Below are 107,605 nucleotides of genomic sequence, written 5' to 3' on the forward strand. Positions count from 1 at the left end.
GAGCAGGGCGGTCGCCTCCGGGGTGCGGGCGGCCTGCCGCTCGAACAGTTCGGCCAGGGTGCCGCCGGGGGCGGAGGCCGGGGCGCCGGTGCTCCACTCGGTGAGGATGCGGCGGCGCTCGGCGGCGTCCAGCAGCTCGACCTCGCCGATCCGCCGCGCGGGCTCGGCGGCGACGGCGGCCAGCAGCCGCAGCCAGCGCTCGGCCAGCCGCTCGACGGTCTCCCGGTCGAAGAGGTCGGCGGCGAACTCCAGCGCGCCCTCCAGGCCCTGGCCGCCGGGCAGTTCGGCGAGCCGCAGGGACAGGTCGAACTTGCTGTCCGGCGCGGGCATCGGCTCCACCGTGCCCCGCACGCCCGGCAGTTCCAGCACCGCCTCGGCGTTGTTCTGCAGGGTCAGCATGATCTGGAACAGCGGGTGGCGGGCCAGCGAGCGGGTCGGGTTGAGGGCGTCGACCAGCTGCTCGAAGGGCAGGTCCTGGTGGGCGAAGGCCGCGAGGTTGTTCTCCCGGACGCGGCCGAGGAGTTCGGTGAAGCTCGGGTCGCCGCCGGTGTCGGTGCGCAGCACGAGGGTGTTGACGAAGAAGCCGACCAGCTCGTCCAGCGCCTGGTCCGTGCGCCCGGCGACGGGCGTGCCGACGGGGATGTCCTCGCCCGCGCCGTGGCGGGTGAGCAGTGCGGCCAGCGCGGCCTGCAGGGTCATGAACAGGGTGACACCGTGGCTCCGGGACAACTCGGCCAGGGTGCGGTGCAGTTCGGCGGGCACGGTGAGCCGGACGGCGCCGCCGCGGTGGCTCGCCGCCGCCGGGCGCGGCCGGTCGGTGGGCAGGGCCAGCTCCTCCGGCAGGCCGGCCAGGGCCTGCCGCCAGTGGTCCAGCTGCCGTTCGGCGGTGCCGCCGTCCAGCAGGGCGCGCTGCCACAGCGCGTAGTCGGCGTACTGGGCGGGGAGTTGCATCCACGCCGGGGCCGCGCCGTCGAGCCGGGCCGCGTACGCGGTGGAGACGTCCCGGGCCAGCGGGGCCATCGACCAGCCGTCGGCGGCGATGTGGTGCACGGTCAGCAGCAGTACGTGCTCCTCCGTGCCGACGGTGAACAGAGCGGCCCGCAGCGGGAGTTCGGCGGCCAGGTCGAAGGGGTGGGCGGCCTCCGCGGCGAGCGCGGCGGGCAGCTCCTCCTCCGTCGCCGGGTGGACGGTCAGTGGGACGGCGGCCTCGGTGAGGACGCGCTGCAGCGGCTCCCCGTCCGGGCCCTCGGCGAAGACGGTGCGCAGCGCCTCGTGCCGGGCCACCACGTCGCCCAGCGCGGCCTCCAGGGCCCGTGCGTCCAGGCGACCGCGCAGCCGGACGGCCAGCGGCAGGTGGTAGGCCGTCCCGGCGGTGTCCAGCCGGTCGAGGAACCAGAGCCGGCGCTGGGCGTAGGAGACGGGGAGGTCGGCCGGGCGCTCGCCCGCGAGGAGGGCGGGGCGGGCGGTGCCGGCGTGGTCGAGGCGGGTGGCGAGGGCGGCGACGGTGGGTGCCTCGAAGAGGTCGCGGATGGCGAGTTCGGCGCCCAGGACGGCGCGGACCCGGCTGACCAGGCGGGTGGCCAGCAGGGAGTGCCCGCCGAGCTCGAAGAAGCCGTCGTCGATGCCGACCGAGGCCAGCCCGAGCACCTCGGCGAAGACCGCGCAGAGCAGCTCCTCGCGTTCGTTCCGGGGTGCCCGGCCGGTGGCGGCGGCGGTGGCGTCCGGGGCGGGCAGCGCCTTGCGGTCCAGCTTGCCGTTGGGCGTCAGCGGCATCGCGTCGACGGTCATCAGGACGCTCGGGACGAGGTGGGCGGGCAGCTGCCCGGCGAGGTGGTCGCGCAGCTCGCGGACCAGCGCCGCGAGGTCACGGGCGCCCGCCGGGACGTTGGTGAAGACGGCGGCGGCGGGGGCGGCCGCCCAGGCCGCGGCGGCCTCGGGGGCCGCGGAGGTTGCGGGAGCCTCGGGGGCCGCCCAGGCCTCGGGGGCCTCCGGGGTGACGCCCGGGGCGGAGAACACGACCTCCACGGCGCCCGGGTCCCCGGGCGCCCAGGTGACGGCGGTCCGGTAGCCGAGCCGCTCGCCGAGCGCGTGGAACTCCTCCGGATCCGGCGCGGACCCGGTGGCGGCCGCGGCCTTCGCGGCGGCGACGGATCCGCCGCCGTCCAGGACGCGCAGCGCCGCCAGCTCCGCCGCGATCCGCCCGTTGGGGACGCCGGTCACCCGCAGCCGCTCGGGCCGCTGCCCGTCCAACAGCGCGGCGATCCCGTCGAGTTCGCCCGCCCAGCGGTGGCGCAGGGTCGGGGCGGGGGATCCGCCCCCGGCCGGCCGTCGGCGCAGCACCGCGTCGTAGCGGTAGCGGCTCAGCTCGTTGTGGTGGCGTCCGCGCCGCAGCAGCACCTCGACGCCGGCCAGCTCGCGCAGCCGGCCGGCCAGGGCGGCGAACAGCGCCGGGTCGACCAGCAGTTCCTCCTCGCCGGCCACCGCCTGCTCCACCTCCCGGCGCAGCTGCGCCGGGTCGGCGTCGTCCGCCGCCCGGCCCAGCCGGACCGCGGTCTGGAAGCAGCGCTGCAGCCGCAGGTCCCGCAGGTCGCCCAGGAACACCGTGCCGCCGGGCACCACCAGCTCCAGCGCCTGCCGCAGGACGTCCACCAGGTAGTCGGCGCCGGGGAAGTACTGGGCGACGGAGTTGATCACGACGGTGTCGAAGCAGCCGGTCGGCAGGCCGTCCAGGACGTCCAGGACGTGCGCCGGCTGCGCCGTGAGCTCGACCTTCCCGGCCAGGGACGGCTCGGCCGCCACCTTGGCGCGCAGCGAGCCGATCACGCCGCCGGACACGTCGGTGCCCCAGTACGCCTCGCAGTGCGGCGCGAGCTGTGCCAGCAGCAGTCCGCTGCCGACGCCGATCTCCAGCACCCGGCGCGGCCGCAGCCCGAGGACGCGGGCGACGGTGGTGTCCCGCCACTCGGCCATCTGCTCGGCCGGGATCGGCAGGCCGTCGTAGCCGCTCTTCCAGAGCGCGAAGTCGGCGCCCAGCGCCTGCCCGGCGCTCTGCCGGTACTCGGCGTCGAAGACCTGCTGCCAGCCGCCGACCTGCTCGGCCTCCCGGCCCCGGTCGCGGTCGGCCGCACCGGCGGCGGGCACCACGTAGCCGACCAGCCGGACGTCTCCGGGCAGGTCCTCGCGGGCCACCACGGCGGCCTGGCCGACGGCGGGGTGGGCCAGCAGCGCGGCCTCGACCTCGCCGGGCTCGATCCGGTGGCCGCGGATCTTCACCTGGGCGTCGGCGCGGCCGAGGAAGACCAGCTCGTCGCGCTCGTTCCAGCGGGCCCGGTCGCCGGTGCGGTACATCCGGGAGCCGGCCGGGCCGTACGGGTCGGCGGTGAAGCGCTCGGCGGTCAGGGCCGGACGGTCGTGGTAGCCGCGGGCCAGGCCGTCACCGGCCAGGCAGAGTTCCCCGGCGACGCCCGGCGGGACGGGCCGCAGCCGGTCGTCCAGGACGTACGCCCGGGTGTTGGCGATCGGCCGGCCGATGGTCGGGTCCGTGCCCGGGGTGACGGGCGCGGTGGTGGACCAGACGGTGGTCTCGGTCGGGCCGTACAGGTTGACGGTCTCGCCGATCCGGCACAGCTCGGCGGCCAGCGGCGCGGGCAGCGCCTCGCCGCCCACCAGCACCCGCAGCGGCGGCAGTTCGCCCGCCCGCTCGGCCAGTGCCCGCCACAGCGACGGGGTGGCCTGCAGCACGGTGGCGCCCGAGCGGGTGAGCAGGGCAGCCAGCGCGCCCGGGTCGAGCACGGTGGCGCGCGGGACGAGCTCCACCCGGGCGCCGGAGATCAGCGGCAGGTACAGCTCCAGCGCGGCGATGTCGAAGGAGACCGTGGTGATGGCCGCCCAGCGGTCCCGCCCGGTGAGCGGGAAGCGCTCGGCCATGTCGGCGAGGAAGTTCGCCAGGTTGGCGTGCGAGAGCACCACGCCCTTGGGGCGGCCGGTGGAGCCCGAGGTGTAGATGACGTACGCCGGGTGCGCGGGCAGCGGCACGGGGAGTTCGGCCTCGACGGGCTCCTCGTCCGTGCGGTCCAGCAGCAGGACGGGGCAGGAGAGGCCGGCGGGCAGCCGGTCGGCGGTCCCGGCGGTGGCGAGGACCAGCACCGGGGCGGAGTCCTCCAGCACATGGGCGATCCGCTCGGCCGGGTACTCCGGGTCCACCGGGACGTACGCCGCACCGGACCTGAGCACCGCGAGCAGCGCCACCACCAGCTCGGCGGTGCGCGGCAGCGCGAGCGCGACCCGCCGCTCCGGCCCGGCGCCCCGGGCGGCCAGCAGCCGGGCGAGCCGCTCGACCCGGGCGTCCAGCTCGGCGTAGCTCAGCTCCGCGCCCTCGCAGGAGAGGGCGACGGCCTGCGGGGTGCGGGCGGCCTGCCACCGGAACAGCTCCGGCAGCGGGGTGGCCGGGACGGTGCGCCCGGTGGCGTTCCAGTCGGCGAGGACGCGGGAGCGCTCGGCGGCGGTCAGCAGCTCGGCCTCGCCGATCGGCCGCTGCGGCGCCTCGACCAGCGCGGTCAGCAGCCGGACCCAGCGGGCGGTCAGCGTCTCGACGGTGGCGCGGTCGTAGAGGTCGGTGGCGTACTCGACGGCGCCCCGGATGCCCTGCGGGCGGCCGTCGGGGCCGGTGTGCTCGGAGAGGTTGAGGAAGAGGTCGAACATCGCGGTGTCGGCCGCGACCGGCTGGACCTCGCACTCCAGGCCGGGCAGGTCGAGGACGGCCCGGGTGTTGTTCTGCAGCGCCAGCATGATCTGGAACAGCGGGTGGCGGGCCAGCGAGCGGGTCGGGTTGAGGGCGTCGACCAGCTGCTCGAAGGGGACGTCCTGGTGCTGGTGGGCGGCGAGGTTGGCCTCCCTTACGCGGCCGAGGAGTTCGGTGAAGCTCGGGTCGCCGCTGGTGTCGGTGCGCAGCACGAGGGTGTTGACGAAGAAGCCGACCAGTTCGTCGAGGGCCTCGTCGGTGCGCCCGGCGACGGGCGTGCCGAGCGGGATGTCCTCGCCCGCGCCGAGGCGGGTGAGCAGCGCGGCCAGGGCGGCCTGCAGCACCATGAACACGGTGACGCCGTGCTCCCGGGCCACCTCCACCAGCCGGGCGTGCACCTCGGCCGGGATCTCCACGGCGCTCGGCTCGCCCCGGTGGCTCGCCACCGGCGGGCGCAGCCGGTCGGTGGGCAGGGCCAGCTCCTCCGGCAGGCCGGCCAGGGCCTGCCGCCAGTGGTCCAGCTGCCGGGAGAGCAGGCTGTCGGCGTCCTCCTCGCGGCCGAGCAGCTCCTGTTGCCAGAGCGCGAAGTCGGCGTACTGCACGGGGAGTTCCTGCCACGCCGGGGCCGCGCCGGCGAGCCGGGCGGCGTACGCGGCGGAGACGTCGCGGGCCAGCGGCGCCAGCGACCAGCCGTCACCGGCGATGTGGTGCAGCGTCAGCAGCAGCACGTGCTGCTCCGCGCCGAGTGCGAACAGCGCGGCGCGCAGCGGCGGTTCGGCGGCCAGGTCGAAGGCGCGGGCGGCCTCGGCGCGCAGGGCGCCCGGCAGCTCCTTCTCCGTGGCCGGGTGGACGGCCAGCGGTACGGCGGCCTGCGCCGGCACCCGCTGGTACGGCGAGCCGTCCGGTCCCTCGACGAAGACGGTGCGCAGCGTCTCGTGGCGCCCGGCCACGTCGGCCAGCGCCGACTCCAGGGCCGCGGGGTCCAGCGGTCCGGTCAGGCGGACGGCCAGCGGCATGTGGTACGCGGCGCCCGCCTCCAGGCGGTTGAGGAACCAGAGCCGGCGCTGCGCGGAGGAGACCGGCACCAGCTGCGGCCGCTCGGCGCGCAGCAGCGGACGGCGCGCCGCCCGGGCGCGGTCCAGCCGCTCCGCCAGGGCGGCGACGGTCGGTGCCTCGAACAGCTCGCGGACGGGCAGTTCCACCCCGAGGACGGTCCTGATCCGGCTGACCAGGCGGGTGGCCAGCAGGGAGTGCCCGCCGAGGTCGAAGAAGCCGTCGTCGATGCCGATGCCGTCCACGCCGAGCAGCTCCGCGAACAGCGCCACCAGCAGGGCCTCGCGCTCGGTGCGCGGGGCGCGTCCGGCCGGGTCCGCGCTCAGGGCGGGGGCGGGCAGGGCCCGGCGGTCGAGCTTGCCGTTGGCGGTGACGGGCAGGGCGTCGAGGACGACCAGGGCGGCGGGGAGCATGTGCTCGGGCAGGGTGGTGGCGAGGTGCTTGCGGACGCCCGCGAGCTCGATCTCCCCGGCGCGGGTGACGAGGTAGCCGACGATCCTCCCCCAGCCTCCGGCCGGGGGGACCCCCAGGTCGCCCGGCTGGTCCTCGCGGACCACGACGGCGGCGTGCGCGACGTCCGGGTGGGCGGCCAACGCGGCCTCGATCTCGCCGAGTTCGATCCGGAAGCCGCGGATCTTCACCTGGTCGTCGGCCCGGCCGAGGAAGACCAGCGCGCCCTCCGCGGTCCACTTGGCGATGTCGCCGGTGCGGTACATCCGGGAGCCGGCAGGTCCGTACGGGTCGGCGGTGAAGCGTTCGGCGGTCAGGCCGGGGCGGCCCAGGTAGCCGCGGGCCAGCTGGACGCCGGCCAGGTAGAGCTCTCCCGGCACCCCGGGGGCCACCGGCCGCAGCGCGCCGTCCAGCACGTGGACCCGGGTGTTCCAGACCGGGCGTCCGATCGGCACGCCGGCGCCGGCCGCCGGGGTGCGGCAGTCCCAGGCGGTGACGTCCACCGAGGCCTCGGTCGGCCCGTAGAGGTTGTGCAGCGGCACGTCCGGCAGCAGGTCGAGGAAGCGGTCGCGCAGCTCGGCGGGCAGGGCCTCGCCGGAGCAGAGCACGGCGCGCAGGCCGGTGCAGGCGGCGGCGGAGGGCTCCTGGACGAAGGCCTGGAGCATGGAGGGCACGAAGTGGGTGACGGTGACGCGCTCGCGGCGGATCAGCTCGGCCAGGTGGGCCGGGTCCTTGTGCCCGCCCGGCTTGGCGACCACCAGGGTGGCGCCCTCCAGCAGCGGCCAGAAGAACTCCCACACGGAGACGTCGAAGCCGAACGGGGTCTTCTGCAGCACCCGGTCCTGCGGGCCGATCCGGTAGGCGTGCTGCATCCAGGCCAGGCGGTTGACGATGCCGCGGTGCGGGACGGCCACGCCCTTGGGGCGGCCGGTGGAGCCCGAGGTGAAGATCACGTACGCCGGGTTCTGCGGGTGCGGCGCGTGCGGCAGGGCGGTGGCGGGCAGCGCGGCGAGCCGGTCCAGGGTCTCCGGGGCGTCCAGCAGGACGGTGTCGGCGGATACGCCCGGCAGCGCGGCCCGGGTGGCCTCGGCCGCCAGGACGAGCGCGGGCGCGCCGTCCTCCAGCAGGAAGCCGATGCGCTCGGCGGGGAGGCCGGGGTCCACCGGCAGGTAGGCCGCGCCGGACTTCACCACCGCGAGCAGGGCGACGACCAGGTCGAGCGAGCGCTCCAGCACCACGGCGACGGTCCGCTCCGGGCCGGCGCCGTGGGCGGCCAGCAGGTGGGCCAACCGGTCGGCCCGGGCGTCGAGTTCGGCGTAGCTCAGCTCCGCGCCCTCGAAGACCACCGCGGTCGCCTCGGGCGTGCGGGCGGCCCGGGCGGCGAACAGCTCCGGCAGGGTGGCGTCGGGCACGGGGACGGCGGTGTCGTTCCAGGTGGTGAGGATGCGCTCCCGCTCCTGGGCGGAGAGGACCTCCGCCGCGCCGATCCGCTGCTCCGGGGCGGCGGTCAGCGCGTCCAGCAGCCGGACCCAGCGTTCGGCGAGCAGTTCGGCGCTCGCCCGGTCGAAGAGGTCGGCCGCGTACTCCAGGCTGCCCTCGATCCCGGCGAACCCTCCGTCCTCGGTGGACGCCGCTCCGTCGGTGAACTCCCCGCCGCTGGCGGGCACTTCGGTGAGGCTCAGGGCCAGGTCGAACTTGGCGGCGGGGGAGCCGGTGGGCTCCACCCGGGCCCGCACGCCCGGCAGGTCGAGGACGGCGGCGGCGTTGTTCTGCAGGGTGAGCATCACCTGGAACAGCGGGTGCCGGGCCAGCGAGCGGGTCGGGTTGAGCGCGTCCACCAGCTGCTCGAAGGGGACGTCCTGGTGGGCGAAGGCCGCGAGGTCCGACTCCCGGACCCGGCCGAGCAGTTCGCGGAAGCTCGGGTCGCCGGAGACGTCGGTGCGCAGCACCAGGGTGTTGACGAAGAAGCCGACCAGCTCCTCCAGCGCTGCCTCGCCGCGACCGGCCACCGGGGTGCCGAGCGGGATGTCGGTGCCCGCGCCGAGGCGGGAGAGCAGCGCGGCCAGCGAGGCCTGCAGTGCCATGAAGACGGTGGCACCCTCGGCCCGGGCCAGCTCGGCGAGCCGGCGGTGGGTGGCGGGGGAGACGGTGACGGGCACGCTGCCGCCCCGGTGGCCGGCCACGGTGGGGCGCGGCCGGTCGGTCGGCAGTTCCAGCTCCTCCGGCAGGCCGGCCAGGGCCTCGCGCCAGTGGCCGAGCTGGCGGGCCGCCAGGCTCGCCGGGTCCCCGGCCGAGCCGAGCAGCTCGCCCTGCCAGCGGGTGTAGTCGGCGTACCGCACCGGCAGTTCGGCCCACCGCGGGGCCTCGCCGGCCGCGCGGGCGGCGTAGGCGGTGGACAGGTCGCGGGCCAGCGGCGCCATCGAGCCGCCGTCGGCGGCGATGTGATGAACCGTCAGCTGAAGGACGTACTCCTCCGCGCCGAGCGCGAACAGGGCGGCGCGCAGCGGGAGTCCGGCCGCGAGGTCGAAGGCGGGCGCGGCCTCGGCGGCCAGCGCCGGGGCGAGCTGCGCCTCCTCGGCCAGGGCGGTGACGGTGAAGGGGACGGCGATCCCGGCGGCGTCCAGCACCCGCTGGCGGACCAGGCCCTCGGCGTCCTCGTCGAAGACCGTCCGCAGCGAATCGTGGCGGGCCACGACGTCGCCGAGCGCGGCCTCGAGGGCGGCGGTGTCGAGGGTGCCGGAGAGCCGTACGGCCAGTGGCAGGTGGTAGGCGGAGCCCGCCGTGCCCATCCGCTCCAGGAACCAGAGGCGCTGCTGGGCGTAGGAGAGCGGCGTGGCCTCCGACCGCTCGCGGGCCGTCAGCGTGGGCCGGGCGGCGGCGCCGGCACCGTCCTCGCGGCGCAGGCGGTCGGCGAGGGCGGCCGGCGTCGGGGCCTCGAAGAGGTCGCGCAGGCTCGCCTCGACGCCCAGCAGGGCCCGGACCCGGCCGAGCAGGCGGGTGGCCAGCAGCGAGTGCCCGCCGAGCGCGAAGAAGTCGTCCTCGACGCCGATCCCGGCCAGTCCGAGCACCTCGGCGAAGGCGCCGCAGAGCAGCGCCTCCCGCTCGTCGCGCGGGCCTCGCCCGCCGCCCGAGGTGGCGAACTCCGGTGCGGGCAGGGCGAGTCGGTCGATCTTGCCGCTCGGGGTGAGCGGGAGGGCGGGCAGCGCCACCAGGGCGCTCGGCACCATGTACTCGGGCAGGGTGCGGCGCAGGTGCGCCCGCAGCTCCTCGGCGGCGAAGGCGTCCGGTCCGGCCTCCTCCGGCACCACGTAGCCGACCAGCAGCTGCTCGCCCGCCCGGCCGTCGCGCACCAGGACCACGGCCCGGCGGACGGCCGGGTGCGCGGTGAGCGCGGCCTCCACCTCGCCGGGCTCGACCCGGTTGCCGCGGATCTTCACCTGGGCGTCGGCGCGGCCGAGCAGCTCGATCTCGCCGTGCCGGTTCCAGCGGGCGAGGTCGCCGGTGCGGTACATCCGGCTGCCCGGCCGGCCGTACGGGTCGGCGAGGAAACGTTCCGCCGTGAGCCCGGGGCGGCGCAGGTAGCCACGGGCCGGGGCCTCGCCGCCCACGTACAGCTCACCGGTGGCGCCGGCCGGCACCGGCCGCAGCGCGGCGTCCAGCACGTACGCGGTGGTGTTGTCGAAGGGCAGGCCGATCGGCTGGCGGTCGGGGCCGCAGTCGCCGGAGACGGAGTCGCCGCAGATCTCCGAGGAGCCGTAGAAGTTGACCAGCCGGGCGCCGGGCAGCAGTGCGCCGAAGCGGGCGGCGAGGTGGCCGGGGATGGTCTCGCCGGTGGTGATCCACAGCTCGCAGGAGGCGAGTTCGGCCGGGTCGGCGGTGTCCAGCATCGCCGCGAGCAGGCTGGGCACCACGATGATCCGGCCCACCCCGTGCTCGGCGATCAGCCGGGTGAGGGCGGCCGGGTCCTTGGCCTGCTCGCCGTCGGCGAGCACCAGGCCCTCGCCGTGCAGCAGCGCGCCCAGCAGCTCGCTGGACCCGTCGACGAAGCTCAGCGAGCTCTTGGCGAGCAGCGGCCGGCCGGGCACGTACGGGTGGCGGCGGGCGATCGCGGCCAGGTGGTTGACCTCGGCGGCGTGCACGCCGACCACGCCCTTGGGGCGGCCGGTGGAGCCGGAGGTGTAGACGACGTAGGCGGGGTGCTCGGGCAGCGGCGGCCGCAGCCGCTCGGCCTCGCCCGGGGCGGCGCCGTGCGCACCCGCGCCGTCCGCACCTGCGCCGTCGGCACGGACGCCGTCCGCGCCGGTGCCGTCCTCGGGCAGCAGCAGGACGGGCGCCGGGCAGCCGTCCAGCGCCGCCGTGGTCTCCTCCGCGGCGAGCGCCAGCACCGGGCCGGCGTCGGCGAGCATGTAGCGGATGCGCTCGGTCGGCCAGGTCGGGTCCACCGGCAGGTAGGCGGCGCCGCTCTTGAGCACGGCCAGCAGCGCGACCACCAGCTCCACCGAGCGGGGCAGCACGAGCGCGACCAGGTCCTCGGCGCCGACGCCCCGCCCGACCAGCACCCGGGCCAGCCGGTCGGCGCGGGCGTCGAGCTCGGCGTAGGAGACCCGCTCGTCGCGGCAGACGAGGGCGGTGGCCTCCGGGGTACGGGCGGCGCGGGCCTCGAACAGTGCGGTGAGCGTGGTGCGTTCGGTCTCCACCGCGGCACCGGTACCGGCCGCGGTGAGCCGCTCGGCCCCGGCGGCGTCGACCAGGGCGATCCGGCCGAGCGGCAGGTCCGGCCCGCTCGCGGCGAGGGTGTCGAGCAGCCGCAGGAAGCCGGCGGCGTGGTCGGCCAGCTGCCGCTCGTCGTACAGCGCGGGGTTGGCGTCCACGACCAGGCGCATGCCCTGGCCGGCCAGCCGGTCGTAGACCACGAACGCGAGGTCGTCCACCGGGCCGTTGCCGAGGTTGTGGAAGGTCGCGCGGTGGCCGCCGAAGGAGAGGTCGTAGTCGAAGGACATGATGTTGACCGTGGGGCCCACCAACGGGGCGCTGCCGCCGACCAGCCCGAGCTCCCGGCGGAGGTCCTCGTAGCGGTGGCGCTGGTGGCGCAGGGCCTCGCGGGCGGCCGCGCTGGTGTGGCGGACCAGCTCGCGGACGCTCTGCCCGGGGCGAGCGGAGATCCGCAGCGGCAGCACGTTGGTGAGCATGCCGGGCACGGCCCGGGCGGTGCGGCCGACCCGGGCGGGCACCGGCAGCCCGAGGACGACGTCCTCGGTGCCGGTCAGCCGCCCGGTGTACAGGGCCGCCGTGGCGAGGGTGAGTGCCGACCAGCCGACGCCGAGCCGCCGGGCCGCGCCGCGCAGGGCATCGGCGTGGGCGGGCGTCAGCTCGATCTCGTGCCGCAGGTGGTGGTGGGAGGCGGGGGCGGTGCGGCCGGCCGGGGTGGCGTGCTCGGGGCGGTCGGCGAGGCGCTCCAGCCAGTAGGCGCGGTCGGCCCGGTGGGCGTCGGAGGCGAGGTAGGCGGCCTCCTCCTCGACCAGGTGGCGGAAGGCCGGCGGCGCGGTGTCGGCGGCGGGCTCCCGGCCCTCGACCAGCGCGGTGTAGACCTCGGCGGTCCGGGCGGCGACCAGCGGGCCGCTGAAGCCGTCGACCAGGGCGTGGTGGGCGCGCTGGTACCAGAACCAGCGGTCGTCGGCGGCCTTGAACAGGATCCGGGTGGAGCCGGGGCCACGCGAGGGGTCCAGCGGGCGGGCGAGGTCGGCGCGCATGAGGGCGAGCGCGGCCGTCCACGGCTCCGGGGCGTCGCTGACGTCCACCAGCGGCATCGGCTCCTCGTCCTCGTCGAGCCGCTGCAGCGTCCCGCCGTCCGTCGCCTCGAAGCGCAGCCGCAGGGCCTCGCACTCGCGCAGCACCCACCGCACGGCCCGCGCGAACACCGCCTGGTCCAGCGCGCCGTGGATCTCGGTGCACTCGGCGACCTGGTAGGCGGGGGAGGCGGGGTCGAGCTGCTGGGCGAACCACAGACCGGCCTGCCCGGCGAGCAGCGGCCAGGTGGCGAGCGGGGAGTCCGACATCGTTGAGCGCTCCGGGGGTCGGTGTGGAACTGGTACGGGTGGAACGGGTACGGGTGTGGCGGGTGCGGGCATGGCGGGGTGGGCCGGTGGTCCGGCCGGGGCGTGCCCGGGGGGCCACGGGGCCGGGTGCTCGGGGAGAGGTGAGCACACCCGGTGACGGAAGGTCATGCCCCGTGGTGGCGATCAATGTAACCGCCGCTCGGCGGCCCATCGAGGGGTTCGGAGGTCATCCAGATGAAGATCATTTGAACACCAGTGGAATTCACCTGCGCTCGGACCTCATCTGTGATATAGCGACGCCTTCCAAATCCACCACACTGAACGGAAGTTGGACCCGATCCGGTTCACCCGCGCCCACGCGGACCGTTCAGCCGCCCCCGCTACTGTCCAGCTCACCAACGAGCACTCAGAGCGAGCAGAGGACATCAGCATGCGCTCCTTGCCCACCGAGGCCCCCGCCGCCTTCCCCGCGGACCTCGACCTCGACCACGTGGAGCTGCACGTCGCCGACGCCGAACGCGCCGCGGCCGAACTGTGCGAGCGCTACGGCTTCACCGTCGCGGGCACCACCGACCCGGCCGCCGCGGACGCCCGCGGCCTGGCCCTGACCCAGGGCCGGATCACCCTGGTGCTCACCCAGGCCCTCGTCGACGACCACCCGGCCGCCGCCTACGTGCTCGCCCACGGCGACGGCGTCGCCGGCATCGCGCTGCGCACCACCGACGCCGCCGCGGCCTTCGCCGAGGCGGTGCGTCGGGGCGGCCGCCCGATCGCCGGACCGCGCGAACTGCCCGGCGAGCACCGCACCGTCACCGCCACCATCGGCGGCTTCGGCGACGTGGTGCACACCTTCGTCCAGCGCGACGAGGCCGACCCCGGCCTGCTCCCGCCCGGCTTCACCGCCGTCGCCGACCCCGCGAGCCCCGGCGCGGAGCCCGAACCCGGCCTGCTGGACCTCGACCACTTCGCGGTCTGCGTCCCGGCCGGCGAGCTCGACGCCACCGTGGCCCACTACCGCACCGTCCTCGGCTTCGAGCAGACCTTCGAGGAGCGGATCGCCGTCGGAACCCAGGCGATGAACTCCAAGGTCGTCCAGAGCCCCGGCCGCGGCGTCACCTTCACCGTCATCGAGCCGGACACCTCCGCCGACCCCGGCCAGATCGACATGTTCCTCAAGAAGCACGGCGGCGCCGGCGTCCAGCACCTCGCCTTCGGCGCCGCCGACGCCGTCCGCTCCGTGCGCGCCCTCGCCGAGCGGGGCGTGCGGTTCCTCACCACCCCCGGCGCCTACTACGACGCCCTCGCCGCCCGCGTCACCCCGCGCACCCACACCATCGCCGACCTGCGGGAACTCGGCCTGCTGATCGACGAGGACCACGGCGGCCAGCTCTTCCAGATCTTCACCCGCTCCGGCCACGAGCGCCGCACCCTCTTCTACGAGGTCATCGAGCGCATCGGCGCCGAGACCTTCGGCAGCTCCAACATCAAGGCCCTGTACGAGGCCGTCGAGGTGGAGCGCCTCCGGCAGGAAGGCGGCCGGGCGTGACCGGGCCGCAGCCGCTCACCCTCCACGAGATCGAGCAGCGGGCCGCCGCCCTGCTGCCGCCCGCCGTCCACGACTTCATCGCCGGCGGCAGCGGCGCCGAGGCCAGCCTCGCCGCCAACCGCGCCGCCCTCGACGAGCTCTTCCTCGTCCCCCGCGTCCTGCGCGACGTCTCCGTCCGCAGCACCGCCTGCGAACTGCTCGGCACCCCGGCCGCCGCGCCCTACGCCGTCGCCCCCGTCGCCTACCACCGACTCGCCCACCCCGACGGCGAGTTGGCCGCCGCCCGGGCCGCCGCCAAGGCCGGCGTCCCGTTCACCGCCGCCACCCTCAGCAGCTACCCGATCGAGGAGATCACCGCGACCGGGGCCACCACCTGGTTCCAGCTGTACTGGCTGCGCGACCGCGGACAGCGCCTCGACCTGGTCCGCCGCGCCGAAGCGGCCGGCTGTACCGCCCTGGTGCTCACCGTCGACGTGCCCTGGATGGGCCGCCGGCTGCGCGACATCCGCAACGGCTTCGCCCTGCCGCCCGAGGTCACCGCCGCCAACCTCACCGAGGCCGCCCACTCGGCCGCCCACACCGCCGTCCCCGGCTCCGCCGTCGCCGTGCACACCGCGCTCTCCTTCGCCCCCACCCTCACCTGGGCGGACGTCGAGGAACTGCGCGGCCTCACCGACCTGCCGCTGGTCCTCAAGGGCGTCCTCGACCCCGAGGACGCCGCCCGCGCCGCCCGCAGCGGCGTCGACGCCGTGGTGGTCTCCAACCACGGCGGCCGCCAACTCGACGGCGCCGTCCCCGCCGTCCAGCTGCTCGGCGAGGTCCGCGCCGCCGTCGGCGACCACGACTGCCGGGTGCTGGTCGACGGCGGCATCCGCAGCGGCCTGGACGTCCTGCGCTGCCTCGCCCTCGGCGCCGACGCCGCGCTCGTCGGCCGCCCGGTCCTCTGGGGCCTCGCCACCGCCGGGGAGGCCGGCGTGAGCGCCGTCCTCAACCTGCTGGCCGCCGAACTCGACGACGCCCTCGGCCTGGCCGGCTGCGCCTCCGTCGCCGAGGCGCGTACCCTGCGCACCGTTGTCCGGCCTCACCGCACCCCCACTCCGCCTGCCAGGGAGCCCAGTTGACCACCACCTCCGCGCACTCGCGGACCCGCCTGGACCTCGCCGACCTGCACTCCTCGCTGGCCGATCCGGCCCTGGAGTCGATGAACTTCCTCAACGAGATCGCCGGCCGCCACCCCGACGCGATCTCCCTGGCCGCCGGCCGGCCCAGCGAGGAGTACTTCGCGATCGAGGACGTCCACCGCTACCTGCGCCGCTTCGAACGCCACCTCACCGAGGAACAGGGCCTCACCGCCGAACAGGCCGCCCGCACCTTCCTCCAGTACGGCCGCACCAAGGGCGTCATCCACGAGCTCGTCGCCCGCAACCTCGCCGTCGACGAGGGCATCACCGTCGACCCGGCCTCCGTCGTGGTCACCGTCGGCTGCCAGGAGGCCATGTTCCTGGTGCTGCGCGCGCTGCGCGGCGACGAGCGCGACGCCGTCCTCGCCGTCGCGCCCACCTACGTCGGCCTCACCGGCGCCGCCCGCCTGGTCGACATGCCCGTGCGCACCGTCCGCAGCGGCCCCGGCGGCGTGGACCTCGACGACCTCGCCGCCGTCCTGCGCCAGGCCCGCGCCGACGGGCTGCGCCCGCGCGCCTGCTACCTGCTGCCCGACCACTCCAACCCCTCCGGCCTCAGCCTCGACCTGGCCACCCGCCACGCCCTGCTGGACCTCGCCGAGCGCGAGGGCCTGCTGCTCCTGGAGGACAACCCGTACGGCCTGTTCACCGCCGGCGGCGAGCGGCCGCCCACCCTCAAGGCCCTGGACACCCGGGGCCGGGTGGTCTACCTCGGCTCCTACGCCAAGACCGGCCTGCCCGGCGCCCGGATCGGCTTCGTGGTGGCCGACCAGGAGGTGCACACCCCGGACGGGGCCACCGGCCTGTTCGCCGATGAACTCGCCAAGCTCAAGAGCATGGTGACGGTCAACACCTCGCCGATCGCCCAGGCTGTCATCGCCGGGAAACTGTTGGAGCACGAGGGCAGCCTGGTCCGCGCCAACGAGCGGGAGGCCGCCCGCTACCGCGAGAACCTCCAGCGCCTGCTGGCCGCCCTCGCCGCCCACTTCCCGCCCGGCGGCCCCGTCACCTGGAACACCCCCACCGGCGGCTTCTTCCTCGTCGTCACCGTCCCCTTCGAGGCCGACGACGCCCTCCTCGAAACCTCCGCCCAGGACTACGGCGTGCTCTGGACCCCGATGCGCCACTTCCACGACGCCCCGGAGGCCGCGAACCAACTCCGGCTCTCTGTCAGTGCTCTGACGCCAGACCAGGTGGAGGAAGGGGTGCGCCGGCTGGCCCGGCTGCTCACCGACCGGCTCGCCTGACCTTCCCGTTCGCGGCCCCCGCCCCACCCCGGGGCGGGGTCGCGGACGGGTCCACGCGGCCGCGCGCATGTCAACCATGGCGCGCCTGACCGTATGTCACAGTCCGGTCCCCGCCGTGTCCCGGCGATTGTGACGCCGTTCGTGGCACCGGAACCGGCCGGTCGGCCGTCCTGTGGTGTGTCCGTCGCCAACAGCACGCACCGCCATCGGGGAGCCACCATGACCGTCCGCCGCCACCGCCGCCCGCTGCTCGCCTCCGCCGCCCTCGTCGTCGGGGCGGGGCTCGCGCTGACCGCCTGCGGGCCGGAGAACACCGACGCGGCCGGCGGCTCGACGGCCTCCGCGGCCGCCCCGGTGGCCGCCACGCCCTCCGCGGCCGCCCCGGCCACCGGGGCGCCCACCGCGGGCGCACCCGCCACCGGGGCGCCGTCGCACTCCGCCCCGCCGAAGCCGTCCGGCGCGAGCCCGTCGGGCGGCACCAAGTCCGACGGGGGGAACGCCGGCGCCGCCGCCCGCCCGTGCGACATCCAGAACCTCTCGATCCAGGTGACGATCCGCTCCGGGGCGCCGAGCCAGCGGGTGATCGAGGTGCACAACACCGGTGCGAGCGCCTGCAGTCTGAGCTCCTCCCCGGCGGTCGACCTGGGCAACTCCACCTCGCAGGACCAGAGCGGGAACATCCGGCCGGTGCTCGCCAGCGGCACCTCGCGCTTCCCGGTCGCGGCCGGGCAGAAGGCCTACGCGGTGATCGACCTCGACCCGAGTGGCGCCACCACCGGCACCGCCCCCGGCATCAACGAACTCAACGTGCTGGTCGACCAGGACGGCACCAACATGCCCCTCGCGAACACCCGGAACTTCCCGCTCGACAACGGCGTGCACGTCCTGAACCCCAAGCTGGGCCTCTACCGCTCCACCGTGGCGGACGCGGTCGCCTCCATGACGGCCGCCCCCAAGTAGCCCGCCGGGTAGCCCCCCGAGCGGACCCCTGAGTAGGCCCCCGAGTGGCGCCCGGTATGACGGTGCGGTCGGTGTCGGACCCGCTCCAGGTGACCCCGGCACCGTGACCGGGTGATCGCGCACGACGGGAGGGCGGGCCGGGCGGCCCGCCCTCCCGCCTCTTCGCGGGGGCTTGTCGGAGGCGTGTGCTAAGACTTCGTCCACCAACCCTCAGAGGTGCACGATGCATGAGCTGATTCTCCGTCACGCCGCCGACCGCGAAGGCAGGACCGCCTTCTCCGATGCCGCCGACGCGGTGAGCTACGGCGAACTCGCCCGCCGTACCGCCCTGGTGGCCGGCAACCTGCGCGTCGACCGCGGCAGCCGGGTGGCGCTGCTTCTGTCCAGCGGGGTGCCCGCCGTCACGGCCACCCTCGGGGTGTGCCGCGCGGCCGCGGTCGGTGTCCCGCTCGACCCGCGCGGCGGCGACGACGAGCTCCGGCTCCGTCTGGAGGACAGCGGCGCCGGGCTGGTGGTCACCGACCGTGAACACCTGGCCCAGGTCCGGCGGGTGGCCGGCACTCGCGCGGTGACGGTGGACGAGCTGCTCGTGTCCACCCGGGCCCGGCCGCGGGACGACCTCGAAGCGGACGAGCCCGCCTGGCTCCACTACACCTCGGGGACCAGCGGGGAGCCGAAGGGCGTCCTGTCGACGCAAGGTGCCTGGCTCCGCTCGGCCGACCACGCCTACCGCGGGCTGCTGGGCATGTCCAGCAACGACCACCTGCTCTGGCCGCTGCCGCTGTTCCACGCGTTCGGGCACTCGATGTGCGTGGTGGGCGTCCTGGCCCTGGGTGCGAGCGCCCATGTGATGGACCGCTTCACCGCGGACGCGGCCGCCGCCCTGCTCCGCCGAACACCGTTCACGGCACTGGGCGGCGTGCCGACGGTCTTCGGTCAACTTCTGGACGCCGGGGCGCCGTTGCCCCCGCTCTGCCTGTCCGCCGGGGCCCCGCTGCCCGAGGAGCTGCGCGCCCGGTTCCGCCGCACGGTCGGCCGGGAACTGCACGACGGCTACGGCAGCACGGAGGCCTCCGGGAAGATCGCCGTCGACGGCGTCGTCCTGCCCGGGATCGACCTCCGCTTCGATGACGGCGAGATCCGGCTGAGGACGCCCGGGTCCGAGCGGTGGCACGCCACCGGAGACCTCGGGCACGAGGAGAACGGCCGACTGGTGGTGACCGGGCGGGCGAGTGAAGTGATCATCCGCGGCGGGGAGAACCTCCACCCGGCCGAGATCGAACAGGTCCTGGCCGGCCACCCCGGCGTCCGGGAGGCGGCCGTGGCGGGCGAGCCCGACGCGGTGCTCGGCGAGGTGCCGGTCGCCTACGTCGTGGGCGACGCGGACCCGGCGGCGCTGCTGGCCCTCTGCCGCCGCCGGCTGCCGGCGCACCGGGTGCCGGCCGGGATCCGCCCGGTCAGCCGGATCCCGCGGACCGCCACCGGCAAGCCGGTCCGGCGACGGCTCCGCTTCCAGTACGTGCTCGACGTGGTCCGACGGGAGACGGCGGGGATCACCGGCCGACCGCCCGAGGCGGACCAGCCGTTCGCCGAGGTCGGCCTGGACTCGCTCGGCACCGTCCGACTGCGGGACCGGCTGGCCGCCGAACTGGGCGTCGCACCGCCGCCCTCCCTGGTGTTCGACCACCCCACGCCCCGCGCCGTCGCCGACCACCTCACGGGCGCGGCCGCCGGCCCGCCGCCACCCGCCCGCCAGGCCACCGAGCCGATCGCGATCGTGGGCATGGCCTGCCGCTACCCCGGCGGGATCAGCAGCCCCGAGGACCTCTGGCGGGTGGTCGCCGCCGGCCGGGACACCATCACCGGATTCCCCACCGACCGGGGCTGGCCGCTGGACGAGCTGTACCACCCGGACCCGGACCACCTCGGCACCAGCTACGTCACCCGCGGCGGCTTCCTCGACGGCGCGGCCGACTTCGACGCGGCGTTCTTCCGGATGTCCCCGCGCGAGGCCCTGGCCACCGACCCCCAGCAGCGGCTGCTGCTGGAGACCTCCTGGGAGGCGTTCGAGCGGGCGGGCGTCGAGCCCGCCTCACTGCGGGGCAGCAACACCGGCGTGTTCGTCGGCCTGATGTACAACGACTACGCCGGCCGCTTCCGCGGCACCGCGCACCAGCTCGAATCCCAGCTCGCCCTGGGCGCGGCGGGCAGCGTGGCCTCCGGGCGGATCGCCTACGGCCTGGGCCTGCAGGGGCCGGCGCTCACCCTGGACACCGCCTGCTCCTCCTCGCTGGTCGCCCTGCACCTCGCGGCGGACGCCCTGCGCGACGGCCGGTGCGACCTGGCCCTGGCCGGCGGAGCGACCGTCATGGCCACACCGGACAGCTTCGTCGTGTTCAGCCGGCAGCGCGGCCTGGCCCCGGACGGCCGGGTGAAGCCGTTCTCCGCGGCCGCCGACGGCACCGCCTGGTCGGAGGGCGTGGGGCTGCTGGTCCTCGAGCGGGTCTCCGACGCGCTGCGCAACGGCCACCCGGTCCTGGCCCTGCTGCGCGGCTCCGCCGTCAACCAGGACGGGGCCTCCAACGGCCTCACGGCGCCCAGCGGCCCCGCGCAGGCGGCCGTGATCCAGCAGGCCCTGGCCGATGCCGGGCTGAGCGGCGCCGACGTGGACGTGGTCGAGGCCCACGGAACGGGCACCGCCCTGGGCGATCCGATCGAGGCGGCCGCGCTGCTCGCCACCTACGGCCAGGACCGGTCGACGCCGGTCCTGGTCGGCACCGTCAAGTCCAACCTCGGGCACACCCAGGCGGCCGCCGGGGTCGCCGGCGTGATCAAGACGGTGATGGCGATGCGGCACCGCACCGTGCCCGCCACGCTGAACGTCGGAGAGCCCACCCCACGCGTCGACTGGTCCGCCGGCGCGGTCCGGCTGGTCACCGAGCCGACGCCCTGGCCGGAGCCCGGGGCGTCGGCTGGTCCGGACTCCGAGCCGGATGTCGGGGCGTCGTCCGGACCGGCGTCAGGACCGGCGCCAGGACCGGCCCGGAACCGGCCGCGCCGTGCCGGGGTCTCCGCCTTCGGGATCTCCGGGACCAACGCGCACGTGATCGTCGAGGAGTACGAGCAGCTGCGGGTGGCGTTCCTGTTCCCGGGGGAGGGGGCGCGGACGCCCGGGCCGGACCTGGCCGACAGGCACCCGGTGTTCGCCGCGGCCTTCGAGGAGGTGCGCGCCCACCTGGAACCGGCGCCGGGCGAGGCGCTCGACACCGGCCCCGCGCGCCGGGCCGACCTCGACCGGGCGGCCCTCTTCGCCCACGAGGTGGCGCTGTTCCGCCTGTTGGAGTCCTGGGGGTACCGCCCGGACGCGCTGCTCGGGCACGGCACTGGGCAGATCGCGGCGGCCCACGTCGCGGGCGTGCTGTCGCTGCCCGACGCGGCGCGGCTGCTCACCGCCCACGGGCCGGCGGAGTTCGCGGAGGTGGCACGGAGCCTGACGTACCACCCGCCGCTCATCCCGCTTGTCGGCGCCCGCCCGGACGATCCGGACCACTGGGCGCGGCACCCGCACGAGCGGGACAGCCTCGCCGACCAGGTGGCGACGCTCGCCGGCGCCACCTTGGTCGACCTGGGCCCGGGTGACCCGCCCGCGGTGCCCGGCGAGGGCGTCATCCCCACCACCGACCCCGAGCGGGCGGCGGCCAGGCTGCGCGGCACCCGCACCTTCCAGCGCCGGCGCTACTGGCTCGACCGCGTCACCGAGCACCCGCTGATCGAGTCGACCGTCATCGTGCCGGGCTCCGGGGAGGTGGTCTGCACCGCCGACCTCACCTCCGGCTGGCTGCTCGACCACATCGTCGACGGGACGGCGATCGTGCCCGCCACGGCGATCCTGGAGGCGGTGCTGTACGCCGGTGAGCGGGCCGGCTGCGACACCGTCGACGAACTGGTCCTGCACACGGCGATGCCCCTGCCGCAGACCCGGCGCGCCGAGGTCGTCGTACGCCAGGAGGCCGACGGCGCAAGGCCGTTCGAGGTCTACGCGAACGGAGTCCGCTGCGCCGTCGGCCGACTGACCTCCGGCGGCCCCCGCGACCCCCGCCCCGCGCCGCCGCCGGACCTCGGCGCGTGGCCCCCGCCCGGCGCCGAGGAGGTCGAGGTCGACCACGCCGACTACGGACCGGCGTTCCGCGGGCTGCACCGGATGTGGCGCCGCGGCGACGAGCTCTTCGGCGAGGTGCGCGGGGAGTTCCCGGACGCGGGGCGGTTCGGGCTCCACCCCGCCCTGTTCGACGCGGCCCTGCACCTGGCGCGGCTGCTCTCCGACGGAGTGCCGTTCGCCCTGCGCGGAGTGCACGTGACGGCGCGGGGCGCCACGGGGCTGCGGGTCCGCATCCGCGAGGGGCGGATCGCCGTCGCCGACCTGGCGGGCCGACCGGTGGCGTCCGTCGACTCGCTCACCGTGCGGACGACCGCCAACGAGGCTTGGACCGGGGCGGGGGCCGGGACCGGCCGGGGCGCGCTGTTCCGCCCGGAGTGGCACCGGACACCGGGCCGGCCGCCAGGGCGGGTCCACGAGGTGCGGCCGGGCGACGCACCCGAGGCCCTGGCACTCGCCCTGCGGGAGCTGCAGACGGCCGGTGACGAGCACCTCACCGTCCAGGTGCGGCCGGGGGATCTCGCCGGAGCGGCGGTGGCCGGCCTGGTCAGGACGGCGCAGGCGGAGCACCCCGGCCGGTTCACCCTGGCCGAACTGCGCGACGGGCGGGCCGAGACGGTGTCCGAGCGCGCCGACCTGGTCCGGGTGGCGGGCGGGGCGGCCGGCTTCCCCTGGCGGGGAACCGTCCTGATCACCGGCGGCGGCGCGCTGGGCCGGGCGGTCGCCGACCACCTGCGGGGCCAGGGCGTGCGCGTCGTGGTCGCCAGCCGCAGCGGCGAGACGCGTCTGGACGTCACCGACCGGGCGGCACTGGCCGCGCTGGTCGACTCGATCGAGGACCTGCGGGCCGTCGTGCACACCGCCGGAGTGCTCGACGACGGGATCCTGGCCGCGATGACCCCGGAGCGGTTGGCGACGGTGTGGCGCCCCAAGGCCGAAGCGGCCTGGCACCTCCACGAGTTGACCGCACACCGCGACCTGGACGCCTTCGTGCTGTTCTCCTCGGCGGCCGGGGTGCTCGGCCACGCCGGGCAGGCCAACTACGCGGCGGCCAACTGCTACCTGGACGAACTCGCCCGCCACCGGCGGCGGTCGGGCCTTCCCGCGCTCTCCCTGGCCTGGGGCCCGTGGACGGTCGGGATGACGGCCGGACGGACGGCCGCCTCCGGCCTGCTGCCCCTCACGCCCGCCGAGGGCGTGGCGCTCCTGGAGGCCGCGCTCGGCGCCGACGAGCCGGTCCTGGTGCCGGTCGCCTTCGACCGCCCGCCCCGGCCGGAGACCGGGAGCACACCGCGACCGGCCACGCCGACCGACACCCTGGAGATGCCGACCGACACCCTGGAGATGGTGTGCGCCGAGGTCGCCGCCGTCCTCAGCTACCCGGACGTGCACCCGGACACCCCGATCCCCGACCTCGGCTTCGACTCGCTGACCTCGATCGAGCTGCGCAACCGGCTGGAGGAACGGACCGGCCTGCGCCTGTCCGCCACGGTGGTGTTCGACGCCGCCACCCCCAGGGCCCTCGCCGATCAGCTGCGCCCGCCGCCGGCCCCGGGGACGCTCGCCTTCCTCTACCGCAGGCTGTGCGAGCTGGGCCGGCCCCGGGAGGCGATGCACCTGCTCGTCTCGGCGTCGTGGGCGCTGCCGTCGTCGGCGACGCTCCCCTCCGTCGCTCCACAGCGGCTCAGCGGGAGCGGGAGCGAGGACGGCCGAGGCGGCGGCGCCGACGAGGGCCCGGCCATCGTCTGCTTCCCCGCCTTCGCCTCTCCCCCCGGGGAGTACAACGCACTCGCCCGGCACCTGCCGGGCCTGTGGGTGCTCCCGCACCCGGGGTACGACGGCGGCCCCGTCCCGGTGGACGTGGCGGCCCTGGTCCGGGCCCACGCCGCCTCGATCCGCCAACTCGGCCGACCGGTGGTGCTGTTGGGCCGCTCCACCGGCGGCCTGGTCGCGCAGGCCGTCGCGGAGGAGGCCGCGGCGGAGATCGGCGCCGAGGCGGTGGTACTGGTGGACACCCACCCCGTCCGGGACGAGCAGTGGCTCACCGAGCTGCCGGTCCGCAGCGCGCTCGGGCTGGACGAGCCCGGCCTCGCGGCGATGGGCGCGTACGCCCGCATCTTCCTGGACCGGCAGGGGGAGACGAGCGTCCCCACCCTGCACCTGCGCGTCGGTGACGTGCCGGGTGACCACCACTCGATCCTGGACGAGCACGTGGCCACGACGGCGGAGGCGATCCGGCAGTGGCTCTCCCGGACGCTGCCCGCGCCGTCCACGGCGGCGCCTTCCGGCCCGCCGTCCGAGGCCCCCTCCGGCCCGCCGTCCACGACGCCGTCCGGCCCGTCGTCTCCGGGGGCGGGCGGTCCGCCTCGCACCGGCATCACGGAGCGTGGCTCCGGTCACGGAGGGTGAGTCGGAACAAGGCCCCCAGCGACGGTGTTTCCCGGGTGAACGGGCACGGCTGCCCGACGGTGGTCCCGTGGCGCCGGGCACGGCTGCCCGGTGTCCGTGCCACTGCGGTCCCGTGCCACCGCGGTAGGAGGCCGGGATGACATTCGACGATGCCGGATTCGGGGGAGCGGACGGCTCGCGCTACCTGCCGATCGCCGAGCACGGTCTGATCGGCGATCTCAGGTCCGCCGCGCTGGTGGGGACGGACGGCACGATCGACTGGTACTGCTGCCCCCGTTTCGACGCTCCCAGCGTCTTCGCGTCCATCCTCGACGCCGACCGGGGCGGGTCGTTCGAGCTGGCCGCCGACGTGCCGACGCGCACCCGGCAGTTCTACTTCCCCGACACCAACGTGCTGATCACCCGGTTCTTCTCCACCGACGGGGTGGCGGAGATCCAGGACTTCATGCCGGTCGTGGACGAGTCGCGCGAGGCCGGCCGGCACCGGCTGATCCGGCGGGTGGTCTGCGCCCGGGGAACCCTTCCGTTCCGGGCCCGGGTGGCTCCCCGCTTCGGCTTCGGGTCCGAGCCGCACACCGTGCGCCTGCGGCCGCACGAGGCCGTCTTCGAGTCCCCGTCGATGGCGCTGGCGCTGACGGCCACGGTGCCGCTGGAACGCGACGGCGTGGACGTGTGGTCGCACTTCAAGCTCCTGGAGGGCGAGTCGGCGGTGTTCGCCCTCGACCGGGTCGGTGGTGACGTCACCCCGAGGTCGTGCCCCCGGGCCGAGGCGGAGGACCAGTTCGCGGCGACGGTGCGGTTCTGGCGCCACTGGCTGGCCGGCTCCCGGTACCACGGGCGGTGGCGCGAGATGGTGCACCGCTCCGCGCTGCTGCTGAAGCTGCTCACCTACGCGCCGACCGGTGCGATCGTGGCCGCGCCGACGACCAGCCTGCCCGAGCGGATCGGCGGCGAGCGCAACTGGGACTACCGCTACGTGTGGGTCCGTGACGCGGCCTTCTGCGTCTACGCGATGCTCCGGCTGGGTTTCACCGCGGAGGCCGAGGCCTTCATGGGCTTCCTCTCCGAGCGGGGCATCCTCCGCGGCGGCGGCGGTGCCGGCGGAGGTGCCGGCACCGGCGACACCGGGCCGCTGCAGATCATGTACGGGATCGACGGGCGCAGCGACCTGCCCGAGCGCGAACTGTCGCACCTGGAGGGCTACCTGGGGTCCGCTCCGGTGCGGGTGGGCAACGCCGCCACCGGCCAGCTCCAGCTGGACATCTACGGGGCGCTGATCGACTCCGTCTACCTGTACGACAAGTGGGGGCAGCCGATCAGCAGCGACCACTGGGAGGAGGTAGGCGCCGTGGTGGACTGGCTCTGCGACCACTGGGACCAGCCCGACGAGGGCGTCTGGGAGACCAGGGGCGGCCGCAAGGACTTCCTGTACTCGCGACTGATGTGCTGGGTGGCGATCGAGCGGGCGATCCGGATGGCGAACCGGCGCGGGCTGCCGGCGGACCTGACCCGCTGGCAGCGCAGCCGGGACGCGATCTACCGGCAGATCATGCGGTCCGGCTGGTCGGCCGAGCGCCGGGCGTTCACCCAGAGCCTGGGCGGCGACCTCCTGGACGCCTCCGTGCTGATGATGCCGCTGGCCAAGTTCATCTCGCCCAATGATCCCAAGTGGCTGTCGACCCTGGACGCGCTGGGCGCGGAACTCGTCTCCGACTCGCTGGTCTACCGCTACGACCCGGAGGCCAGCCCGGACGGCCTGCGCGGGGCCGAGGGCACCTTCTCGATCTGCTCGTTCTGGTACGTGGAGGCCCTGGCCCGCGCCGGACGGGTGGAGGAGGCCCGGCTGGCCTTCGAGAAGATGCTCACCTACGCCAACCACCTGGGCCTGTACGCCGAGGAGATCGGCCCGACCGGCGAGCAGCTCGGCAACTTCCCGCAGGCCTTCACCCACCTCGCGCTGATCAGCGCCGCGTTCAATCTCGACCGCACGCTCGGCTGACGCAGGGTCACCGCCACCGGTCCTCGCCTGGGGGTTTCCGGTCGGCGCGATCACGGAAGGTGATCTTCCGGTTGTGAATGGACGGACACGTTCCTCATCCGCCATCCTATGAATCGTCAGAGTCCGTGAAGAAGCCGTGACTTGACACCGCCCGGCCGGGGGGCCGGGTGGATCCACCCCGCAGAGAGGCTGAGTACATGGCATTGGTCCCCGAGAGCGGGGCAACCCGCCCGGGCCGTTGGCGAAGACTGCGGCGGGGCATATCGGCGGCGGTGACGGTTACGGCGCTGGGCACCCTGGGGGCGGTCGTCCCGGCCGGGACGGGGCACGCGGCGCCGTCGGCACAGCTGGTCTACATCGCCAACATGGGCGACAACACCGTCACCGCCTACGACCCGGAGACCGGTGAGGTGGCCGCCACCATCCCGGTCGGCGTCAAGCCGGAGGGCGTGGCCCTGTCGCCGGACGGCACGAAGGTGCTGGTCACCAACAACGGCGGCGCCTCCCTGTCGATGATCGACACCACGAGCAACACCGTCGTCACGACCGTCCCGGTCGGCCAGTCCCCGCTGCCGGTGGCCTTCTCCCCGGACGGCAGGCTCGCCTATGTGGGCTACGCCAGCTATGCCAGCCCGGGCAAGGTGGACGTGATCGACATGAGCACCCTGACGGTCGCCGCCAGCGTCGGTGTCGGCGCCTACGTGGACACGATTGCGCTGACCTCGGACGGCAAGCGGGCCTACGTCGCCTCCTTCGCCGGCAACTCGGTGTCCGTCGTCGACACCGCCGGCAACACCGTCACCGCCACCGTCCGCCCGTCCGGCGGTCCCCAGAGCCCGTCCGGTCTCGCGGTCACTCCCGACGGCAAGCACGTGTACGTCGGCCACTACAACGGCTCCGGCACCAGGAGGGTGTCGGTGATCGACACCGCCACCGACACGGTCACGGCCGACCTTCCGATCACCAACCAGCCGCAGGGCATGGCCGTCACCCCGGACGGGCGGTTCCTGTACGTCGCCAGCACCGGGGCCCACACGGTGACGGTCGTGGACACCGCGACCAACACGATCATCGCCACCGTGCCGGTCGGCATCCGGCCGATCGGGCTGGCGATCGACCCGGCCGGCACCGCCGTGTACGTCTCCAACAACAACTCGAAGAACGTGTCGGTGATCGACACCGCGACCAACACCGTCACGGCCACCGTCCCGACCGGCTCCGGCCCCTACGGCATCGCGATCGGCAAGCCCGTTCCGCCGGCGGTCACCGGCATCAGCCCCGACCACGGTCCGGCCGCGGGTGGCACGAGCGTCACGATCAGCGGCAGCCATCTGACCGGCACCAGCGCCGTCAGCTTCGGCGGCACCCCGGCGAGCGACGTGAAGGTCGTCGACCGCGGCACCGTCACCGCGACCGTCCCGGCGCACGCCGCCGGCGTCGTCGACGTGGCGCTGACCGTCTCGGGCCGCACCGTGGCCGCCGGGAAGTACACGTACGATGCCCCGGCGCCGGTGGTGACGGCCGTCGCGCCCGACCACGGCCCGCTGGCCGGCGGCACCACCGTCACCGTCACCGGCAGCAACCTGAGCGGGGCGAGCGCCGTCACGTTCGGCACCGTGCCCGCCACCGCGGTCACCGTCGAGAGCGACACCCGGATCACCGCCACCGCGCCCGCCGGGAGCGCCGTGGGGAAGGTCGACGTCACCGTCACGACCCCCGGTGGCACCAGCGCCGCCCAGTCGTACACCTACCAGGACCCGGCGGTGACCGGGGCCTACGTCTTCGCCAAGTCCTCGGACCCGAAGTCGGGTTCGACGGTGAAGACGGGCGACAAGGTGACGTACGGCGTCACCGTCACCCAGCAGGGGGCGGACGAGGTCAAGGGCGCCACGATCACGGACGACCTGTCGAAGGTGCTGGACGACGCCACCTACGGCGGCGACGTCAAGGCCACCTCCGGCACCGCTGAGGTCAAGGACGGGAAGCTCACCTGGACCGGCGACCTGCCGGTGGGCGGCACCGCGACGGTCACGTACTCCGTGACCGTCACCGGCAGCGGCGACGGCAAGCTGCACAGCGCCGTCACCACGACGGACGACAAGCGCGGCCGCTGCGACACGGAGAAGGGCTGCGAGAGCGACCTCACCGGCCCGGCCGGAAGCACCCCGTCGCCCACCCCGTCGCCCACGCCCACCGGCGACGGCCAGGCCCCCGGCGCCACCGACCCCGGTAGCACCGGCGGCACCGGCTCCGGTCAGTCGAACCAGGGTCAGTCGAACCCGGGCCGGTCGACCGCCGAGGACTCGTCGGCCCGGCAGTCCTCGGGCATCCTCGCCCACACCGGTGCCACCGTGTTCACCGCGGCGGCGATCAGCGGCCTCCTGCTGCTCCTCGGCGGCGTCACCATCGCCGTCAGCCGTCGCCGCGGCCACCAGGGCTGACCGGACGGACCCCCGAGGGGTGGTCGCGGCATCCGGCCGCGACCACCCCTCGCCGGGTTGATGTCCCCGGTTGATGTCGGGGTTCCGCGGGGAAGAAGAAGACAACCCGAAGCCGAATGAACAGGGATTTGCGTGCTTCGGGCGAATTGGGCGCTTATCATCTGAGGTCGTACAGGAATCAATACTTCCGGAAATGCTCGATCGCGTACCGAGCATCGACCGCCCCTGTTGTGACCTCTGCCACAATATGACGTGGCTTCGCGCTTTCCCTGACGGGACTCATATGGCCGAATCACTTCGTGATGGCCTGATGTCATATGACCGTTCGTCAAACGTTCATAATGAATGGCAGTGTGTAGGCGGTCGTACCCGACCCTTTCTGCACCATGTGTGTACCGATCGTGCACACGATGACGAATGGCTGAACTGTGCGCATGACCCGTTCGGATCGCAACGACGCGACCACGCGGCCCCGCCTCTTAGGCGCAGGCGAAAAGCTCACCCCTGAGGAGTTCTCCGGGCTGGCCGGCCAGGTCGGGGGCTATCCCTATGTGAAGATCGTGCTCGACCGTGACGAGTCGGTGCTCCACTTCATCGACAGTGCCGACGGCATGCTCCACGTCCGCTACATCGGGTGCGAGATCCTCGGCATGTCGATCGACGAACTGGCGGGGCAGCTCGATTCCTTCAATGACGGCGTCTACCGGAATCCCGACCGTCGTTTCTATCTCGGCACCCTCGCCCGCCACACCCGTCGCGCCACGGAAAGCGGCGACGAGGCCGAGACCTTCCTGTCGCTGGAGACGGTCGACGTCGACACCATGTCCCAGGACATGCTGCGGTTCTTCTACCACCGGGTGCGCGAGCACATCGACCCGTCGCTGCGGCTGGTCCTCAAGCCGGCCTGCCACCAGCAGGAGGTCTACCTCGCCGACATCCCGGAGAGCGAGATACCGCGCGTCCTGTCCCACGAGCTCTACTCCGCGGCCTCGTTCGTGCCGTTGAACCCCGGGACGGCCCACGGGCGGCTGCGGGTCTTCCGCTCGGAGGAGGAGTACCGGGCCGACCCCGAGCCGCTGGAGTGGCACGACATCGTGGTGATGCCCCGGGTGCCCGAGGACATCCCCCGGGTGTCCGGCATCATCCACACCGAGCACACCACGCCGCTCTCCCACATCAACGTGATGGCCGCGGGCTGGCGGATCCCCAACGCCGTCGGCATCGGAGCCGTCGACCGGATCGACCGCGCCGCTCTGGCCGGCCGGTGGGTGAACTACCGGGTCGAGGCCGATGGCGGGGACCTCCTGCTCGAGGCCGCCGAGCCGGGCGAGACCGGGGGAGCACGGCCGGCCCCGCCGGCCGACCGCGTCGCCGTGGACCGGCCCGACCTCGCGCCCACGCCCGTCACCACGCTGTCCGAACTGCGCGAGGGGGACCACGTACGGTTCGGCACCAAGGCCGCCAACCTCGGCGAACTCACCCACCTGCTGCAGCACGGCTCGCCCCGCTGGCTCGGCTTCTACCAGGTGCCCCGGCCGCCCCGGGCCGACCTGCTGCGCTACCTGGCCCGGCAGCTCGACCTCCCGGAGGACACGGACGAGGCCGAACTGCACGCCGCCGCAAAGCTCCTGGTGAAGGAGTACGCCCACGTGCCGCGCGGGATCGTGCTGCCGTTCTCCCTCCAGCAGCGCTTCCTCGACTCCTCCGAGCAGCTCCGGGAGGCCGTCGACCGGCTGGCCGCCGCGCTCGGGGACGAGACCCCGCGGATCGAGGAACTCTGCCTCGACGTCCAGCGGTTGATCCGAGACACCCCGCTGCCCGATCCGATCCGCACCGAGATCGACCGGGCGGTCGACCGCCACCTGTACGGCGCCCCCGTCCAGGTCGTCCGCAGCTCCTCCAACGCCGAGGACCTGGCCGGCTTCTCCGCCGCCGGACTCTACGAGTCGGTGGCCAACGTCAGCGGCACCGACGCGCTCCTCGACGCCGTCCGGGAGGTCTGGGCCTCGCTGTTCTCGCCCCGGGCGGTGCTGCTGCGGCGCCAGGCGGGCATCCCCCTGGACCACTGCCGGATGGCCGTGATCGTCCAGGAGCAGGTCGGCGCCACCGTCGGCGGCGTCCTGGTCACCTGCAACCCGCTGAGCCCGCAGGACTTCCGCGACGTCTACCTCAACATCTCGCCGCGCTCGGTGACCGACGTGGTGGACGGCCGGGGCGCCCCGCTCCAGTACCTGTACAACACCATGGAGGGCGGCAGCCGGACCATCTCGCTGGGCACCGCCGCCACCGACCTGGACGCCGCGACCAAGGACGTCGTGCGCCGACTGGCCCTGATCAGCCGGCTGTTGCAGTCGCACTTCTCGCCCGACGAGACGTACGCGGCCCCGGTCGACATCGAATGGGCGATCGAGGGCGACCAGATCGCCCTGTTGCAGCTGCGCCCCTTCCGCACCGCCGGCTGACGCGGCCGGAGGGCCGTACGGGCCGCCGCCGCTCCCCGGCATGCCACGGGCCGGAGCGATCCTCCGAGGCCGCGGGCGAGCCCACGTGGGCCCGCTCGTCGGCGTGCCCGTGGACGAGTGAACTTCCTTCAGGAGAAAGTACGTTGAACAAGATCCTCTACGTCTACGTCAAGGGCGGAGCCCCGCTGGAGTACGCGTTCCCGCGCATCGCCGCCTGCGGCGAACTGCACGTCCTCGCGCTGGCGCCGCTGCCCACGGCCGGGGAGGACGTGTGGCGCCCCAGCTGCACCAGCATCGAGCTGGTGCCCGAGGCGCCGCGCGGCGACGACCTGGTCGAGCTGATCGTGGAGTACGCGAAGGCCATCGGGGCCGACGCGCTGCTGACCCTCTCGGAGTTCGCGGTCCTGGCCGTCGCGCACGCCGCGAGTCGGCTCCACCTGGCCGGCCCGGGAGAGGGCATCATCCGCGCCCGGGACAAGCGGCTGATGCGCGAGGCGTGGGCGGCCGCCGGGGTGCCGATACCCGCGTTCCGCCGCGTCGACAGCCTCACCGACCTGACGACCGCGCTGGCCGAACTCACGCCCCCGCTGCTGCTCAAGCCGGCCTGGGGCGCCGGATCGGTCGCCCAGATCGTGCTGGACTCGGTCGAGGAGGCCGCCCCGGCGTGGGCCGGCATCGAGAGCGGGCTGCGGGCGGGCAGCCAGGTCGGCATGAACGAGCTCTACGCCGCGGACACCGACCGGGACCGCCTGGTCGAGTCGATCGCCCAGGGCTCCACCGAGGGCTGGTACCAGGAGCCCGGCTACGGCGACTACGTGAGCGTGGAGGGGATCGTCGCGGACGGCGTCTACCACCCCCTCGCCATCACCGCCAAGCTGCCGACCGTCCCGTCCTTCGTCGAGGTGGCCAGCACCTCGCCCTCCGTCCTCGCGGAGCCGCTGCAACGCCGGATCGAGGAGGTCTCGCGGCAGGCCGTCGACGCGCTCGGGCTGGAGAACTGCGGCACCCACACCGAGCTGAAGCTGATGGCGGACGGCGAGCTGGTGGTCATCGAGACCGCGGCCAGGTTCGGCGGCCTGCTGACGACCAGGCAGGTCCACGAGGTCTTCGGGCTCGACCCGATCGGCATGCTGGTCCGGCAACTGCTCGGCGAGCGGGTCGACTACCCCGCGGCCATGCCCCTCGACGGCGTCGGGGCCGCCGCCTCGCTGGCCGTCGTCCCGGCCGACGCGGCGGGCGTGCCCTGGCGGACCAGCCCGGTCTGGAACCCGCAGGCCGTCGACTGGCAGAGCCTGCTGTCGCCGGGCAGCACCATCGAGGCCGTACCCGCCTTCGCGATGCCCGCGGGCCGGACCGTCCCCGCCTTCGACCCGTCCGCGGGGTCGCGCAACTGGCTCGGCGTCTACCTGCTGAGCGCCGTCGACGCCGCCACCCTGCAGCGCGACTGCAACGCCGTGCTGAACGGCATGGAAGCCGCCCTGCACCGGGCCGCCTCCTGAGGCGCCGTACCCCGGCATCCCCCCAACCCCACGACCGAGGTTCCTCCATGCGTGTACTGTTCGCCGGCGTCCCCGGCATCGGCCACCTCTTCCCGCTGGTCCCGCTCGCCAGGGCGATGCGCGAACTCGGCCACGAGGTCGCGGTGGCCTCGATGGACGGTGGCGAGGCCGTCGCCGCGGCCGGGATGCCGTACCTGCCCATCGCGCCCGGGGTCGACTGGCGCAAGGTGATCAGGGAGGCCGGCCGCACCCGTCGGCCCGACCTGATGCAGCGGGTGGTCGAGAGCAACTCGGCCGACCGCGAGGCGTTCGTCCCCCTGGCCGCCCACGTCAACAGCGACGTGGCCGACGCGGTGGTCGAGCTCGCCACCCAGTGGCGACCGGACCTGGTGGTGTACGACTACCAGTTCCCGGTGGCCCTGCTCGCGGCGACCCGCCTCGGCGTGCCGGCCGTCCAGCACGACCTGGGGTTCGTCCGGACCCCGAAGCTGCGCGCGCTGATGCTGGCGGAGATGGCGGACACCTTCGCCCGGCACGGGATCGACCGGCTGCCCGAGCCCGCGGACATCATCGACCTCGCGCCCCCGAGCATGGCCGGGGACGAACGGTACGGCCGCTCGCTGCGGCCCGTCTCCTACAACGGCGAGGACGAACTCCCCGCCCACCTGGCCGCGCCCGCCGACCGCCCGCGCGTGGCGGTGACGCTGGGCACCGTCCCGCCCAAGACGGACGGCCTGACCAGGCTGGAGCGGGTGATCGCGGCGGCCGCCGACATCGACGCGGAGTTCGTGCTCGCCACCGGCGACCTCGACCTCGGCACGCTCGACACCCTGCCCGACAACGTCCGTGCCTGCGGCTGGGTCCCGTGGCGGGCACTGCTGGACACCTGCTCGGCCGCCATCCACCACGGCGGCGGCAGCACCGCCCTCGGCGCCCTGGACGCCGGCATCCCGCAACTCGTCCTCCCCGACGGCTCCGACCGCTTCATCAACGCCGACGCGGTCCGGGCCCGGGGCGCCGGCCTGCGCGCCGCCGCCGAGGACATCGGCCCGGCCCTCCTCGACCGGCTGCTCACCGACCCCGACCTGATCCGCGCCGCGCGCGAGGTCAGCACCGAGATCGCGGCCATGCCGTCACCGACGGCCGTCGCGGAACACCTCACCCGCCTCGCCGGCTGACGCGGCCCGGCGGTGGAGCCGTCCGCACGGTATGCACTGCCGTGCGGACGGCGACCGGCCGCTCAGGCCTCGCTCGCGGCGGTGGCCGTCAGCGGGTCGAAGGTCTGCCGGAGGTCGACGACCGTGGTCGGGCCCTTCACCCAGGCGAGCGGGGCGTGGTGCACCCGGACTCCGGCCAGGGGCTGGAGGAGGGCCTCGCCGGCCGTGTTCTGCGGCCACTCCACCGAGCCGGTGGCCGTCCGGGCCGGGACGAGCCAGTAGTCGCCGCGGGTGTACGCGCCGCCCGGCCGGAAGTACACCTGGGCGCCGTCCTCCAGGTCCAGCCAGGCGCCCTCCTGGATCCGCAGGGCGCCGCCGACGAGCGGCAGGGCGTCCCGGCCGCGGGCCGCCCGGTGGTCCCAGCGGCGCAGGAAGGGGTGGCGCTCGGCCAGCCGCCCGACCTCGGGCCCCGGTTCGGCGGACAGTCGTACCCGGCGGCCCGGCAGGTCGGTCTCCTCCACCTGGAGGAGGTCCGCCGGCTCGTCCCGGCTGACGTACGCGCTGTCCCCGACCTCGACCCAGTCGCCCACCGAGAGACCGAGCTTGTCGTCGTCGCCCAGCGTGGTGAGGTCGACCCAGACGCCCTCGATCGAGGCGACCGGAAGGACGACCGAGCCGTTCTCCCGGGACCACTTGAACGTGGCGCAGCCCTCGGCGGAGCCGCCCTGGTGGACCTCCACCCGGTACAGCTGGTTCTCCGGGCCCCGGTAGGCGTCGTCGGGGTGGGCCAGGCACGGGTCCTCGTTCGTCCGCTCCGGCCGCCGGGCGCGCGCGGCCAGCCAGGAGGCGGGCCGCTCGTGCGGTTCGGCCCACGCGTCGAAGGCCTCCCGGACCCGGGACACCCCGCCGTCCGGCACGTTCAACTCCGCGGCGGGCAGGGCGAGTACCTGCCAGACGACCTTGGCCCGGGCCGCCGTGTCGGGCATCGCCGCGCCGAGCGCGACCTCGCGGATCTCCGGGTCCTCGACCGCGGTGACGCTGCGCTCCCAGACCTTCAGGTAGACCAGGAACGGGAAGTCGCCGGGCAGCCGGTCGCCGGGGCGCTCCTCGTCCCGGTAGGCGTCCGGCTGGTCCCAGTACGTCCAGACGGCGGGTGCCTGCGCCTGCCGGGCCTCGCCGTCGCTGCCGCCGGTGCTGCCCCAGTCGCCGTCGTCGGGCACGGCGACGCCCTCCTCGGGGCGGTAGGACTCGCACAGGATGCCGTCCACGTAGTACCGGCCGCCGCCGATGGTGAGGTCGTCCACGTCGTGGTTGCCCGGCACGTAGCCGATCGCGAACCCGGCCGCCGCGGCCGGACCGCCGCGACGGCCGATCAGGTCGGCGGCGAGCGTGCGCAGCTGGTAGCGCTCGATCGCGGCCTGCTCGTTGGCGTCGGCGTCGAGCTGGACCCGGCCCTGCTGGGTCAGCACGGCGGAGTAGTGCTTGCCGGGCCGGAACGTCAGGCGCGAGAAGTCTGCGTGCACGGTTTCCCTCTCACAGTCATTGGTCGAGCGCATTCACTGGTCGGGCGGGAGCGGTCGGGCGTCAGGAGACGAAGAAGATCCCGGCGTCGGTGCCCGCCGGGGTGTACTCGGCCAGCCGCGCCCGCAGGTTGTCCTCGCGCTGGGGCTGGAACAGGTCGTGGAAGGCGCCGAGTTCGGAGCGGTCCTCGGCGCCGCGGGTGATCTCCGGCGCGCACCCGGCGGCAAGCCGGCCGTAGTCGGGTGTGCCGTAGCGGAGGCTGGTGAACAGCGGGCGGACCCGCTGGGCCTCCACGTCGCGCAGCCGGGCGGCCTGTGCCGGGTGCAGTTCGCCGCGCTCGACCAGCCCGGTCACCGCCGAGCGCACCAGGTCGGGCTGGCACTCGTACCGGCGCGGGGTGCGCGAGCCCGGGGGGACGTAGCAGAACCGCAGGCAGCCGAGCGAGCGGCGGGCCACCCGCAGCGGCCCGGTGAACACGCAGTCCTCGGCGAGCGGCACCGCGTGGGTGTGCACCTCGCCGACCACCGTGGAGCGGTGGGCGTGCAGCAGTGCGTGGGCGTGCTCGCAGTCGGGCCCGGAGAGCGCCGGCCGCCGGTGCCCGGTGGCGTCCAGGATGCTGTCGCTGAGGTGGATCTCCAGCGGGTCGTCGTCCACCTCGTCGCCGACGACCTGGATCGAGCCCAGGATGCTGCGCTCGATCCGCACGCAGGCCGTGGTGTGGTCCAGCACGAGGCTGGGCTCCTGCGGCGAGTGCGGTTCGCAGTGCGGCTCCAGCGACCAGCCCGGCACCAGGGTGCAGTGCCGCAGGGTGACGGAGGCGAGCGGCCCGGTGACGTTGACCCCGCGGCCGGTGACCAGCAGGCCGTCCAGGACCAGCCGCCCGCCCGGGCTGACGCCCCGGACGTTGAGCGCGTCCGGCCGGTTGCTGTACCAGTCGAGCAGCCGGATCACCGGCCGGGCGCCCTCGGCGGCGCGCAGTTCCAGGCGGTCGTCGGTCTCCAGGTCGAAGTCCAGCTGCTCCTGGTAGGCGCCGCTGTGGGTGATCTCGATGACGGCGGCGCCGCCCGCGTTGCCGTCCTGCTGGTCGGCGCGCCACTGCTGGTAGGCGTCGTTGATCCGCTCGTACGGCCCGCCGGGGCCGACCCGGTAGACCGTCCGTCCCGGGGTCTGCGGGCGGTCGCGCGGGTACTCCCCGCCGCCGGTGTCGTCGCCGAACGCGTAGTGGTAGTCGACCCAGACGCCGCGGCGCGGGGCGGATCGGGCGCCGAAGGCGATCCGGCCGAGCACCGGGTCGACGGCGACCTGGCCGCGCTTGGGCCGGTACGCCCAGTCGGTCAGGTCGGCCACCGTGATCTCGGCGGGCGGGACCGGCTCCTGGGCGCCGTCGCGCCGGATGGCGAAGCTCTTGCCGGGCCCGTAGTAGTCGGCCAGGCGCTCGGCCAGCTGCCGGCGCCGGATCGGTGCCGGCACGTTGTCGAGCGCCGCGAGGTGGGTGGCCGACGGCTCCGGCTCGGGCCGGGTGACCAGCGGGGCGTCGTTCCCGAGGACCGAGAACGTGAAGAGGTTCCTGGCCCGGTCGATGCAGTAGGCCGGCGCCCGGGTGACCGGGTACGGCTTCAGCCGCCACACGTACAGGGCGACACCGGCCGGCGTGCGGCCGCCCTGGCGGCGGGCGGAGGCGGCGCGGCGGACGTCGGCGGTGTGCGCCTGCCCGTCGAAGGGCCCGTCGAGCAGGTCCAGCTCGGCGCCGCGCCGCACGTCGACCAGTCGGCCCCGGCCCAGCCGCTGACGGTCGGCCGGCCCCTCGTCCGGGCGCAGCAGCCGCACCGGCTGGGTTTCGCCGAGCAGCCGGGAGAGTTCCACGGCCCGGGCCGGCCAGTCGGCGACCGAGGAGGACAGTTCCTCCAGCAGGGCCAGGGTGCCCTTGCGCCGGCGGTAGGCGACGGTGTTCGCGACGTCGCGCCGCGGCGCCAGCCGGGCGGCGAGCCGGTCGCGGGCCGCCGCCCGCTCGGGGGAGGCACCGCCGTGCAGCCCGGTGGCGAGCACCTCCTCGTAGCCGGGCAGGATCCGGTAGCCGACCAGGTCGCCGAGGTAGGCGACGGCCCAGTCGGCGGCGGTCTCCACGAACCAGTCCCGGTAGCCCTGTTCGATGCCGCCGCGGACGACGTCGACCTGCTCGGCGATGACGGCCAGCAGGGCGCGCAGCGGCTCGCCCGCGTCGGCGTCCCGCATCCGGTGCCACTGCGGCAGCAGCTCCAGCAGTGCGTCCGGGTCCCGCCCGCTCGGGTCGGTCATGAGCGGACCTCCTTGAGGATCAACGTGTCGGGCAGATTCGGCGACAGCATGGCGAGTTGGGCCGGGCGGATGCCGCGGAACACCGTCAGCACCCGGCCGGGCGGCAGCGGGCGGGTGTCGGTGACGTCCGGGTTGAGGCGCAGCAGCTCCGCGACGGGGATGCCGCCCCGGGCGGCGATGTCGGTGAGGGACTCCCCGGCGGGGTCCTTCACCCGGTAGCGCTGCTCCTCGAAGCGGGCGAGCCGGGCCGGGACGGTCGGCTGCGGTTGGGCGAGCAGGTCGGACAGCCGCTCCAGGCCCTCGGGGGTGAGGCTGCCGGGCACGCCCGTGAAGGCGTCGACGTCGACCCGGTCCACGCCGGGGACGGCCTGGGCGACGGCGAGGACCTCGGACTGGTGGGCGCTCTGGCCGAGTTGGCGTCCGGCGTAGCCGAGGCGGTCGAGCAGGGCGCGGCGCAGTGCCGGTTCGACGAGGTCCCAGGAGTGGTCCGGGTCGACCTTCACGCTCAGGGCGACGACCAGCAGGACGAGTTCGCGCAGCGCGACCTCGACCGGCAGCCTCGGGTCGCCGTAGGCGGTGAGCGAGGAGTGCAGGGTGCGGATCAGGTCGGAGTCGGCGGTGAGCGGGATGTCGTCCACCCCGGCCACCGTGACGTGGACGAGCTCCCGCCGGCCGTCCGAGAGCCGGGTGGCGCCGGCCCGCCCGATGCCGGCCCGGGAGCGGGTGAAGTCCTCGTAGTCGGTCACCGAGACCAGCCGGTCCAGGGCGGTGACGGCGAGCGGGATGTTGCGCCGGGCGAGGCCGGGGCCGTCCGGGCCGGCGCCGCCGGTGGCGGGCAGCGGGTTGACGACGGCGGAGACGCCGAGCGGGCGGGTGGTGAGCTGGGTGATCCGGCCGGCGCCGACGTTGCCCGACTCGCCGATGCCGATCCGGTAGCGGGCGCGGACGTTCTCCCGGCCGGTGGGCAGACGCGAACCGTGCACGCCGTCGCCGAAGGTGACGGTGGTGCGGCCGTCGCTCGCGGTCGCGGTGACGTAGACCCGTTCGTCCGGGCCGCGTCCGGCGAGGCTGTCGACCTCGTGCCAGCGCACCCCGTCGACCCGGACCTCCAGGGTGTTCTGCGCGCCCCTGGGGGTGTCGGCGGGCAGCCAGGTGAGCGGCGACTGCCAGAGGGCGAAGCGCTGGCCGGGGACGCCGGCGTCGCCGCTGCCGATGGCCTCGTCGCGGGTGGCGCCCTGGGTGGCGCGCACCACGTTGCCGAGGACCTGGACGGTGTCGCGCCGGTAGCGGTAGGCGAGGCGGGCGCTGAGCGTGATCGTGGTGCGGACGGTGTCCCCGGGCAGCCGCGGGTCGACGCCCTGCTCGACGCCGGCGATCATGGCCAGTTCGGTGCCCCGGACGCCGGTGGTGTTCGGGATGTCGGTCCGCTCGCCGCCGACCGCGATCCACCGCCCCGGGGTCAACCCGTCGTAGAGCCGGGCGAGTTCGATCCGGTCACCGTGGACCTCCTCGGTGACGGGCTCGTCGGCGAGCCGCAGCGACTCGCCGCGGGCGTAGACGGTGGCGTCCCTGATGTCCGAGAGCTGGGTATCCTTGTCGTCCAACCAGGGCTGTTGCAGGGAGAGTTCGGTCACCTTGCCGGTGATGCCGAAGTCGGCGCGGGAGATCACCCGCACGTCGGTCACCCGGGTGATGACCTCGGCGAGGTCGCGGCTGCCCGGGATGCCGCCGTCGAGGCCCTTGCGCGGGCGCTGGACGACCACCCAACTGCCGGGCGCGATCTGGTCGTACACGGCGTCGAGGGTGAGGACCGTGCCGGAGACCGGCTGCAGCTTGGTGGTGAACACGACCTCGACCGCGGGCGTCGACTGGTCGGTGCCGGGGTAGCGGTGCACCCGGACGTTCAGCTCGCCGGACTCGCCGGTCTTCTCCTGGCCCGGGTCGAGCCGGTAGTCGAGCGCGGCGCCGGGACCGCCGTCGACCGTCACGTGGACGCGGCCGTCGTCCTGCGGGCGGGAGACGAAGACCGTGCGTTCGGGCAGCTTCGCCAGGAACCGGGCGCTGACCCCGGGCTCCGCGTCCGGAGCGGGCACGGCGGCGCGCAGGTGCGGTGGCGGAGGCGGCGGCTCGGTGGTGACCACCTGGACCTGTCCGGGGCCGAACGGGAAGGTGTGGTCCCAGGGCAGCGAGATGCCGCTGTGCACCAGGCTGCCGGCCTCGACGTACGTGAAGTCGGCGGTCTTCGGGACGGTGCCGGTGGTGTCGAAGGTGACCCGGACGCCGATCAGCGTGCTGCCGGCGAGCGGCCAGTCCACGTAGCGGTCGATCCGGCCGTCGTCGCCGTAGACGGGCTTGAGCGGCGCGGTGGCGCCGAACGGGGTGGCGACCACCCGCATCGCCTGGATCTCGTGCACGGCGAGCGGCGCCGTCAGGTCGACCTGCCGCCAGGCGGGGTAGAGGCCGTCGCGCAGCCGGGGGTCGAGCGCGGACAGCAGTTGGGCGCCGAGGTCCGAGCCGGGCGCGAAGAGGCGCTGGGGGTCGCGGGCGAGGTCCCGGGCGCTGAGCGGGGGCCTGGTGGGGGCGGTGCGCAGCGCCGCCAGCAGCGAGCCGAGTCCGCGGACGGCCGGGTCGGCGGCTCCGGGGCCGCCCGGGCCGGGCGCGGGCCGCTCGGGGGCCTGCGGCGGTTCCAGCTGGTGGGCGCGGTCCCGCAGGTTGGTCAGTTCGTCGCCGAGACGCCCGAACCAGTCGGCCACCGGCTGCTGGGAGCGGGCCAGTTCGGCCGCCTCGGCCGCCCGGGCGGTCACCGGGACGAGCCGGTCGGCGAAGTCCGCCGGGGTGCTCAGCGGACCGGACGGCAGGTCGAGGTCGGCGCGCAGCGGGGCCAGCACCTGCTCGTCGAAGTCCCGGACGATCCGGCTGCGCCCGGGCCGGGGGTTGGGGGCGTTCTCGGAGACGGTGATCCAGTCCGCCAGTTCGGCGCGCAGGTCCTTGAGGGTGCGCAGGTCCCGGGGCAGGCCGATCACCGTGACGTCGTTCTCGCGGTCGATCCGCACCTCGGGCACCAGCCGCAGCACCCGGTGGACCGGGTCGGCGGCCCGGTCGGCGCTGAAGACGAACAGCAGCCGGTCGCCGGGCCTGATGTTGTTGGCGGTGCCGGCGGCGAACAGCTCGGCGCGCCCGCCGGGGTTCAGCTGGCCGGGCGTCAGCTGGTACGGGCGGCGGCGCAGCACGGTCAGCTCGTTCCAGGCGGAGCGGGCGGGGAGGTCCTCGGCGGTCTCGAAGGACTGCGGGTCCTCGCCGGGGCCGGGGACGCTCTGGCTGCGGGCGCCGCGCGGCACGACCACGGTCGGGTCCTCGACGGCCCGCGGGTCGTGGTCGAGCGTGTAGGCGAGGTAGGTGTCGGCGGCCACCCCGGGCCGGGGCCGGTGGCCGACCAGTCGGCCGAGCAGGGTGAGCGAGTCCTCCTCGGTGGCGGTGCGCAGGTAGCCCTCGTTGGCGATCCGCTCCGAGTAGAAGGTGAGCACGTCGGCGAGCACGGCCCAGGAGTCCAGCAGGGCGATCGCCGGGTCGTCCGGGGTGCGGACGGTCAGGTCGCGCAGCGCCGGGTAGGCGGGGCCGGACAGCCGCGCGAGCAGGCTGTCGAGGAACTCCCCGTAGCGGCCGACGCGGTAGCCGACGGCGTCCAGCCCGGGCGGGTTGAACAGCGGGGCCGGGGTCGCGGTGGCGGTGCCCGAGCAGCCGCAGGTGCACTGGCCGGTCATCGGCCACCTCCGATCACGATCGAGAGCCGGCCGTTCTCCGGCCGGTCGGGGTCGTTGTCGCAAGCGGCGACCTCCAGCGCGCCGAGCCGTAGCAGCCCGTCCGCCAGCTCGCCGTCGTCCCGCCCGAACTGCCGCCGCAACCTGGTGACTTGGGCACTGACCACGCCCGGTACGGCGGCGGCCGCGGCCACCAGCCGGGAGACCCGCACCGGGTCGCCGAAGCCCAGCGCGTCCGGGTGGAAGAAGCCGACGCGGCCGTCCGGCAGGGCGCGGCTGCCCAGTACCCGGCGCAACTCGGCCAGGACGTGGCCGCGTTGGTGGCCGGCGGCGGCGCAGATCCGCAGTTCGAGGTCGAGCGGCACCAGCACGGCCGGGCGGACCACCAGGTCGTGGCCGATCCGCCGGTACGCCTCCAGGCCGTCCCCGACCGCCTCCAGCAGCGCGGGGTCGGCCGTGGCCTGCCCGTACGGCTCCACGGCGACGTGGACCTCCTGGACGCTGCCGGTCCAGCGCAGTTCGGCGGCGGCCCGCCGGACGCCCGGCAGGGCGGCGGCCAGCTCCGCGTAGTCGGCGGCCGTGACGGCGCGCAGCCGGGTGCGGCTCAGCGCGAGCGGGGCCGACTGCCGTACCTGGTCGAGCGGTTCGGGCTCGACACCGCCGGTCGCGGGCAGCGGGTTGCGGACCCGCAGCACCGCGTCCCCCGGCCGGGTGGCGGGGCCGCGCCCCGTCGGGCAGGGCGGCTCGTCCTGGCAGACCACCAGGCGGTTGATGGCCTCCGCGCCCACGTTCCCGGCCGTGCCGTTGCCGATCCGGTACGCGACCCGCAGCAGCGCGCCGGGCGCGGGCGGCAGGCCGTGGCGGCCGTCGCCGAAGCGCAGCGCGAGACGGCCGTCGTCCTCGGACTCGCCCACGAAGTGCCGCTCCCGCGGGCCGTCGGCGAGCAGGTCCCGGCGGGGCGTCCACTCCTGGCCGTCGACGGCGGCCCGGACGGCGGGCAGCGCGGCGCGCGGGTCCTGGACGGCGACGCCGCTCGCCGGGCCGGCCAGCGCGGGGGAGTCGGCGGCGAGCCCGGAGGCGTACCGGGCGCCCCAGCTCTGGGCGACCTCCCAGACGCCGGAGCGCCGCAGCATCCCGCCGGCGCGGGCGCGCGCGGTGAGCACCTCCAGGCGGCGCAGCTTGGCGACGAGCAGCCGGCCGCGGCGGGCCAGCAGCTCGCGCAGCCCGGCGGCGGGCCGGTCGGCGAGGCGCAGCGCGTGCACCACCTGGGCGCCGAACAGCACGGTCAGCTCGGCGAGTTCGGCGCGGGAGAGGTCGTGGCCGCGGCTCGCCCGGTGCCACAGCTCCTCCAGCCGCTGCCGGACCCGTTCGGGGATGCCGGCGAGCAGGGCGGCCTGCCGGGCGCAGACGTGCGCCAGGTCCGGGTAGGCGGCCGCCTGGGTGACCGGGGCGTGGCGCAGCAGCGGGCGGAAGGGCTGCGGCAGGACGGGGTAGCGGGTCTGGTCGAGCAGCGTCTCCAGTGCCGCCGCCTGGGCGTCGGCGGTGGGCGGCTCGACCTCCGCCCCCTGGCCGTCCTCGCCCTCCGCGCTCGCGCCCGGCGCCAGCTGGATGCCCAGCCCGGCCCGCCGCACCGCCGGCTCGCCGAGCAGCGCGTACAGCTCGCGGACCTGCTCCGGGCCGAGCTGGCGGCCGGCCCGGGTCCGGTCGAGCAGCCCGTGGACGGCCTCCGCCGCGGGGCTGCCCTCGGTGCGGTCCGCACAGCCGCAGCCGCAGCCGTCCGGTTCGCAGGGCGCGACCCGGACCGGCTCCGGCGGCACCGTGAAGGTCTCCGGGGCGCCGCCGCAGAACGTGAGGGAGCGGCCGTGGTCGACCAGGGCGACGTTGCCGCGGGCGACGCTCACGTCGGCGATCGGGCCGCAGTCGCTCCCGCCGTGGGTGGACAGGCAGACCGGGAAGGAGAGCGCGTCCTCCGGCGCCCAGGTGACCTCGACGACGGGCTGCTCGTACAGCTCGTCGACCAGGGGGGTGACGGAGGTGAGGCGGACGGCCTGGCGGTGCGCGGGGTCGGCGTCGGCGGCGGCGCCGGTGCGCGGGCCGAGCACCTCCTCGACGACCAGCAGGTCGCCGGGGCGCAGCGCCAGGTGCCGGGTGCGGTGCCGCGAGCGGCCGGCCTCGGGGTGGTCGGCTTCGTGCCGGTCGGCCTCGGGGCGGTCGCGGTGCCGTTCGACCTCGGGGTGGTGGCCGTACCGGTCGTCGTGCCAGTCGTCGCGCAGGGTGGCGGAGGTCGCGCCCGCGGGCAGGACGCAGTCCTGGTCGCCCCAGGTCCAGAACCGGATGGTGTTGTGCGCGGGGTACAGCACCAGGTCCGCCCCGCCGAGCGGTTCGAACACCTCGACGGCGGCGGTCCGGGCGAGCGTGTCCAGCTCCTCGTCCGGGATCACCGTGGACGGCTGCGGGCGTTCCTGCGGGCCGAGCCGGCTGACGTCGACGGCGGCGAAGCGGAAGGTGCCCCGCGGCAGGGTGAGCCGGCGGTCCGTCTCCAGCGCGACGAACGCCCGGGCGTTGCAGCCGTCGTGCACGGCGTAGTCGATCAGCCGGACGTGCCGGCGCACCGACACCCGGCGGCGGGCGGTGTCGAGGTAGGCCTCGGTGGCCACCGCGTCCTGCTGGTAGGAGAGTTGGTCGGCGGTGTAGGCGAGCAGCTCGACCAGCGTGACGCCGAGGTCCGGCAGGTGCCGCTCGGTCCAGCCGGTGGTGGTGAGGCTCATCCGGTCCAGCACGAGCCGCCGCATGCTCTCGTAGTCGCGGGCGGTGTAGTCGATGACCGGGGCCGGCCGCAGGGAGGGCGGGCAGCTCTCCTCGGTGCGGCAGTCGTAGGGCGAGGGGCAGTCGGCGCCGAAGGAGAAGTCGGTGCTCGCGTACCTCGGGTCGAAGCCCGGGTACGGGCGGGTGCCCGGGCGGCCGTAGGCGTCCGCCTCGACCACGGTCAGCCGGTAGCGGGAGGTGTCGCCGGCCCGGTCGAGGGTGACGAGCATCCGGTCGTCCAGCTCCGGGTCGTCCGCGCGCTCGATGTCGACCGCGAGGGCGCGCAGGCCGGTGATCCGCCGGCCGCCGTCGACGCGGATGTTCTCCGGGCCGAGTTCGTCCGGCGCCCGGCCGAGGAAGGTCACGCTCAGGGTGCGCCTGTCGTCGTCCGGCTCGGCGCCGTCCAGGCCCAGCAGCCGGGCCGCGCGCACGTCGGCGCGACGCAGTTCGGTCCCGCACCGGACCGCGGGCTGCCCGGTCGTCTCGGATCGGCCGGTCACTTCGGATTGGCCGGTCATGCCGCCACCCCGCCCTCGAACACGTCCTGCCGCTGCGAACCGGTCAGGCGCACGACGTACGCCAGCTCGACCCGCACCACGTTGTCCTCGCTCTCCACGTCGAGCGAGACGACCTCGATCACGTCGCCGAGCCACCGCTGCAGCGCCGCCTGGACGGACATCTGCAGGGTGGCCGCCAGCTCCGGGCTGTTCGGCGCGAAGACCAGGTCGAGCAGCCCGCAGCCGAAGTCGGGGTGCATGACCCGCTCGCCGGGGCTGGTGAACAGCAACTGCTCGATCAGGTCCCGCACGTGGTCGTCGTACCCGGCCTCGGCGGTGCGCCCGCGGCTGTCGATCCGGAACGGGAACGCGAGGTCCGTCCGGGCGGGGCCGGGCGGCGGACTCGCCGGCTCGACGGCGTGGCCCGCGTTCCCGGTGTTCCCGTCGTACCCGGAGTGCGTGGCGTGCTGTGTGGTGCTCATACCCCCTCCGCCCGCTGTTGGACGACGGTCACGATCGGCGGCCCTTGCGGGACCTGCTCGGCGCTCTGGCACAGCCCGACGGCGGACCGCGGCAGCGCGGGGGAGCCGTTCACCCGGATCCGGGCGGACGGCACCACCCAGTGGATCGTGACGCAGGGCTGCGGTTTGCCGGCCACGGTGAACGGACAGCCGGTCACGGTGTACGGGTCGGCCGTACTGGTGACGGCCTGGCCGGCGACCAGCACCCGGGCCTGGGCGGGCCGGGCCGTCGCCTGGGCGCCGTGCGGGCAGGTCACCGTCGCATTGACGTGCAGCAGATTTCCGGGCACGAGTCTCTCCCCCGTCAGGTCACGCTCAGGGCGTCCTGGTTGATGGAAACGGTGGCGCCGACGAGCGAGATCGAGGCGCCCTGGCCGTTGCTGATCTGGATGCCCGAGTCGTTGATCACGATCGAGGCCCCGCTCGGCGTGCGAAGGGTGATCCCCGTGGTCGGATCGTCGGACAGGATGATCACCCGCCGCCCCGAGGTCTCCAGCACCGCGTTCGGCGCTCCCGGCGGGCCCGTCCTCGCCTCCACCGGGACCTCCGAGGCGGAGCCGTACCAGCAGCCCGTCCAGATCGGGTAGCTCTGGTCGCCCTGCTCGAACTCCAGCCACACGCCCGCCCCGACCGGCGGAACGGCGTAGTGCCCCATGCCCGGGCCGGCCACCGGGAAGCACGGCATCGCCCAGGTCGACACGGCGTCGCCCAGCACGTCGGGCACCTGCGCCTGGATGCGGCCGATCCCGAGCGGGTCGACGTTGTTCACCACCGTTCCCCGGAACTTGCCGAGGTAGCGGGTCGGTTCGGCCATGCTGGCAACTCCTGGCAGTCGATCGGGACGGCTGTGGGGCGGCTGTGGTGTGGCTGTGGGGTGGCTAGGGGACGGCTACGGGACGACGGTCGGCTGGAGGGCGATCAGGCCCTCGCGGGCCAGCGTGAAGTTCTGGGTGTACGAGCCGCGCTTGAGGTTGTGGGTGACGCTCTTGACGAAGTACAGGCCGTCATAGGTGAGCCCGGCGCCGCGCACTCCGACCAGCTCGCGCGGCCGCAGGACGTGGCTGTACCGCACGACGTCGAGCTGGCCGGAGCCCGAGACGGCGTCCGCCGACTGCATCGCCTGGGCGATGGTCTCGGCGACGGCCTGGGAGGTGTCCTTCTTGGCGGTGTCGGCGATGACCTTCTTCTTCAGCGCCGGCGCGGGCCTGAGCGCGAGCGGCGGGCGCAGGATGCTGACCTCCGGCACCGGCAGGATCGCGGAGACCTTGGTCGCGGGCAGCTGGATGCGGGCCTCCGGCTCCTCGCGGGCGGTCCCGTCGAGGGCGAAGGTGAGCTGGTCGACGTTGGACAGCCCGTCCATGTTCACGTTCAGCGCGTGCTGCGGGACGCCGAGCCGGTTCTCCGGCCCCCAGTAGGCGCGGCTCGTCCCGGGGACCGGGCCGGGGTCGAGGTAGAACACGTAGCCGTTGGCCTTCGCCAGCTCGTTGACGTACCCGAGGTCGGTGCCCTTCTGGAAGTCGATCCGCCGGGTGGGCATCGGCGTCTGCGGCACCAGCTCCGGGATGACCAGTGGCACGATCCCGTACTGCCCGTACTTTCCGATGATCGCGGCGACCCGGGCCGCCGGGGACATCGCCGGGAAGGGCACGCCGGCCTGCTCCTCCAGGTCCATCAGCACCGTCAGGTCCTCGCCGGTGACGGTGAGCGTGGACTGGCCGGGCTGGTTGCTGATGCCGACCTCCTGACGGATGATCACACCGTCCATCAGCACGCTCGGGGTGCCCGAGACGACCACCATCAGCACCACCCTGATCTTCGGATCGAAGAAGCCGCCCGGCAGCAGCGCGGTGTTGATCAGCCCCCGCTTCGACAGGTCGAAGGCCAGCTGGAACCCGCTGCGCTGCCCGGACGCCACCGTGACCTGCGCCGACAGCAGGGCGTCGGTCACCGGCTGCGGCACCGGCACCGGGATCTGCGGGCCCATCAGCAGGGTGAGGTGGATCGACCCGACCGACCCGCCCCCCGTGACGGCCGAGGCCTCAGACACTCCCCACCCCCGGCACCCCGCCCGGCAGCGCCACGGTGATCCGCCTGCCCGGCGTCGCGGTCAACTCCCGTGGATCGAGCACCGGGTTGGCGTCGGCGATCCGCCACCACTGGTCGGCGCTGCCGAGGTAGCGGTACGCGAGCAGATCGGGGCGGTCGCCCGCACCGACGACGTGCTCGGCGAGCGGGGTCAGGCCGTCCGGGCTCGGCAGCAACCGCCGCCTCAGGTACGGCACCTGCCGCCCGTCCGGCTCCGTGTACAACGCGACCGGGACGTCGTGGTACCGGCTGGTCGGCGGGTACGGCGAGGGCGCGGGCAGCGCGTTCAACGGCTGGTCGACGGTCACCGCAGCCCCCCACCCAGGCCGAGCGCGCTCAGCCGCCCGTCGGCCGCGGTGCCCACCAGCCGCTCCTTCTGCACCAGGTGCGCCAGGTAGAGCTCGGCCCCGCGGTGCCCGGCCGGCAGGTCGTTGACGGTCAGGACGCGCAGGCCGATGGCGACGGTGGCCCTGATCGGGTTCAGATCGATGTCGAACGCCTCCTCGGTGATGGTGAGTTCGGTCAACCGCACGGGCAGGATCCGCTTGCCGCCCCAGGTGAACAGCGTGAGCGGCGCCTCGACCGGCGTGATCTCCAGCGTCCCCACCGCCGCCAGCGCCTGGTTCGCCCGCAACTGCGAACTGGCCGGCTGCGCCAGCAACTCCAGCGCGGCCAACTGCGGATGGATGCCGTTCGGCGCCGGCACCTCCAACTGGTCCGTCGCGTCCAGCTCCGCGGTGAACTTCCACGTCTCCACCGCCGGCCCCTTCAACCGCAACGCCTCCGTCCGGTCCCCACTCCCGTCCGCCCCCGCCACCTGCGGAGCCAACGACCGCTCCAGACTGTCCGGATTGAACTGCAGCACGACCACCCGCTGCGGCGTCCCCCGCAACGCGTCGACGATGACCAGCCCGGCCCTGATCGGCCTGGGGGCGTCCGCGTACCCGGTCATCAGGAGCCGTCCTCCGGTCGGGCCAGCCCCTCCAACAGGACCTGGGCGTTGTGCCGGACGTGGTCCACCGGATCCGTCCGGCTCAGCTGCTCCACCAGGGCCACCAGGCCGGGCCAGGGGAGGTACCCCGTCGCGAGCACCACTGCCTGCCGGACTCCCGGATCGTCGTCCCGGGCGGCGTCGGCCAAGGCCTCGACCACCGACGGGTCCTCCGGTCCTTCGGCGGTGAGCGCGGCGGCGTAGAGCGCGACGAGCCGGTCGTTCCGGTCGGATGCCCGGCGCAGCGCGGTGAGGGCCTCGTCGAGTGTCCACACCCGGCAGCGGGGCCGGAGTTCGGCCTCCGCGTCGGCCGTGCCGTCGCCCCGGATCGTGGCGTACCGCATGCCGATGTTCCCGTCGTCGACGTAGTGCACCTCGGCGCTGCCGTCCGGGGTGAGCCAGCTGGCGATGACGGCGCCGTCCTCCTTTCGTCCGAGGTCGAGGAGGGTCCAGTACAGGTCCCAGATGACCAGCTTGAAGTCGTGCTCGGTGAATTCGGGCCGGAGAACCAGACGGGTGAACGATCGGGTCATTGCAGCTTTCCTCTTATTTCAGACCGTAGAACTTCAGCAGGAATTCTCGGACCAGCTTGTCGCCGGCTTCCAGGGTCTTCTCCTCGTTCTCGCCGAGGATCCCCTGGCCGCCGTTCTGGAGGAGTGCCCAGGCCTCGCCGAGCTGGATCTCGCGGAACCGAAGCTCCTCGCGAGTGGCCCCGGTGCCCTGGAGCCTGGTGCGTTGGCCCTCGTCTTCCTGCGTGAGACCGCGGGCCGCGGCTGCCGCGCGCATCATCGACATCGGGAACCGGCCCCGCTGGCCCAGCCGCCGGTCCTGGTTCTCCTCCCCGTTCTCGTTCGTGTTCTCGTACTCGGCGAACGCCTGATGCAGGTCCAGCCCGCCGTTCTTCCGCCCGCGCGCCAGCAGATCGGTCGTCACGGCCGCGAATCCGAGGTTGGCGGGGCTTCTGGCGGACTCCCGGACGAACATCAGCCAGTGCGCGTTGCGCACGAGCTCCTGTTGGGCCGGCGTGAACGAAGGGGGCAGATGGGCGTTCGTGCTGTACGCCCTCAGCGCCGTGGCGAAGTCGATCTCGGACAGACCGAGCCGGGTCAGATCGGCCGCGATCTCCGGGTACGCGCCGACTCCCTGGGTGATCGCGTTGGTGCTGCCCCGCTTCTTCTGTTCCTTGACCGGTTCGCCGTTCGGCCCGACCAGGTAGTGCTCCATCTTCCCGGTCGTGACGGCGTACGGAGGGATGACGACGCGAGAGCCGCGCTGCGCGGTCGAGAGTTCGAGGCTCGTGCCGCGGTTCCTGAGGTACCTGACGACGCCGGGTATGTCCTGTGAACCCTGCGTTCGGAGCGGCTGGTTCACGGCGTCGGCACCGGCTTGGTGCTTGAGGATCCGCATGTGCGTCGCGACGGCGATGACGTCGGCCCGTTCCAGCAGGGCAGTCGCCTCCTTGCGGATGATCCCGCGGACCTCCTCCGGCGTCAGCTCGAAGCCGCCCCCGGCCACGGCCCTCGGGTTGAGCAGGGCCTCGATGCTGAAGGCCGGACTCCCCACCTCCGCCAGCGAGGTGAGCCGGTACCAGGCCCGCAGCCCGGCCAGGACGGGCCGGAGCACCACCTGCCGGAGGCCCCGGGCCAGCAGGCGCTGGATCCTCGGCCGGATGCGGGCCACGATCAGGTCCAGCCGCTGCTGCTTCGCCTGGGGCGAGTTCTCGTGGGCGCGGCGCTCGGCGCGCTGTTGCCGGCGCTTCTGCTGCCAGGCGCGGAGGCGGTCGCGCTGCCTGCGGTAGGCGTCGCGGATCCTGTGGGCGCCGTTGGTGAGGGCGCGGCCGAGCTTGCTGTGGAGGAGCTTGCGGCCGAGGGTGCGGGCGGCGGTGCGGACGCGGTTGAGGGCGGCCTTGACGGTCTGGCGGGAGGCGTTGAGGGCGCGGCCGACGGGGGAGGTGGGGCGGCGGCGGGGGGTGGGCTTCGGGCGGGTGACCTCGCGGCGGGGGCGTCCGGGGGTGGGTGCCGGGCGCTTCGCGTGTTCGACGGTGTGCCGGGCGGGCCCGGTGCGGGCGGGGCGAGTGGGACGGGAGGGGCGCCGGCGGAGCGTCTGGGTGGCCCGGCGCAGGCTCGCCCGGGCCTTGTCGACGGCCCGGCCGGCCGCCTTGCGCGCGCCCCGGCCGGCCCTGGCGAGGCCCTTCAGGATCCGCTGGGCGATCCCCTTGAGCTTGGTGCCGACGGCCTTCCCGGCTCCCTTGAGCTTGCTGAGCAGGAAGTTGGAGATGAAGTCGAGCAGTGCGACCACGCCCGCCGCGACCGCGTCGGCGAACAGGCAGGCGGCCGATCCGGACTTGACGGCCTTGAGGAAGGCGACGAACTTCCCGATCGCGGCGACGATCTTGCTGATGGTGTTCCACGCCGCGACCAGGCCCTGGATGATGGCCATGATCGCACCGGCCGCCGGCACGATCATCGACACCAGCTTCTCGACGACGATCGAGACGATCATTCCGGGCAGCGCCGCCACGATCGCCTGCCAGGCCATCCGTCCGATCTGGGCCATCGAGATGCAGCCCTTGACCAGGACGTTGACGATGGTGGAGGTCAGGCCGACGACCGACTCCACCTTGTCGTTGAACCACTGCTTCACCGCGCTCTTGATCGCGCCCCACAGGTAGTGCTGGATGCCGTCGATCGCCGCGGTGCCGAGCTTCTTCAGCCACCCGCCCGGGTCGGGGGCGATGTCGCCGATCAGGGCCGCGAACTCGCCGAAGACCGCGATCGCCTTCTGCACGAAGTCGATGGCGTCCATCACCGCCTTGCGGACGGCCTCGATGGCGGCCTTCAGCCCCGCCTCCAGCGCGTCCAGCAGCGCGTTCAGCCCGGCCGCCAGCGCGTCGAGTAGCTTGTTGACGGCGTTCTTCAGCTTGTCGGCCCACTCGTTGACCTTGGCGACGGCCTTGTCGCGCCACTCCTCGATCTTCCTGCGGAACTTGTCCCGCAGTTCGGGGAAGGCCGCCAGCAGCACGTCGCAGATCTTGATCAGCGCGTCCGCGAGCTTGTCGATCAGGTCGACGGCGAACTTCCGCGCCTGGTCGATCGCCCAGTTCGCGAACTTCCGGAAGCCGTCGATGATGTCGTTGATCAGACCGCGGAAGTAGTCGAAGACCTTGGTGACCGCCTCGACCAGCGCGTCGAAGGCCGCCTTGACCTTGGACTTGACCCAGCCCCACCAGCCCTCGGACTCCTCCTTCTTGCGGTCCTTCTCCTTCTGCGCCTTCTCCTCGGCCTCCTTCCGCTTGTCCTGGATCTTCTGGTTGTCCTGCTGCTGACGGTCCTGGACGTCCTTGTCGGCCTCGGTCCGCTTCCCGTCGATCTGCCCGGTCTTGTCCTTGTGCTCGGCGTCGGCGTCCTGGTCCGCGCCGGAGACCTTCTGGTCCTGCTCGGTGCGCCACTGCTCGCGCTCGGCCCTGACCTTCTCCGCGGCGTCGCCCCGCTCGCCGGCCTGGGCCTGGGCGTCGTCGGCCACCGCCTGGTCGATCTCGGCCTGGTTCTGCCGGCGCGCGTCGGCCTCGCCCTGCTTCTGCTTGGCCTGTTCGGAGCCCAGCCGGCCCTGGCCCTCACCGACGGCGGCCTGGATCTGCGGCCCGCGCTCCTGCTGGGTGACGATGCCGATGCCCGGTTTGGTGTCGGCCGCGCGTCCGGCGCCGGCGCCCCCGCGCCTGCGGCCGCCGCCCGGTACGGAGGCGGTGAGGGTCTCCTTCGGCACGTCCGGGTAGATCCGGTCCTCGCCCATCGGCTTGGCGGCGTCGTCCCGGCCGACGCCGAGGATCCTGGCGGAGCTGTCCTTGAGCTTCGCCGCCTGGCGGTCGGTGCGCGCCGGGTCGCTCTCGCCGGTCAGTTCGACCCTGGGGGCCGGGCCGACGGTGGTGTTCAGCGCGGGGTCGGTCGAGGGCACCCCGTCGACCGCCCCCTGGACCTGCTGCACCTCCTGCGCCGAGACCTGGCCGCTCGCGTCGTCGGCGACGTGGGGATCGGCGACCCGGTCGGCGGGGTTGCCGCCCTCGACCTTCTTCTGCTCGGCCTGCTGCTGCCCGCCGTCCGCGCCCTCCGGACCGACCCGCTCCAGCCGCTCCGTCACCGCCTCGGCCGGCGGCGCGGCCTCGGGCGGGCCGGGCTGGGTCTGCGGGGCCCCGGACGGGCGCTGGACGGCGGGCGGGGCCGCCTGCAACCGGGCGTGCTGCTCGCCGACCGTACGGTCCACCGAACCGTCCACGCCGTCCAGCGTGGCGGCCATCTGATCGGGCGGCAGGCTCGCGGCGGTGGCGAGTGCGCCCTGGGGGTCCTGGCCGGAGACGTCGGGCGGGGCCGGTTTCTCCTGCTGCTCGGCGGGGGCTCCGGCCGCGCTCCCGGCCCCGGCCGCGCAGCCGCCTCCGGCGCCACCGGCGGCACCGTCCGGCTCCGCCTCGGTGGTGGGCTGCTGGGGGCCCGCGCAGGAGCCGCCGCCGGACTCCAGGGAGGCGTCCGGGGCGGGCTGGGCGGTGAGTCCGCCCGGTGCGTCGGACTGCTCGGCCGCCGGACCGGCGGAGGTGTCGGACGGCGCGGAGGTGTCGGACGGTACAGCGGTAGTCGGCGCGGCGTCGGGCTCGGCCCCGGGCGCGCTCTCTGGGCCGTCGGCGCCGACCGGCCCTGCTCCGGTGGGGGCGGCGGTGTGCTCCCGGGCGCTCGGCGTCCCGGACTCCCGCGCCTCGGCGGCGGGCTCTTCCGGCTGCTGCTCCTGCGGCTCGTGCTGCGGCTCCGGAACCGGCTCCGGCTCCGGGGCCGCAGCCGCAGCAGGGGCGGCGGCCTGGCCCTGGGCCGGATCGGGGCCCACCTCCTGCTCGACCGGCTGTTCCGGCTGGAGGTCACGGCTGCCGCGGTCCTCGGCCTCCGCAGCCTGCCCGGCGGGCCCGGCCGTCCCGGCCTCCGCGGCGGGGGCAGGCTCGGGTGAGGCCGCCGGCTCCTCGTCGCTCTCCGGCCGGCTCGCCCTCTCCTCCTGGACCGCCTCGGCCCTGGTCGCGGGCGGCTCGGGGAACGCCGGCGCCTCGGCGTTCGCGGCGGGCGCGCCGTCCGCCGACTGCGGGATCCGGTCGACGGTCGGGACGGCGGACACGTCGAGGTCCGACGTGGGCAGGAAGTCGGAGGGCCCCAGCTCCGGCTCGGCGGCGGCCGACTGCGGCGGCTGCTCCCGGTCCGCGCCGGGGGTGTCGTGGACCTCGGCCTCCGCGTCGGGCTCCATGCCCAACGGCCGTTCCTCGTCCCGGGTTTCGCCCTGCGCTTGGTCGTCCTTGAGCAGTCCGTGCCGGGCGAGCGGGCTGTCCGGGGCCTGCGCGATCGCGTCCAGGCGCTCGGGTTTGACGGGCGCGGGCTGCGGCGGCGGGACGGCGGCCGGCTCCTTCGGGGTCGTACCGGCCGAGGGCTGGGCGGCGGCGTCCGGCTGCCCGGCTTCGGGCGCCCCGGTCACGGGGGCGGTGGCCGCCTCGTTCGCCTCCTCAGCGGTGGCGGGTGCCTCCGATGCCGCCCCGGGGGCCGCTGCGGACGCCTCCGGGGCGGCATCGGGCTGCCCCGTCGGTGGTGCACTCTGTGGCGTGCTCTGCGGTGAACTCTGCGGCGCCTGCCCGTCCTTGCCGTCCGTGGGCGGTGCTTGCTGCTCCTCCTGCTGCTTCGGGCCCTGCTCGGCGCCGGCCTCGCCGTCCCGGTCCTTGTTGTCCTGGTCCTTGCCGTCCTGGCCCTTGGGGTGCTTGCGCCGTCCCTTCGGGCCGTCCGGCTGGTCCGCGTCCTGGTCCGGCTGCCGGTCCTGCGCCTGCCCCGGCTCGTCGGCCCTCCCGTCGCCGGCCCGCTCCTCGTCGCCGGTCCGTTCGTCGCCGGTCCGCTCGGCGGCCCCGGTGACCGGCTCGGGCGTCTGGGCGCCGTCGATGTCGGCCGGGCGGTGCTCGGCGGCCTCGACCAGCTCCAGCACCCGGGTGTAGTCCGAGGAGGGCATCCGGTCCGCCAGGCGTGCGAGCACGGATTCCTGCAACTCGGGTGCGAAGCGCGCGAGTTGCAGGCGTACCCTGCCGGAGGAGTCGGTCGGGTCGCCGCGCAGCGAGCGCAGGATGCCGGCCGCCAGCCGCTCGACCAGGGTGGCCGGGTCGAGCCGCTCGGTGCGGAACCGGTCGGCGTCGACGGTCGCGTAGCGGAGCCAGCCCGGCGTGGCACCCGGTGTGGCACCCGGCGCCGCCGCCGCCGTCGGCCGGTCGGTGCGCGCGCCGTGCTCCGCCTCCCGTTCGATCGCGTCCAGCGGCAGGCTGACCGCGCCCAGGTCACGGCCGGCCCGCAGCGCGCCGAGCGGGTTCGGTGCCTGGACGGTGTGCAGCAGCTCGTGGGTGAGCAGCCGTCGGCCGTCCTCGGCGGCCGGCCGGTACTTGCCCTCGCCGAAGAAGAGGTCCGGGCCGACGGCGACGGCGTCCGCGCCGATCAGCTCGGTCAGCGCGGCGGAGTCCCGGTCGGTGTGCACCCGGACCCGGCTGAGGTCGTGTCCGAGCCGCGCCTCCAGCTCCCGGCGCACGCCCGGGTCGAGCGGCTGGCCGGCGCCGGAGACGATCTCCTTCGGCTCGGGCGTACGGGCCTTCGGCGTCCGCGTCCTGCGCCGGGCCGCGCCCTGCTTGGCGTCCGGCGCGGAGTCCTTCGCGGTGGCGGTGGGTCGCGTCATGTCCGCCCCCGTCCCGGCGGCCGGGCACCGCCGGATCGCCCTGACAGTCCGGACAGCCCGGACAGCCCGCTGTGCACGGCGCGGGCGAGGGCCTCGCCGAGCCGCTGCGGTGAGGCGCCGGCCGGCAGCGGCGGCAGCCCGGAGAGCACGTCCAGCGTGCGGTCGCCGCCGACCGCGAGCGGCACACCACGCGCCTCGACCAGGCGGGTCAGTTCGCTCCGGAACGCCGCCGCCAGCCGGTCGTGGTCGATCCGCGTGAAGCCGTCGAGGACCAGCTCGCCGATCTCGACCTCGATCCGCCCGACGCCCCCGCGCTCGGCCCGCCCGGCGCCCTCACGCCCGGTGCCGTGCCGCCCCGTCTCCGCCCCCTCGGTCAGATCCATCCGCCGACCTCCGAGGGCGTCAGCGAGCGCTCCAGCTTCAGGTACTCGGTGCGCGCGGCGGCCAGCAGGTGCCGCATCTGCATCGGGCAGCCCTCGTCGGCGGCCTGGAAGGCGGCGGACAGCGCGATGTTGCGGATGGAGCCGCCGGCCACCGTGAGCTGGGCGAGCCGCTGCGGATCGATGCCCTCGCTGGGGGTCTGCTTGGGGATGACCCGCCGCCAGATCTCGGCGCGCTCCGGCACCCCGGGGAACGGGAAGTCGACCACGAACCTGATCCGCCGCATGAACGCCGGGTCCAGCGCCTTCTTCATGTTGGTGGTGAGCACGGCCAGGCCCCGGTAGGCCTCCATCCTCATCAGCAGGTAGCTGACCTCGAGGTTGGCGTAGCGGTCGTGGCTGTCCTTGATCTCGCTGCGCTTGCCGAACAGCGCGTCGGCCTCGTCGAACAGCAGCAGCGCGCCGCCGCGTTCGGCCGCGTCGAAGACCCGTCGGAGGTTCTTCTCGGTCTCGCCGATGTACTTGCTGACGACCTGGGAGAGGTCGATGACGAACAGGTCCACGCCGAGCTGCCCGGCGACGACCTCGGCCGCCAGCGTCTTCCCGGTGCCCGACCCGCCGGCGAACAGCGCGGTGACGCCGAGGCCCCGGCGCAGCACGGACTCGAACCCCCACTCCTGGTAGACCGTGCCGCGGCGGCGGACGTGGGCGACGATCTCGCGCAGCGTCGCGCGCTGGCGCTCCTCCAGCACCAGGTCCTCCCAGTCGGCGCGCGGCTCGACCCGCCGGCCCAGCTCGTCCAGGGACATCCGGGCCTCCGCCAGTCCGGCCTGCCACGCCAGTGGGCTGACGTCCCGGCCGTCCTCGGCCGCCCGCCGGGCCGTCGCCGCGGCCGAACGGATCACATGGCCGGGCAGGGAGAACTGCGCTGCCAGCGACCGGAGTTCGCCCTCCGTGACGCCCGGTGCACCGTCCAGCGCCGCGCCCCAGATCGCCAGCTGCTCCTCGGGGCCGAGCGGGGGCACCGTCAGCCGGGCGCGGTCCGACACCCCCGCCGGCGGTGGCTCGTCGCCGGACACCACCAGCGGCACCCCCAGGCTCGCCAGGAAGGCCTCCGTACCGTTCGGGGCCGGCCGGCGCTCCCCGCCCGGCTCCCCGCCCTCGACCAGCAGCGCGGCCGGGATCAGGATCGCCTCCCGCTGCCACAGCCGGGCGAGTTGCTCGCGCTCGGCGGGCTCGGTGGGCAGGTCCTCGCGGTGCGCGGCGTAGAGGCCGAGCCCGGCGCGGTGGGCCGCCGCCGCCGCGATCTCCCAGCGGGTACGGCGGTCGGCGCCGGTCAGTTCGGTGTGCGGCGGGCCGGACAGCCCGGCCGCGGTCCACCCGTGTGCCAGCTCGGCCGCGCACCGCTCGTGCGGGTCGGGCAGTTCGCCGGGCGGCCCGACCCGGGTGAGCAAACCGTGCAGCCGCACGTCGAGGTACGGCACGCCGACCAGGAAGTGCAGCACCCGCTCGTCGATCCGCAGCCGGGAGGCGGTGAGCGCCGTCTCGTCGTCCAGTTCGACCAGCCGGAAGCGGCGCAGCGGGGCCACCGGGGTGAGCGCGCTCCAGTGCGGCTGGTCCAGGGCGGCGAGGGCGAGCGAGAAGGTCGGGTACGCGCGCCCCGGGTCGCCGCCCGCCGCGGCGCAGCGGGCGGCGGCGGTGGGGTCGATCACGGGCGCGGCGGCCAGCACGAGGACGTCGCGCTCGAACGGGGTGAGCCCGAAGGAGGCGCTGAGCGCGTCCAGGGCGGTGGCGGTCGGTCGGCGCCCACCCCGGCGGCCGGCAGCGGTGGACGGCGTGGGTTTGTCGGCCGCCGCGGGTTTGTCGGCTGCCGCGGGCTCGCCGGACGGCGCGGGCCCGGATCCGCCGGACGGCGCCCGGTCGGTGCGGCCCGCCGCGTGCGCGTCGAGCCGTTCGAGGACGGCGGCGACCGCGGCCGACAGCGACCGCAGGTGCGCATCGTCCGCCGGGCCGTCGCGGCCCTGCCTCCGGCGCGTGCTCATCTCTCCCCCCGTCCTGCGGTCAGTGCGTCAGGTCCACGACGGGCCCGGCGAAGGACCCGTCGCCGGACACCGTCAACTCGCTCGGCACGCCGTCCACTTGGACCCGGGCCAGGTACGTCGTCGGGCGCACGCCGACGACCGGCACCCGGACCGTGAACGGGTCGGTGCGCGGCGGCGGCGGCGCGGGCGCGCGGAACTGGTGGCTGGCCCCCGGCCGTCCGGCGGGCGGGTGCAACTCGTCCAGCAGCAGCAGGACCTGCTGGTCGTCCCGGAGCGGCAGGTCCAGTCGGACGTCCAGCCGGGCCGATACCCCGGCCGGTCCGTCCGTGCGGCCCGCGGTGCCGATCGGTGCGACGATCCGCGGCTGCCGGGCGAAGGTCTGCGCGTTGGACTCCACGGCGAGGTGGTCGGCGGCGGGCCGGCCGTCCAGCGCCAGTCCGTGCAGCACCTGCACCTGGTACACCCCGGGCGGCAGGTCCTCCGGTACGGCGACGACCAGCCGGTCGTCCCGGACACCGCCGGGGCCGACCGTCACCCGCCGCTCGCCGATCCTGGCCACGACCAGGTCCGCGCGCAGGCCGGAGCCCTCCACCACCAGCTCCCGGTCCTTGGTCACCGGCCCGTCCTCGGGGGCGCCCGCGGACCCGGCTGGCCGGGAGAGCACCTGCTCGACGACCGGACCGCGGGACGGCACGGCCCGCACCGTACGGCGCAGCACCGGCTTGCCGGCCACCGGGTCGGTCCTGCCCTCCACGAGGACGGCGGTGGCCTGGTAGACCACGGACAGCGCGTACGGCGTCTGGAGCAGGGTGCTCCACAGCTTGGACAGCTCCTCGAGGTCCATCGTGGTGGGGGTGAAGCGCACACGCTGCGGCGAGGCGGCCAGGTCCGCCCCGACCAGGTACGGCTGGGCGGCCGCCTCGTCGATCAACTGCCGTGACAGCACCGGCTGTTCGGTCAGCGCCCGGACCACACAGCCGAGCAGTCGCTGCCCGACCAGCTGGGTCTCCTCGCCGTAGCAGCTGATCAGGTAGTGCAGGTCGAGGGCGGCGGTCGGGCGGGCGAGCACGGTGCCGTCCGTCGCGCGGGTGGGCGCGTCGCGGTTGCGCAGCGCGGCGTTGGGCGTGACCTGGTACAGGAAGACGGTGATGGTCGGGTCGGCGGGCGGCTCGGTGAGCGGCCTGCGGGCGCCGACCTCGACCGCGAAGGGGATGTCGGGCGAGAGCGCGCGGGTGATGAGCAGCCGCAGCGCCTCGCTCACGGTCGCGATCGCGAGGTGGTTGCTCATGGGGTCCGCTCCCTCGACGCGCCCACCCGCCCGGTCATGACGGCTCCCGGTTGAGGTACCTGTCCAGGTCGAGGGCCGGTGCCGGGCGGGCCGCCGCCGGCCTGCGCGGTCCGACCGGGGTGCGCTCGGCGGCCCTGACCTCGACCCGCCCGATCTGGACCCGCACCACCCGCTCGACGGGTCGCTGCCGCCCGCGGTCTCCGCTCCCGGGCGCGTGGCCCAGGGTGGCCGCCAGGGCGGCCCGCCGTCCGGACGCCGGTGCGACGGCGGGCCGCACCGGTACGGGCGGTGCCCCGGCAGCCCGGGGGACCGCCTGCCGGGACGGTGCGGTGCCGGGCGTTGCGGTGCCGGCCGGCGGGGCCGCCGGGCGGGCGGCCCCCGCCCGCACCACCGGCTCGACGGTCGGCGCGGCGGCAGGGGCGATCGACGGCGCGACCAGCAGCGGCGTGCGCGGCAGCGGAAGGACGGGGGTGGCCGCCGGCCGGCCGTCGTGGGCCGCCGTCCGGGGCGCTCCCTCGGCCGGGCCCGGACGTGATGCCGCCGTCGGCCAGGGGAGCGGTGCGGCAGCCGGCCGCACGTCCGGCCGGCCCGGTGCGGCCGACTCCCCGTCGACGTCCGGCCGGACCGGACCGAGACCGTCGATCCGTTCGAACGGCCCCGGCAGGCGCGGCCGCACGCGCACCACGGCCTCGGACCCGGCGTCGGACCCGGACCCGGAACCGGCCCGGTCCCGGCCCCGGGCGCCCTTCGCGACCAGGCGGTCGAAGTGGTCAGGCATCTGCACACAGCTCCAGGTAGTAGCGGCGCCGCAGCGGACTGAGCGCCAGGATCTCCGCCTCGCTCCAGCCGTAGGCGGTGGCCAGGAGATGGACGTCGAGCAGGGTCGCCCGGGCCCAGTCGTCCAGCTCCTCCCAGAGGTAGGAGGCGATGTCCAGCTCGGCGAGGGCCTGCCGGCCGCACTCGGGGCAGCTGAGGTTCAGCCGGACGTCCGCGCACGGGTCGGCCGCGGCGGCCGCCTCGGCCATCCGCCGCTGGACCGGTTCGGGGAGTTGCCGGGCGGCCACCGGCTCCCCGCCGTGCTCGGCGGTCAGCACGCACCGCTCCAGCAGGACGGCCCTGCCCCGGCCCGCGGTGGCCTGTTCGGCGGCTGCCACGTCACCGGGGGTGGGCAGCCGGAAATCGACCCGCCAGCCGTCCAGTTCCACCCACAGCGGCCCGGCTTGGCTCGACTCCGCAGCACCGCCCGACTTCCCGACACCCGCCGACTTCCCGGCGTCGCCCAACTCCCCGACACCGCCCGACTCTCCGGGGTCGCCCAACTCCCCGACACTTCCCGACAACGCCGAACCGACCAACTGCCGGGCATCGAAGGCGAACTCCATCTCCTCCGCACAACCCGGGCAGCCGGCCCGCACGTTCAGCTGCTCGCCGAACAACTCCACGCGCAGGCCGAACAGTTCGGTGTCCCGCTCGCCGAGCGGTACGGCCAGCAGCTCCGCCGTCCCCGCCCCGGGGCGGGCGACGGTGTGCAGCAGCAGGGCCCGCCCGCTGCGGCCCGCCGCCAGCCCGGCCTCCCAGGTGGCCAACAGGGCTGCCTGCCCGGCGAGTTCCATCGGTCCCCGCTCAGGCCGGCTGCTGGAACGACGGCTCTTCCGGTTCGGGCGTCTCGTCGTCCCGCTCCCAGCCCTCCACCTCCAGTTTGAGGCTCTGGATCGCCACCGCGTTGGCGTTGGCGTCCAGTTCGCCGAGCACCTGGTACTCGCTCGGCCAGGCGCGGTACAGCTTGTGGGCGACCGCCACCTGGCCGGCCTCGTTGAGCACCTGGATCACCAGATCCTTGCGGAAGTCCCGGAGCGAGACCTCCGCCCCGCGGCCCGCGCCGACCATCCAGACCTTGTTGGCCCAGCGGTCGAACTCCGGGTCGTGGGTGACGCCGCGCTCCAGGGTGACCGCCTCGAAGTCGGTGCGGCCCGGCGACTTCCGCGGCGCGCTCGGATCGCCCCCGCTGCGGTGCTTCACCACCTCGGTGGTGCGCTTGAGCGGGCTGACCTTGCTGACCCCGGCGACGACCCGGCCGTCCCAGACCACCAGGAACTTGAAGTTCTTGTAGGGGTCGAACCGGTGCGGATTGACGGTGAACTCGACCATGGAGATCCTAAACCTCGAACTGTCCGGCGAGCTGCTCGATCTTGACGATCACGAATTCCGCCGGCTTGAGGGGCGCGAATCCGACCACGACGTTCACCACACCGCGATTGATGTCGTCCTGCGTGGTGGTGTCCCTGTCGCACTTCACGAAGTAGGCCGAGCGCGCGGACGTGCCCTGGAACGCGCCCTGCTGGAACAGCGAGTGCAGGAACGCGCCCACGTTCAGCCGGATCTGCGCCCACAGCCGCTCGTCGTTGGGCTCGAACACGACCCACTTGGTGCCGCGGTAGAGGCTCTCCTCCAGCATCAGCGCGAGGCGTCGCACCGGGACGTACTTCCACTGCGAGCCGAGCACGTCGGCGCCGGCCATCGTCCGGGCACCCCACACCACCGGGCCCACCACCGGGAACGTTCGCAGGCAGTTCACCGCGAGCGGGTTCAGCAGGCCGTTCTCCCGGTCCGTCAGCGGGACGGTCAGCGCGCGCACCCCGGGCAGGCCGGCCTCGGTGCCCGCCGGCGCCTTCCACACGCCCCGCTGGCCGTCGGTGCGCGCCATCACACCGGCGATGGTGCCCGACGGCGGGAAGCTGCGCAGCCGGCCGGTGAGCGGGTCGACCAGCTCCAGGTGCGGGAAGTACAGCGCCGCGTGGTCGCTGCGCACCGAGTCGAAGGCGGCCAGGCCCGTCCGGGCGGCGTCCAGCGTCGTCCACGCCTGCGGCGAGTCGACGATCAGGAACATCCGCTTCTCCGCGCAGAGCGCCTGGGCGGCCGAGACGACCGTGACGGCGTCGTCGACGTTGGTGTAGCCGGCCAGTTCCGGCAGCACCAGCAGGTTGACGTCCTGCACGTCGCGCAGGGCCTGAATGCCGGTCTTGGCCGCCTCGCTGCCGATCAGGTCGGTCAGGCCGGGGGCTCCGCCGTCCTGGCCGCCGGCGAGGGCGAGGACCGGCGGGCTGACCGAGCCCTCCAAGCCGAGGTTGTTGGCGGCCTCGCCGAGGAAGCGGACCACGTCGGCCGGGTCGGTGGAGCCGGCGATGACCTGGAGCTGCCGGCCGAACACGGTCACCCGGGTGCCCGCGAAGACCCGGCTGCCCGGGGCGTCGGGCAGCGCGCGCAGCTTGCGCTCCAGCAGCAGGGCGAGTTCGGGGACGGTGGTCGGCGCGGCGCCGTCCACGGCCGGGTCGTGGATCCGGACCGTCCGGGACACGTCGCCGATCTTGACCTGGATCTCGTGGGTGAGGTCCGGCAGGGTGGCCGCGAACGGCTTGGAGACGGTGCCCACCGGGTCCGGCCGGCTCGCCGCCAGGACCTTCACCCGGACGACCGTCGAGCCGTCGTTCACCACCGTCTCGGCGAACCGGGGGCTGGTGTCCCGGACCGACAGGTCGGTGAAGGACTCCCGGACGGCGCCCGAGGTGTCGAAGACCTGGAGGTTGAAGGTCTCGGCCGGGGTCGGCGTCCGGTAGTCCACGGCGACCCGCAGCGCCGCCCCCCAGAGCCCCGGCTCGACGGCCGTGACCTCCAGGGCGGGGGTGGCGGTGGAGGTCTGGGTCGACTGGAGCGTGACGCCCGCGGCGGCGCCGGTACCGGCCGCCGCGACCCGGACCACGACGCCGATCGAGCCCCCGTTGAGGAAGAACTGCTGGACGGCGTAGCTGACCGGGCTCTGGCTCGCGAGCCCGCCGAAGCGGCGCTCGAAGTCCGCGAAACTGGTGACGGTGACGGGCTGGTCGAGCGGGCCGCGCCGGGTCGCCCCGACGAAGGCGGTCACCGAGGTGCTCACCGCGGTGATGGTACGGACGCCGCTGGGAAGCTCTTCGATGTAGACGCCCGGGTAGGTCGGTGTCGTCGGCAAATTCCCCCTCCGTTCACTTCGTGCATCAAGGGACCCGGGAAATTGGTTCGAACCGGATTACGGGCACGCCGCGCGGTCCCGATGCATTGGTGGCAGGCTCAGTCTCATATTCGGGTGACTGGACGTCAAGACCCGAACGGGAAAGGCAAATTGTATTACTGCACTAATTGGGCAGGGGGCGCGCAATTGGCGACTCCGCGCCCCCTGTCGGTGCCCGGTGCGGCCGGTCAGCCGCCTTCGGGGAGGTTCCGGTAGTCGGGTCTGGCCGCCGGGGGATCCGTCGGCGCGGGTGTCGGGGCGGGCGGTGCCGGTTCGGGCGCCGGTGTCGGCGCGGGCGTGGGCTCGGGCACGACCGGCGGAGTGTCCGCCGCCGGCGCGGTTGTCGGCGCGGGGGCCGCCTTGGGAGCCGATTCGGGTTCCGGCTTGGGCTCCGGCTCGGGTTCCGGCTTGGGGGCCGCCCCTGGGCCCGATCCCGGGGCCGGCTTGGGGGTCGCCCCTGGGTCCGTCGTCTGGTAGGACGGCGGCCGCGCGGCCCCCAGGAACCAGCCCCAGGACGCGCCGAACCGGTGCTCCAGGAACCGGAACGCCGCGTAGTAGGCCGTGCCGAAGCCGGTGACCAGGGCGGAGGTGGCGGAGGCGTTGTCCAGGTGGATGCCGAGCCGCGCGGCCTGCACCACGAGGAAGGCGACGACGTAGGGCACGCACGTGCGCCACAGGGACAGGGCGAGTTGGTACATCGGTCCTCCTCGACCGACGTCAGTCGGCGACCGTGAAGCCGTGCGCCTGGCCGAGCCGGGTCAGCGAGTTGATGCCGGGGATGCCGTCCGCCTGCTGCCCGCTGTACCCGTACCGGCGCTGGAGGGCGGAGTAGGCGTCGATGGTCCTGGTGCCGAACGAGCCGTCGGCCCACTGCCGGTCGAGCAGCCCCTCGGCGACGAGGGCCCGCTCCACCGTGTACACGTCGTCCGCGTGGGTGGTGGCGCCCTGGGGCGCGTCCGGGTCCTGGCGGGCCGCCGCGACCACGTTCGACTTCGACACCTGGGCCAGCGGGACCGCTCCGCCGAGCAGCCGGCGCAGCGAGGCCTCGCCGGGCACGCCGTCCGCGTCCCCGCCGGAGTAGCCCAGACTGCGCTGGTAGTCGGCGTAGTTGAGGGTGTCGGCGTCGGTCCAGTCCGGGCCGGGGCCCTGGCTGTAGTGCGAGCCGAAGCCCGCCGCCGACAGCGCCTCGCCGACGAGGGTGACCTGCGGACCGTGCGCGCCGTAGCCGTACGCCAGCCCGCCGACGTTCTTCTGGTACCGGGCCGGGGTCGGGTCCGGCTGCGGCGCCGGCCGCTGGGGCGCGGTGACCACCGTCCCGGACGGGCGCGGCGCACCCGACGTCACCCAGGCGTACAGGGCCGGACCGGGGCAGTCGGTCGAGTAGCCGTCCTGGTGCCCCTTGATCTCCGGACCGGCCGGGCCCTGCCGCTGGCAGTACTCGATGGCGTCCCGCAGCCCGTTGAGCTGCTCCGGGGTCGGCTCGGTCGATCCCGAGGAGCCGACCAGTCCGCACACCGCGTAGTGCGCCTCGTTGAGCGGGACGTCCCCGTTGGCGCTGTTGCGCCGGTTCAGGCCCCGGCCCTCGAACACGACGCCGTGCTCGCAGACCACGAAGCTGTAGCCGATGTCCGACCAGCCGTCGTCGTCCATGTGCGACGCCTGGAGGCGCCGTACGTAGGCCGGGCAGGAGTCGTGGGCGGCGAAGGTGTACGCCGTGCCCAGGTAGTGCACCTTCACCCCGGCGCGCGGACCGGCGTACGGGATCGAACCGTTGGGCTCGCGCCAGGCCCGCGCGCCCCACTGGTCGCGGCTCACCAGCTGCAGCCCCGGCCAGTCGGGCTGCTGCGGCACAGGGTCCGGCGCCGGCGTGGGCGGCTCGGGCGCCGGGGCCTGACCGGCCCCGGCCCACGCCTTCAGCTCGTCCAGCGAGCCGTTGAACACGTTGGTGTCGAGCGGGTCGTCGGTGTACTGGTGGAAGCGCCAGGACGCCTGGATGCGCGGCGAACCCGAGGACACGTAGTCCGCGATCCACAGGAAGTCGCCCGCGTTGTCGTCCGTCCGGAACCAGTAGTCCCGATTGGTGTAGAGGCCGACCAGGTGGTCCGGGTAGCGCTGCTTGACCGCCGCCAACCACTGGTTCTTCGCCGCCGTCGCGTCCCCGTCGCCGACCGACTGCCCGTACGGCTCGAAGTCCAGCACCAGCAACTCACCCGCGGGGATCCACCCCACCACCCGGCAGAAGTGCTCCACCTCACCGTCGACCGGGTTCTCGACGTGCAGGAAGTGGTAGTGCCCGACCACCAGCCCCCGCCCCCGCGCGTCCGCGACCTTGGAGGCGTACCCCGACTGCTCGGTGTGCCCGCCCTCGGTGGCCTTGATGAAGACGAACTCCGCATCCCCCGGAATACCCGACTGGAAGTCGGAGACGTCATAACCCTTCGCGTATGCCATCAGGAAGCTCCCCCTTCGCGCCGATGGCAGCCACGGCCGGACCGGCCCCGTACTGGGGCACACGACACCGGCCAGAGCGTCATGTCCACTCCACAGTACAACCGAAGAAAGGTCAACTCTCCTGTTTTCCAAGGATCTTGAATTTCACGACAATCCCCTCACGCGGCCCGCACCCGGACCGTGCCACTGGCAATTCCACCGGCGAGTGAGGGAACGGTGATGGTTCGTCACAGGATTGCCATCCGAATCCGCCGGAATGGCCTCAACCGGATGCGAGCTGCTTCCCATTCCGCCGCCCGCGCGCCCCCTCGAAGCGCCGGGGCCCCGCCGCCCGGCCCCCGGAGGCCGCACCGCCCGTCCCGGCACGCTCCTGCAGCACCGGCGGCCGCGGCCTCCCCGCCGGGAGCGCCTCCGCCAGCCGACGTCCGACGCCAAGCCAGTCGCCCGACACCGCTGCGCTGCAGGCGCACCGCACGTTGCGCAACCCCCGCGAGCGCGGGGCCGATACCACCGGCAAGAACGTGATCCCGCGGACCCTGGAGCAACCCCCGCGAGCGCGGGGCCGATACCACCGGCAAGAACGTGATCCCGCGGACCCTGGAGCAACCCCCGCGAGCGCGGGGCCAATGCGTCCCTACAACACGCCCGTGCGCGCGGCGAGTTCGCGCACGCCAGCGACTGCCACCGGCGCATACAGCAGGTCCGCCGTCAGCGCCCGTAGGGCGGGGCGGCGTGCCTCCTCCGGCGCCATCTGCTCCGTGAACTGCAGGGCCGCGAACGTCCTGCGGTGGTCGCCGAGGTGATGCCACATGCGTGCGCAGTCGGTGCCGTACCGGGCGCGGCGCTCCGCGGTCGGCAGCTGCCCCGGGGCGATCCGTGCCGCGTAAGGGACTCCCTCGTCCGGGGTGCCCAGCGCGGTGTGCACGCCGATCCAGTACAGGTCGGCCTGCGCGCTGGTGGCGTCAACCGTGAACAACTGCTGGGCCCTCTGCCGCTGCTCGGCCAGGCGTCCGACCGCCTCCTCGGCACCCCCCATCAGATCGAGGGCGTCCGCGCGGCGGTGTGCGCACGCAGCCGTGTACGCGGCCGTCATCAACAAGGTTGCTGCCACCGCCCGGGAGTTGCCGTCCGTGCCCTGGTCGAGCGATCCGGCGGTGCGACGCAGGAGGTCCACCGCGGCGGCCGGGCGGCCGGCGCGTCGCATCGTGATCGCCAGCACCCGAGCCGCCTCGCCTTGGACCGCCGGGGCGCCACTGGCATGGGCCGCGGCCAGGGCTCGATCGGCCGCCGGCCACGCCACGTCGGAGTGGCTCTTCAACGCAAGCTCCGTTGCCAGCACCCAGGCGCGGGCCATGCACGCGTGCGCCTGCTCCCGGGCTCGGCCGGACAGAGTGTTCCGAGTCGCCTCGCCTGTACCCAGCAGGCCAGGGAGGGCGGCACCGAGATCCTCGTAGCGGGCCGCCGTGAACTGCGCGCGGGCTGAGGTCAGTGCCCGGCCGAGCTGCTGCAGCGACACGGGTGCCGACTCCGTCGGCTCGTACAGCGCCCCGACGATCCGGGTCGACGCGTCCGGTCGGGACGCTCTTGCCGCCGATGACGGGAGCATCGACGTACCGGCCGCCGCCATGCCGGCCACGAGCAGCTGCCTGCGGAGCATGGCGTCCTCCTGATCCGAAGTCACATCCCGCGCCAGAGTAGCCGGTCGGCCCTGGTCGATGTCGTCAAGCTGGAGCCCCAGCACCCGGATGATCACGGCGAGCGGCTGGTCTGCCGGCCGTAGCAGGCCCGCCTCCAGTCGGCTGATCGCGGACGCCGAGTACCCACAGGCTCGCCCCAGCTCGGCCTGCGTCATCCGCTGTGCACACCGGGCGGCCCTGATAGCCGTCCCGAGCCGACGCTGACGTGACACGGCGCCCCCTCCGACTGCACGGGGCCGTCACCGTATCGACAGGACCGGCACCGCGGGCAGGGCGTGCACGGGGTGTGCGGGGCACGCACACGGCGTGCGGCAGCCCCTCCAGGCCTCCTGGCCACAGGCCGGGACGGGGTTCCCTGGTGAGTGCCCCGGCCGGGCGCATCCCCATCTCACCCCTCAACAGAGGAGAGAGCGTCATGAGTGCAGCCCTGCTCGACCGCGCCGAGGCCCCGAACCTGACCCACGGCGACCCGCAGCCCGGTACCGTGCTGGACAGCGACCGGATCGCGGCCGCCATGGCGTGCCCGGTCTGCGGGTCGGGAGCCACCTACCAGACCATGGACGGCAGGTGGGGCTGCACCCAGTGCGGCTCGACCTGGGCCTGAGCAAGCAAGGAGGGCCGACGGCATGCCACTCTGCGCCGAGTGCCGCACAGGAGAGGCGGCCATCGAGGACCGGGATGTGAATCCTCCGCGACCGTGGTGCCTGGAGTGTGCCGTCGCCCTGGTTGCCGCAGGTGATCCGGTGCTCAACTACCGAACCCTGACTGGTAAGGCGGCCGACTACGCACGCGCCCTCGGTACCCGCAGCACTGCGGTGATGCCGTTCGGGTAGCCGCCGCGAACGCACGAAGACGCCCCCGCCCTCCCGGAGGAGAGCGGGGGCGTGGTGGGTTCAGGGATGGAGTGGAGCAATCCCCGCGAGCGCGGGGCCGACGCGAGTGGGTTCGAGCCCCACCTCGCTCACGGGGGAGCAACCCCCGCGAGTGCGGGGCGGATGTGCCGGTCATGTCGGCCACGTGGAACGTGATAGAGCAACCCCCGCGAGCGCGGGGTTGGCACACCGTCTCAGTGGTGTGCGGGCGTTGACCGGGAGGCACCCCCTCGCACGTGGGGGTGAATCGTCGTAGGTGGTAACTCGGTGCACCTTCCTGGCGAGATTCTCACATGCACGCTGCCGACGAGTCGACCTATCCTCAGCCCTGTCGGTGCCGGAATCGGTCGATCCAGGTGAGGCCGTCTGCCCCGTTCCGTCGGCTCGCTTCGTGGCGCTGGCCTCTTCCGTCCACCTCGCCTGTGGTCCATTGGCGTTTCACAGAGCGGCAGTTCTCCCGTCCTGCTGGGTTGCGGTTCGCGCGGAGTCGTGCGCGCCTACGAGTGGTCAATGGCGGGGGAGACGTGACTGCCTTCGTCAGGCGCTTGCGCGGCCGTTGATGTGTGCGGTGACCAGTTCGCTCAGAGGGGTCAACGAATCGGGAGCCAGTAGCGGCAGCAACGGGATCGCCTGTGTCCAACTCCCTTGGGCGAGCAGCTCCCGGAGGAGGCTGAAGGCTGCAGCCCTGTCCGCGTCGGTGCGGTCCGGGCGGCCCCCGGCATGAGCGAGCGCGAGGCAGAGCTGCACAGCGCTGTCCTCGGCCTCCTCAGCGGACAGGACGGCGGGCGCCCCTGCCAGGACGCGAGCGGCAGCAGCCAGCGCAGCGGCCCGCGCCGTCGCCGTCGGTGCCGCGTTCGCGATGCGCAGGGCATCGGCGGCGTCGCCGTCCAGGGCGCTGAGCAGGGCAAATTCTGCGTGGGGAGTCCGTTCGGGCCGCAGGGAGTGCAGCCACTCGTCCAGCTCGCGTTCGGCTCGTCCCGGGGCGGGCGCGCAGTCGAGTCGCCGCAGCAGGGCCAGGAGCGATGTCTCCTCCGGGTCCCAGGTTTGTCGAGGTCCGTTCGTGAATTCCGAGGTGATCCGGATCACTTCGCTGATCCCTGGATCCGGTCGCGTCGGATCGGGGAGTGCGAGCAGCAGCTCTGCCAGGGCCGGGAGTTGGCTGACCGGGCGGCCGGCGTCGATGCGCCGCTGGACCAACTGGAATGCCGGCCCGATCAGTTCAGCGGCATGCTCCGGGTCGTGCCGCGCCAGTCCGGCGGCGACGAGAAGGATTGTGCGTCGAGTCCGCTTGCCCCGTACGGAAGGAGAAGCCTTGGCGTCTTCCGGCTCCTCCAGCCGGGCCACCGCCACCGCCGCTTCTGCTTCCCCCGCATGGGCCAGGGCCTGCGCGACTGCTCCTCGAACGGCGAAGTGCGGCGCGCGAGGGACGAGCCGGGCGGCCTCTTGGGCGAACGCGACAGCCTCTGATGAGCGACCGCCGAGCGAGCATCCCATGGACAGTGCGGCCAACTGCCGGGCGCGGTCGCCCGGTTCCGTCACGAAGTCGATCAGCTGTTCGGTCTGTCCGAATTCACCGGCCGCACCGAGCGCCCGGACCAGCTCCTCGGCCGACCGGGCATTCAGAGCGATCGGTGCGTCGGGGAGCGAGGAGCGGAGAGCCGCCTCCACCTGTTCGCGCCCGAGTTCGACGTTGCCGCTGTTCACCAGTTGTGCCGCGTACTGGAGTCGGGTGAGCGGACGGATGAGGGGCTCGTGGCGTTCGACCGCAGGGCTTTGGGCCGGGACGGTGGGGGGTGAGGGTTCTTCGTTCTTCTGGGTAGGAGACTGCGTACTTCGGTCGGAGGGAGTCTTGGCGAGGTTGCGTTTCGCTTCCCGCTCCTTCTTCAGGGCCTTCGCGCTCGCGTCCACCTCCTTCCGGCGGGCCCGCCGCTTCTCCTCGCTAGCCGCACGGTGGTCGGCGGCCGCTGCTGCGACCTGTTCGTCGACTGCTGCCAGGTAGGCCTCCGCCCGTTCCAGGAGGTCGTCGCCGAGGATGCCGGTGCGGACTCCCTGGCCGAGGGCGGTCACGAGCAGCTTGGCCTCCTGGTGAGGTTCGAGGCCGATCCCGGTCGCGGTCTCGGCGCGGACCATGCGCTCCAGCGTGGCGGAGAACTCGCGTCCGCGGTGGGCCCGGTCGGCCGGGGAGTCGAGTCTGACCAGCGCGGTGGACAGCCGGTCTCGCGCGGTCTTGAGTACATCCCAGGCTTTCGATCGGCGGCCCGAGGTCGCCAAGGCCTGGGCCGCGAGTGCGAGAACGTCCACCACGATCAGTCCGTCGGACAGCTCGATGTCCTGGCAGAGGGCTTCGATGCGCTTCAGGTTCGGGACGCTGCGGGAGCTGGAGGCGCGGGCGATGGTCGCCCAGATGTCCACGGCCATGGCCTGGGCCCGAGGGTCGGCCTCGCTCAGCTCCGCCGCATGCTCTTCCAGGGTCTCCACGAAGCGCTCGGCGCCGCCAGCGGAGAGGAGGACCGCTCCTTCGACGAGTGCATCTGTGTCGGCGGCGTCGCTGAGCACGACGGCCCGGAACAGCGCCTTCGCTTCTTCCTTCCTGCCGAGCGTGTCCAACGCGCGCGCTGCCTCCGCCACTTCGGCACAGGCGTCCTCGAAGAAACCGCCGGCGAGCGGCGTGAACCGGCCCGCGCGGACCAGGCAGTCGGATGCCTCCCACGCGATTTCGTTGGCATCGGGGTGCCAGGCCCGTGCCGCTTCGACCGCGACCTCGGCCAACCGGGCGGCCCGTCGAACGAGTTCCGGCTCCGATCGGGCCACGGTGCAGGCGCGGGCGACGTTCTCCACCTGCACGAGGAGCACGGGTACCCGGGGCGGGACCGGCCCGATCCGGCGCTGCATGAGGTCCAGTGCCGCAGCCAGCCGGACGGCGGTTTCGATCTCCTGCTGTTCGGTATCTGACACCTCGACTTCCTTGAACTCGGCTTTGAGGAGACGTAGTTGGTCGAGCATGACCTGAGGTCCCAGTGCCCCCGCGACTCGCAGCTGTCGCGGTGGGTCCAGCAGGAACCGTCCAAGCTCATCAGCCGTGCTCAGCATCTGCGGGTATTCGGTCAGCAGATACGTCGGAGAGCCCTCGGGCCAGCCGGCTTTGCGCCAGCGCGCGGCCCAGGCGTGCAGCCGACGGGCGCAGTGCTCGCCGGTGGCCTGGTCCCACTCCCGCCGGATGGCGTGCGACATGCCGAGGTGGCTCAGCAGGTGGGCGCCGGCCGACTCCTCGTCCGAGATGATGCAGCGCTGATCCCTGCTGTGCAGCAGGGCGGTCACGTCCTCGACGGAGGCCCCGGTCAGTTCCGCGAGGTCGGCCGTGTGCAGGCCGCCTCCGCTGTCCGTGATGGCGAGCAGATCGGTGACGGTCCGGCCCAGGTCGGTTGTGCGCAGCCGCTCCAGGTCCGCGAAGCTTGCCTGTTCGACGTCTTCGCCCCAGTCGCCCACGGTGAGCGGGCGAAGGCACTCGCGCAGGCGCAGCGGATGCCCTTCGGGGATGTCGGCCGGGAGTGGCCCGCTCCGCCGGCTGGAAACGATGATGCGGACGTTCGCCGGAGGATCGGCCGGGAGGAGTGCGGCGAGACTCGCCACTCCGGTTCCACCAGGCGTCCCGGCCGTCGGCCAGGCGACGTCCTGGTCCAAGCCATCCACCATGAGGACGAATTGCCGCTTCTGCTGTCGGCTTCGACGTGCGGCCTTGGCGAGGAGGCGCGTGAACTCGGCCTCGTCGGACGTCTTCCTCCGGGGCTCAGCTACCTGGAGGTGCTGGCGCAGTGAGTCGATGAGTTCGATGCGGGGGACCGTCCTGTGCTCCTCGTCCAGGCTGCAGAGCAGGACGTCGGTGTCCTCCGGAGGCTGCCCCGCGTAGTAGATGAGCAGAGCCGTCTTGCCCACGGGAAGCTGTGCGTGCCACCACAGGTACGACGGCGCCTGCGGAGCCCGATCGTGAACGAAGGCGTCCATCGCGGCGCGCTCGCTGCTCCTGCCGCGCTTCTGCGAGTTGGTTCTCGAGCCGCGCCGGCCATCGGTCGTCTCCTGTTGGGCAGCACGGAGAGCGGATTCCCATTCCTCGCGCGGGTGGTGGTGCTGGTCGTGCGGGTCCTGCAACTGTTCGATCAGGCTCCAGAACGAGGCCGTCGCATGAGGCGCGGCCTCGCCGTGGCACCAGTGCCGGAGAGTCGACTCGTTCAGCGCGCCGTCCGGGACGAGTCGTGCGGCGGCCCGCCCTTCGAGGCCGCGGGCATCGATCAGCTCCTGCAGCATCGCCCCGAGGATCCTGCGTGCCGCGCCAGGTGCCGTAGGTCTGACCATTTTTGCTCCCGCGCCGGTGAATAAAGGGCTCTGACCAGCGGATATCCCTCCCGAAAGTGGAGGCGCACCGATCCGCCGTCAGAAGCTCGACCCATCGACCGCGGGCCGCAGACGGCCTCCGACAGAAGGATCTCCCCATGAGTGTGCTCTCCATGCTGACCCAGGACGCAACCACGGCCGCCGTGCTGGCCGCCGCGGCCGGCCTGCTGTACGGGGTCGTCCTCGCGATCGTGGCCCTCACCTCGGTCCTGGCCCGTACCCAGGACCGCCGCCGCGACGCCCGCTCCACCCTGACGATTCTCGCCAGGCACCGCAAATCCAGGTGAATCGGCGGGCCCCGCAGTGCGTGTGGGGATGCCGAACACTGATTGCAGCGAAGCGCCGATTGCGATTGTCTCCCCGCGTGTGCGGGGCTGTCCGGCGCCCTGTCATCCCGGAGCGGGATGACGGGGCAATCCGCTTGATCGAGCCACACGACCCAATCCCGGGTGCTAGCGTCGGGCCCTGCGTGGGAGTGCCAACTCCCTTGCCAGAAAACGACGATCATATGAAGTGATGGGCAGAGTCTTGCCGCTAGCGCACCCTCCGGCCCCGGTTGAGCAGCGCCTCAGCTGGGACCCGCGGCGAGAGCCGTGCATTCCCTCCGTGACGCCCCAAGGTGCCAGGGTCTCGCTCTCCTTGTGTGAACTTCTCACCCAGGCAGATGATTTGACGACGATTGACTGCCCGACCCCGGGTGAGACAGTCGCCGTCATCGAGTTCGTCATGGCCATCTGCTTCGCCTCCGGTATGTGCCCCAGCACATCAGACGAGTGGCGGGAGTGGATCCGCGACGACCACAGCCTCCGCCCCGCGGCCGAGTGGCTGGCCGGTGAGCCGGACAAGCACTGGGACCTGTTCCACCCAAAGGCGCCCCTCGGCCAGAACTCCCTCCTGGCCTCATCCTTCGACGAGAGCGGCACGGGGACAGCGCAGTTGGTCATCGAGCGGGCCGGTGACTACAACCAGTTCTTCGACCACCACCACCTGGAGGACGGCCAACCGCTTCCGGCGGCCGACGCGTTCCGGGCGATGCTCGCCCAGCACGTGTACGGCACGTACGGCAGGGCGAGGATCACCGGCAGGGTGCTCGGACCCACCGTCACCAACCTCGCCACCGGGCGGTTGCAGGGACGGATCCGGGTCGTCCCCCTCGGCCGCACGTTCGGCGAGACCCTGCGGCTCAACCTCTATCCGCCCGAGGGGGATCCGGGCCGGCTCAACACCTCCTGGACCAGTGGTTCCGTGAGCCGCCGGAACTTCGCCGTGCGGGCCCGCCCCCGGGTGCCGGAGAGCCCCGCCGACCTGCACAGCGCCCTCGGACGCTCCGTCCTGCTGCGGCCGAAGCGCGACGCGGACGGCGAGATCGTCGTCGACCGCGTGCTGATCGGAGCCGGTGAGGTCCTCGAACTCGATCCGGAGAAGCACCTGCAGGACGCCGTGTTCAGCCGGACCACCGGCGGGGAGGTCAAGCCCCTGTGGCCGTCTCCCACGCGCGCCCTCTGGCAGGAGGCGCACGCCCTGTACAGCGCGGTGAAGGACGAGCAGCCGGGCCTCTACGCGCGGCTGCGTTCCCTGCCGCGCGTGCGGGAGCGCAGGGGTGCGCCCTACCACCTGTGGGCTGTCGGCCTCGTCTCCAACAAGACGCTGCCGGTCTCCTGGACGGATGGCTACTTCCCGTACGCCCCGGCCCTGGAGGCGCACCTCTACCGTGCGTCCCGACGGGGCTCGCGCATCGCCGAGTTCCTGGCGTGGAGCCTCAAACGGGCGGCGATCCTCGCCTCGGAGAAGGTCCACTCGGCAGCGCGGCCGGCTGACGAGGCCCGGCACATGGCCCGGTTCGACGCACGGTGGATGTTCTGGCCCGACGCCGCCAAGCCCTTCGACCAGCTGCTGGAGACGGTGATCGACGAGGGCTACGACAACCCGGAGGACCCGGTTCAGGCCCCGTTGCTGGAGTACACCCAGACCCTGGCCGGCCTGGCCCGCACCCACCTCGTCTACCGCCTCGACACCCTCCCGCCCAACGAACTGGGCTTCCAGGCCAGGGCCGTCGCCCTGAAGCGCTTCGAGGACGACATCCACCACCCCAAGGCTCCGGCCGAGCTCCGGGGGGAGACCGCCCATGACTGAGGACAGTCCGCACGACGGGTACCCCGTCGAGGACGCATTCCCGCACGACAGCACCGCACTGGTCGCCTGGCTGACCACCCTGGTGCGTAACCGCGAGTACGGCACCCTGGCCAATCTGCGCCGTGCCAGGGGCCGGACGAACGCGCACATCCGGGCCGGCTGGTACGGCGGCGAGGACCACCGCGACCTGTTCGAGCGGATGGCCTTTCTCTTCGCGCTCTACCACCAGGGCCGTGCGACGCCCGCCTACGGCTACGGAAGTCTCGGTACGGCGGCGGCGCGCATCGGTGACAGCGTGGGGCGGGGCCCGGGCGACCCGGGCGCGCAGCGGCTGGTGGACCGGGTGGTCGTCAGCCGGAGGGTGCCGTGGCGGCACCTGCAGCACACGATCGTCCGGCTCCGGTCCTGTGACCAGCTCCCGCCGTCCTGGACGCAGCTCACCGAGGACCTGATCCTCTGGAACGACCGCAAGGCCCGCATCGCCTACCAGTGGTCCGTCGACTTCCACGCCCCGGTCCACCGGAGCCGGACGTCCACCGGTACGCAGCGGAGCCGGTAGGCCGAGCACGGCGAAAGGGCTGCACACGCCCAACAGGCTGCGCACGCCCAACAGGCCGAGCACGTCGGACCATTCAGCAAGCACGACACGTACACGATCCCGACCGACCATAAGGACACGACCGCGTGACCGCAGACGCTCGAAGCCCGTTCCTCTCGCTCCACCTCCTGGAGACGCTCGTCGCCGTCCTCCCGGTCAGGGACGAGAACGGTCAGCCCAAGTCCCTTGTGTACGGCGGGTTCGAACGGCACATGATCACCAGCCAGGCCCGGCGCCGCGCCGAGCGCGTCTACGCCCGCAACCGCGCCAACGCCGGCATCGGCGCCCTCAAGGGCCGGAGCATGGGCACCCGGACACGGGAGTGGGCGCTCCTCACGGCGGCCGAACTCTCCTCCGAGCACGGCTGGGAGAAGGAGGAGGCCGTGACCACGGCGCGCGCCGTGATCGAGGCGAGCGGCCTGAAGTTCGGCGACCCGGCCAAGAAGACGGTGGCCAACCTGACCAAGGTGCTGATCTTCGCGCCCGCCGACGCGGGCACCAGGATCGCCCGGCACATCGCCGAGAACGCCGACGAGCTCCGGCCGTGGCGCGACAGCTACCTCGCCGGCCAGCAGAAGGCCTCGAAGAAGCCCCGCCGCGGCGCGGCGAAGAGCGCCGAGGAGCAGGAGAACGACGACGCGCAGGCAGCCACGGAGTCCGGTACCGCCGGACTTCCCGTTCTTCCCAAGGGCACGCGCAACGCCGTACTGCTCGCCATCGCGCCCCGTGACGCCGTGGACATCGCCCTCTACGGGCGCTTCCTCGCCGAGATCGCCGACTCGCCCAACGTCGACGGGGCGGTTCAGACCAGCCACGCCTTCACCGTGCACGCCGCGGAGCAGATCGAGGACTTCTACGCGGCGGCCGACGACGCGAAGCTCGACCGCAAGCGCAACGCCCTCAGCTTCCTGGACACGGCGGACGACGCGGGCGCGGGCATGACCGGGTACCAGTCGCTGATCTCCGGGACCTTCTACCGGCACGCCGTCCTGGACCGCCGCCAGCTCCGCGCCAACCTCCGGCAGGCCGGCATGGATGCTGAGGAAGCGGCTCTCGCCGCCGAGGCGGAGTTCGTCAACGCCTTCGTCGAGGCCGTTCCGGAGGCGAAGAAGAACTCCACCGCCTCCACCGGTTCGCTGCCGGGACTCGTGCTCGCCTTCGAGGGCGAGCGCCCGTACAACTACGCCGCCGCGTTCCAGAACCCGGTGGACGAGAACCCCGAGAACAGCGGCGGCGAGGGACCGGCCGGCCAGGCGGCGGTCCGCCGACTAATGCGGCACCACCTCTTCGTCAGCAAGCGCCGCGACGACCTGCGGTCCGCGCGCGTCCTCACCTACGCCCCGGAGATCGCGGACCTCCTGGAGACGGTGGACCTCACCGGGGCCGTGGACGTCGTGGACTCCATCGAGGACCTCACGCCGTGACCGACGCACCCGCGACGACCGGTTCCCCCGCCACCACCGGATCCACTGCGACGACCGAAGCACCGCAGCACGTCCTGCTCATCAGGCTGGCCGGGCCGCTGCAGTCCTGGGGCATCAAAGGCCGGTTCGCGCAGCGCGACACCCACACCCGGCCCACCAAGTCCGGAGTGATCGGCATCTGCGCGGCAGCCCTCGGCCTCGACCGGGAGGAGCCGCTCGACGAACTCGGGTCCGTCCTCTTCGGCGTCCGCGCCGACCGCCCCGGAACACCCATGCGCGACTACCACACCGTCGGGGGCGGAAAGTATCCCGTCCGCCCCCGCGACCTCGCGACGGACCACCGCCGGGCCGCGGCCGTGGAAGCGCTCGGGGAGCGGGGGGAGACAGCGAGTGGACCCTTCGGCAGCCACGCGCTGGCATCCTGGTACGGCGCACCGAAGCGGATCGCGGCGGACCCTCTCTCCGGGGCGCTGGTGGCGGGCGAGGTGAGCCGTCACGCCATGATCACCGAACGCTGGTACTTGTCCGACGCGGCCTTCCTCGTCGGCCTTCAGCACTCCGACCGGGCACTCCTCGAACGGATCGCCCACGCGCTGGAGCACCCGAAGCGCCTGCTCTGGCTGGGCCGCAAGTCCTGCCCTCCCTCGGGCGACCTCTTCGTCGGCATCGCCGCCGGCACCCTGCCGGAGGTCTTCGAAGGCCGGGCACTGCTCCCGGCAGCCGACGGCGGGAACCAGTCGCCGGACACCGGCGAGACCCGGTGGGCGTGGATCGAGAGCCCGCACCCGCTGCCGGGCGTCGGCCCGGTCCGCGACCAGCCCGAAAGCTTCCTCGCGAGCGGACCCGTCCACCGGCAGCGCTGGGAGTCCCGGCACCGCATCACCATCGCCCCGCACGCCACCGAATGGGACATCATCCCGTGAACACCCCACGCACCACCGAGCCCGCCCCCGCCCCCGCCCGTACGGCAGCCAGATTCGTCGCCACGCACACCCTGATCACGCTGGACGCCAGGCACCCCTTCACCGCCAAGTCGCTGATCGACGCCCAGGACATGCACCGGATCGTGATGAGCGGCTTCCGGGGCTGGGTCGACGACGGAAGCCGGGACGCCCGCGCCCAGATGAAGGTGCTCTCCAGCTGGACCGTCGACCTGAGCAGCGCCCGGCTCTCCCTGGTCGTCCAGTCCGCCGTCCCCGGCGACTGGAGCGGCTTGCCCCGAGCAGCGCTGGTCGAACCGCCGCACAGCCTGGTGGTGGACCGCACCTTCCGCACCGGGGACCGGCTCGACTTCCGCACGGTCGTCAACCCGGTCAGCAGCCGTCCCGCGGGGCCACCGGGAGCCGGAGGCCGTGGCAGCGGACGGGGCGTACGGGTGCCGCACACCCGCCCGGAGCACGTCAAGGCGTGGTTCGCCCGCCGCCTCCAGCCGGCCGGCGAACCGGCGGTGGCACCGGACGGCGTCGTCCGGCTCGGCGCCGACACGGACGTCGAACGGATGTCCCTCCGCATCCTCCCGAAGGTCTCCAGCCAAGGCCCCCACAAGGGCCTGCTCATCAGCCGCGCCGAGATCCGCGGCACCCTGACCGTCACGGACCCGCAGGCACTCACGGCCGCCCTCACCCACGGCGTCGGCCACGCCCGTGCCTACAGCTGCGGCCTGATCCTGGTCCGCTGACAGCCCGATGGGCATCTACGGGCCTGGTCGCCGCTATTCGGCCCCGGGACGGACCTTGCCCCCAGTCGGCTCTGGGGGCTAGGTCCGAGCTCGGATTCGTCCACACCGAGGGGCACGACGGGCAGCTGCCATGCCCGATGTCGAGGTCAACGAACTCTGGGACGAACGCGTCGGAACGGTTAGAGGCGGCGTCAACTGGTCTGGCACCGAAGGCCCGCCGGTGCCCGCTGCCTCCGACCCGGGCATGGGAGACGAACACCTGGCCGTCATCGGACCGGAGTTCACCGAGGACACGAGCAGCCCATGACCGTCATCATCCTCATCGCAGCCCCCGAAGGCCTCCGCGGACACCTCACCCGCTGGATGGTCGAGGTCAACGCCGGCGTCTTCGTCGGCACCCCCAGCCGCCGCATCCGCGACCGCCTCTGGGACCTCCTCGCCACCCGCATCGGCGACGGCCAAGCCGTCTTCGTCGAACCCGCCAGCAACGAACAGGGCTGGGCCGTCCGCACCGCCGGCAAGGACCGCTGGAAGCCCGTCGACTTCGACGGACTGATCCTCTCGGCCCGCTCCCGCTGGTAAAGCCGCAGGTCACGAAGCGTCGGCCCCGCATGCGCGGGGATAGCTCCAGGCGCTCCGCAGCCCACGCCCGCGACGCCCAGTCGGCCCCGCACGCGCGGGGATAGCTCCGGCAAGCTGTCGGTCTACCGGGTCGCCATCCGGTCGGCCCCGCACGTGCGGAGATAGCTCCCGCGAGCGCGAAGCCGATCCTCTCGGCGGCCGGCAGCCGATCCCAGGGGTGGAGCAGTCCCCGCGAGCGCGGGGCCGATAGATACACCAGGTCGATGCGGGACCAGGTCGAGGAGCAACCCCCGCGAGCGCGGGGCCGATGTCACCGAGGGGTACGAGCAGGGCGTCTGGGTGGAGCAACCCCCGCGAGCGCGGGGCCGATGCTTTCTGACCTGCTGGGATCCGGCTCAGTGGATGCCGGTTGATTCAGTTCGAATCGGTTGGCTGTCCGCGGAAGAACTCATGGGCTGTCGCCTTTCCCTCTTGCGTCCGCGTGGGTGGTCAGCGCTGCGATTAGCTCCGAAGCCTACGCGGACATGGTGCTGTTCGCGGGGCGATCACGTTCTCGCGAGGATGCCCGTCGGGTGGGTGGCAGCCGGGGCTACTCGTACGGGTTGTCCTGCTGGGTGAGGCCAGGAGCAGACACACGGACCCGAGCCACCCAAGCCCAGCTCCCGCCACCCGCCTCGCCGGGTCGACATGACGGCCCGACTGGTGCGCCCCGCATTGCGCGGACATCCGGCCGCCCCGGACGGCCGCCCCCGTCCCCACCCCGCGAGCCCGGCGCCGCGCCCTCCCCTCCCGGCCCGCCGTATCGGTGGGATGACCGATGTGCGGTGGTCGGGCGCGCGGCGATAGTCCTCGGGAGGGCGTTCGCGGGCTGGCCGTGGTGCGCCCGGTTCCTGAAAGGGCTTTCCATGGGTACGCACGCGGATCTGGTGTTTCTCAACGGACGGGTGGTCACGGTCGATGCGGACTTCTCCGTCGCCGAGGCCCTGGCGGTGACCGGCGGGGTGATCAGCGCTGTCGGTCGGCGGGACGACGTTGCCCCGCTCGTCGGGCCCCGTACCCGGGTTGTCGACCTGCGGGGGGCGACCCTGCTGCCCGGTATCAACGATTCCCACCTGCACGGGTGCGCGTTCGGCATGGCGACGCCGCCGCTCTCCCTCGACCTCGGCCACCCCGCAGTGTCCTCGTTCGGGGACGTGGCCGAAGCGGTACGGGAGGCGGTCGGCCTGGCCCCGGCCGGGCAGTGGATCACCGGGCACGGTTGGGACACCGGTTTTCTCGACGAGTGCCTCCTGGACCCGTCGCGGCAGCCCTCGCGGCACGACCTCGACGCCGTCAGCCCGGACCATCCCGTCGTGCTGTACTCCTTCTCCGGACACGCCACGTGGGTCAACTCCAAGGCCCTGGAGCTCATTGGGGTCGACCGGCACACCGTCGCCCCGCCCGGCGGAGCCATCGTGGTGGACGAGGCGGGGGAGCCGACCGGGTTGCTGCACGAGGCGGCTCAGGACTTCGTCCAGAACGCGCTGCCGCCGCTCAGCCGGCAGGAGCGGACCGACGCGATCAGGGCGACCCTCGCCACCCTCGCCCGGCTCGGCGTGACCAGCTACACGGAGCCCGGGCTCGGGCCCGGCGGTGAGGGCATCATGCGGGGTGCGCTCGGGGCGGAGACCCTCGACGTCTACCGCGAACTGCTGGCCGACGGTGAACTGACCGCCCGCGTCGGCGTCCTGCTCCTGCCGACCGGGATGGCGAGCACCACCGAGGAATTCGCCCGCGGCCTCGCGGACCTCGGCGGCGGACCCGGCGACGCGGATCCGCGCCGCCTCGCGGTCCACGGGGTCAAGGTCTTCGCCGACGGCATCGTGCCCAACAAGACGGCCTGGATGCACGAGCCGTACGTCGGCGGCGGCTGCGGCTCCCTGTGCGTCGGCGGCGACACCGACACCGAGCGCACCGCCGGGATCGACGCCATGATCCGGCTCGCCCACACCGCCGGGCACCAGTTGGGCGTCCACGTCACCGGCGACCGGGCCATCGACACCGTCGCGGACGCCTTCGCCGCGGCCGTGGCCGAGCACCCGCGGCCCGACGCCCGCCACTACGTCATCCACGGCGACTTCCTCACCGCGCACAGCATGCGGGTGTTGGCCGCACACGGCTTCGGCGTCAACATGAACCCCACCATCAAGTGGACTGTCGCCGACATGGAGGAGGAGTTCGTCGGCGCCGAACGGGCCGCCTACGCGTGGCCCTACCGCGACGCCATCGACGCCGGCGTGCGGGTCGCCAGCGGGTCCGACGCCCCCGTCACACACCCGGACTGGCGCCAGGGCCTCGCCACCATGATGCTGCGCGAGTCCAAGGCCGCCCGCCGGGTGAGCGGTCCGGAGCAGCGCATCGGCCTCGCCGAGGCGCTGCGCACCTACACGATCGACGCGGCCTGGCAGGACTTCGCCGACGACTGGAAGGGTTCCCTGGAGCCGGGCAAGGTCGCGGACCTGTGCGTGCTCGACGGGGACCTGCTCGGCGCCGACCCGCGTGACATCCCGTCGATGCCCGTCGTCCTCACCGTCATGGACGGACGGGTGGTGCACGACACCCTTCGCGACTGACGTACGCGATCGTCGCACTCCGGGTACCTGATCATCCTTGGGGATGGCAGCGGAGCGGAGTGCGGCGGACATCCTGGACGCGGCCGCCCCCGCCCCGCCTCCCGAGCGGCTGCCCGGGAGTTCGAACCGGCCGCTGATCCGAGCCCTGGCGCTGATCCGAGCCCTGGCGCTGATCCGCATGGTGCGAGAGGTGCGAACGAACCGTCTTGGCGCGGAAATTGATTGACCGTGTCGTATGACGAGGCCGAAGCCCAAGTGAGCGCGGCGCTACGTTCCGTACGCCCCGTTAGTTCCCTCACTCGACCGTGTCGAGCAATACAGTCGACCGACATGAGCACTTGATCAAGTCGCCTGTAAGGTGACTCGCAAGCGACTGCTGGTGTGCGACGAAAGGCACGGTCATGACTCAGAAGTCCGTCGGCGGGGCCCACGCGATCCCCGAGCGCCCCTCGCTTCCCTTGATCGGCCACGCCCTCAACCTCCCCGGCGGGGCCGACCTCCTGGTCCACATGATGAAGGAGGTCAAGGAGCTGGGGCCGGTCTACCGGCTGCGGATCTTCGGGGCCGAGACCGTCGTCGTCGGCGGCCTCGACCTGGTGGCCGAACTGGCCGACGAGACCCGGTTCCGCAAGAACGTGCACGGGGACCTCGTCGAGGTCCGGCAGATCGCCGGAGACGGCCTGTTCACCGCCTTCAACCACGAGCCGAACTGGCGCAAGGCGCACGACATCCTGATGCCGACGTTCTCCCTGGGCGCGATGCGCGGCTACCACGGCACGATGCTCAAGGTCGCCCGGTCCCTCATCGGCAAGTGGGACCGGCTCGCCGGCGTGCAACCCGTGGACGTCCCCGACGACATGACCCGGCTCACCTTCGACACCATCGGACTGTGCGGCTTCGGCTACGACTTCGAGTCGTTCCGCCGCAGTGACGCCCACCCCTTCGTCGAGGCGATGGCCCGCGCCCTGCACTTCACCCAGGAGAAGAGCGAATCCATCCCCGGCTCGGAGCTCTTCAAGCGCAAGCAGATCGAACGGTTCCGCCGGGACGCCGAGTTGATGACGGACCTGGTCGACGACGTCATCCGGCGGCGCCGGGCCTCCGGCGACACCGGCACCGACGACCTCCTCGGCAGGATGCTGCACACCAAGGACGCGGTGACGGGCGAGCCGCTGGACGACGTGAACATCCGCCACCAGGTGATCACGTTCCTCATCGCCGGGCACGAGACCACCAGCGGCGCGCTCTCCTTCGCGCTCTACTACCTCACCAAGCACCCCGAGGTCCTCAACCGGGCCCAGGCCGAAGTGGACGCCCTGTGGGGCGACACCGAGAACCCCGAGCCCGACTACGGGGACGTCGGCAGGCTCAGCTATGTCCGCCAGGTGCTCAACGAGAGCCTCCGCCTGTGGCCGACCGCCCCCGGCTTCGCCGTGGAGCCCCTCGAGGACACGGTCATCGGAGGCAAGTACGCCGTACGCAAGGGCGAGTCGCTGATGGTGATCACCCCCGCCCTGCACCGCGACCCCGCCTGGGGCGAGAACGTCGAGCTGTTCGACCCGGAGCGCTTCTCGCCCGAGCGGGAGGAGGTGCGGTCGGTCCACCTCTTCAAGCCGTTCGGCAACGGCGAACGCGCTTGCATCGGGCGGCAGTTCGCCCTGCACGAGGCCACCCTGCTGCTCGGCCTCCTGGTACACCGCTACCGCCTGATCGACCACGCCGACTACCAGCTGAAGATCAAGTCGTCGCTCACCATCAAGCCCGACGCGTTCACGCTCGACCTGGCCCGCCGCACCAGCGGCGAGCGCAGGACGCCCGCCCCCGCCCCGGCCCCCGCCCCCGCCTGCGCCACGACCACGGCCACCGGCGGCCACGCCCGGACGACCACGGTCCGGCGCGCCGCCGGCACCGCCCTCACCCTGCTGCACGGCTCCAACCTCGGCACCTGCGCGGGCATCGCCCGGGACCTCGGCGTCGACGCCGAGGACCACGGCTTCACCCCGTCCGTCGCCTCCCTCGACGACCGCGCCGGCCGGCTCCACGCCGCCGACGGCCCGGTGGTGATCGTGGCCGCCTCCTACAACGGCCGGCCCACCGACGACGCGGCCGAGTTCGTCGCCTGGCTCGACGGCCTGGAGCCCGGCGCGCTCGGCGGACTCCAGTACGCCGTCCTCGGCGCCGGCGACCGCAACTGGGCGGCGACCTACCAGCGGGTCCCCACACTCATCGACGAACGCCTGGCGGCGGCCGGCGCCACCCCGGTCCTCGACCGCGCATCCGCCGACGCCTCCGGTGACTTCGCGGGCACGGTCGACCGGTGGACGACCGAACTGTGGACCGTACTGCTCGACCGGTACGGCGCGGCGGTGGCGGAAGCCGGCCCGGCCGCCCCGGCCGCCTCGGCCACCGAAGTGCACGACGAGGGGCAGGGCCAGGACCAGGGCCAGGATCAGGGGCAGGGCCTGTACGAACTCCAGGACACCGCCGAATCCGTCACCGCCGGACTCGCCGCCCGCCACGGCCTCCTCCCGATGGAGGTGCTCGACGCCCGCGAACTCGTCGACACCGACCACGAACTCGGCCGCTCCAAGCGCTTCCTGAGGCTGCGACTGCCCGAAGGCGTCACCTACCGCACCGCCGACCACCTCGCCCTGCTCCCGAGCAACCCGAAAGCCCTGGTGCAGCGGGTCGCCGACCGGTTCGGCCTCGACCTCGACCGCACCGTCCGGCTGCGCGCCCGCCGCCGCAGCCGCAACGCCCTGCCCGTCGACCGCCCGCTGACGCTGCGCCGACTGCTCACCGACTTCGTCGAACTCCAGGACACCGCCACCCAGGAACAGGTCGCCGTGCTCGCCGCACACACCGCCTGCCCGCCCGAGAAGCAGCCGCTGACCCGACTCGCCACGGCGGACCCGGAGGAGTTCCGGCAGCAGGTCACCGCCGCCGGACACAGCGTCCTGGACCTGCTGGAGCGCTACCGCGCCTGCGAACTGCCCTTCGAGCACTACCTCGAACTGCTACCGGTCCTGCGCCCCCGCCACTACTCCGTCTCGTCGTCCGCCGCCGCCCAGCCCGGCGAGGTGGACCTGATGGTCTCGCTGCTCGCCGCACCCCACCGCGCAGGCGAGGGCACCTTCCGCGGCATCGCCTCCCACCACCTGCAGACCATCCGGGCCGGCGACACCGTCCAGGCGCGGATACTGCCCTGCGGTGAGTCCTTCCGTCTCCCGGCGGACCCGTCCGTCCCGGTGATCCTGGTCAGCGCCGGCACCGGCCTCGCCCCCTTCCGCGGCGCGGTCCTCGACCGGCACCACACCGGCTCGACCGGCACCCTGCTGTGCTACTTCGGCTGCGACCACCCGGACGTCGACTACCTGCACCGGGAGGAGTTCGAGGCGGCGGACGCGGCCGGAGCCGTCAGCATGCGCCCCACCTTCATGCACGCGCCCGTCGACGGCGCCCGCTTCGTCCAGGACCGCATCGCCCGCGAGAGCGACGAGGTCTGGGCAGTCCTGCAAGCAGGCGGCCGGGTGTACATCTGCGGCGACGGCCGCCGGATGGCCCCCGCCGTACGGGAGGCGTTCACGGCCGTCCACCGCGAACACACCGGCGCGAACGACGAGGAGGCCGCCGCCTGGCTGGCCGAGCTGATCGAGTCCGGCCGCTACGTCGAGGACGTCTGGGCCGGCTGACCCCGGGCACGCGTGAGGCCCCACCGTCGTCGACGACGGTGGGGCCTCACGCCACCTTCTTCTCAGTCCGTCGGCACGTCCGCGAGCTCCAGCCGCCCCCCGGCCAGGGCCACGGTCGCCGACACCAGCGCCTGCAGGCCGACCCGCTCGGAGGCGTCGTCCGGCAGACAGAGGCGCTGCATCGTCAGCCCGTCGAACCCGGCGAGGAAGAACCGGGCGACCGTCGCCGCAGGCTGGACCAACTCGTGCCCCGCCCGCGCCGCCGCCTCGGCCACCAACTGCGCCGTCACCTCTATGACCCGCCGGTAGTGCTCCTGGCGGGCCTCGGCCAGCCGAGGAGTACGGAGGGCGAACATGGTCAACTCGGTGAGCAACTGGTGATTCGTCGCCGGCTCCAGCACGGTCCGCCACAACTCACCCGCCAACGCGGCGACCGTCTCCGCGAACCCGCCACCCTCCGGCGCCGCCCGCCCCACCCGAGCGGTCAGCTCGTCGGTGATCTGGTCCATGACCGCCCGGTACAGGTCCTCCTTCGTACCGAAGGTGTAATGCACCGTGGCCTGGGAGACCCCCAGCTCGGCAGCGATCGCCCGCGTACTGCCGGCGGCGACGCCCTCCCTGGACATGAGGTCGATGGCCGCCTTGATGAGCTGCGGACGGCGCTCGGCGGCAGTGACATGAGCCATCCGGCGATTATAGCGACTTAGTCTCCCGATTCAGTCGATCATTCGCCGCCGGCGGGACAGTCCCCGCGGAGCGCGGGGCCGATGCGGCATCGAAATTCCAGCGCAGAAAATCAAGGGAGCAATCCCCGCGAGCGCGGGGCCAATACTTTCTGACCTGCGGTGATTCGGCTCAGTGGGCGTCGGTTGATTCAGTTCGATTCGATTGGCTGTCCGCGGCAGGGACCGACAGGCAGGCGGCCAACCGCCGTACCGCTACCGGATGGTGGGCTGTCCCGGTGGTGGGCGCGCGCTTGAACATACCCGTGATCCGGCACATCAGGGGATCTGGGCTTCTATGTCGGCGAGTTGGGCGGCGAGGATCTCCTCGAACGCTGCGCGGCGGTCCGCTCCGAGGGGGCGGATGTCGCGGGCGAAGTGGGCCAGGGCGGGGAAGCGTTCGGGGTCGGCGCCGAGTACCGCTACGCGGAACTGCTCCATGGCCTGTTCGTGTTCCGTGGGGGTGATGGTGCTGATGCCGGCCTCGGAGGCGATCAGCGAGGCGAGGAGGATCACGAGGCGGTGGTATCGCACCGGGATCTGTTCTTCGGGCAGGCCGGACGCGCGGAGGGCCTGCAGCAGTTCCTCCATGACCAGTCGCGATCCGGTGCCGCCGGACGCGTAGCGTCCCCACACCGTGGCGAGTTGGGGTTGTTCGCCGAAGGCCTCCCGCAGGCGCAGGGCCAGGGCGGTGATGCGCTGCTTCCAGTCGCCCTCGGGGTGGTAGCCGTCCATGGCGGCCAGCAGGATCCGGTCGGCGACCGCGCGCAGCAGTTCGGTCTTGTTGCGGAAGTGCCGGTAGAGGCTGGAGGAGTCGGTCCCGAGTGCTGCGGCGAGTTTGCGCACGCTGAACGACTCGGCGTCGCCCGTGCGTAGCAGCTCCGCCGCGGTGTCGAGGATCTCCTCGGTCGACCATCGCCTTCGGCCGGTCATCTCGCCCCTTCCGTCCGGGCTCAGCCTAGCCCATGCACTTGCCGTTGCGCGCACCGCGTGCATACTGGGGGCAACACTGTCCGAACGCACTGACATGCCCGGCATCCGGCCGGGAGGGGAGACGGAGAGATGAGCGACGTCACTGCCGTGACACGACCGCCGGAGCCGGACTTCTCGGCGATCACGGCCGAGGAACTGCGCACCTACCGCGACGCGGAGAACCGATTCCGGGCCTCCGACGCGGCGCGGTCGATCCTCGGGGAACCGGACACCGGCGCCGCGATCGACTGGCGGGAGATCGCGCTGTCCGGCCGCGACTTACCGGTCCGGGTCTACCGGCCGGCGCTGACCGAAGACGACGGAACAACCGCCCAAGCCGACCTGCCACTCGTGGTCCACGTTCACGGGGGCGGCTTCGTGGGCACGGCGGTCCAGTGCGACTGGACCAACAGCCACCTCGCCGCCCGACTGCCCGCGCTCGTCGTCTCCGTCGAGCACCGCCTCCTCGCCCCCGGCAGTCCGCTCGCGAACGCGGCCGACGACGGCTGGGACGTACTCGACCACGTGGTGCGGCATGCCGCACGGTGGGGCGTCGACCCGGCGCGCACGGCCGTCTTCGGTGAGAGCTGCGGTGCACTGATCACCGCGCTGACGGCCATCCGCGCCAGGGACGCCGGCCTGGAGCTCAAGGCGCAGGTGCTGGTCAACCCCGTGGTCGACGTGACCGAGACGATGGTCGACCACCCCTCGATCGCCGAGTACGCGTACAGCCCGACCCGGGCCCTGCCGCAACTGCGGCTCGTCCAGCGGCTCGCCGTACCGCCGGGAGCCGACGCCGGCGCGGTCTCACCCCTTTACGCGGACGACCTGAGCGGACTGGCCCCGGCCCTCGTGGTGGTGCCCACCCAGGACGCGGTCGCCGACCACGGCCGCCGCTACGCCGAGCGGCTGCGCGCGGCCGGGACGCCCGCGCGCCTCTCCGAATACCCGGGCGCGAAGCACGCGTTCCTCACCCTGCCCGGCCTGGAACCGCAGGCCGAGGCCGCCCAGGCGGAGATCCTCCGGTTCCTCCGCGCGGCCCTGGCGACGTGACGTCGGAACGACGCTCTCCACCCGTGGACCTGCCGGCCCAGCGGTCTCCCGGCGCGGCCTCGGTTTCATGAGTACGACGGGGTACCGACGGGCCCATCAACTCGTACGAGGCTGCGGTCCCTCCGCGGTAGGCCCTGATGGGCATCGCCACGTTGAGCAACCCCCGCGAGCACGGGGCCGATGCGATGGGCGCCGGTCGTGGTCGGTTCGCGCCCCGACGGTCGATGCCGTCTCGGCGGGATGCTGTCGCGGCCGCACCCGGCGTGATCGTGCCTGACGTGAGAGAGGCCGGGATCGGTGTGAGACTGGGCACGGAAGGGGTGATCCTGTGTCGGACCCACCGTACGAGTCCGTCGGCCCCGACACCGCCGTCGACGAGAGTCGGCTGGAGGAGCTGATCGTCGAGGCGCAGACGGCCTTGCCGGTCGAACTGCCCGCTCTGGCGAACCGGTGCGCCGCAGCCCTGGGCATGGACACCGCGTCGATCTACCTCGTCGACCTGCAGCAGCGGCTGCTCGTCCCGCTCGACGAGGCCTTGGAACGGGTGCCGGTGGACCGCTCGCCGGCCGGCTGGGCGTACCGCAGGGTCTCCCCGCAGGTGGCAGCCGACGGCGGCGGCATGATCGTCTGGATGCCGCTGGTCGACGGTGCGGAGCGGCTGGGCGTGCTGGCGGTGCGGACCGCCGTGCTGGACGGCGTGCGGATGCGCCGCAGCCGGATGCTGGCCCATCTGTTCGCCATGCTGATCACCTCCAAGCGCACCTACAGCGACTGGCTCGCCTCCCTCACCCGCACCACGACCATGGGGTTGCCCGCCGAGATGCTTCGGGCCTTCCTGCCGCCCCACACCGTCGGCAGCAGCCGGTGCGTCTCGACCGCGGTCCTGGAACCGGCGTACGACGTCGCCGGCGACGCCTTCGACCACTCGGTGATCAAGAACGTGCTGCACACCATGATCCTCGACTCCATGGGTCACGACCTGACCTCCGGCCTGACCACGTCGGTCGCCATGGCGGCGGCGCGTAACGCCCGCCGTGCCGGCCGCACCCCGGTCGACGTCGTCGGTTCCGTGGACCAGGCGCTCGCCCGATGGCTGCCCGACCACTTCTGCACCGGCGTGCTGTGCAGGCTCGACGCGGAGACCGGGGTGCTGCACTGGATCAACTGCGGTCACCCTGCGCCACTGCTGATCCGTGCCGACCGGGTGCTGCACGGAGCGCTGGACAGCCCCCCGCAGCCTCCGATCGGCCTGGCCGGCCAACTCGTCCCGGGAGTCCGACAGGTCCACGAGACGACGCTGGAACCGGGCGACCGTGTCCTGCTCTACACCGACGGCGTCGTGGAGGCACGCGACGTGGACGGTGCGGAGTTCGGCCTCGACCAGTTCACCGACTTCATCATCCGCTCCTCCGCCGCCGGCCAGCGCCCGGCCGAGGTGCTGCGGCTGCTCATCCACGCCATCCTCGACCACCAGCGCGACCGACTGCGGGACGACGCGACCATCCTGATCTTCGAATGGCGCCCGCAGCACCCGTGACGCGCTCTTGCCCCTACCCTCTGCCGCCCGTCCGCCCGTCCGCCCGTCCGCCTGTCCGCCCGCCTGTCGGCCCGTCCGCCACCGCGCAGCGTTACCCCTCGTACCCGGAACGGGAGGGACTGGCCGCCCGGAGCTCAGGTACGGCACCACCGGTCGCCCGGAGCACCGCTACCGGACGACCTGGCAGTACACCCCGGACGGCTCCGGGGCACCAACCTGCCGGCGGTTCGTTCGGCTCTCCAGCGGATTCGGGCGTGCGCACCACCGGTGTGGGTGGCAGCGTGGAGGAGGGAGCCGGATACGCGGGGACGGCCTGCATGCACAGAGCGGACAGCCACGCCACCGGGGGGACGGAACCTGGCGGACCGGGGGAGTACCGGTCCGCCAGGGGGCGGTCACGCTCGAAGCTGGGGACGCACAGTGTCGCCGGGCAGGTGTTCGTGTGGCTGTTGGTCGTCGTGGTGCTGCTGGTCGGTGCCGCGCTGACGGCGCTCGTCCTGCAGGCCCGCGGCTACGCCACGAGTGACGCCGCGCACCGTACGCGCGCCGCGGCCGTCACCATGGCGCAGGCCCCCACGGTGACGGCCGCTCTGGGCAGCGCCGACCCGACCGCGGTGCTGCAGCCGCTGGCCCTGGACGTCGCGAACAAGGGCGGCTTCGACTACGTCGTGATCGCCGGCCCCGACGGGACGCGCTACGCGCAGACCGCCCAGCCCGAGCTGATCGGGCAGCACCTCATCGGCCCGTACGAGCAGGCCCTCAAGGGACCGATCACCACCAGCTTCACCGCGCCCATCGGACGGGTCGTGGAAAGCAGCGCGCCGGTCACCAGGCCGGACGGCTCGGCCGCCGGCCTGGTCCAGGTCGGCGTCACCGTCGCGCACGTGAGCAGTACGGTGAGCAGCCAGTTGCCGGTCCTGTTCGGCGGTGCGGCCGCCGCGCTCGCCGTGAGCACGGGCGGGGCAGTGCTGGTGCGGCGGCGGTTGCGCCGCCAGACCCACGGCCTGGGCCCGGCCGAGATGACGCGGATGTACGAGCACCACGACGCGGTGCTGCACGCTGTGCGCGAGGGCGTGCTGATCGTCGGCGGGGACGGGCGGGCGCTGCTGGCGAACGACGAGGCCCGGCGGCTGCTGAAGCTGCCGCCCGAGGTGGAGGGGCGGCCGATCACCGAGCTCGGGCTCGATCCGGGGCTGGCCGAGCTGCTGGTGTCCGGGCAGGCCGCCACCGACGAGGTGCATCCGGCCGGGGACCGGCTGCTCGCCGTCAACATCCGCTCCACGGCGCCGTTCGGCGGTGGGCCCGGCAGCGTCGCGACGATCCGGGACACCACCGAGCTGCGGGCGCTGGCCGGGCAGGCCGAGGCGGCCCGGGGCCGGCTGCAGCTGCTCTACGACGTCGGGCTGCGGGTCGGCACTACCCTGGACATCGTGCGGACCGCCCAGGAGCTGGCGGATGTGACGGTTCCCAGGTTCGCGGACTTCGCCACCGTCGAGCTGGCCGAGGCGGTGCTGCACGGTGACGAGCCGCTCCCCGGCACGGGCGTCGCGGGAGGCCCGCGGATCCGCCGGGTGGCCGCGGGCGGCATCCGCGAGGACCGGCCGTTCTACCCGGTGGGTTCGCAGATCAGCCCGCTGCCCGGCACGCCGGAGGCCACTGCCATGGAGAGCGGGCGTGCCACGCTGGTCGCCGACCTGCGTCAGGCACACGCGTGGCGGGCACGCGACCCGCAGACCGCCGACCGAATCCTCGCGTACGGGGTCCACTCGCTGATCTCCACGCCGCTGGAGGCACGCGGCCAGCCCCTGGGCACGGTCAGCTTTTGGCGTGCGGGGCGGTCGGAGCCGTTCGGGCCGGAGGATGTCGCCTTCGCCGAGGAGCTGATCGCCCGCGCGGTGATCTGTGTCGACAACGCCCGCCGCTACACCCGCGAGCGCCGGATGGCCGAGGCACTGCAGCGCAGTCTGCTGCCCCGGGGACTGCCCGAGCAGAGCGCCCTGGAGACGGCCTACCGCTACCTGCCGGCGCTGAACAGGGTCGGCGGGGACTGGTTCGACGTCATCCCGCTGCCCGGCTTCCGCGTGGCACTGGTCGTCGGCGACGTCGTCGGGCACGGCCTGCACGCCGCCGCGACCATGGGCCGACTGCGCACAGCCGTTCTCAACTTCGCCACCCTCGACCTGCCCCCGGACGAGTTGCTCGCCCGTCTCGACGAACTGGTCGGCCGGCTCGACCAGGACGAGGCGGGGGAGGGAGAAGGCGACATCGAGGGCCGGGACGAGGGTGAGGGTGAGCGGACGGTCACGGGCGCCACCTGCCTGTACGCGATCTACGACCCGGTCTCCGGACACTGCACCATGGCGCGGGCGGGTCACCCACCGCCCGCACTGGTCCGCGTCGACGGCAGCGTGGAGTTCGTCGACCTGCCCGCCGGGCCACCACTCGGCGTGGGCGGCCTGCCCTTCGAAGCCACCGAACTCCAGCTGGCACCCGGCGCCGTTCTGGTCCTCTACACCGACGGACTCGTCACCAACCGCGACCGCGACCTGGAGGCCGGACTCGCCACGCTGCGCCGTTCCCTGGCGAACGCCCACGCGGACGCGTCCCCGGAGGAGACCTGCCGGGCCGTGTTCGACGCGCTGGCCCCGCCGCGTCCGAGCGACGACATCGCGCTCCTCGTCGCACGCACGCAACTGCTCGCGCCCGACCAGGTGGCCACCTGGGACGTACCCGCCGACTTCGCCGCCGTCTCCCGCGTCCGCAACGCGTGCAACGACCAGCTCGCCGCCTGGGACCTGGAGGAACTGGCCTTCACCACCGAGCTGATCCTCAGCGAACTGGTCACCAACGCCATCCGCTACGGCAGTGAGCCCATCCGCGTCCGCATGCTGCGCGACACCAGCCTGGTCTGCGAGGTCTCGGACGGCAGCAGTACCGCCCCGCACCTGCGCTACGCGGACACCACGGACGAGGGGGGCCGGGGCCTGTTCCTGGTGGCCCAGCTGGCCGAACGATGGGGAACCAGGTACACGGCGCGCGGCAAGGTCATCTGGTCGGAGCAGCCACTGACCGCACCCGAGTTCCGGTTCGAGGCGATGCTGCTGTAACCGGGGTTCCGAAGCGCCGGGGTTCCGAAGCGGCTTTCCTCGGCCCGGTCACGCCGCGGAAGCGCCCTGACCCGGATCCCGTGGCCGCGGGCCCACTGGGCGCGGCTCCGGAGCGTGAGGTCTCGATCTCGGCGTAGGCGTCGGCAGCACCGGTTTCGAGGGGGTCGTTCGCCGCCGCACACCGGGTACGCGATTGCCCTAACCCCCGTGGAGACCTTCAGGCCCCGGGGTTAGCCTCGGTCTGAAGTTCCCGGGCGGCTGATTCGCGCGCCTGGCGCCCAGGCACGACGTCAAGGAGGACGGCATGGCTGGGATCTTTCTTGCGGGCGCATCCGTCGCGGCCGGGCCCGAGTTGACCGGGTCGGGCCGGACGCTGCTGGTGATCGTCGCGGTGATCGGGGCAGGAGCCCTGGTGGTGGCCTGGGCGCTTGCGCGCCAGGTCCTGGCCGCGGACGAGGGCACCGAAACGATGAGGCGGATCGCCGGGGCGGTTCAGGAGGGCGCGAACGCCTACCTGAGGCGCCAGTTCCGCACCCTGGGCGTCTTCGCCGGTGTGGTGCCCTTCGTGCTGTTGCTGTTACCGGCGGACAACTGGGGCCAGCGGATCGGGCGTTCGGTGTTCTTCCTGGTCGGGGCGGTGTTCTCGGCGACGACGGGGTACGTCGGGATGCAGCTCGCGGTACGCAGCAACGTTCGGGTGGCGGCGGCGGCCCGGGCGGGGACGCCGCCCGTCCCGGCCGTCGAGTCCTGGGAGGGGCCGACGGCGGCATCGATCGTGCGAAGGGTGTCGCACCGGGCGATGCGGATCGCCTTCCGTACCGGTGGAGTGGTGGGGATGTTCACCGTGGGGCTGGGTCTCATGGGGGCGGCCACGGTGGTGCTGATCTACCAGGCGAACGCGCCGAAGGTGCTGGAGGGCTTCGGCTTCGGTGCGGCGTTGCTGGCGATGTTCATGCGGGTGGGCGGCGGGATCTTCACCAAGGCCGCGGACGTGGGCGCGGACCTGGTGGGCAAGGTCGAGCAGGGGATCCCCGAGGACGATCCCCGCAACGCGGCGACGATCGCCGACAACGTGGGTGACAACGTGGGCGACTGCGCGGGGATGGCGGCCGACCTGTTCGAGTCCTACGCCGTGACCCTGGTCGCCGCGCTGATCCTGGGCGGAGCCGCCTTCGGCGACAACGGGCTGACCTTCCCCCTGGTGGTGCCCGCCATCGGGGTGCTCACGGCGGTCCTGGGCATTCAGACGGTCTCCCCCCGGCCCACGGACCGCAGCGGGATGACCGCCATCAACCGCGGCTTCCTCGTCTCCGCCGCGGTGTCCCTCGCGCTGGTGGCCGGCGCGGTGTTCGCGTTCCTGCCGGCCCACTTCTCCGGACTGCACGGGGTGCCTGCCGAGATCACCCGGCACGCGGGCAGTCCGCGGCTGTTCGCCCTGGCGGCGGTGGCCATCGGGATCGTGCTGGCCGCCGTCATCCAGCAACTGACCGGCTACTTCACCGAGACCACCCGCCGCCCGGTACGGGACCTGGGCAGGACCTCGCTGACCGGGCCGGCCACCGTGGTGCTCTCCGGCGTCGCGCTCGGCCTGGAATCGGCTGTGTACTCCGCGCTGGCCATCGGAGCCGCCGTCTACGGCGCCTTCCTGCTCGGCGGCGGCTCGCTGATCCTGTCCTTGTTCGCGGTCGCGCTGGCCGGGACCGGGCTGCTGACCACCGTCGGTGTGATCGTCGCGATGGACACCTTCGGCCCGGTCTCCGACAACGCCCAGGGCATCGCGGAGATGTCCGGAGACATCACCGGCGCCGGCGCCCAGGTGCTCACCGAACTGGACGCCGTCGGCAACACCACCAAGGCGATCACCAAGGGCATCGCCATCGCCACCGCGGTGCTCGCCGCCACCGCGCTGTTCGGCTCCTACACCGACACCATCGCGACCGCCGAGGCGCAGATCGGCCCGGCCGCCCACGGACCGAGCCTGAGCCTGGCCATCGACCGGCCCAACAACCTGGTCGGCCTGCTGGTCGGCGCAGCCGTCGTCTTCCTCTTCTCCGGCCTGGCGATCAACGCCGTCTCGCGCTCCGCCGGCGCGGTCGTCTTCGAGGTCCGGCGCCAGTTCCGGACCCGGCCCGGCATCATGGACGGCACCGAGCGGCCCGAGTACGGCCGTGTGGTGGACATCTGCACCCGGGACGCGCTGCGCGAGCTGGTCACCCCGGGCCTGCTCGCCGTGCTGACCCCGATCGCCCTCGGCTTCCTCCTCGGCGTCGGTCCGCTGGGCTCCTTCCTGGCCGGAGCGATCGGCGCGGGCACCCTGATGGCCGTCTTCCTGGCGACCTCGGGCGGCGCCTGGGACAACGCCAAGAAACTGATCGAGGACGGTCACCACGGCGGCAAGGGCAGTCCCGCGCACGCGGCCACCGTCATCGGCGACACGGTGGGAGACCCCTTCAAGGACACCGCAGGACCAGCCATCAACCCGCTTCTGAAGGTGATGAACCTGGTCTCCCTCCTGGTGGCGCCCGCGATCGTCAACCTCAGCTTCGGGGCGCACGCCAACCTGGGCCTCCGGCTGACCATCGCCCTGCCGGCCCTGGCGGTCGTCGTCCTCGCCGTGTGGATCTCCAAGCGCCGGGGCACCATCGTCGGCACCGACGAAACGCCCACCGGCACCCACGCGCCGGAGGAACCCGCGCCCGTCCGGTGACGAGTCCGTCCGGTGACGAGTCCGTCCGGTGACGAGTCCGTCCGGTGACGAGTCCGTCCGGTGACGAGTCCGTCCTCATGGCGATGGTGGGGGCCGCTGCCCCGCCCGGCCCTGCCCCCGGCGGTGCGTCGGGGGCAGGGCGGCCTGTCCGGCGTCAGTCCTGCGGCACGACCAGGGCGATCGCGAGCGGCCGGTCCCCGGCGTTGCGGCCGGCCTCGACGGTGTGTACGCCCGGGTTGACGCGCCAGGCGCGGGCGGCGGTGTCCCAGCTCTCCACGGCTCGGCGCGGGACGGTGATCCGCGCGGTGGCGACGGCGCCCGGCGCGGCCTCGACCACCGCGAAGCCGGCCAGCTGGCGGTCCGGGCGGCTGCGGTCGGAGCCGTCGGTGGCGAGGTAGACCTGCACCACCTCGCGCCCGGGGCGCTCGCCGGTGTTGCGCAGCCGTACGGTCACCTCGGCGAGCGCGTCGGCGGTGCCGTCCAGCAGCCGTGCCTCCAGGCTCTCGTAGGACCAGGCGGTGTAGCCCTCGCCGGCTCCGAACCAGTACGCGGGTGTGGCGCCGGCCCGGCGCTGCCAGGCGCGGTAGCCGATGAACAGGCCCTCGCTGTAGTCGAGCCGGCCGTCGGTCGGCGTGACCTCCCGGACCGGGCTGTCGGCCTCCTCGGCGGGCCAGGTGGTGGGCAGCCGGCCGGCCGGCTCGACCGTGCCGAGCAGGACGTCGGCCAGCGCCTCGCCGGCCTGCTGGCCGGGGAACCAGCCGAGCAGCACGGCCGCCACATCCTCGCGCCAGGGCATCAGGACCGGGGCGCCGGCGTTGACGACCACCACGGTGCGCGGGTTGGCGGCCGCGACCCGGGCCACCAGTTCGTCCTGGCGGCCGGGCAGCCGCAGGCCGGCCCGGTCCACGCCCTCGCTCTCCACCTCCTCGGTGGTGCCGACCACGACCACCGCGACCTCGGCGTCGCGAGCGGCCGCGACGGCCTGCTCGATCAGCTCCTCCGCGGAGGCGGCCGGCTCGGCGTAGCCGAGGGTGAAGGAGACCAGGCCGAAGCCGGCGAAGTCGCCCGCCTCCGGCATGGTGTACGTCAGCGTGACCGCGACCTGTCGGCCCTCGGCGAGGTCCAGTTCGACGCGGCGCTCCGGCGGGTTGAGGAAGGCCGCGGCCGGGTCCTCGCCCTCGGCGTGCAGCAGGCCGTCGAAGAGCACCTGGCCGTCCGCTTCCAGCCGGAACCGGCCGACGCCGCGGACGGCCAGCTGGTGCCGCCCGGCCGCGCCGGCGGTCAGGGTGCCGGTCAGCCGGACCTCGCCGAGGTCCTCGAAGGGAACTCCGCCGGGCAGGGCGCCGAGCCAGCGGACACCGCCGTCGGCCAGCGCGGTCGCGCCCAGGGAGTCCTCGGCGCCGCGTAGTTCGGCCCGGCACGGGAAGGCGGCCGGGGGGAGGAAGGTCCGTGGGTCGGCGCCGACCGCGTGGACCAGGCGGGTGCGGTCGCCCAGCGCGGTGCGCAGGCCGTCCAACGGGGTGACCAGCGCGGTCGGGAAGACCTGGGCGCTGCCGCCGCCGCCGATCCGGGGCTCGGCCGCGGCCGCGCCGAGCAGCGCCAGCGAGGCGGGGGCAGGACCCAGCGGCAGCACGCCGCCCTCGTTGCGCAGCAGGACGAAGGAGCGCGCCGCCAGCTCGCGCACCAGCGCCTCGCCGTCGATCAGCGCGGGCAGGTCCGCCGCCGGGACGGCGGCCGGCGCGCCGGCCAGCAGGCCGACCCGGGCGGCCAGCCGCAGGACCCGGCGGGCCATGTCGTCGACCACGGTCTCGGGCACCAGGCCCTCGTGGACGGCCCGCACCAGGTGCTCGCCGTAGACGGTGGCCGGGCCCGGCATCGCGATGTCGAGGCCGCCGAGCGCGGCCCGAACGGTGTCGCGGGCCCCGGTCCAGTCCGAGACCAGGATGCCGTCGAAGCCCCACTCCTCGCGCAGCACCGTGGTGTTGAGCTCGGTGTGCTCGCTCATGGTCGGGCCGTTGACGGCGTTGTACGCGGCCATCAGGCCCCACGGGTGGGCCTTCTTCACGATGGCCTCGAACGGCGCGAGGTACAGCTCGCGCAGGGTGCGCTCGTCCACCCGGACGTCGACGGTGTACCGGTCGGTCTCCGAGTCGTTGGCGACGAAGTGCTTGGGCGTGGTGCCGACCCCGCCGTCCTGGACGCCGGAGACCAGGGCGGCCCCGATCTCGCCGGTGAGCAGCGGGTCCTCCGAGTAGCACTCGAAGTGACGTCCGCCGAGCGGGCTGCGGTGCAGGTTGACGGTCGGCGCGAGGACCACGTGGGCGCCCTTGCGCCGGGCCTCCTGGGCGAGCAGCCGGCCGGCCCGGCGGACCAGGTCGAGGTCCCAGGTGGCGGCGAGCGCGGTCGGCGAGGGCAGGGCGACGGACGGGGCGTCCGGGGTCCACTGCTCGCCGCGCACGCCGGCCGGGCCGTCGGACATCACCAGCCGGCCGAGGCCGATCTCCTCGTCGGCCGGCAGCGACCACATGTCGGCCCCGGCGAGCAGGGCGACCTTCGCGGGCAGGTCCAGCCGTGCGAGGGCGGTCTCGACGGCGGCCGCACGCCGGGCGTCGGCGGTCACGGCGGTCTCCCTGAGGTTGTTCTCCTTGCGGTTCACGGTTCAGATCCACCCTTCCAGCGCGGCCATGAAGCCGGCGTGGTCGTCCCGGTGGACGGTGTGCCCGGCGCCCGGCACGGTGCGCACCTCGAAGCCGCGCCCGCGCAGCAGCTCGGCGTCGGAGGGGGTCACCAGGAAGCTCCGGTCGGCCAGGACCACCAGGGACGGTACGGCGGGGGCGGCCGGCAGGCCGGCCTCCTGGCCGGGCATGGCCAGGGCGGAGTCCGGGTCCCAGAGGGCGAGGGTGGCGAGCTCGACGTCGATGTCGGCCTCCTCCCAGCGCGGGTTGAGGGCGGCGACCTGGTCCCGGGTGGCGTTGCGGAACTCCACGAACATCGCCGGGTCGACCCCCTCGGCCTGCGCGAACTGCCAGGCCGGGTCGACGTAGACGGCGCGGGCCGGCTTCAGCCGTTCGACGGCGCGCAGCAGCGTGATGCCGCCGAGCGAGTGCCCGATGGCCAGCTCGGCCCCGGCGGGCAGGGTCTCGACCAGGTCCTCGGCGTAGGCGTCCAGGGCGTAGCGCTCCTGCGGGGTGTCACCGGTGCCGCGCGGGCTCAGCCCGTGGCCGCGCTGGTCGACGGAGATGACCCGGTAGCCGCGTTCGGCCAGGGCCGGGCCGATCCGCCGCCAGGTGCGGTGGTCGGACATGATGCCGTGCACCAGGAGCGCGACTCGGTCTCCGGTGCCCCACTCGTGGGTGTGCAGCTTCATAGAGGAGAAACCTTTCTGGTGAATGACCGGAAGTTGGGCTAGCGGACGCCTCGGATCGGGCGGACCGCCAGGGCGCCGGCCGCCGCGAGTGCGGCGCCGAGCAGGAACAGGGGGGTGTAGCCGCCGAGGCCGACCACGGCGGAGGCCACGAAGGGCGCGACGATCTGCGGCCCGGCGTTGGCGATGTTGAGGACGCCCATGTCGCGGGCGGCGTCCTCGGCCTTGGGCAGCACCATGGTGACCAGTGCGGTGTCGACGGCCATGAAGCAGCCGAACGCGAGGCCGTTGACGGCGGAGAAGACGATCATGGCGGGCCAGGTGGGGCTGATCACCGGGATCAGCAGGGCGATCCCGGAGAGCGCCGCCGAGAGCGAGACGAACAGCTTGCGGCGGTCCAGTCGGTCCGAGAGCACCCCGCCGACGACGGTGGAGACGGCCATGGCGACCGAGGAGACCGGGGTGAGGATCGCGATCGCGCTCTCGGGGGAGAGGCCGCCGGGCAGGTCGACGTGGTCCTGGAGGATGTACAGCTGGTAGCCGACGACGGCGAAGTAGCCCAGGACCAGCAGTGCCCGGCCGATGAACGCCCAGCGGAAGTCCGGCACGCGCAGCACGCCGAGGAAGGCCGCGGCCTGCTCGCGCAGCGGCGCGGGCTGCTTGGCGGGCATGCGGCGCTCGCGGGCGAGGCCGCTGAAGAGCGCGGCGGCCAGGGCGACCAGCAGTCCGAGCACGAGGTAACCGGTGCCGACGCGGTCGGAGAAGGCGGAGGCCACCAGCACGCCGAGGGTGGAGCCGACCGGCAGGCCGAGTCCGACGGCGGCGGAGGCGGTGCCCCGGCGCTGCGCCGGGACGCGGTCGGGCACCACCGAGGTGAGCGCGGCCTGGTAGAAGTTCATCGCCGCCTGGCCGAGGCACCAGGCGATGCAGACCAGCAGCACCGAGTTCACGCTGCCGAGCAGGGCCATGGCGGCCACCGTGGCCAGGCCGCCGCCCAGGATCCACGGGTTGCGCCGGCCGGAGCGGTCGGACAGGGCACCGGCGAACGGGTTGAAGAAGGTGGCGAAGATCGCGGCCACGCCGCTGACCAGGCCGAGATTGGCCACCTTGGAGGCCGGGTCGAGGTGCTCGATGTGCAGCGGCAGCAGCACGCTGCCGACGCCGAGGTAGAGCGCGTACATCGCCGTGTTGCCGGCGAAGAGCAGCGGCAGCAGGCCGCGGGTGGCGGGCGCCGGGTCGTCCGTACGGACTCTCGGGCCGTCCTGCGGCACGTCGCGGGCGGGGGAAAGGGCCACATTGCCCTCCGGGAGGGAGTGCCCGGCGGTCGGGTGGGGACCGGGCGGCGGATCTGGAATGAGGTTACACGTGTAACGGTTACTCGTGTAACCAGCTGTTTAGCAGGGGATTCCACCCCACGGCCAGAGTCGGCCGTGAAAAGATTCGAACCGTTATGAACAGCGACCGCACCGAACCCAGCGCCCCGCCGCCCGCCAGCGCTCCGCCGCCCACCAGCGCCGATGTCGCCCGGCTGGCCGGCGTCTCCCGCGCCACGGTCTCCTTCGTGCTCAACAACACGGCCGGCGGCCGGGTCAGCGAGCAGACCCGGGCCAAGGTCAGGGCCGCCGCCGACGGGCTCGGCTACGTCCCGCACGCCGCGGCCCGCTCGCTGCGGGCCGGCCGCACGGGCCTGGTGCTCCTGGCCGGCGCCTCGGCACCGATCGGCCCGTTGTTCAGCGGCTTCCACCGTGAGCTGCAGGAGGCCCTGAAGCGCCGGGGCTACACCGGGGTCCTGCACGGCTCCACCCCGGGCGGCGGCGAGGACGCCGCCCGTGCCTGGGCCGAGCTCCGGCCCACGGCCGTGCTCTGCCTCACGCCCGGACTCACCCCCGACGGCGTGCGGATCCTGCGGCGCTCCGGCACCCGGGCGGTGGTCACCCTCGGGGCCCCGCCGGTGCCCGGCGCGCACGCGCTGATCATGGACCAACGTGAGGTCGGCGTCAGTGCCGTCGCCCACTTGCTGGACCGTGGCCGCCGCCGGATCGGCGTCGTCATGCCGACCGACCCGGGGCTCGCCCTCTTCAGCGACCCCCGGCTGGCCGGCGCCCGGAGCGCCGCCGCATCGGCGGGCTCCGGTGCCCTGGTCGAGCCGCTGCCGCTGGACTACACCGAGGAGTCCGCCGCCGAACTCGCCGTCCGGTGCCGCGAACTCGCCCTGGACGGACTGTTCGGCTACAACGACGAGTACGCGATGCTCGCCCTGCGCGCCTTGCAGGACGCCGGTCTGGACGTCCCCGGGGCGGTGGCCCTGGTCGGCGCCGACGACCTGCTGCTCGCCCGGCTGCTGCGGCCCCGGCTGAGCTCGGTCCGGATGAGGCTGCCGTCCGGCGAGGAGCTGGCCGAGCTCGTCGACCGCGTGGTCGCCGACCCGGAGGCGCCCCCGCTCAGCCGGGAGCTGATGACCATCGAGCTGATCGCCCGCGACTCCTCGTAGAACCCTCCTCGAACTTCCGTCGCCGGCCGGCGGGGACCGCCCCCGGGTGCGTGGGCGCCCGGGGGCGGTGTGTTGACGGACCGTCGACGGCCGATCGCCGAAGGGCCGGCGGTGCGACCGGAAGGCTCCGAAGGGTGGGGTGGTCGCGGCTTGATGCCGTGACCACCCCCACCCTTCGTCCTGCGGAGATCGTCTTCGTCGGCGAGCTCGTCGGCTCAGGCGTCGAGTGGCGAACGATCACCGGGCTCACTTACGGCGCGGGTCTCGTCGGAGGGCTGGGACGCGTCGGTTCCTCCGGCGCAAAAGGGGAAACGGCCCCACCGCCCAACTGCGGTGGGGCCGCCTTCATTTCAGGAGCGGGGCGTCAGTGCCGGTGGCTCCGACGGCGGGAGGCGAGGACGAGGGCCGCGCCGCCGAGGACGACGGCGGCGCCGATGCCGCCGATCAGCGCGACCTGGCTGCCCGTCGCGGCGAGGCCGCCGCCACCGTTGCTGCCGGCGCCCGGCTGCTGCGTGCCGGTGGGCGCCGGGTGGGAGCTGTGGCTGCCGGTCGCCGTCGCCGAGGGCGAGGACGTCGGGGACGGCGTCGACGTGGTCACCGTCACCGTGGCGGTGCACTCGCCGGCGGTCGGGCCGGCCGGGCAGTTGCCGCCGGGGCGGTCGGACACCACGGTGTTGCGCAGCGTGTGGTCCCCGGCGGCCGGGTCCTTCACCTTCACCGTGTACGTCACCCGGGCGCTGCCGCCGACCGGCAGGTCGCCGGTCCAGCCGAGCACCGGCTGGGTGTAGGACACCTTGCCGGAGGTGGCGGTGGCGTCACCGTTGTACGTGGCGTCGTCGAGGACGGCGCTCAGGTCGTCGGTGACGTTCAGCCCGGTGATCGGGGCGTTCCCGGTGTTGGTGATGTCCACCTGGTACTTCACGGTGTCACCGGGCAGGGCCTGGGCCTTGTCGGCGGTCTTGGCGAGCCGGTAGCCGGCGTGCTCGGAGACGGTGTTGCGCACGGTGTTGCTGGTGCGCTGCTGGTCGCGGCCGGTCTGGGCGCCGCGGTAGGCGAGCGAGGAGGTGTTGTCGAGCTTGGTGCCCGGCGCGAGCCCGGCGTCGACCCGGGCGCGGAAGGACACGGTGGTCTCGGCGCCCGGCGCGAGGTCGGCGGCAGTGCAGGTGACGTTGCGTCCGTTGGCGGTGCAGCCGGGGCCGGAGCCGTCGACGTAGCTGGTGCCGGCGGGCAGCGCGTCGGTCAGGGTGACGCCGGTGGCGGTGTCGAGGTCGGCGGTGCCGCCGTCCTTGTGCCGGTTGGCGACGGTGAAGGTGTAGGTGATCTCGGCGCCGGGGTCGACGGTGCCGGGCGGGTTGTTCGTGGTGGAGCCGGCCGGCTTGTTGGCCTTGGTGATCTGCAGATCCGGTTCGAGCGCGTCGACGGCGAGCCAGGCCGCCTGCGGGTGCAGCGCGTCGCCCGCGCCGTTGATCCGGAGCGCGGCCTGGGTGCTGCCGGCGGGGATCTTGCCGGTGACGTCGATCATCCGGGCGTCGTAGCCGTAGTTGTTGACCGGCGCGGGGTCGCGGGTCGTGATGTTGCTGCCCGTCCCGTTCGCCGTGACGTGGTCGATCCGGCTGCTGAAGGCGTTGTCGGTGGCGACGCCGGCGGGGCCGGGCATCGACAGCAGCGTCAGGTTGTCGGTCGAGGAACCGACCAGCAGCTGGTCGCCCTGGATCGGTGCGTCGCCGTCGCCGACGGTGACCCCCATGGTGGCCCGCGGGGCCGTGGCGGGCGTGTGGATGCCGGAGAGGGTGAGCGTCGCCAGGTTGTCGGGGTGGCGCAGCAGCTGGAAGCCGTCCCAGACTTGGAGGTAGCGCAGCGGCTCCGCCTGGTTCTCGTAGGCCACCACCAGTGACCAGCCGCCCCAGCAGCCCACGTTGTTGCCGCCGTAGTTCTGCGCGGAGGAACGTCCGGCGCACGCCTGGATGTTCGCGACGGTGTAGTTGCCCGGGCCGGCGGCCTTCACCTGGGCGGTGACGTCCTTCACGCCCGCCCCGGCGAGCAGCGGCTCCGGCGGGTTGCCGCCGACCTTCTGGTCGAACCAGTCGTAGGTGTCGGCGGTGAGCTGCTCGTAGGAGGAGCCGCCCGGGACCTTCCAGGACACCTTGTTGCCGGTGTCGATGTCCCCTGAGGTGCCGCCCGCGTTGCTGGTGTTGGTCGGGTTGAACTGCCAGTACAGACGGGCCGACAGCACCTGGGACCCGGCCGGGATCGTCAGCTGCGCGGAGGACGCGTTGTTGCCGGGCGCGTTCGGGTCGGTCTTCACGTACTTGGTGCGGTTGTTGTTGGTGCCCTCGGTGTCGTTGCAGACCGAGCCGTCGCTGTCGTCGCAGGTCAGCACCGAGTTGGACGCCATGGTGAGGTTGCCGTGCGCGAGCAGGTCCACCGTCGGGGCCGGGCCGATCGGCCGCTGGGCGCCGGTCCCCCGAGCGGCCTTGCCCGCCGGGGCCTTGTCCGCGGCCGTGGCGGCCGACGCGGACGGGGCGACGAGCGCCGCGGACGGGGCGAACGCGAGCGCCGAGGCGGCGAGAACCCCGAGGACCGCCCTGCCGGGCAGACGCCGGGACCGGCGTTGGGCTGCCGGGCGTTCGCCGCCGGTGGCGGAGGATATGCGGTCTCTCATGGGGGACTCCAGGAGTTGTTCGGGGGTTCAGGAGGGTGAGGTTGCGCCCGCCGGGGGGAATCATGACGATACGTCCGGATTCGACCGGGCCCAATAATATGTCACATTCCTTTGTTCATTGCTCAACAGTTTTCGCCGCAGCCACTGAGCGGGAGTCCGGGAAAACCCGGTGGCCGCGCCAGATCCCTTGGCGTCGGCATGAGGAGATGAGCGGCGAACGCGCGATCGACCCCGTCGACACCCGCGACCGCGCCGCGCCGACCGCCGCCGTGGCGGCCGGCGTGGAGCCCAAGTGGCCGATGTTCCGGGGGCATCGGGAGCAGCGCGACGGGGAGCTCGGGGCCGGGGTGCTGAGCCAGTGGTGGCCCGCGCACCCGTTCACCGTCAACGGCGTCGAGTACGACCGCCGAGCGCTGGACGACGGCGGCAAGGCTCGGATGTTCGGCGACGAGAAGACGCCCGCCCGGATCCTCGCGGCGATCAGCCCCGCCGAGGCCGAGGAACTGGGCCGCCAGGTCCGGGAGTTCGACGGCGCGACGTGGAACGCCGGGCGGTTCGAACCGGTCGTCGCGGACAACGTGATGAGCGACGCGGAGTGGGCCGTCGTGCGGGACGCGACGCCCGCCGTCGGCCGGCTTGTCGAGCCAGGCCGGTATCTCGTCCGGCAGGTGCGGATGGACCGGATCCAACCGGAACCTCAGGGGCCGTCACGCCTGCGAGGAAACCGAACAGGATCGCCGCACCGGAAGTCCACGAAGCTCGCGAACAGGCCCGCCACGAGCACTCGTCCCAGCGCATTCCCGTCGAGCACGCCCTCGCCGACCACAAGCGACGGAAGGGACCGGCCGGCCGGACCCACCGCCGCGACACCCTCCCAGCCACCTACCGCGCTGTCGCCGGTCTCGTTTCCGACCGCGGCGCCGGCAGCTGACAACGGCCCGTGCCCAGGCCGTCACATCGTCGCCGCAATCACGCAAAGGTCCGGGCCGTGGGGTAGGAGGCCGCCTACCTCGAACTCGGGTACCGCGTCGTGGCCACCTCGCGCACCGTCCCCGCGTCGCAGGACCCGGATCTCCTCACCGTTCAGGGGGACATCGCCGACCCCGCGACCGTGCGACGTGTCCTCAGCGGCGGCGTGTCGGAAGGCCCCGGCGGACGTCCTTTGATATCCCGTTACCGCGTCGAGCGGAGCGGCTCCGGGACGGCTGCCGTGTGACAGGCGGGCCGGACGGCTGGACTTGGCCGCGCATTCGTGTCCGCGAGAGAAGGGCAACGACCATGGGCAGCATCTGGGACTACTACAACACGCAATCCCGGACCGACCCGGAGCTGGGCCGCGTCGAGCAGGAACTGCTCGACGAACTCGACGAACTCGGCGAACAGCAGGAGAGCGACGAGCAGCTGGGCTGACTCCGGTCCGTCGCACGGTCGTCGCGCGCCCCGGCAGGCAGCGCGCGACGACCGTTCCCTTCCGTGCCGGTCCGCCCCGGGAAGGTACCGATCACGATGCCCCTGTCCGCAACCTCAAGCCCTTCGGCGGTGTCGCCGTCGTACGGCGAACGCGACGTCCGGCCGGAGGACGCCTGGCAGCACGGCACGGAGGCCGCCCGCGAGCTCGGTCTGACCTTCTCGCTCGCCCCGGTGCCCGCCGACGACCTCGGGGCCTGGTCCTGCACCCTGTACCGGGGCGGCCTGAAGGTGCCCGGCGGCCGCGGCTTCGGCAAGGGAAGTGAGCCCGCCGCCCGGGTCGGGTCCCTGTTCGAAGCCCTGGAGCACCACCTCACCGCCCAACTGCCGCCTGCCGACGAGGTGTTCCTCCACGGTGCCGACGAGATCGCCGCCGGGCCGCTGGCGGGCGAGGCGGCGGCGGCACTGCTCGCCGAGGGCCCGGCCCTGCCGATGGCCTGCGTGCGGTACCGGAGCCTGGCCGACGACAGCGAACTCGCCGTGCCGCTGTTCTGGAACACCCCCGACTACCTCACCGACCAGGGGCAGGCACGCGCCGCCCACGGAGACACCTACCCCTACGGAGCGGTGACCCGGTACGCAATGAACAACGGCTGGGCCGCAGGCACCACACCCACCGAAGCCCTGCTCCACGCCGTCAACGAGATCGTCGAACGGGACGCCATGTCCCTGCTGCTCGTCGACCAGTTCCTCACCCGCACCCCGCACACCCTGCGAGTGGTGGACCCCCGCACCCTCCCCACCGACCTGCGGGCCTGCCACCGCACCGCCGAGACCCGCGTCGGACAGCCGGTCTCGCTCCTGGACGCCACCACGGACCTCGGCGTTCCCGTCTACTGGGCCTACACCCCCGCCGCCGCCGGAACACCGGCGCGCATCCGGGGCGCGGGCGCCTCCCTCTCACCCCGCTGCGCCGCCGAACGCGCCCTGACCGAGCTCGTCCAGATCCACAGCACCGCCACCGCGCTCGCGGTCCGCCCCGCACCGGGGCACACCCGGCGCCATCCGGCCCTTCACCGCTGCCACCTGGCCGACTTCTCCACCGCCCTGCCGCACGCCACCGTCATCCCTTTCGCCGACCGGCCCGCCCCGGCGACCCCGCGGGCCCACCTGGCGGTGCTGCTCCGGACCCTGTCCCGCCGGGGCTTCACCGCCTACGCCCGCCGGCACCACGTCGGCGCGCACCTGGCCGTCGTCAACGTCGTTGTTCCCGGCCTGGAACGTTTCGTCCTCGTCACCGACGGCCAGCTCGTCCTGCCGGGACGACGAGGCCTCGACCGCCACCGGCAGCGGCGGGCTGCGACGACACCGAGGCAGGTCCTTCCCTCCGCCCCGCCCGACCGGAATCGGTGACCATGACCAGGGCCTCCTTCAGGCGAAGCCCGCGCCGGAGCCGGGCGCGTCGCCGCTCGTCCTGCTCGGCCTGGGCGACGACTTCCACCATGTGGTCGGGCAGGTAGGCCCGCGCGTTCGGCACCGATCCGGCGGCGGCCGTCGACCACCAGGTGGCGATCGGCGAGCCAAGCAGCGCCCTCACCGCAGCCGCGCAGGACCGGCAGCTGCCCGGGTAGGCCGCCGACGCCGGCCACACCAAGGATGTCCACTGGCGCCAGGCCCACCAGGCCCACCAGGCGCCGCTGGAGTCCATCGCCCGCCACCACCACGGCCTCCTGCCCGACGGGGAACCGGACGGCCGGTCGTGGTGATCACCAGCACCCGGAGCACGGAAGAATGGGGCAGGTGACCAGCAGCCAGCCCCTGCCCCGGGGCCTCACCGCCCTGATCCCCGACGCCCGCGCCCAGGCCACCCCCGGCGAGCGCGCCACCTCCCAGCTCCTCCACCTGCGCGAGGCCACCGTCCCGGTGCCTGTCCTCGCCGCGGCCGCCGAGCTGATCGCCCCGCAGCTCAAGGACCCGGACCCGGTGACCCAGGACGCGGCCGCCGCCGTCCACGCCCGCCTGCTCGCCGCCATCGAGGGCGCCGCCCCCGGCCGGTAGCCGACCGCCGCGAGAAGCACGTCGCGGTAGTGGTGGTCGAAGAACAGGACGGCCTGAAGGTCGAGCCGCCGACCGAGCAGCCGTGAGCGCCAACGACCTGACCCGCGCCCTACGCTGATGGCCGGGCCCCTCGCGATGCGGGCGTGAGGGCCCGGCCTTCTTGCCCGGCGGTCACCAGCCGGTCGCTTCGTGGAGCCGGTCGCCAGTGCAGCCGGCCGGGACCGCTGAGACGGGGGCGCCCACAGGGCCCTGCCGCGGAAGGCACCGGCCATCGCGGGGACATAGCCGGTCTGCTCCGCAGCCCCGGTGGTGATGGGGCTACCGTGCCCCGGAATGCTGGACCCGCCCGAGGCCCGTGAACAGGCCCGGGGCAGCCATGCTCCACACCATGGCGCAGCACCATCTGCGGACGGTGATCACCTTCCACCACTGCACCATCGAGGCGCAGGCCTACGCCGAGGGCCTGCCCGCGGTCGCCGCCAAGCTGCACGCCGCAGACCCCGAGCTGTACCCGGAGCGGATCCGGGCGGACTGGCTCAAGGGCGAACACGCCGGCGAGCGGCGCGCCCGGGTACTCGCCGAGTTCGCGCGCAGCGCGCGACGGGCCGTGCTGTCGACTGCCGGGTCCTGGGCGAGGGGGTCGACATCCGGGCCGTCGACAGCGTCGCTCTGGTGGACCCGAAGGGGGCACCGCACGACATCGTGCAGGCGATCGGGCGGGCGCTGCGGCAGCAGCCGAACGAGGGGAAGCCGGCGTCGCTGATCGTCCCGGTGTTCCTCAAGGAAGGTGAGCGGTCGCAGGACAAGGGCCCGTGGTGACCCGGCGGCGGGCCCAGATGGTCCTGCTTTCCGCTCAAGGCATGCCAGTGGCGAAGATCGCCGACGTGACGTTCACCAGCGCTGACCGCCCGGATCGCCCCTCGGTGTTCACCAGCCGTCGGTGAGCCGGAAGGGGCGTGTGAAGGAGGCTCCGCCCGTGTTGACCCACTCGTGGAGGACGCCGTAGGTGTCGTTGCGGGCGATGAGGTCGGCGTGGCCGGTGCCGCGGAAGTTCCCGGCGACCGTCTGGGAGAACGGGCCCCAGCCGTCGGT

General features: G+C 73.7%; 61 protein-coding genes and 2 pseudogenes (1 of these 63 running past the window's edge). 33 read left to right on the forward strand and 30 right to left on the reverse strand.

Annotated features, from left to right (window positions below; all coding sequences use genetic code 11):
* A protein-coding gene (locus ACGF13_RS09100) for a non-ribosomal peptide synthase/polyketide synthase (protein ID WP_392870792.1) crosses the window boundary here: on the reverse strand, positions 1-12,300 show its 5' portion. The gene continues 6,375 nt to the left of window position 1, outside the view; only the first 12,300 of its 18,675 coding nucleotides appear in the window; its start codon is at positions 12,298-12,300; its stop codon lies beyond the left edge, outside the window.
* Between the two features lie 430 nt (positions 12,301-12,730).
* On the opposite strand from ACGF13_RS09100, the gene hppD reads away from it, so the two are divergent.
* The 10 genes from hppD to ACGF13_RS09150 all read left to right on the forward strand — a co-directional run bounded on the left by hppD (position 12,731) and on the right by ACGF13_RS09150 (position 33,378).
* A complete protein-coding gene (gene hppD, locus ACGF13_RS09105; RefSeq protein WP_392870795.1) occupies positions 12,731-13,846 on the forward strand; it encodes a 4-hydroxyphenylpyruvate dioxygenase in 1,116 nt (371 codons plus the stop codon).
* Complete coding sequence (locus ACGF13_RS09110; protein WP_392870798.1) at positions 13,843-14,967, forward strand: alpha-hydroxy acid oxidase; 1,125 nt, start codon at positions 13,843-13,845, stop codon at positions 14,965-14,967. Before hppD ends, ACGF13_RS09110 begins: the two co-directional genes overlap by 4 nt.
* 80 nt (positions 14,968-15,047) lie before the next feature.
* Complete coding sequence (locus ACGF13_RS09115; RefSeq protein ID WP_392871648.1) at positions 15,048-16,274, forward strand: PLP-dependent aminotransferase family protein; 1,227 nt, start codon at positions 15,048-15,050, stop codon at positions 16,272-16,274.
* 219 nt (positions 16,275-16,493) lie between these two features.
* Complete coding sequence (locus tag ACGF13_RS09120; protein ID WP_392870801.1) at positions 16,494-17,234, forward strand: DUF4232 domain-containing protein; 741 nt, start codon at positions 16,494-16,496, stop codon at positions 17,232-17,234.
* A 223-nt stretch (positions 17,235-17,457) separates the two neighbouring features.
* Entirely contained in the window at positions 17,458-23,799 is a 6,342-nt protein-coding gene (locus ACGF13_RS09125) for a beta-ketoacyl synthase N-terminal-like domain-containing protein (RefSeq protein WP_392870804.1), read from the forward strand.
* A 136-nt stretch (positions 23,800-23,935) separates the two neighbouring features.
* Positions 23,936-25,798 carry a glycoside hydrolase family 15 protein gene (locus tag ACGF13_RS09130; RefSeq protein WP_392870807.1) on the forward strand — a complete coding sequence of 621 codons (1,863 nt, stop codon included), beginning with the start codon at positions 23,936-23,938 and terminating at the stop codon, positions 25,796-25,798.
* A gap of 272 nt (positions 25,799-26,070) precedes the next feature.
* Positions 26,071-28,239: an IPT/TIG domain-containing protein gene (locus ACGF13_RS09135; protein WP_392870810.1), complete on the forward strand. Its 2,169-nt coding sequence runs from the start codon at positions 26,071-26,073 to the stop codon at positions 28,237-28,239.
* 434 nt (positions 28,240-28,673) lie between these two features.
* Positions 28,674-30,701, forward strand: coding sequence for a PEP/pyruvate-binding domain-containing protein (locus ACGF13_RS09140; protein WP_392870813.1), 2,028 nt, complete (start codon positions 28,674-28,676; stop codon positions 30,699-30,701).
* A 143-nt stretch (positions 30,702-30,844) separates the two neighbouring features.
* Positions 30,845-32,200 (forward strand): acetyl-CoA carboxylase biotin carboxylase subunit family protein, encoded by a 1,356-nt coding sequence (locus ACGF13_RS09145; protein ID WP_392870816.1) that lies wholly within the window; start codon positions 30,845-30,847, stop codon positions 32,198-32,200.
* Positions 32,201-32,247: 47 nt separating this feature from the next.
* The gene (locus ACGF13_RS09150; protein ID WP_392870819.1) at positions 32,248-33,378 is read left to right on the forward strand and encodes a nucleotide disphospho-sugar-binding domain-containing protein; all 1,131 of its coding nucleotides are present in this window, start codon (positions 32,248-32,250) and stop codon (positions 33,376-33,378) included.
* A 62-nt stretch (positions 33,379-33,440) separates the two neighbouring features.
* Here ACGF13_RS09150 and ACGF13_RS09155 read toward each other — a convergent pair whose 3' ends face one another.
* The 22 genes from ACGF13_RS09155 to ACGF13_RS09260 all read right to left on the reverse strand — a co-directional run bounded on the left by ACGF13_RS09155 (position 33,441) and on the right by ACGF13_RS09260 (position 66,665).
* Complete coding sequence (locus ACGF13_RS09155; protein ID WP_392870822.1) at positions 33,441-34,880, reverse strand: DUF6519 domain-containing protein; 1,440 nt, start codon at positions 34,878-34,880, stop codon at positions 33,441-33,443.
* A gap of 61 nt (positions 34,881-34,941) precedes the next feature.
* Positions 34,942-37,173, reverse strand: coding sequence for a hypothetical protein (locus tag ACGF13_RS09160; RefSeq protein WP_392870825.1), 2,232 nt, complete (start codon positions 37,171-37,173; stop codon positions 34,942-34,944).
* Entirely contained in the window at positions 37,170-40,934 is a 3,765-nt protein-coding gene (locus ACGF13_RS09165) for a putative baseplate assembly protein (protein ID WP_392870828.1), read from the reverse strand. Before ACGF13_RS09165 ends, ACGF13_RS09160 begins: the two co-directional genes overlap by 4 nt.
* Positions 40,931-44,254 carry a putative baseplate assembly protein gene (locus ACGF13_RS09170; RefSeq protein WP_392870831.1) on the reverse strand — a complete coding sequence of 1,108 codons (3,324 nt, stop codon included), beginning with the start codon at positions 44,252-44,254 and terminating at the stop codon, positions 40,931-40,933. The genes ACGF13_RS09165 and ACGF13_RS09170 overlap by 4 nt, the downstream gene beginning before the upstream one ends.
* Positions 44,251-44,715, reverse strand: a complete 465-nt coding sequence (locus tag ACGF13_RS09175) for a GPW/gp25 family protein (RefSeq protein ID WP_392870834.1) — start codon at positions 44,713-44,715, stop codon at positions 44,251-44,253. The genes ACGF13_RS09170 and ACGF13_RS09175 overlap by 4 nt, the downstream gene beginning before the upstream one ends.
* A complete protein-coding gene (locus ACGF13_RS09180; RefSeq protein WP_392870837.1) occupies positions 44,712-45,044 on the reverse strand; it encodes a hypothetical protein in 333 nt (110 codons plus the stop codon). Before ACGF13_RS09180 ends, ACGF13_RS09175 begins: the two co-directional genes overlap by 4 nt.
* 14 nt (positions 45,045-45,058) lie before the next feature.
* The gene (locus ACGF13_RS09185; protein WP_392870840.1) at positions 45,059-45,568 is read right to left on the reverse strand and encodes a phage baseplate assembly protein V; all 510 of its coding nucleotides are present in this window, start codon (positions 45,566-45,568) and stop codon (positions 45,059-45,061) included.
* A gap of 75 nt (positions 45,569-45,643) precedes the next feature.
* Entirely contained in the window at positions 45,644-46,738 is a 1,095-nt protein-coding gene (locus ACGF13_RS09190; RefSeq protein WP_392871651.1) for a hypothetical protein, read from the reverse strand.
* A 55-nt stretch (positions 46,739-46,793) separates the two neighbouring features.
* Positions 46,794-47,147, reverse strand: a complete 354-nt coding sequence (locus tag ACGF13_RS09195) for a hypothetical protein (protein ID WP_392870843.1) — start codon at positions 47,145-47,147, stop codon at positions 46,794-46,796.
* Positions 47,144-47,791 (reverse strand): hypothetical protein, encoded by a 648-nt coding sequence (locus tag ACGF13_RS09200; protein ID WP_392870846.1) that lies wholly within the window; start codon positions 47,789-47,791, stop codon positions 47,144-47,146. The genes ACGF13_RS09195 and ACGF13_RS09200 overlap by 4 nt, the downstream gene beginning before the upstream one ends.
* Positions 47,791-48,363, reverse strand: a complete 573-nt coding sequence (locus tag ACGF13_RS09205) for a HEAT repeat domain-containing protein (RefSeq protein WP_392870849.1) — start codon at positions 48,361-48,363, stop codon at positions 47,791-47,793. Before ACGF13_RS09205 ends, ACGF13_RS09200 begins: the two co-directional genes overlap by 1 nt.
* 13 nt (positions 48,364-48,376) lie before the next feature.
* Positions 48,377-54,553, reverse strand: coding sequence for a DUF4157 domain-containing protein (locus ACGF13_RS09210; RefSeq protein WP_392870852.1), 6,177 nt, complete (start codon positions 54,551-54,553; stop codon positions 48,377-48,379).
* Complete coding sequence (locus ACGF13_RS09215) at positions 54,550-54,936, reverse strand: hypothetical protein (RefSeq protein WP_392870855.1); 387 nt, start codon at positions 54,934-54,936, stop codon at positions 54,550-54,552. Before ACGF13_RS09215 ends, ACGF13_RS09210 begins: the two co-directional genes overlap by 4 nt.
* Complete coding sequence (locus ACGF13_RS09220) at positions 54,927-56,975, reverse strand: ATP-binding protein (protein WP_392870858.1); 2,049 nt, start codon at positions 56,973-56,975, stop codon at positions 54,927-54,929. Before ACGF13_RS09220 ends, ACGF13_RS09215 begins: the two co-directional genes overlap by 10 nt.
* Before the next feature lie 19 nt (positions 56,976-56,994).
* Positions 56,995-58,263 carry a DUF4255 domain-containing protein gene (locus ACGF13_RS09225; protein ID WP_392870861.1) on the reverse strand — a complete coding sequence of 423 codons (1,269 nt, stop codon included), beginning with the start codon at positions 58,261-58,263 and terminating at the stop codon, positions 56,995-56,997.
* Between the two features lie 34 nt (positions 58,264-58,297).
* Entirely contained in the window at positions 58,298-59,041 is a 744-nt protein-coding gene (locus ACGF13_RS09230) for a hypothetical protein (RefSeq protein ID WP_392870864.1), read from the reverse strand.
* A complete protein-coding gene (locus tag ACGF13_RS09235; RefSeq protein WP_392870867.1) occupies positions 59,034-59,876 on the reverse strand; it encodes a hypothetical protein in 843 nt (280 codons plus the stop codon). The genes ACGF13_RS09230 and ACGF13_RS09235 overlap by 8 nt, the downstream gene beginning before the upstream one ends.
* Before the next feature lie 10 nt (positions 59,877-59,886).
* Positions 59,887-60,411, reverse strand: a complete 525-nt coding sequence (locus tag ACGF13_RS09240; RefSeq protein ID WP_392870870.1) for a phage tail protein — start codon at positions 60,409-60,411, stop codon at positions 59,887-59,889.
* A 7-nt stretch (positions 60,412-60,418) separates the two neighbouring features.
* Complete coding sequence (locus tag ACGF13_RS09245; RefSeq protein WP_392870873.1) at positions 60,419-62,266, reverse strand: phage tail sheath family protein; 1,848 nt, start codon at positions 62,264-62,266, stop codon at positions 60,419-60,421.
* Between the two features lie 227 nt (positions 62,267-62,493).
* Entirely contained in the window at positions 62,494-63,003 is a 510-nt protein-coding gene (locus tag ACGF13_RS09250; RefSeq protein WP_392870876.1) for a hypothetical protein, read from the reverse strand.
* 19 nt (positions 63,004-63,022) lie between these two features.
* The gene (locus ACGF13_RS09255) at positions 63,023-64,756 is read right to left on the reverse strand and encodes a peptidoglycan-binding protein (protein ID WP_392870879.1); all 1,734 of its coding nucleotides are present in this window, start codon (positions 64,754-64,756) and stop codon (positions 63,023-63,025) included.
* Positions 64,757-65,390: 634 nt separating this feature from the next.
* Positions 65,391-66,665 (reverse strand): helix-turn-helix domain-containing protein, encoded by a 1,275-nt coding sequence (locus tag ACGF13_RS09260; protein WP_392870882.1) that lies wholly within the window; start codon positions 66,663-66,665, stop codon positions 65,391-65,393.
* A gap of 203 nt (positions 66,666-66,868) precedes the next feature.
* Here ACGF13_RS09260 and ACGF13_RS09265 point away from each other — a divergent pair, with 203 nt between their 5' ends.
* Positions 66,869-67,057, forward strand: coding sequence for a hypothetical protein (locus ACGF13_RS09265; protein WP_392870885.1), 189 nt, complete (start codon positions 66,869-66,871; stop codon positions 67,055-67,057).
* An 805-nt stretch (positions 67,058-67,862) separates the two neighbouring features.
* Here the strand turns inward: ACGF13_RS09265 and ACGF13_RS09270 are convergent.
* Positions 67,863-71,627 (reverse strand): hypothetical protein, encoded by a 3,765-nt coding sequence (locus tag ACGF13_RS09270; protein WP_392870888.1) that lies wholly within the window; start codon positions 71,625-71,627, stop codon positions 67,863-67,865.
* Positions 71,628-71,812: 185 nt separating this feature from the next.
* Here ACGF13_RS09270 and ACGF13_RS09275 point away from each other — a divergent pair, with 185 nt between their 5' ends.
* The 11 genes from ACGF13_RS09275 to ACGF13_RS09325 all read left to right on the forward strand — a co-directional run bounded on the left by ACGF13_RS09275 (position 71,813) and on the right by ACGF13_RS09325 (position 84,433).
* A complete protein-coding gene (locus ACGF13_RS09275) occupies positions 71,813-72,001 on the forward strand; it encodes a hypothetical protein (protein WP_392870891.1) in 189 nt (62 codons plus the stop codon).
* 229 nt (positions 72,002-72,230) lie between these two features.
* Positions 72,231-73,847, forward strand: coding sequence for a type I-E CRISPR-associated protein Cse1/CasA (locus ACGF13_RS09280; RefSeq protein ID WP_392870894.1), 1,617 nt, complete (start codon positions 72,231-72,233; stop codon positions 73,845-73,847).
* The gene (gene casB / locus ACGF13_RS09285) at positions 73,840-74,406 is read left to right on the forward strand and encodes a type I-E CRISPR-associated protein Cse2/CasB (protein ID WP_392870897.1); all 567 of its coding nucleotides are present in this window, start codon (positions 73,840-73,842) and stop codon (positions 74,404-74,406) included. The genes ACGF13_RS09280 and casB overlap by 8 nt, the downstream gene beginning before the upstream one ends.
* Before the next feature lie 125 nt (positions 74,407-74,531).
* A complete protein-coding gene (locus ACGF13_RS09290) occupies positions 74,532-75,869 on the forward strand; it encodes a type I-E CRISPR-associated protein Cas7/Cse4/CasC (RefSeq protein ID WP_392870900.1) in 1,338 nt (445 codons plus the stop codon).
* Complete coding sequence (cas5e, locus tag ACGF13_RS09295; protein ID WP_392870903.1) at positions 75,866-76,792, forward strand: type I-E CRISPR-associated protein Cas5/CasD; 927 nt, start codon at positions 75,866-75,868, stop codon at positions 76,790-76,792. Before ACGF13_RS09290 ends, cas5e begins: the two co-directional genes overlap by 4 nt.
* Entirely contained in the window at positions 76,789-77,547 is a 759-nt protein-coding gene (locus ACGF13_RS09300) for a type I-E CRISPR-associated protein Cas6/Cse3/CasE (RefSeq protein ID WP_392870906.1), read from the forward strand. The genes cas5e and ACGF13_RS09300 overlap by 4 nt, the downstream gene beginning before the upstream one ends.
* A gap of 130 nt (positions 77,548-77,677) precedes the next feature.
* Positions 77,678-77,854 (forward strand): hypothetical protein, encoded by a 177-nt coding sequence (locus ACGF13_RS09305; protein ID WP_392870909.1) that lies wholly within the window; start codon positions 77,678-77,680, stop codon positions 77,852-77,854.
* On the forward strand, positions 77,851-78,129 hold the full coding sequence (gene cas2e, locus ACGF13_RS09310; protein ID WP_392870912.1) for a type I-E CRISPR-associated endoribonuclease Cas2e: 279 nt from the start codon (positions 77,851-77,853) through the stop codon (positions 78,127-78,129). The genes ACGF13_RS09305 and cas2e overlap by 4 nt, the downstream gene beginning before the upstream one ends.
* A 905-nt stretch (positions 78,130-79,034) precedes the next feature.
* Positions 79,035-80,741, forward strand: coding sequence for an amidohydrolase (locus ACGF13_RS09315; protein WP_392870914.1), 1,707 nt, complete (start codon positions 79,035-79,037; stop codon positions 80,739-80,741).
* Between the two features lie 43 nt (positions 80,742-80,784).
* Complete coding sequence (locus ACGF13_RS09320; protein WP_392870916.1) at positions 80,785-80,967, forward strand: hypothetical protein; 183 nt, start codon at positions 80,785-80,787, stop codon at positions 80,965-80,967.
* A 175-nt stretch (positions 80,968-81,142) separates the two neighbouring features.
* Complete coding sequence (locus tag ACGF13_RS09325; protein ID WP_392870918.1) at positions 81,143-84,433, forward strand: bifunctional cytochrome P450/NADPH--P450 reductase; 3,291 nt, start codon at positions 81,143-81,145, stop codon at positions 84,431-84,433.
* Positions 84,434-84,495: 62 nt separating this feature from the next.
* On the opposite strand, the gene ACGF13_RS09330 is transcribed toward ACGF13_RS09325, so the two are convergent.
* Both ACGF13_RS09330 and ACGF13_RS09335 read right to left on the reverse strand, forming a co-directional pair.
* A complete protein-coding gene (locus ACGF13_RS09330) occupies positions 84,496-85,119 on the reverse strand; it encodes a TetR/AcrR family transcriptional regulator (RefSeq protein WP_392870921.1) in 624 nt (207 codons plus the stop codon).
* 315 nt (positions 85,120-85,434) lie between these two features.
* Positions 85,435-86,088 carry a TetR/AcrR family transcriptional regulator gene (locus tag ACGF13_RS09335; protein WP_392870924.1) on the reverse strand — a complete coding sequence of 218 codons (654 nt, stop codon included), beginning with the start codon at positions 86,086-86,088 and terminating at the stop codon, positions 85,435-85,437.
* A gap of 129 nt (positions 86,089-86,217) precedes the next feature.
* On the opposite strand from ACGF13_RS09335, the gene ACGF13_RS09340 reads away from it, so the two are divergent.
* The 4 genes from ACGF13_RS09340 to ACGF13_RS09355 all read left to right on the forward strand — a co-directional run bounded on the left by ACGF13_RS09340 (position 86,218) and on the right by ACGF13_RS09355 (position 94,531).
* Positions 86,218-87,180 carry an alpha/beta hydrolase gene (locus tag ACGF13_RS09340; protein WP_392870927.1) on the forward strand — a complete coding sequence of 321 codons (963 nt, stop codon included), beginning with the start codon at positions 86,218-86,220 and terminating at the stop codon, positions 87,178-87,180.
* Between the two features lie 328 nt (positions 87,181-87,508).
* Complete coding sequence (locus ACGF13_RS09345) at positions 87,509-88,717, forward strand: PP2C family protein-serine/threonine phosphatase (RefSeq protein ID WP_392870930.1); 1,209 nt, start codon at positions 87,509-87,511, stop codon at positions 88,715-88,717.
* Between the two features lie 317 nt (positions 88,718-89,034).
* Positions 89,035-91,824 carry a SpoIIE family protein phosphatase gene (locus tag ACGF13_RS09350; RefSeq protein ID WP_392870933.1) on the forward strand — a complete coding sequence of 930 codons (2,790 nt, stop codon included), beginning with the start codon at positions 89,035-89,037 and terminating at the stop codon, positions 91,822-91,824.
* Positions 91,825-92,128: 304 nt separating this feature from the next.
* Entirely contained in the window at positions 92,129-94,531 is a 2,403-nt protein-coding gene (locus tag ACGF13_RS09355) for a sodium-translocating pyrophosphatase (protein ID WP_392870936.1), read from the forward strand.
* Between the two features lie 154 nt (positions 94,532-94,685).
* On the opposite strand, the gene ACGF13_RS09360 is transcribed toward ACGF13_RS09355, so the two are convergent.
* The 3 genes from ACGF13_RS09360 to ACGF13_RS09370 are packed head-to-tail and all read right to left on the reverse strand — an operon-like array spanning position 94,686 to position 99,190.
* Positions 94,686-97,187 (reverse strand): beta-glucosidase, encoded by a 2,502-nt coding sequence (locus tag ACGF13_RS09360; RefSeq protein WP_392870939.1) that lies wholly within the window; start codon positions 97,185-97,187, stop codon positions 94,686-94,688.
* Between the two features lie 3 nt (positions 97,188-97,190).
* Complete coding sequence (locus ACGF13_RS09365; protein WP_392870942.1) at positions 97,191-97,898, reverse strand: alpha/beta fold hydrolase; 708 nt, start codon at positions 97,896-97,898, stop codon at positions 97,191-97,193.
* 38 nt (positions 97,899-97,936) lie between these two features.
* Positions 97,937-99,190: an MFS transporter gene (locus ACGF13_RS09370; RefSeq protein ID WP_392870945.1), complete on the reverse strand. Its 1,254-nt coding sequence runs from the start codon at positions 99,188-99,190 to the stop codon at positions 97,937-97,939.
* A gap of 155 nt (positions 99,191-99,345) precedes the next feature.
* On the opposite strand from ACGF13_RS09370, the gene ACGF13_RS09375 reads away from it, so the two are divergent.
* Positions 99,346-100,386 carry a LacI family DNA-binding transcriptional regulator gene (locus ACGF13_RS09375; RefSeq protein ID WP_392870948.1) on the forward strand — a complete coding sequence of 347 codons (1,041 nt, stop codon included), beginning with the start codon at positions 99,346-99,348 and terminating at the stop codon, positions 100,384-100,386.
* 364 nt (positions 100,387-100,750) lie between these two features.
* Here the strand turns inward: ACGF13_RS09375 and ACGF13_RS09380 are convergent, their stop codons facing one another.
* Complete coding sequence (locus ACGF13_RS09380; protein ID WP_392870951.1) at positions 100,751-103,048, reverse strand: hypothetical protein; 2,298 nt, start codon at positions 103,046-103,048, stop codon at positions 100,751-100,753.
* A 703-nt stretch (positions 103,049-103,751) separates the two neighbouring features.
* Here ACGF13_RS09380 and ACGF13_RS09385 point away from each other — a divergent pair.
* From ACGF13_RS09385 to ACGF13_RS09410, 6 genes and pseudogenes are all read left to right on the forward strand, one after another.
* Positions 103,752-103,979: pseudogene (locus ACGF13_RS09385) on the forward strand (IS5/IS1182 family transposase); the annotation flags it as partial.
* A gap of 347 nt (positions 103,980-104,326) precedes the next feature.
* Complete coding sequence (locus ACGF13_RS09390) at positions 104,327-104,458, forward strand: hypothetical protein (RefSeq protein ID WP_392870954.1); 132 nt, start codon at positions 104,327-104,329, stop codon at positions 104,456-104,458.
* Between the two features lie 96 nt (positions 104,459-104,554).
* Entirely contained in the window at positions 104,555-105,868 is a 1,314-nt protein-coding gene (locus ACGF13_RS09395) for a YcaO-like family protein (protein WP_392870957.1), read from the forward strand.
* A gap of 387 nt (positions 105,869-106,255) precedes the next feature.
* Positions 106,256-106,513, forward strand: a complete 258-nt coding sequence (locus ACGF13_RS09400) for a hypothetical protein (RefSeq protein ID WP_392870960.1) — start codon at positions 106,256-106,258, stop codon at positions 106,511-106,513.
* Between the two features lie 333 nt (positions 106,514-106,846).
* Positions 106,847-107,332, forward strand: a complete 486-nt coding sequence (locus ACGF13_RS09405; protein WP_392870963.1) for a helicase-related protein — start codon at positions 106,847-106,849, stop codon at positions 107,330-107,332.
* Positions 107,333-107,349: 17 nt separating this feature from the next.
* Positions 107,350-107,421, forward strand: a pseudogene (locus tag ACGF13_RS09410) (helix-turn-helix domain-containing protein); the annotation flags it as partial.
* Between the last annotated feature and the right edge of the window lie 184 nt (positions 107,422-107,605).

Origin of the sequence: Kitasatospora sp. NPDC048286 (assembly GCF_043201735.1) — a bacterium.
Classification (GTDB): Bacteria; Actinomycetota; Actinomycetes; order Streptomycetales; family Streptomycetaceae; genus Kitasatospora.

Bases quoted from the DNA above. Each gene is read 5' to 3' on its own strand.
- hppD (WP_392870795.1), top strand. From the start codon at position 12,731: ATGCGCTCCTTGCCCACCGAGGCCCCCGCCGCCTTCCCCGCGGACCTC.
- ACGF13_RS09115 (WP_392871648.1), top strand. From the start codon at position 15,048: ATGAACTTCCTCAACGAGATCGCCGGCCGCCACCCCGACGCGATCTCC.
- ACGF13_RS09120 (WP_392870801.1), top strand. From the start codon at position 16,494: ATGACCGTCCGCCGCCACCGCCGCCCGCTGCTCGCCTCCGCCGCCCTC.
- ACGF13_RS09125 (WP_392870804.1), top strand. From the start codon at position 17,458: ATGCATGAGCTGATTCTCCGTCACGCCGCCGACCGCGAAGGCAGGACC.
- ACGF13_RS09130 (WP_392870807.1), top strand. From the start codon at position 23,936: ATGACATTCGACGATGCCGGATTCGGGGGAGCGGACGGCTCGCGCTAC.
- ACGF13_RS09140 (WP_392870813.1), top strand. From the start codon at position 28,674: ATGACCCGTTCGGATCGCAACGACGCGACCACGCGGCCCCGCCTCTTA.
- ACGF13_RS09150 (WP_392870819.1), top strand. From the start codon at position 32,248: ATGCGTGTACTGTTCGCCGGCGTCCCCGGCATCGGCCACCTCTTCCCG.
- ACGF13_RS09160 (WP_392870825.1), bottom strand. From the start codon at position 37,173: ATGACCGACCCGAGCGGGCGGGACCCGGACGCACTGCTGGAGCTGCTG.
- ACGF13_RS09165 (WP_392870828.1), bottom strand. From the start codon at position 40,934: ATGACCGGCCAGTGCACCTGCGGCTGCTCGGGCACCGCCACCGCGACC.
- ACGF13_RS09170 (WP_392870831.1), bottom strand. From the start codon at position 44,254: ATGACCGGCCAATCCGAAGTGACCGGCCGATCCGAGACGACCGGGCAG.
- ACGF13_RS09175 (WP_392870834.1), bottom strand. From the start codon at position 44,715: ATGAGCACCACACAGCACGCCACGCACTCCGGGTACGACGGGAACACC.
- ACGF13_RS09185 (WP_392870840.1), bottom strand. From the start codon at position 45,568: ATGGCCGAACCGACCCGCTACCTCGGCAAGTTCCGGGGAACGGTGGTG.
- ACGF13_RS09190 (WP_392871651.1), bottom strand. From the start codon at position 46,738: ATGGGCCCGCAGATCCCGGTGCCGGTGCCGCAGCCGGTGACCGACGCC.
- ACGF13_RS09200 (WP_392870846.1), bottom strand. From the start codon at position 47,791: ATGACCGGGTACGCGGACGCCCCCAGGCCGATCAGGGCCGGGCTGGTC.
- ACGF13_RS09205 (WP_392870849.1), bottom strand. From the start codon at position 48,363: ATGACCCGATCGTTCACCCGTCTGGTTCTCCGGCCCGAATTCACCGAG.
- ACGF13_RS09210 (WP_392870852.1), bottom strand. From the start codon at position 54,553: ATGACGCGACCCACCGCCACCGCGAAGGACTCCGCGCCGGACGCCAAG.
- ACGF13_RS09215 (WP_392870855.1), bottom strand. From the start codon at position 54,936: ATGGATCTGACCGAGGGGGCGGAGACGGGGCGGCACGGCACCGGGCGT.
- ACGF13_RS09220 (WP_392870858.1), bottom strand. From the start codon at position 56,975: ATGAGCACGCGCCGGAGGCAGGGCCGCGACGGCCCGGCGGACGATGCG.
- ACGF13_RS09225 (WP_392870861.1), bottom strand. From the start codon at position 58,263: ATGAGCAACCACCTCGCGATCGCGACCGTGAGCGAGGCGCTGCGGCTG.
- ACGF13_RS09230 (WP_392870864.1), bottom strand. From the start codon at position 59,041: ATGCCTGACCACTTCGACCGCCTGGTCGCGAAGGGCGCCCGGGGCCGG.
- ACGF13_RS09235 (WP_392870867.1), bottom strand. From the start codon at position 59,876: ATGGAACTCGCCGGGCAGGCAGCCCTGTTGGCCACCTGGGAGGCCGGG.
- ACGF13_RS09240 (WP_392870870.1), bottom strand. From the start codon at position 60,411: ATGGTCGAGTTCACCGTCAATCCGCACCGGTTCGACCCCTACAAGAAC.
- ACGF13_RS09250 (WP_392870876.1), bottom strand. From the start codon at position 63,003: ATGTACCAACTCGCCCTGTCCCTGTGGCGCACGTGCGTGCCCTACGTC.
- ACGF13_RS09255 (WP_392870879.1), bottom strand. From the start codon at position 64,756: ATGGCATACGCGAAGGGTTATGACGTCTCCGACTTCCAGTCGGGTATT.
- ACGF13_RS09265 (WP_392870885.1), top strand. From the start codon at position 66,869: ATGAGTGCAGCCCTGCTCGACCGCGCCGAGGCCCCGAACCTGACCCAC.
- ACGF13_RS09270 (WP_392870888.1), bottom strand. From the start codon at position 71,627: ATGCTGCAGGAGCTGATCGATGCCCGCGGCCTCGAAGGGCGGGCCGCC.
- ACGF13_RS09275 (WP_392870891.1), top strand. From the start codon at position 71,813: ATGAGTGTGCTCTCCATGCTGACCCAGGACGCAACCACGGCCGCCGTG.
- ACGF13_RS09280 (WP_392870894.1), top strand. From the start codon at position 72,231: ATGGGCAGAGTCTTGCCGCTAGCGCACCCTCCGGCCCCGGTTGAGCAG.
- casB (WP_392870897.1), top strand. From the start codon at position 73,840: ATGACTGAGGACAGTCCGCACGACGGGTACCCCGTCGAGGACGCATTC.
- ACGF13_RS09305 (WP_392870909.1), top strand. From the start codon at position 77,678: ATGCCCGATGTCGAGGTCAACGAACTCTGGGACGAACGCGTCGGAACG.
- cas2e (WP_392870912.1), top strand. From the start codon at position 77,851: ATGACCGTCATCATCCTCATCGCAGCCCCCGAAGGCCTCCGCGGACAC.
- ACGF13_RS09315 (WP_392870914.1), top strand. From the start codon at position 79,035: ATGGGTACGCACGCGGATCTGGTGTTTCTCAACGGACGGGTGGTCACG.
- ACGF13_RS09320 (WP_392870916.1), top strand. From the start codon at position 80,785: ATGGCAGCGGAGCGGAGTGCGGCGGACATCCTGGACGCGGCCGCCCCC.
- ACGF13_RS09325 (WP_392870918.1), top strand. From the start codon at position 81,143: ATGACTCAGAAGTCCGTCGGCGGGGCCCACGCGATCCCCGAGCGCCCC.
- ACGF13_RS09330 (WP_392870921.1), bottom strand. From the start codon at position 85,119: ATGGCTCATGTCACTGCCGCCGAGCGCCGTCCGCAGCTCATCAAGGCG.
- ACGF13_RS09335 (WP_392870924.1), bottom strand. From the start codon at position 86,088: ATGACCGGCCGAAGGCGATGGTCGACCGAGGAGATCCTCGACACCGCG.
- ACGF13_RS09340 (WP_392870927.1), top strand. From the start codon at position 86,218: ATGAGCGACGTCACTGCCGTGACACGACCGCCGGAGCCGGACTTCTCG.
- ACGF13_RS09350 (WP_392870933.1), top strand. From the start codon at position 89,035: ATGCACAGAGCGGACAGCCACGCCACCGGGGGGACGGAACCTGGCGGA.
- ACGF13_RS09355 (WP_392870936.1), top strand. From the start codon at position 92,129: ATGGCTGGGATCTTTCTTGCGGGCGCATCCGTCGCGGCCGGGCCCGAG.
- ACGF13_RS09365 (WP_392870942.1), bottom strand. From the start codon at position 97,898: ATGAAGCTGCACACCCACGAGTGGGGCACCGGAGACCGAGTCGCGCTC.
- ACGF13_RS09375 (WP_392870948.1), top strand. From the start codon at position 99,346: ATGAACAGCGACCGCACCGAACCCAGCGCCCCGCCGCCCGCCAGCGCT.
- ACGF13_RS09380 (WP_392870951.1), bottom strand. From the start codon at position 103,048: ATGAGAGACCGCATATCCTCCGCCACCGGCGGCGAACGCCCGGCAGCC.
- ACGF13_RS09390 (WP_392870954.1), top strand. From the start codon at position 104,327: ATGGGCAGCATCTGGGACTACTACAACACGCAATCCCGGACCGACCCG.
- ACGF13_RS09395 (WP_392870957.1), top strand. From the start codon at position 104,555: ATGCCCCTGTCCGCAACCTCAAGCCCTTCGGCGGTGTCGCCGTCGTAC.
- ACGF13_RS09405 (WP_392870963.1), top strand. From the start codon at position 106,847: ATGCTGGACCCGCCCGAGGCCCGTGAACAGGCCCGGGGCAGCCATGCT.